Annotated in this window: 99 protein-coding genes and 4 tRNA genes (2 of these 103 running past the window's edge); 37 read left to right on the top strand and 66 right to left on the bottom strand. The window is 56.2% G+C overall.

The annotated features are described in order from the left end of the window. Positions 1-1,601, top strand: the 3' portion of a protein-coding gene (gene argS, locus ABEH87_RS02480; RefSeq protein WP_346573611.1) for an arginine--tRNA ligase. 130 nt of this gene lie to the left of the window's left edge; the window shows 1,601 of its 1,731 coding nt (coding positions 131-1,731); the start codon falls outside the window, past its left edge; the stop codon is at positions 1,599-1,601. Between the two features lie 62 nt (positions 1,602-1,663). Here argS and ABEH87_RS02475 read toward each other — a convergent pair whose 3' ends face one another. The 20 genes from ABEH87_RS02475 to ABEH87_RS02380 form a co-directional block, all read right to left on the bottom strand. Beyond that, positions 1,664-2,056, bottom strand: coding sequence for a flagellar protein FlhE (locus ABEH87_RS02475; RefSeq protein ID WP_346573609.1), 393 nt, complete (start codon positions 2,054-2,056; stop codon positions 1,664-1,666). Further along, the gene (flhA, locus tag ABEH87_RS02470; RefSeq protein WP_346573607.1) at positions 2,056-4,143 is read right to left on the bottom strand and encodes a flagellar biosynthesis protein FlhA; all 2,088 of its coding nucleotides are present in this window, start codon (positions 4,141-4,143) and stop codon (positions 2,056-2,058) included. The genes ABEH87_RS02475 and flhA overlap by 1 nt, the downstream gene beginning before the upstream one ends. Further along, positions 4,136-5,287, bottom strand: a complete 1,152-nt coding sequence (gene flhB / locus ABEH87_RS02465) for a flagellar biosynthesis protein FlhB (RefSeq protein ID WP_346573605.1) — start codon at positions 5,285-5,287, stop codon at positions 4,136-4,138. Before flhB ends, flhA begins: the two co-directional genes overlap by 8 nt. A 256-nt stretch (positions 5,288-5,543) precedes the next feature. Continuing rightward, complete coding sequence (gene cheZ / locus ABEH87_RS02460; protein ID WP_346573603.1) at positions 5,544-6,188, bottom strand: protein phosphatase CheZ; 645 nt, start codon at positions 6,186-6,188, stop codon at positions 5,544-5,546. 9 nt (positions 6,189-6,197) lie between these two features. Then, on the bottom strand, positions 6,198-6,587 hold the full coding sequence (gene cheY / locus ABEH87_RS02455) for a chemotaxis response regulator CheY (protein ID WP_133841764.1): 390 nt from the start codon (positions 6,585-6,587) through the stop codon (positions 6,198-6,200). A 36-nt stretch (positions 6,588-6,623) separates the two neighbouring features. Further along, on the bottom strand, positions 6,624-7,673 hold the full coding sequence (locus tag ABEH87_RS02450) for a chemotaxis response regulator protein-glutamate methylesterase (RefSeq protein ID WP_346573601.1): 1,050 nt from the start codon (positions 7,671-7,673) through the stop codon (positions 6,624-6,626). Beyond that, a complete protein-coding gene (gene cheR / locus ABEH87_RS02445) occupies positions 7,673-8,545 on the bottom strand; it encodes a protein-glutamate O-methyltransferase CheR (protein ID WP_346573599.1) in 873 nt (290 codons plus the stop codon). Before cheR ends, ABEH87_RS02450 begins: the two co-directional genes overlap by 1 nt. Before the next feature lie 78 nt (positions 8,546-8,623). Continuing rightward, on the bottom strand, positions 8,624-10,180 hold the full coding sequence (locus tag ABEH87_RS02440) for a methyl-accepting chemotaxis protein (protein WP_346573597.1): 1,557 nt from the start codon (positions 10,178-10,180) through the stop codon (positions 8,624-8,626). A 102-nt stretch (positions 10,181-10,282) separates the two neighbouring features. Continuing rightward, positions 10,283-11,962: a methyl-accepting chemotaxis protein gene (locus ABEH87_RS02435; RefSeq protein ID WP_346573595.1), complete on the bottom strand. Its 1,680-nt coding sequence runs from the start codon at positions 11,960-11,962 to the stop codon at positions 10,283-10,285. Between the two features lie 115 nt (positions 11,963-12,077). Continuing rightward, positions 12,078-13,748 carry a methyl-accepting chemotaxis protein gene (locus tag ABEH87_RS02430; protein WP_346573593.1) on the bottom strand — a complete coding sequence of 557 codons (1,671 nt, stop codon included), beginning with the start codon at positions 13,746-13,748 and terminating at the stop codon, positions 12,078-12,080. Between the two features lie 183 nt (positions 13,749-13,931). Next, a complete protein-coding gene (locus tag ABEH87_RS02425; protein WP_346573591.1) occupies positions 13,932-15,602 on the bottom strand; it encodes a methyl-accepting chemotaxis protein in 1,671 nt (556 codons plus the stop codon). Positions 15,603-15,744: 142 nt separating this feature from the next. Then, positions 15,745-16,242: a chemotaxis protein CheW gene (gene cheW / locus ABEH87_RS02420; protein ID WP_062746338.1), complete on the bottom strand. Its 498-nt coding sequence runs from the start codon at positions 16,240-16,242 to the stop codon at positions 15,745-15,747. Between the two features lie 24 nt (positions 16,243-16,266). After that, complete coding sequence (cheA, locus tag ABEH87_RS02415; RefSeq protein ID WP_346574555.1) at positions 16,267-18,267, bottom strand: chemotaxis protein CheA; 2,001 nt, start codon at positions 18,265-18,267, stop codon at positions 16,267-16,269. Between the two features lie 10 nt (positions 18,268-18,277). Then, complete coding sequence (motB, locus tag ABEH87_RS02410) at positions 18,278-19,309, bottom strand: flagellar motor protein MotB (RefSeq protein WP_346573589.1); 1,032 nt, start codon at positions 19,307-19,309, stop codon at positions 18,278-18,280. Continuing rightward, positions 19,306-20,190, bottom strand: coding sequence for a flagellar motor stator protein MotA (motA, locus tag ABEH87_RS02405; protein WP_346573587.1), 885 nt, complete (start codon positions 20,188-20,190; stop codon positions 19,306-19,308). Before motA ends, motB begins: the two co-directional genes overlap by 4 nt. 131 nt (positions 20,191-20,321) lie before the next feature. Next, positions 20,322-20,900, bottom strand: a complete 579-nt coding sequence (flhC, locus tag ABEH87_RS02400; protein ID WP_346573585.1) for a flagellar transcriptional regulator FlhC — start codon at positions 20,898-20,900, stop codon at positions 20,322-20,324. Then, entirely contained in the window at positions 20,900-21,253 is a 354-nt protein-coding gene (gene flhD / locus ABEH87_RS02395; protein WP_346573583.1) for a flagellar transcriptional regulator FlhD, read from the bottom strand. The genes flhC and flhD overlap by 1 nt, the downstream gene beginning before the upstream one ends. A gap of 965 nt (positions 21,254-22,218) precedes the next feature. Then, positions 22,219-23,649 carry an alpha,alpha-trehalose-phosphate synthase gene (gene otsA / locus ABEH87_RS02390; RefSeq protein ID WP_346573581.1) on the bottom strand — a complete coding sequence of 477 codons (1,431 nt, stop codon included), beginning with the start codon at positions 23,647-23,649 and terminating at the stop codon, positions 22,219-22,221. Further along, positions 23,624-24,433 (bottom strand): trehalose-phosphatase, encoded by an 810-nt coding sequence (gene otsB, locus ABEH87_RS02385; RefSeq protein WP_346573579.1) that lies wholly within the window; start codon positions 24,431-24,433, stop codon positions 23,624-23,626. Before otsB ends, otsA begins: the two co-directional genes overlap by 26 nt. 184 nt (positions 24,434-24,617) lie before the next feature. After that, positions 24,618-25,838 (bottom strand): HD-GYP domain-containing protein, encoded by a 1,221-nt coding sequence (locus tag ABEH87_RS02380; RefSeq protein WP_346573577.1) that lies wholly within the window; start codon positions 25,836-25,838, stop codon positions 24,618-24,620. A 361-nt stretch (positions 25,839-26,199) separates the two neighbouring features. Here ABEH87_RS02380 and ABEH87_RS02375 point away from each other — a divergent pair, with 361 nt between their 5' ends. The 3 genes from ABEH87_RS02375 (at position 26,200) to malI (ending at position 29,727) form a co-directional block, all read left to right on the top strand. Continuing rightward, positions 26,200-26,931: a YoaK family protein gene (locus ABEH87_RS02375; protein ID WP_346573575.1), complete on the top strand. Its 732-nt coding sequence runs from the start codon at positions 26,200-26,202 to the stop codon at positions 26,929-26,931. Positions 26,932-27,151: 220 nt separating this feature from the next. Further along, positions 27,152-28,651 carry a PTS transporter subunit EIIC gene (locus ABEH87_RS02370; RefSeq protein ID WP_346573573.1) on the top strand — a complete coding sequence of 500 codons (1,500 nt, stop codon included), beginning with the start codon at positions 27,152-27,154 and terminating at the stop codon, positions 28,649-28,651. A gap of 59 nt (positions 28,652-28,710) precedes the next feature. Beyond that, positions 28,711-29,727, top strand: coding sequence for a Mal regulon transcriptional regulator MalI (gene malI, locus ABEH87_RS02365; protein WP_346573571.1), 1,017 nt, complete (start codon positions 28,711-28,713; stop codon positions 29,725-29,727). 8 nt (positions 29,728-29,735) lie between these two features. On the opposite strand, the gene ABEH87_RS02360 is transcribed toward malI, so the two are convergent. Then, positions 29,736-30,629: an ABC transporter six-transmembrane domain-containing protein gene (locus ABEH87_RS02360; RefSeq protein WP_346573569.1), complete on the bottom strand. Its 894-nt coding sequence runs from the start codon at positions 30,627-30,629 to the stop codon at positions 29,736-29,738. A gap of 95 nt (positions 30,630-30,724) precedes the next feature. On the opposite strand from ABEH87_RS02360, the gene ABEH87_RS02355 reads away from it, so the two are divergent. Together ABEH87_RS02355 and ABEH87_RS02350 are read left to right on the top strand one after the other, a co-directional pair. Then, on the top strand, positions 30,725-31,306 hold the full coding sequence (locus ABEH87_RS02355) for a TetR/AcrR family transcriptional regulator (RefSeq protein ID WP_346573567.1): 582 nt from the start codon (positions 30,725-30,727) through the stop codon (positions 31,304-31,306). A gap of 94 nt (positions 31,307-31,400) precedes the next feature. Further along, positions 31,401-31,703, top strand: a complete 303-nt coding sequence (locus tag ABEH87_RS02350; protein ID WP_346573565.1) for an EthD family reductase — start codon at positions 31,401-31,403, stop codon at positions 31,701-31,703. Between the two features lie 101 nt (positions 31,704-31,804). Here the strand turns inward: ABEH87_RS02350 and hemB are convergent, their stop codons facing one another. Further along, a complete protein-coding gene (hemB, locus tag ABEH87_RS02345) occupies positions 31,805-32,785 on the bottom strand; it encodes a porphobilinogen synthase (protein ID WP_346573563.1) in 981 nt (326 codons plus the stop codon). Positions 32,786-33,020: 235 nt separating this feature from the next. Here hemB and ABEH87_RS02340 point away from each other — a divergent pair, with 235 nt between their 5' ends. Together ABEH87_RS02340 and ABEH87_RS02335 are read left to right on the top strand one after the other, a co-directional pair. Beyond that, positions 33,021-33,581 (top strand): NADPH-dependent FMN reductase, encoded by a 561-nt coding sequence (locus ABEH87_RS02340; RefSeq protein WP_346573561.1) that lies wholly within the window; start codon positions 33,021-33,023, stop codon positions 33,579-33,581. A 92-nt stretch (positions 33,582-33,673) separates the two neighbouring features. Continuing rightward, positions 33,674-35,008 carry a sodium:proton antiporter gene (locus ABEH87_RS02335; protein ID WP_346573559.1) on the top strand — a complete coding sequence of 445 codons (1,335 nt, stop codon included), beginning with the start codon at positions 33,674-33,676 and terminating at the stop codon, positions 35,006-35,008. Positions 35,009-35,017: 9 nt separating this feature from the next. On the opposite strand, the gene ABEH87_RS02330 is transcribed toward ABEH87_RS02335, so the two are convergent. The 5 genes from ABEH87_RS02330 to ABEH87_RS02310 all read right to left on the bottom strand — a co-directional run bounded on the left by ABEH87_RS02330 (position 35,018) and on the right by ABEH87_RS02310 (position 42,163). Further along, a complete protein-coding gene (locus ABEH87_RS02330) occupies positions 35,018-36,316 on the bottom strand; it encodes a flippase (RefSeq protein ID WP_346573557.1) in 1,299 nt (432 codons plus the stop codon). A gap of 27 nt (positions 36,317-36,343) precedes the next feature. Next, positions 36,344-37,315: a glycosyltransferase gene (locus tag ABEH87_RS02325; RefSeq protein WP_346573555.1), complete on the bottom strand. Its 972-nt coding sequence runs from the start codon at positions 37,313-37,315 to the stop codon at positions 36,344-36,346. A 781-nt stretch (positions 37,316-38,096) separates the two neighbouring features. Beyond that, positions 38,097-39,509 (bottom strand): cytosine permease, encoded by a 1,413-nt coding sequence (locus ABEH87_RS02320; RefSeq protein WP_346573553.1) that lies wholly within the window; start codon positions 39,507-39,509, stop codon positions 38,097-38,099. 224 nt (positions 39,510-39,733) lie between these two features. Beyond that, positions 39,734-41,254 (bottom strand): aldehyde dehydrogenase family protein, encoded by a 1,521-nt coding sequence (locus ABEH87_RS02315; protein ID WP_346574553.1) that lies wholly within the window; start codon positions 41,252-41,254, stop codon positions 39,734-39,736. Positions 41,255-41,437: 183 nt separating this feature from the next. Further along, a complete protein-coding gene (locus ABEH87_RS02310) occupies positions 41,438-42,163 on the bottom strand; it encodes a glutamine amidotransferase (protein ID WP_346573551.1) in 726 nt (241 codons plus the stop codon). Positions 42,164-42,400: 237 nt separating this feature from the next. Between ABEH87_RS02310 and ABEH87_RS02305 the strand changes: the two genes are divergently transcribed. Continuing rightward, on the top strand, positions 42,401-43,315 hold the full coding sequence (locus ABEH87_RS02305) for an EamA family transporter (protein WP_346573549.1): 915 nt from the start codon (positions 42,401-42,403) through the stop codon (positions 43,313-43,315). A gap of 10 nt (positions 43,316-43,325) precedes the next feature. Further along, entirely contained in the window at positions 43,326-44,705 is a 1,380-nt protein-coding gene (locus tag ABEH87_RS02300) for a CoA transferase (RefSeq protein WP_346573547.1), read from the top strand. Between the two features lie 41 nt (positions 44,706-44,746). Here ABEH87_RS02300 and ABEH87_RS02295 read toward each other — a convergent pair whose 3' ends face one another. The 4 genes from ABEH87_RS02295 to ABEH87_RS02280 all read right to left on the bottom strand — a co-directional run bounded on the left by ABEH87_RS02295 (position 44,747) and on the right by ABEH87_RS02280 (position 48,579). Beyond that, positions 44,747-45,298: a molecular chaperone gene (locus ABEH87_RS02295; protein ID WP_346573545.1), complete on the bottom strand. Its 552-nt coding sequence runs from the start codon at positions 45,296-45,298 to the stop codon at positions 44,747-44,749. Positions 45,299-45,334: 36 nt separating this feature from the next. Next, the gene (locus tag ABEH87_RS02290; protein ID WP_346573543.1) at positions 45,335-46,072 is read right to left on the bottom strand and encodes a phosphatase; all 738 of its coding nucleotides are present in this window, start codon (positions 46,070-46,072) and stop codon (positions 45,335-45,337) included. A 15-nt stretch (positions 46,073-46,087) separates the two neighbouring features. Continuing rightward, positions 46,088-47,026, bottom strand: coding sequence for a glyoxylate/hydroxypyruvate reductase GhrA (gene ghrA, locus ABEH87_RS02285; protein ID WP_346573541.1), 939 nt, complete (start codon positions 47,024-47,026; stop codon positions 46,088-46,090). Positions 47,027-47,112: 86 nt separating this feature from the next. After that, complete coding sequence (locus tag ABEH87_RS02280) at positions 47,113-48,579, bottom strand: oligopeptide:H+ symporter (protein ID WP_346573539.1); 1,467 nt, start codon at positions 48,577-48,579, stop codon at positions 47,113-47,115. Positions 48,580-48,811: 232 nt separating this feature from the next. Here ABEH87_RS02280 and ABEH87_RS02275 point away from each other — a divergent pair. Next, positions 48,812-48,899, top strand: a tRNA-Ser gene (locus ABEH87_RS02275). A gap of 359 nt (positions 48,900-49,258) precedes the next feature. On the opposite strand, the gene phoA is transcribed toward ABEH87_RS02275, so the two are convergent. Further along, positions 49,259-50,662: an alkaline phosphatase gene (gene phoA / locus ABEH87_RS02270; protein WP_346573537.1), complete on the bottom strand. Its 1,404-nt coding sequence runs from the start codon at positions 50,660-50,662 to the stop codon at positions 49,259-49,261. Between the two features lie 250 nt (positions 50,663-50,912). Here phoA and ABEH87_RS02265 point away from each other — a divergent pair. After that, positions 50,913-51,000, top strand: a tRNA-Ser gene (locus ABEH87_RS02265). An 878-nt stretch (positions 51,001-51,878) separates the two neighbouring features. After that, positions 51,879-52,619 (top strand): NADPH-dependent oxidoreductase, encoded by a 741-nt coding sequence (locus ABEH87_RS02260; protein WP_346573535.1) that lies wholly within the window; start codon positions 51,879-51,881, stop codon positions 52,617-52,619. A 65-nt stretch (positions 52,620-52,684) separates the two neighbouring features. On the opposite strand, the gene phoH is transcribed toward ABEH87_RS02260, so the two are convergent. From phoH to putP, 5 genes are all read right to left on the bottom strand, one after another. Continuing rightward, complete coding sequence (gene phoH, locus ABEH87_RS02255; RefSeq protein ID WP_346573533.1) at positions 52,685-53,473, bottom strand: phosphate starvation-inducible protein PhoH; 789 nt, start codon at positions 53,471-53,473, stop codon at positions 52,685-52,687. Positions 53,474-54,019: 546 nt separating this feature from the next. Continuing rightward, positions 54,020-55,303 (bottom strand): iron uptake transporter deferrochelatase/peroxidase subunit, encoded by a 1,284-nt coding sequence (gene efeB, locus ABEH87_RS02250; RefSeq protein ID WP_346573531.1) that lies wholly within the window; start codon positions 55,301-55,303, stop codon positions 54,020-54,022. A 6-nt stretch (positions 55,304-55,309) separates the two neighbouring features. Then, on the bottom strand, positions 55,310-56,437 hold the full coding sequence (efeO, locus tag ABEH87_RS02245) for an iron uptake system protein EfeO (RefSeq protein WP_346573529.1): 1,128 nt from the start codon (positions 56,435-56,437) through the stop codon (positions 55,310-55,312). 57 nt (positions 56,438-56,494) lie between these two features. Further along, positions 56,495-57,328 carry an iron uptake transporter permease EfeU gene (gene efeU / locus ABEH87_RS02240; RefSeq protein WP_346573527.1) on the bottom strand — a complete coding sequence of 278 codons (834 nt, stop codon included), beginning with the start codon at positions 57,326-57,328 and terminating at the stop codon, positions 56,495-56,497. A 205-nt stretch (positions 57,329-57,533) separates the two neighbouring features. After that, the gene (gene putP / locus ABEH87_RS02235) at positions 57,534-59,018 is read right to left on the bottom strand and encodes a sodium/proline symporter PutP (RefSeq protein WP_346573525.1); all 1,485 of its coding nucleotides are present in this window, start codon (positions 59,016-59,018) and stop codon (positions 57,534-57,536) included. A gap of 443 nt (positions 59,019-59,461) precedes the next feature. On the opposite strand from putP, the gene putA reads away from it, so the two are divergent. Together putA and pcaD are read left to right on the top strand one after the other, a co-directional pair. After that, positions 59,462-63,409, top strand: coding sequence for a trifunctional transcriptional regulator/proline dehydrogenase/L-glutamate gamma-semialdehyde dehydrogenase (gene putA / locus ABEH87_RS02230; RefSeq protein WP_346573523.1), 3,948 nt, complete (start codon positions 59,462-59,464; stop codon positions 63,407-63,409). A gap of 295 nt (positions 63,410-63,704) precedes the next feature. Further along, the gene (gene pcaD, locus ABEH87_RS02225; protein WP_346573521.1) at positions 63,705-64,460 is read left to right on the top strand and encodes a 3-oxoadipate enol-lactonase; all 756 of its coding nucleotides are present in this window, start codon (positions 63,705-63,707) and stop codon (positions 64,458-64,460) included. Positions 64,461-64,503: 43 nt separating this feature from the next. Here pcaD and ABEH87_RS02220 read toward each other — a convergent pair whose 3' ends face one another. The 8 genes from ABEH87_RS02220 to ABEH87_RS02185 form a co-directional block, all read right to left on the bottom strand. Then, the gene (locus tag ABEH87_RS02220) at positions 64,504-65,577 is read right to left on the bottom strand and encodes an acyltransferase family protein (protein ID WP_346573519.1); all 1,074 of its coding nucleotides are present in this window, start codon (positions 65,575-65,577) and stop codon (positions 64,504-64,506) included. A gap of 193 nt (positions 65,578-65,770) precedes the next feature. Next, entirely contained in the window at positions 65,771-66,865 is a 1,095-nt protein-coding gene (locus ABEH87_RS02215) for an acyltransferase family protein (RefSeq protein ID WP_346573517.1), read from the bottom strand. Between the two features lie 198 nt (positions 66,866-67,063). Then, positions 67,064-68,041, bottom strand: a complete 978-nt coding sequence (locus tag ABEH87_RS02210) for a D-cysteine desulfhydrase (protein WP_346573515.1) — start codon at positions 68,039-68,041, stop codon at positions 67,064-67,066. Positions 68,042-68,125: 84 nt separating this feature from the next. Further along, positions 68,126-68,629, bottom strand: a complete 504-nt coding sequence (gene fliZ, locus ABEH87_RS02205; protein ID WP_062742545.1) for a flagella biosynthesis regulatory protein FliZ — start codon at positions 68,627-68,629, stop codon at positions 68,126-68,128. Positions 68,630-68,672: 43 nt separating this feature from the next. After that, a complete protein-coding gene (locus tag ABEH87_RS02200) occupies positions 68,673-69,395 on the bottom strand; it encodes an RNA polymerase sigma factor FliA (protein ID WP_346573513.1) in 723 nt (240 codons plus the stop codon). Between the two features lie 167 nt (positions 69,396-69,562). Further along, positions 69,563-70,531, bottom strand: a complete 969-nt coding sequence (locus ABEH87_RS02195) for an HNH endonuclease signature motif containing protein (protein ID WP_346573511.1) — start codon at positions 70,529-70,531, stop codon at positions 69,563-69,565. A gap of 74 nt (positions 70,532-70,605) precedes the next feature. Then, entirely contained in the window at positions 70,606-71,811 is a 1,206-nt protein-coding gene (gene fliB / locus ABEH87_RS02190; RefSeq protein WP_346573509.1) for a flagellin lysine-N-methylase, read from the bottom strand. Positions 71,812-71,894: 83 nt separating this feature from the next. After that, positions 71,895-73,205 carry a FliC/FljB family flagellin gene (locus ABEH87_RS02185; RefSeq protein ID WP_346573507.1) on the bottom strand — a complete coding sequence of 437 codons (1,311 nt, stop codon included), beginning with the start codon at positions 73,203-73,205 and terminating at the stop codon, positions 71,895-71,897. 279 nt (positions 73,206-73,484) lie between these two features. On the opposite strand from ABEH87_RS02185, the gene fliD reads away from it, so the two are divergent. The 4 genes from fliD to amyA all read left to right on the top strand — a co-directional run bounded on the left by fliD (position 73,485) and on the right by amyA (position 77,289). Beyond that, positions 73,485-74,885 carry a flagellar filament capping protein FliD gene (gene fliD, locus ABEH87_RS02180; RefSeq protein WP_346573505.1) on the top strand — a complete coding sequence of 467 codons (1,401 nt, stop codon included), beginning with the start codon at positions 73,485-73,487 and terminating at the stop codon, positions 74,883-74,885. A 9-nt stretch (positions 74,886-74,894) separates the two neighbouring features. Continuing rightward, the gene (fliS, locus tag ABEH87_RS02175; RefSeq protein ID WP_346573503.1) at positions 74,895-75,293 is read left to right on the top strand and encodes a flagellar export chaperone FliS; all 399 of its coding nucleotides are present in this window, start codon (positions 74,895-74,897) and stop codon (positions 75,291-75,293) included. 12 nt (positions 75,294-75,305) lie between these two features. Beyond that, on the top strand, positions 75,306-75,671 hold the full coding sequence (fliT, locus tag ABEH87_RS02170; protein WP_346573501.1) for a flagella biosynthesis regulatory protein FliT: 366 nt from the start codon (positions 75,306-75,308) through the stop codon (positions 75,669-75,671). A 139-nt stretch (positions 75,672-75,810) separates the two neighbouring features. Beyond that, positions 75,811-77,289: an alpha-amylase gene (amyA, locus tag ABEH87_RS02165; RefSeq protein WP_346573499.1), complete on the top strand. Its 1,479-nt coding sequence runs from the start codon at positions 75,811-75,813 to the stop codon at positions 77,287-77,289. A 37-nt stretch (positions 77,290-77,326) separates the two neighbouring features. On the opposite strand, the gene yedD is transcribed toward amyA, so the two are convergent. Beyond that, positions 77,327-77,809 carry a lipoprotein YedD gene (gene yedD / locus ABEH87_RS02160; RefSeq protein ID WP_346573497.1) on the bottom strand — a complete coding sequence of 161 codons (483 nt, stop codon included), beginning with the start codon at positions 77,807-77,809 and terminating at the stop codon, positions 77,327-77,329. Between the two features lie 155 nt (positions 77,810-77,964). Between yedD and ABEH87_RS02155 the strand changes: the two genes are divergently transcribed. After that, positions 77,965-78,288, top strand: a complete 324-nt coding sequence (locus tag ABEH87_RS02155; protein WP_346573495.1) for a DUF6388 family protein — start codon at positions 77,965-77,967, stop codon at positions 78,286-78,288. Positions 78,289-78,355: 67 nt separating this feature from the next. On the opposite strand, the gene ABEH87_RS02150 is transcribed toward ABEH87_RS02155, so the two are convergent. From ABEH87_RS02150 to ABEH87_RS02135, 4 genes are all read right to left on the bottom strand, one after another. Next, on the bottom strand, positions 78,356-78,535 hold the full coding sequence (locus ABEH87_RS02150; RefSeq protein WP_346573493.1) for a DUF2158 domain-containing protein: 180 nt from the start codon (positions 78,533-78,535) through the stop codon (positions 78,356-78,358). Between the two features lie 182 nt (positions 78,536-78,717). After that, the gene (locus ABEH87_RS02145) at positions 78,718-78,849 is read right to left on the bottom strand and encodes a hypothetical protein (protein ID WP_255210125.1); all 132 of its coding nucleotides are present in this window, start codon (positions 78,847-78,849) and stop codon (positions 78,718-78,720) included. A 36-nt stretch (positions 78,850-78,885) separates the two neighbouring features. Beyond that, positions 78,886-79,797 (bottom strand): DUF808 domain-containing protein, encoded by a 912-nt coding sequence (locus ABEH87_RS02140; RefSeq protein WP_346573491.1) that lies wholly within the window; start codon positions 79,795-79,797, stop codon positions 78,886-78,888. Positions 79,798-79,808: 11 nt separating this feature from the next. Continuing rightward, positions 79,809-80,084 carry a hypothetical protein gene (locus tag ABEH87_RS02135; RefSeq protein WP_346573489.1) on the bottom strand — a complete coding sequence of 92 codons (276 nt, stop codon included), beginning with the start codon at positions 80,082-80,084 and terminating at the stop codon, positions 79,809-79,811. A gap of 189 nt (positions 80,085-80,273) precedes the next feature. Here ABEH87_RS02135 and yedA point away from each other — a divergent pair, with 189 nt between their 5' ends. Next, positions 80,274-81,197, top strand: a complete 924-nt coding sequence (gene yedA, locus ABEH87_RS02130) for a drug/metabolite exporter YedA (RefSeq protein WP_346573487.1) — start codon at positions 80,274-80,276, stop codon at positions 81,195-81,197. Positions 81,198-81,230: 33 nt separating this feature from the next. Here yedA and vsr read toward each other — a convergent pair whose 3' ends face one another. Continuing rightward, the gene (vsr, locus tag ABEH87_RS02125; protein ID WP_346573485.1) at positions 81,231-81,701 is read right to left on the bottom strand and encodes a DNA mismatch endonuclease Vsr; all 471 of its coding nucleotides are present in this window, start codon (positions 81,699-81,701) and stop codon (positions 81,231-81,233) included. Between the two features lie 70 nt (positions 81,702-81,771). After that, positions 81,772-83,181 (bottom strand): DNA cytosine methyltransferase, encoded by a 1,410-nt coding sequence (locus ABEH87_RS02120; RefSeq protein WP_346573483.1) that lies wholly within the window; start codon positions 83,179-83,181, stop codon positions 81,772-81,774. A 290-nt stretch (positions 83,182-83,471) separates the two neighbouring features. On the opposite strand from ABEH87_RS02120, the gene ABEH87_RS02115 reads away from it, so the two are divergent. After that, on the top strand, positions 83,472-85,073 hold the full coding sequence (locus tag ABEH87_RS02115; RefSeq protein WP_346573481.1) for a methyl-accepting chemotaxis protein: 1,602 nt from the start codon (positions 83,472-83,474) through the stop codon (positions 85,071-85,073). A 55-nt stretch (positions 85,074-85,128) separates the two neighbouring features. Here the strand turns inward: ABEH87_RS02115 and ABEH87_RS02110 are convergent, their stop codons facing one another. Continuing rightward, positions 85,129-85,377: a hypothetical protein gene (locus ABEH87_RS02110; RefSeq protein ID WP_346573479.1), complete on the bottom strand. Its 249-nt coding sequence runs from the start codon at positions 85,375-85,377 to the stop codon at positions 85,129-85,131. A 73-nt stretch (positions 85,378-85,450) separates the two neighbouring features. Beyond that, positions 85,451-86,155, bottom strand: a complete 705-nt coding sequence (locus ABEH87_RS02105) for a phosphohydrolase (RefSeq protein ID WP_346573477.1) — start codon at positions 86,153-86,155, stop codon at positions 85,451-85,453. A 599-nt stretch (positions 86,156-86,754) separates the two neighbouring features. On the opposite strand from ABEH87_RS02105, the gene ABEH87_RS02100 reads away from it, so the two are divergent. The 3 genes from ABEH87_RS02100 (at position 86,755) to ABEH87_RS02090 (ending at position 88,507) form a co-directional block, all read left to right on the top strand. Beyond that, positions 86,755-87,411, top strand: a complete 657-nt coding sequence (locus ABEH87_RS02100) for a hypothetical protein (protein ID WP_346573475.1) — start codon at positions 86,755-86,757, stop codon at positions 87,409-87,411. Positions 87,412-87,536: 125 nt separating this feature from the next. Next, positions 87,537-88,331, top strand: coding sequence for a DgsA anti-repressor MtfA (mtfA, locus tag ABEH87_RS02095; protein WP_346573473.1), 795 nt, complete (start codon positions 87,537-87,539; stop codon positions 88,329-88,331). Positions 88,332-88,431: 100 nt separating this feature from the next. After that, positions 88,432-88,507, top strand: a tRNA-Asn gene (locus tag ABEH87_RS02090). A 45-nt stretch (positions 88,508-88,552) separates the two neighbouring features. Here the strand turns inward: ABEH87_RS02090 and ABEH87_RS02085 are convergent. Then, a complete protein-coding gene (locus ABEH87_RS02085; RefSeq protein WP_346573471.1) occupies positions 88,553-89,695 on the bottom strand; it encodes an NADH-dependent flavin oxidoreductase in 1,143 nt (380 codons plus the stop codon). Positions 89,696-89,899: 204 nt separating this feature from the next. Here ABEH87_RS02085 and ABEH87_RS02080 point away from each other — a divergent pair, with 204 nt between their 5' ends. Next, positions 89,900-90,535, top strand: coding sequence for a TetR/AcrR family transcriptional regulator (locus ABEH87_RS02080; protein ID WP_346573469.1), 636 nt, complete (start codon positions 89,900-89,902; stop codon positions 90,533-90,535). A gap of 66 nt (positions 90,536-90,601) precedes the next feature. Here the strand turns inward: ABEH87_RS02080 and ABEH87_RS02075 are convergent, their stop codons facing one another. After that, a complete protein-coding gene (locus tag ABEH87_RS02075) occupies positions 90,602-90,985 on the bottom strand; it encodes a nuclear transport factor 2 family protein (protein ID WP_346573467.1) in 384 nt (127 codons plus the stop codon). 407 nt (positions 90,986-91,392) lie between these two features. Here ABEH87_RS02075 and hipB point away from each other — a divergent pair, with 407 nt between their 5' ends. From hipB to ABEH87_RS02045, 6 genes are all read left to right on the top strand, one after another. Further along, a complete protein-coding gene (hipB, locus tag ABEH87_RS02070) occupies positions 91,393-91,662 on the top strand; it encodes a type II toxin-antitoxin system antitoxin HipB (protein WP_346573465.1) in 270 nt (89 codons plus the stop codon). Continuing rightward, positions 91,662-92,963: a type II toxin-antitoxin system HipA family toxin gene (locus ABEH87_RS02065; protein ID WP_346573464.1), complete on the top strand. Its 1,302-nt coding sequence runs from the start codon at positions 91,662-91,664 to the stop codon at positions 92,961-92,963. The genes hipB and ABEH87_RS02065 overlap by 1 nt, the downstream gene beginning before the upstream one ends. A 185-nt stretch (positions 92,964-93,148) precedes the next feature. Beyond that, positions 93,149-94,060, top strand: coding sequence for a metal ABC transporter substrate-binding protein (locus ABEH87_RS02060; protein ID WP_346573463.1), 912 nt, complete (start codon positions 93,149-93,151; stop codon positions 94,058-94,060). Next, the gene (locus ABEH87_RS02055; RefSeq protein WP_346573461.1) at positions 94,057-94,860 is read left to right on the top strand and encodes a manganese/iron ABC transporter ATP-binding protein; all 804 of its coding nucleotides are present in this window, start codon (positions 94,057-94,059) and stop codon (positions 94,858-94,860) included. The genes ABEH87_RS02060 and ABEH87_RS02055 overlap by 4 nt, the downstream gene beginning before the upstream one ends. Further along, positions 94,860-95,717: an iron/manganese ABC transporter permease subunit SitC gene (sitC, locus tag ABEH87_RS02050; RefSeq protein WP_346573459.1), complete on the top strand. Its 858-nt coding sequence runs from the start codon at positions 94,860-94,862 to the stop codon at positions 95,715-95,717. The genes ABEH87_RS02055 and sitC overlap by 1 nt, the downstream gene beginning before the upstream one ends. Then, a complete protein-coding gene (locus tag ABEH87_RS02045) occupies positions 95,714-96,550 on the top strand; it encodes a metal ABC transporter permease (RefSeq protein ID WP_346573457.1) in 837 nt (278 codons plus the stop codon). The genes sitC and ABEH87_RS02045 overlap by 4 nt, the downstream gene beginning before the upstream one ends. 44 nt (positions 96,551-96,594) lie before the next feature. On the opposite strand, the gene ABEH87_RS02040 is transcribed toward ABEH87_RS02045, so the two are convergent. After that, on the bottom strand, positions 96,595-98,031 hold the full coding sequence (locus ABEH87_RS02040) for a glycoside hydrolase family 1 protein (protein ID WP_346573455.1): 1,437 nt from the start codon (positions 98,029-98,031) through the stop codon (positions 96,595-96,597). 361 nt (positions 98,032-98,392) lie between these two features. On the opposite strand from ABEH87_RS02040, the gene ABEH87_RS02035 reads away from it, so the two are divergent. Continuing rightward, a tRNA-Asn gene (locus tag ABEH87_RS02035) sits at positions 98,393-98,468 on the top strand. 229 nt (positions 98,469-98,697) lie between these two features. Here the strand turns inward: ABEH87_RS02035 and ABEH87_RS02030 are convergent. The 3 genes from ABEH87_RS02030 to ABEH87_RS02020 all read right to left on the bottom strand — a co-directional run bounded on the left by ABEH87_RS02030 (position 98,698) and on the right by ABEH87_RS02020 (position 101,431). Further along, positions 98,698-99,105, bottom strand: coding sequence for a cyclophilin-like fold protein (locus tag ABEH87_RS02030; RefSeq protein WP_346573453.1), 408 nt, complete (start codon positions 99,103-99,105; stop codon positions 98,698-98,700). Positions 99,106-99,198: 93 nt separating this feature from the next. Beyond that, a complete protein-coding gene (locus ABEH87_RS02025) occupies positions 99,199-100,227 on the bottom strand; it encodes an alpha/beta hydrolase (protein ID WP_346573451.1) in 1,029 nt (342 codons plus the stop codon). A gap of 22 nt (positions 100,228-100,249) precedes the next feature. Beyond that, positions 100,250-101,431, bottom strand: a complete 1,182-nt coding sequence (locus ABEH87_RS02020) for an MFS transporter (RefSeq protein ID WP_346573449.1) — start codon at positions 101,429-101,431, stop codon at positions 100,250-100,252. A 227-nt stretch (positions 101,432-101,658) separates the two neighbouring features. Between ABEH87_RS02020 and ABEH87_RS02015 the strand changes: the two genes are divergently transcribed. Continuing rightward, positions 101,659-102,591: a LysR family transcriptional regulator gene (locus ABEH87_RS02015; RefSeq protein ID WP_346573447.1), complete on the top strand. Its 933-nt coding sequence runs from the start codon at positions 101,659-101,661 to the stop codon at positions 102,589-102,591. A 206-nt stretch (positions 102,592-102,797) separates the two neighbouring features. Here ABEH87_RS02015 and ABEH87_RS02010 read toward each other — a convergent pair whose 3' ends face one another. Both ABEH87_RS02010 and ABEH87_RS02005 read right to left on the bottom strand, forming a co-directional pair. Then, entirely contained in the window at positions 102,798-104,408 is a 1,611-nt protein-coding gene (locus tag ABEH87_RS02010; RefSeq protein ID WP_346573445.1) for an FAD-NAD(P)-binding protein, read from the bottom strand. A gap of 116 nt (positions 104,409-104,524) precedes the next feature. Beyond that, positions 104,525-105,439, bottom strand: a complete 915-nt coding sequence (locus ABEH87_RS02005; protein ID WP_346573443.1) for a GGDEF domain-containing protein — start codon at positions 105,437-105,439, stop codon at positions 104,525-104,527. 327 nt (positions 105,440-105,766) lie between these two features. Between ABEH87_RS02005 and ABEH87_RS02000 the strand changes: the two genes are divergently transcribed. Further along, positions 105,767-107,371 carry a methyl-accepting chemotaxis protein gene (locus ABEH87_RS02000; RefSeq protein WP_346573441.1) on the top strand — a complete coding sequence of 535 codons (1,605 nt, stop codon included), beginning with the start codon at positions 105,767-105,769 and terminating at the stop codon, positions 107,369-107,371. Positions 107,372-107,380: 9 nt separating this feature from the next. Further along, complete coding sequence (locus ABEH87_RS01995; protein ID WP_346573439.1) at positions 107,381-108,388, top strand: substrate-binding domain-containing protein; 1,008 nt, start codon at positions 107,381-107,383, stop codon at positions 108,386-108,388. Between the two features lie 923 nt (positions 108,389-109,311). On the opposite strand, the gene ABEH87_RS01990 is transcribed toward ABEH87_RS01995, so the two are convergent. Beyond that, entirely contained in the window at positions 109,312-110,382 is a 1,071-nt protein-coding gene (locus ABEH87_RS01990) for a LacI family DNA-binding transcriptional regulator (protein ID WP_346573437.1), read from the bottom strand. Positions 110,383-110,647: 265 nt separating this feature from the next. On the opposite strand from ABEH87_RS01990, the gene ABEH87_RS01985 reads away from it, so the two are divergent. Then, positions 110,648-111,907, top strand: coding sequence for a maltoporin (locus tag ABEH87_RS01985; RefSeq protein ID WP_346573435.1), 1,260 nt, complete (start codon positions 110,648-110,650; stop codon positions 111,905-111,907). Between the two features lie 84 nt (positions 111,908-111,991). Here ABEH87_RS01985 and ABEH87_RS01980 read toward each other — a convergent pair whose 3' ends face one another. The 3 genes from ABEH87_RS01980 to ABEH87_RS01970 all read right to left on the bottom strand — a co-directional run. Next, positions 111,992-112,306 carry a glucose PTS transporter subunit EIIB gene (locus tag ABEH87_RS01980; RefSeq protein ID WP_346573433.1) on the bottom strand — a complete coding sequence of 105 codons (315 nt, stop codon included), beginning with the start codon at positions 112,304-112,306 and terminating at the stop codon, positions 111,992-111,994. A gap of 63 nt (positions 112,307-112,369) precedes the next feature. Beyond that, a complete protein-coding gene (locus tag ABEH87_RS01975; RefSeq protein ID WP_346573431.1) occupies positions 112,370-114,427 on the bottom strand; it encodes a beta-galactosidase in 2,058 nt (685 codons plus the stop codon). 47 nt (positions 114,428-114,474) lie between these two features. Next, a protein-coding gene (locus ABEH87_RS01970; protein ID WP_346574551.1) for a glycosyl hydrolase 53 family protein crosses the window boundary here: on the bottom strand, positions 114,475-115,343 show its 3' portion. It continues 292 nt past the right edge of the window; 869 of the gene's 1,161 nt are visible here — the last part of the coding sequence; its start codon lies beyond the right edge, outside the window — the gene reads right to left on this strand; it ends in the stop codon at positions 114,475-114,477.

The following is a 115,343-nucleotide window of genomic DNA, read 5'->3' as shown; positions in this document are numbered from 1 at the left end:
TGATGGCCGTGGCGAAAAGCCTGGCAATGCCACCGCGACAACTGGCCGAAAAAGTGCTGGAGCAGCTGGACCTCACCGGTATTGCGCAAAAAGTTGAAATTGCCGGCCCCGGCTTTATCAATATCTTCCTCGCCCCTGAGTGGCTCTCCACCCAGATAGACAGCGTGCTGGCAGCCCCTAAACTGGGCGTGGCACCCGTTGAACCGCAGACGGTGGTCATCGACTACTCTGCCCCGAACGTGGCGAAAGAGATGCACGTCGGTCACGTGCGTTCCACCATCATTGGTGATGCGGCGGTCCGTACCCAGGAGTTCCTCGGCCATCACGTCATCCGCGCTAACCACGTCGGGGACTGGGGCACCCAGTTCGGCATGCTGATTGCCTTCCTGGAAAAACAGCAGAACGAACAGCACGGAGACATCGCGCTTGCGGACCTGGAAGCCTTCTACCGTGAAGCCAAACGCACCTATGACGAAGACCCGGCGTTTGCCGAGCGCGCGCGCGGTTACGTGGTGAAACTGCAGGGCGGCGACGAGTACTGCCGCAAGATGTGGAAAAAGCTGGTCGACATTACCATGTCGCAGAACCAGATCATTTATGACCGCATGAACGTGACCCTGACGCGCAACGACGTGATGGGTGAAAGCCTGTACAACGACATGCTGCCGGGCATTGTCGCCGACCTGAAGGCCAAAGGCCTGGCGGTAGAGAGCGAAGGTGCCACCGTTGTCTTCCTGGATGAGTACAAAAACAAGGACGGCGACCCGATGGGCGTCATCATCCAGAAAAAGGATGGCGGCTACCTCTACACCACCACCGATATCGCCTGCGCTAAATATCGCTACGAAACCCTGAAAGCCGACCGCGTGCTTTACTACATTGACTCACGCCAGCATCAGCACCTGATGCAGGCCTGGACCATCGTGCGTAAAGCGGGCTATGTGCCGGACAGCATTCCGCTGGAACACCACATGTTCGGCATGATGTTGGGTAAAGACGGCAAGCCGTTTAAAACCCGTGCCGGTGGGACGATTAAACTCTCTGACCTGCTGGATGAGGCCATTGAACGCGCCACGGCCCTGGTTGCGGGCAAAAACCCTGACATGCCTGCCGACGAGCTGAAAAAGCTCGCCAGTATTGTCGGTATCGGCGCGGTAAAATACGCCGACCTGTCGAAAAGCCGCACCACGGACTACATCTTTGACTGGGACAATATGCTGGCGTTTGAAGGCAACACCGCGCCGTATATGCAGTACGCCTATACCCGCGTGCTGTCGGTGTTCCGTAAAGCCGGGATTGATGAACATGGCATCAGCGGCGTGACCGCTATCCGCGAAGAGCGTGAAGCCGCACTGGCCGTTCGCCTGTTGCAGTTTGAAGAGACCATTACTCAGGTGGCGCGCGACGGTACGCCGCACGTGATGTGTGCTTATCTGTACGATCTGGCGGGGTTATTCTCCGGCTTCTACGAGCACTGCCCGATCCTCAGTGCCGAAGACGATGCGACCAAACAGAGCCGCCTGCGTCTGGCGCTGCTAACGGCCAAAACCCTGAAGCAGGGTCTGGATACGCTGGGAATTGAAACCGTAGAACGTATGTAATATCTGCAGGGGCCGACCGGAACAAAAGGTCGGCCACTACACATACACAGATTGATGGGTATCTACTGGTAATTCACCATCACTTCATTGCTCACCACGTGTACCACCGGAAACACCCGCCCTTTCCCTTCAACCTGATAGATAAAGCGTAACGTTTCTCCGGCAGCGACGTGGGTCAATCCGCGCGTGGAACCGCTGGCACCTTCGATCGGTACGCAGCGATTCCCGGAGCACAGCCGCACCTGTAACCCTGCCGGCGCTGGCGCGCTCAGCGTGTAGCGCCAGATCACTTCAGTCATCTCTCCGGCAACAGGCTGCGGCGGCGTCAGCGGCCGCGATGATGCCTGTACGCCCCGGTTTGGCAGTGACGGGCCGCTGGCGCTGGCGTGCCAGCCACCGTCGGCGGCCTGGCAAAACCCCGGCAGAGCCAGCATCAGCCACGCTAGCGCTTTCATCAATGGCCTCCGATCGTTGAAGTCATACGAATATTGCGGTTGTCGGTCAGTTCCATATTTGAGATCACCATCAGCTGCGGCAGCGAACGACGCAGGAAGCGCGCCAGCAGCGCACGCAGCGGATGGTTCACCAGCAGCACCGGTGGGGCACCCAGCCCTTCCTGATGTTGCAGCGCCGTCTGCGCCTGGGCCAGCAGACGGTCAGCCAGCCCCGGCTCCAGGCCACCACCGCCCTGCAGAGCCTGCAACAGCAGGCGCTCAAGCGTGGCGTCCAGTCCAATAACCTGTACTTCGCCTTGACCAGGGAACCACTGCTGCGTAATGGCACGACCCAGCGCCACACGAACTACCGAGGTCAGTTCCTGAGGGTCGGTTTGCACTGAGGCATGTTCTGCCAGTGTCTCAATAATCGTGCGCATATCGCGAATAGAGACGCGTTCGGCCAGCAGATTCTGCAGGACTTTGTGCAGCGTGGTCAGGGTGATCACGCCGGGGATCAGGTCTTCCGTCAGCTTCGGCATTTCCTGCGTCACGCGGTCCAGCAGCTGCTGTGCTTCCTGGCGGCCAAACAGCTCGCTGGCGTACTGACCAATCAGATGGTTCAGGTGGGTCGCGACCACGGTGCTCGCTTCCACAACCGTGAAGCCCTGGATCTGCGCCTGCTCTTTCAACGCACTGTCGATCCAGATAGCTTCCAGGCCAAAGGCCGGGTCTACCGTCGCTTCACCCGGCAGCGTACCGGCCGCCGTACCTGGGTTGATTGCCATCCAGCGCCCCGGATAGGCATCACCGCTGCCAATCTCCACGCCTTTCATCAGAATACGGTAGCGCGCCGGGGTGAGATCCATATTGTCGCGGATGTGAACCACCGGGGGCAGGAAGCCCATCTCCTGGGCAAATTTCTTACGAATACTGCGGATACGCCCGAGCAGTTCCCCGTCCTGGGCGCTGTCGACCATCGGGATCAGGCGATAGCCCACCTCCATGCCCAGCGAATCTTCCAGCTGCACATCGCCCCAGGTCGCTTCAACGCTGGCGGCGGTTTCCGGCTGCTTCATCAGCGTCTGCGGTACAGCCGCCTCTTTCGGCTTCATCTCTTTGCCACGGACCCACCAGGCCAGCCCCAGCAGGGCCGCGGTAAACAGCAGGAACACCAGATTTGGCATACCCGGCACCAGACCGAGCAGACCGAGCACCCCGGCGCTGAGCATCATAACGCGCGGGTTGTTAAACAGCTGGCCCACCATCTGCTCACCGACGTCCTGGTCAGTGCCGACGCGGGTGACGATCACACCCGCCGCCGTCGAGATGACCAGCGCAGGGATCTGGGCCACCAGGCCGTCACCGATGGTCAGCAGCGTGTAGGTTTCGGCCGCATGGCCCGCATCCATCCCGTGCTGCACCACGCCCACCAGCAGGCCGCCGATCACGTTAATGATCATAATCATGATGCCGGCGACGGCGTCGCCGCGCACGAACTTACTGGCACCGTCCATCGAACCGTAGAAATCAGCTTCCTGGGTGACGTCAGAACGGCGCTTCTTCGCTTCCTCTTCGCCAATCAGCCCGGCGTTAAGGTCGGCGTCAATCGCCATCTGTTTACCCGGCATCCCGTCGAGTACAAAGCGCGCGCCAACTTCCGCAATACGCCCGGCACCCTTGGTGATAACCATAAAGTTGATGATAACGAGGATCACGAACACCACGATACCGATGGCGAAATTACCGCCGACAAGGAAGTGGCCAAACGCTTCTACCACCTGACCGGCCGCAGCGGCACCGGTATGGCCCTCCATCAGAATAATACGCGTGGAGGCGACGTTCAGCGCCAGACGTAATAAGGTGGAAAACAGCAGGATGGTCGGAAACGCGGCGAACTCCAGCGTACGCTGGGTGAACATCGCCACCAGCAGCACCATGATCGACAGCGCAATGTTAAAGGTAAACAGCAGGTCGAGAATAAACGGCGGTAACGGCAGCACCATCATCGACAGGATCAGCAGGATCAGGATCGGCCCTGCAAGGACTTTCCACTGCGTGTCTTTAAAGTTGCCGGGTAGGCGAAGTAAAGCGGCCAGATTAGCCATCAGATTTTTGTTCTCCAGCGAAGTCCAGCGCTTCCGGCACCGGCAATTTAACAGGTCGTTTCGGGATCAGACCGCCTTCCACCTTCCAGCGGCGCAGTTGCCATACCCAGGCCAGCACTTCGGCAACGGCTGCGTACAGCGTGCCGGGAATATGCTGACCAATTTCACTGTGGCGGTAGAGCGCACGCGCCAGCGGCGGCGCTTCGAGAATGGGAATGCGGTGCTCTTTCCCCAGCTCACGAATACGCAGCGCAATGTCTCCTGCGCCTTTCGCCAGCACTTTTGGTGCGCTCATTTTTTTCTCGTCGTACTGCAAAGCGACCGCATAGTGGGTCGGGTTGGTGACAATGACATCCGCTTTCGGCACATCCTGCATCATGCGGCGTCGGGCCGCAGCGCGCATCTGCTGACGTATGCGCCCCTTAACATGCGGGTCGCCTTCCTGCTGTTTATGCTCGTCCATAATATCCTGACGAGACATACGTAAATTCTTGAAGTAACTGTAGAGCTGGAAGAAGACGTCGAAGCCCACCATCGGGGAGAGCCCCAGCACCACCAGCACGCTGCACATGGCAATCATATTCAGCGATCCAGCCAGGGCGGTGATCGGTGACTCGCTGACCAGACGCAGCATCTCAGCCCAGTGGTGCCAGATATAAAGCCCGGTCACAATGCCGACCAGCGTGGCTTTCAGTACCGCTTTCAGCAGCTCGGCCGCCGACTGCGCCGACACCAGTTTGGCCAGGCCTTTAATCGGGTTCATCTTGCCTGGGTCGAATTTAATCGACTTACCGCTAATCACCAGGCCACCCAGCAACATCGGTGCGGCAATCGCCATCACCACCAGGCCGAACATCATCGGCAGCACGGCCAGCACCGCCTGCAACAGCAGATTGGCCAGCTGACGCAGCATCTGAGTGGTATCACTGACCATCGAGTGATTAAACACCAGACCATCGGCCAGCAGCGCACCCAGTTTACGTCCCATCCATTCACCACCGACCCACAGAATCGACAGTCCGGTCACCAGCATCAGAATCGATGTCAGCTCGCGCGATCGCGGAATTTGCCCTTCTTCTCGTGCTTTTTCAAGTCGATGGGCCGTGGGGGACTCTGTTTTTTCCTCATCACTATCCTGAGACACGCGGGCAAACCTTCAGTACGGAATGACTGAGGGTAGAATGCCAAATTCGCGCAGGGGTAATGCCACGAGTAAACGTGTAAATAGGGGGCTATTTGCGGAATGGGAAAAGCAGTCACTATACCCAAAATAATTCGGGTTGCAGCAAGGTGGCAAAAACTCTGGTCGGTGATTCGGGTGAACGAATGTCGCCAACGCACCTGCAGCTGGAAGTATCAAGGATATAAAGGGGGCGAAAAGGTTCCGCCCCCCCTTGATATCAGAATCCGAGGCTGTCCAGCAGGTCGTCGACCTGATCCTGGCTGGCCACCACATTCGGAGCCGCAGCGTTAATCTGCGGACCGTTCAGCAGGCTGTCGGTATCTTTTTTCACGCGCATACTCTGGTCTGGAATGTTCTCCATGAGGACCGTCAACAGCTGACGCTCGATCTCCTGAATCACATCCATCATACGTTTAATCACCTGCCCGGTCAGGTCCTGGAAATCCTGAGCCATCATGATTTCCATCAGCTGGGCGTTGGTGAAACCTGTATGTTCCGGTACTTCGCTGAGATAGCCACGAGTATCCGAAACCAGCGAGCGGGCATCCGACAGTTCGATAGGGTTTTCAAACCACTCATCCCAGCGAACTTTCAGCGCTTTCGCCCCACTCTCCATCACTGTCTGACGGGGCTGAGCTGCCTCGACGCAGTTTAACGCACGTTCTGCCGCCTGGCCGGTCATTTGAATCACGTAATCAAGGCGATCGCGGGCATCTGGGATCGCCTCTGCCGCTTCTGCGATAGCCTGATCAAGGCCTAACTCACGCAGACTGTCGCGCAACATCCGCGTCAGTGAACCAATTTTAGAGATAATGTCCTGCGCTGAAGCTGCATCAACATTTGGTTTCGGAATAGTGTTCATCTCAGCTCCTTACATACCCAGTTTTTCGAAGATCTTACCTAACTTCTCTTCCAGGGTAGCCGCTGTGAATGGTTTAACGACATAGCCGCTGGCACCCGCCTGTGCAGCCGCAATAATGTTCTCTTTCTTCGCTTCTGCCGTCACCATCAGCACCGGCAGCTTGCTCAGCGCACCGTCGGCGCGGATGGTTTGCAGCAGTTGCAGACCATCCATATTGGGCATGTTCCAGTCAGAAACCACGAAGTCGAAACCGCCGGCACGCAGCTTGTTCAGCGCGTCCACACCGTCTTCTGCCTCTTCAACGTTGTTGAAACCCAGCTCTTTCAGAAGGTTACGGACGATACGACGCATCGTGTTGAAGTCGTCTACCACCAGAAACCGCATATTTTTGTCAACCATACCTACTCCCGTAATATGTAGCCCGCGAGGACCGCGTTAGATACGCAACGCCTGTCCGGCGCTAATTTTTGCCAGCATATGCTGGCTGATTTGGTGAAGATCCACCACCTCACTGGCTCCCCCGAGGGCGATTGCCTCTCGTGGCATGCCAAATACGACACAGCTCGCTTCGTTCTGGGCAATAGTCCAGGCACCGGCTTTATTCATCGCCAGCAACCCGGCAGCACCATCATTGCCCATGCCGGTCAGGATCACGCCGACGGCGTTACGACCGGCAAACTGCGCCACTGAGTTAAACAACACATCAACCGACGGTTTATGACGATTAACCGGCGGCCCGTCATTCAGTTTGACCTGATAGTTCGCCCCGCTGCGCGTCAGCTCCATATGCATGGCGCCCGGTGCGATATACGCATGACCCGGCAGAATACGTTCGCCGTCTTCGGCTTCCTTCACCGTGATCTGACACAGTTTGTTCAGACGCTCGGCAAACGATTTGGTGAAACCCGGTGGCATATGCTGAGTGATTAACAGCGCCGGGCTGGTCGCCGGTAACGGCTGCAGCACATGGCGGATCGCTTCGGTTCCGCCCGTAGACGCGCCAATGGCGATCAGCTTTTCACTACTCAGCAGCGGCCCGGCTTTTAACATCACCGGAGCCGGTTGCGGCCCGCGCGTGTTCAGACGGGCGCGGGATGCAGCACGCACTTTATCGGCAATCATCTGGCTGTAGGCCAGCATCCCTTCGCGGATCCCCAGCGAAGGTTTAGTGACGAAATCTACCGCCCCCAGCTCCAGCGCCCGCAGCGTAATCTCGGAGCCTTTACCGGTCAGCGAGGAGACCATCACCACCGGCATCGGGCGCAGACGCATCAATTTTTCCAGAAAATCGAGGCCATCCATCCGCGGCATTTCAACATCCAGCGTCAACACGTCCGGGTTAAACTGCTTGATTAAATCCCGTGCTACCAATGGGTCCGGTGCTGATGCCACCATTTCCATATCGGCATGACTGTTGATAATTTCGGTCATTAACTGACGCATCAACGCCGAATCATCAACGCACAACACTCTGATTTTACTCATTATCTTTCCTTAGTCAGTCCATAGACCGTCTGGCCACGCAGATAAAATTCTTTGCTAATCTGGCTGAAATTTTCTGAGTGACCGGCAAAGAGCAGCCCGCCTGGTTTCAGTAACGGAACAAAACGCCGTAAAATCTTTTCCTGAGTTTCTTTATCGAAATAGATCATTACGTTGCGGCAGAAAATCACATCAAACTGTCCCGGAAGTGCCCAGTCATTGGCCAGCAGATTCAGCTGGGCAAAGGTCACCATATTGGCCAGTTCCGGCCGGGCACGGACCATGCCCTCGTGGGGGCCTGTTCCGCGCAGGAAATAGCGTTGCAGCTGCTGTGGAGAGAGCGTGCGCAGCTCCTCCTGGCGATAAACACCCGCCAGCGCTTTTTCCAGTACCTGAGTATCAATGTCGCTGGCATGGATCTGGAATTTACCCGGTCCGGTACCCAGCGTTTCTGCCAGCGTCATGGCGATTGAATAAGGTTCTTCACCGGTTGACGCCGCCGCACACCAGACGCTGTAATTGCCTGTGCGGCGCTTCGCATGCTCGGCCAGAATCGGGAAGTGATGCGCTTCGCGGAAAAAAGCCGTCAGGTTGGTGGTCAGGGCGTTAACAAACGCCTGCCACTCGGCGCTGTTAGGGTCATTTTCCAGCAGTGCCATATAGCGACCGAAATCATCGATATTCAGCATCCGCAGCCTGCGCACCAGGCGGTTATAAACCATTTCTCGCTTGTGATCGGCGAGAACGATGCCAGCTCGCTGATAAATCAACTGACTGATACGCTTAAAATGCGTATCGGATAACGGCAGGCGCTGCACCATCTGTGACAGCAGCGTTGCGTTTTCCGGTGGAGCTAACAACGTCGATTTCTTCATGTAGCCATCCTGCAAAGCGCGGATAAAATATTATTAGGTTTCTCGTTCCCGTCAGCCCGGAGGTCGGGGGACCGCTATTTACTCGGCACGCTCATCCAGCGCGAAACGGCGAACTGCAGTAGTCAGATAGTCTGCCTGGGCTTCCAGTGCACCAGTGGCTGCCGCGCCCTCTTCAACAAGCGCAGCGTTCTGCTGGGTCACCTGGTCCATCTGGCTGACGGCCAGTGCAACCTGCTCAATACCGCGTCGCTGCTCATCGCTGGCGGCGGCAATTTCGCCCATAATGCCGTTCACCCGGTTAACCGACTGAACAATTTCTTCCATCGTTTCCCCGGCCGACGCTACCTGCTGCGCCCCCTGGTCCACGCGGCTGACTGACTCTTCAATCAGCTGTTTGATCTCTCTGGCGGCCTGCGCGCTGCGCTGGGCCAGATTGCGCACTTCACCGGCGACCACGGCAAAGCCACGGCCCTGTTCTCCGGCGCGCGCCGCTTCCACTGCGGCATTCAGCGCCAGAATATTGGTCTGGAAGGCAATGCCGTCAATGACGCTGGTGATATCTGCAATCTTTTTCGAGCTGCCGGCAATCGCATTCATGGTGGTGACCACATTGCCGGTCAGCGTTCCGCCTTTATGTGCGGTGGCGGAGGCTTCGCGTGCCAGATCGGAGGCCTGACGGGCGTTGTCCGCATTGGCGGAAACGGTCGCCGTCAGCTGTTCCATGCTGGCTGCCGTCTGTGCCAGTGACGCCGCCTGTTGTTCCGTCCGCGCTGAGAGGTCGTTATTGCCGGCGGCGATCTCCTGAATACCGGTCTGCATTGCGCGGCTGCCGTCGCGCACATCGCGCACCGTGGAAGCCAGCGCGTGCTGCATATGTTGCAGGCTGCTGAACAGCTGACCCAGTTCATTACTGCTGCCCGCTTCCACTTCACCGTTCAGATCGCCGGAGGCGATGCGTTCAAAGTGGTTGCGCATCCGCGCCAGCGGGGCAATCAGCGCCTGCCTTGCCCACCACAGTCCGGCCAGCGTCACTATAAGTGACAACGTCACTGACAGGGCAAAAATCACCTTCGACTGGAAATAGAAACCTTTACTGGCCGCACCAGCATGGTCGCGCAGTTCATCGATGTGTTTCATCCAGCGGCTGTACTGCACTTCGAATTTGTCCTGCTTACCCTGGGTGGGTGAGTCAAGGAATGCCTGCAGCTGATTGTTCTGCAGGAAAGCGATCAGCTGTGCCAGTTCGCCGTAATAGACGTCATAGGCGGCGACGATCTCTTTCTCTAATGCCTGCCCTTCGGGCGTTACCATCGGAATGGCTTTGAATACGTTGAACGCTTTGTCGGCCTGACTCAGGTCGGCTTGCGCTTTGGTCATCAGGCTGATCACCTTGTCGCGTGGCACATTGAGCGCGGCGCGGGTTCCCGCCCGGCTCAGCGTCACACGGGCGCTCAGCAGTGCAGCCCAGCTTTCACCCAGCGCATCGCGCTGGTCACCGCTAATCTCTACCTGATGAATATTATCGGCATCGAGGCGAAACGAGTTGAACGACAACCCGCTGGCGACGATCTGCATCAGACAGAACACGCCGAGCAGCGCAATAATGGTGCCAGATATACGTAAACGACCTAACATTGCACTCTCCCCGGAACGGCTGCCTGAAGCAGGCAACAAATAATGGTTTTTATTATCGGGCCGCCCGTTAAGCGGGCTGACCCTTTATCACAATCAACAGACTCAGAAGGTTTCCCAGTTATCATCTGACTTGCTGGCCGGAAGTGCTTTACGCGGTGCAGACGGTGCGGTCAGCAAGGGAGAAATCTGGCCCCTGTTGTTATTAACGGCCGCAATCACGTTTTCTTTACGAATTCGGAACACGGCAACGGCCTGAGTCAGACGACTTGCCTGATCTTCGAGCGATGCTGCCGCCGAAGCCGACTGTTCCACCAGCGCCGCGTTCTGCTGGGTGACACGGTCCATTTCGTTAACAGCGGTGCCCACCTGGTCAATACCGCGGCTCTGCTCATCGCTGGCAGAGGCAATTTCGCCCATGATGTCGGTAACGCGGGTGACCGCACTGACGATATCTGTCATGGTTTCCCCGGCGCTTTGCACCAGCACGGAGCCGGTATCAACGCGCGACACCGAGTCTTCGATCAACCCTTTAATTTCTTTAGCCGCCTGCGCGCTGCGCTGGGCAAGGTTACGCACCTCTCCCGCCACCACGGCAAAGCCACGACCCTGCTCTCCGGCCCGCGCTGCCTCTACCGCTGCGTTCAGCGCCAGAATGTTGGTCTGGAAGGCAATCCCGTCGATGACGCTGATAATGTCGGCAATCTTTTTCGAACTGCCGGCAATGTCATTCATGGTTTTCACCACGCCATCCACCACTTTTCCACCCTTCTGCGCGGTTTCTGACGCGCTGAGCGCCAGCTGTGACGCCTGACGGGCGTTTTCGGCGTTCTGCTTCACGGTCGAGGTAAGCTGCTCCATGCTGGCCGCCGTCTCCTGCAGGGCAGACGCCTGCTCTTCGGTGCGCGAGGAGAGATCGTTATTTCCGGCGGCGATTTCGCTGGCCCCGGTATAGATGGCGTCTGAACCATCGCGGACATCGCTCACGGTTTTAATCAGCTCCTGCTGCATATGCTGCAGGCTGGCCGCCAGCTGGGCCATTTCATTGCGCCCTTCCACCTCAATTTTCTGCGTCAGATCGCCGCTGGCGATATGACGAATATGGTCGATACTGGATTTCAACGGACGCAGCAGGATCTGGTGGATCCCGGTCCAGACCGTGGCAATGATGATCACCGAGACCAGCAGAATGGTCAGCAATACCCAGATGGCACGCTGATAGGCGCTCTCATTCTGTGCCGAACCGGCCGCCAGCATGGCATCGGTATTTTTCAGCCAGACGTTGTAGGCCTGCTCGAAGCCGTTCTGGAAACCCGTAGTGGGCTGATCGACGAAGCCTTTAAAGTCACCGCTGGTCAGCATCTGAATCAGCTCGGTTAAGGCCGCGTGCAGAATCTTGTAGTTGTCATTCACGCCCTGCACGTGGGGCAGATTAACCACCTCCGGCGGCAGCTCTTTATTGTATTCGTTGAACTGCTCTTCCGCGGTCGCCAGCTGGGTTTTCGCCAGTGCGACCAGGTCAGCAACGGTGGATCCCGTTCCCTGACCTTTCTCATCCAGCAAATAACGTGTTGCGGCGCGATTAAGGGTGTTGCGGGTTTGTACCAGCGCTATCCATGCAGAGGTCAGATTGGCCTGCTCCCGGCGAATCTGCTGTGTCAGGCTGAAGTTTTCTTTATCCCCTTTCAGAGACTGAAAAAACAGGCCGCCAGAAATTAACTGCAATGAACCAAATATTACCAGGACCAGCACCAGGCTGGTCACCACTTTCATACTCTTGAACATACCTTTCCCCAGTTGGATAGCTACTGCTCTGTTTTATCGGCAATCACGGGGGGATCTTTACCTGCTAATGCAGATAAACGGGAAAGGAAGGGGCCGGGCATGCCCGGCCCGGCGATCAGAACGTTTCCCAGTGGCTGTCCGACGCGGAGGTCGCAGCCGCCTGCGGTGGACTTAATGCGGCCACTTTCAGCTGTGGACGCTTCAGCGGGGCCGGGGCCACACTGCCCTGACGGGCAATACGGAACACCGCCACCGCCTGCGTCAGACGACTGGCCTGATCTTCAAGCGATGCCGCCGCCGAAGCCGACTGTTCCACCAGCGCCGCGTTCTGCTGGGTGACGCGGTCCATTTCGTTAACGGCGCTGCCTACCTGGTCAATACCGCGGCTCTGCTCATCGCTGGCAGAGGCAATTTCGCCCATGATGTCGGTGACGCGGGTGACCGCGCTGACGATATCATTCATGGTTTCCCCGGCACTTTCTACCAGCACCGAGCCGGTATCAACGCGCGACACCGAGTCTTCGATCAGCCCTTTAATTTCTTTAGCCGCCTGCGCGCTGCGCTGGGCAAGGTTACGCACCTCTCCCGCCACCACGGCAAAGCCACGCCCCTGCTCTCCGGCCCGCGCTGCCTCTACCGCCGCGTTCAACGCCAGAATGTTGGTCTGGAAGGCAATGCCGTCGATGACGCTGATAATGTCGGCAATCTTCTTCGAACTGCCGGCAATCTCATTCATGGTTTTCACCACGCCATCCACTACTTTTCCGCCCTTCTGCGCGGTTTCTGACGCGCTGAGCGCCAGCTGTGACGCCTGACGGGCGTTTTCAGCGTTCTGCTTCACGGTCGAGGTGAGCTGCTCCATGCTGGCCGCCGTTTCCTGCAGGGCAGACGCCTGCTGCTCGGTGCGCGAGGAGAGATCGTTATTTCCGGCGGCAATTTCGCTGGCACCGGTATAGATGGCGTCAGAACCGTCACGCACCACGCTGACCGTGCGGATCAGCTCATCCTGCATATGCTGCAGGCTGGCCGCCAGCTGGGCCATCTCATTGCGCCCTTCCACGTCGATTTTCTGCGTCAGATTGCCACCAGCTATGCGGCGGATATGCTCAATACTGGACTGAAGGGGGCGCAGCAGAATATGGCGGATACCGCTCCAGACGGCACAAATCACCAGCAGCGAGATAACCAGCACAATGCCGAGTATCCACACCGCCTGGCCGAAAGCACGCAGGTTTTCTTCTGCTCCGGCTGCGGCCTGGGCGTCATTTTTTGCCAGCCACGCGTCATAGGCATGCGCAAAACCGTCCTGATATCCCTGCGTCGGCTGGTCGAAGAATTCGTTAATTTTCCCGGCATTCATCAACTGAATAAGTTCACTCAGTGCCGTATGCAGAATCTGATAGTTTTGCTGAATAGCCTGCACGTTATCGGCGGTTTTCCCCTCTTCTGACAGACGGGAATTCCACAGGGCGTAGTTTTTTTCCGCCAGGGTCAACTGCCCCTGAGCCTGACCCAGCAGCTGTTTCACCGCATCGCTGATGCCATCGCGGTTCGCATCCAGCGTAAAGCGGATGCCGGAACGGTTGAGGGTGTTACGCGCCTGAATCAGCGCAATCCAGGACTGGTTAAGAGCGGACTGTTGCAGACGAAGCTGTTGCGAGACGGCGAAGTTATCTTTATCGCCTTTCAGGGCCTGGAAGAACAGACCCCCTGTGATGAGCTGTAATGAACCGAAAAACACCAGTACCAGAATCAGGCTGGTGACGACCTTCATACGCTTAAACATAATGTTCCTTATTAGTCAGTTGGCGCTGCTGTTATCGGCAGGCCAACCCGGATCTTTATGTCGTTTTTACCGCAGTAAGGCAGTCAGTTATCTGGCTGGTGTGTGATTATCCACGATGAAATGGTTGCACTGCGTGACCGTGCGGCGGGTTGACCTTTGCGTCAACCCGCCGTATGGCCCGGATTAGAACGTTTCCCAGTGGCTGTCCGACGCGGATGTGGCCGCAGCCTGCGGTTTACTCAATGCCGCCGCTTTCAGCACCGGGCGCTTCAACGGAGCCGCGGCCACACTGCCCTGACGGGCAATGCGGAACACCGCGACGGCCTGCGTCAGACGACTGGCCTGATCTTCCAGAGACGCCGCTGCCGACGCAGACTCTTCCACCAGCGAGGCGTTCTGCTGCGTCACACGATCCATCTCGGTGACGGCGGTGCCAACCTGATCAATCCCGCGACTCTGCTCATCGCTGGCGGAGGCAATTTCACCCATGATGTCGGTCACGCGGCTGACCGCATTGACGATATCCGTCATGGTATCCCCTGCCGTAGCGACCAGCGCTGAACCGCTGTCAACGCGCGCCACTGAATCTTCAATCAGTCCTTTAATTTCCTTTGCTGCCTGCGCGCTGCGCTGCGCAAGGTTACGCACTTCACCCGCCACCACGGCAAAACCACGGCCCTGTTCACCGGCGCGCGCGGCTTCTACTGCGGCATTCAGCGCCAGAATATTGGTCTGGAAGGCAATACCGTCGATCACGCTGGTAATATCAGCAATTTTCTTCGAACTGCCGGCAATGTCGTTCATGGTATTCACCACGCCATCGACCACCTGGCCACCCTTACGGGCAGTGACGGAGGCGTTCAGCGCCAGCTGTGAGGCCTGACGGGCATTTTCAGCATTCTGTTTTACCGTCGCGGTCAGCTGCTCCATGCTGGCAGCGGTCTGTTCCAGTGAGGCAGCCTGCTCTTCGGTTCGTGCCGAGAGGTCATTATTGCCGGCAGCAATTTCGCTGGCACCGGTATAAATCGCGTCAGAGCCGTCACGCACAACGCTGACGGTTTTCACCAGCGACTGCTGCATATCCAGCAGGCTGGAGGCCAGCTGGGACATTTCATTACGACCGGTGACTTCGATATTTTTCGTCAGGTCACCCCCTGCAATATCGCGAATGTGAGCAATGGTCGCCTGCAGCGGACGGATCAGAATATTACGCAGACCAAACCAGCACAGAATAATCAGCGCCACCACCAGCAGCATCACGCCTGCGATGGTCCACAGCATATTGACGTAGGCTTTCTGGTTCTGCTCGGCACCCTTCGCGCTCAGCTGGTTCTGCAGGTTGCGCCATTCGGTGTAAACGCCCTGCATGGCGATCTGTTTCTTCTCAATATTCTGTTTGAACATCGCGTCCAGCTGTTTGTTTTCCATCTGCTGGGTCATGGCCTCGAGCGCGCGCACGTAATCGTCATAGCGCTGCTGAAGACGTTCGGTCAGCTGCGGGTCGATACCCGGCGTCGCTGGCGTCGCCTGGAACGCATCATACGATTTCTGTGCGGCCACCAGCTGCTGTTTAGCCTGAGCGCTTAGTGTGCTCAGTGAAGCGCTGCTTCCGCTGTTGGCGGCTTCGCTCTGGATGCGCAGCATGCCGCGGTTGAGTGTGATGCGCGTCTGGTTAAGCGTAACCCAGGCGTCGGTGAAGAGAGAGACGTTATCATTGGCCGTTTTGGAAACGGCAAAGCTGTTTTTATCGTGCGTCAGCGCGTTGATAAACAGGCCGCCGGCCGCCAGTTGTAAAATGCCGAAAATTAACAGCACCAGAATCAGGCTGGTGACGACTTTGATACGCGTGAACATAAGTAACCCTTGATGTAAGAAATGGAATAACACTGGGGGGTATCGGTTAGCTGTCGGGGATCTTTATGTTGCGGGGAGTTAAATAACTAAAAGAGGCAGAATCATGATAAAGGGCGGATCGTTGATCCGCCCTTTTCCGTTTTTATGCGCTACGCAGCGTATCCATCAGCGCCATCTCTTCGCTGCTCAGCAGCTTTTCGATGTCAACCAGGATCAGCATTCGCTCGCCGAGCGCGCCAAGACCAGTCAGATACTCGGTAGACATGGTCACCGCGAACTCCGGGGAAGGACGGATCTGATCCTGCGTCAGTGACAGCACATCAGACACGCCATCCACCACGATACCCACCACGCGCTGTTCCAGATTCAGCACAATCACCACGGTGTTGTCGTTATAGACCACGCCCGGCTGTGCGAATTTGATGCGCAGGTCGATAATCGGCACGATCACGCCGCGCAGGTTAGTCACACCCTTAATAAACGCCGGGGTGTTAGCAATACGCGTTACCTGGTCGTATCCGCGGATTTCCTGAACTTTCAGGATATCAATCCCGTACTCTTCGTCACCCAGCGTAAACACCAGGAACTCCTGACCCACGGTTTCGCCGGCGAGTTTAGTGACAGTGGCCATTCCAGTCATAATTCTACCCTTAATCAGTTATTGTCAGGCTGCGGCTCCCGCCACACGCTTTTCACGGTTCAGAGACTGCAGTGCAGAGACATCGACAATCAGCGCGACGCTGCCATCACCCAGGATGGTAGCGGCAGAGATGCCCGGCACTTTGCGATAGTTGCTTTCCAGGTTTTTCACCACCACCTGGTGCTGACCAATCAGCTGATCCACCAGCAGCGCATAGCGTTTCCCGGCGCTTTGCAGGATAACAACAATCCCCTGCGTGGCTTCGGTTTTGGCCCCCTGGACCTCAAAGACGTTCCACAGCTCAACCAGCGGCAGGTATTCCCCGCGCACTTCCAGCACGCGTTCACCGCCGGCCAGTGCTTTCAGGTCATCCGCCAGCGGCTGCAGTGATTCCATCACCGCATTCAGCGGCAGGATAAACACTTCATTCGCCACGCGCACTGACATGCCATCAAGGATGGCCAGCGTCAGCGGCAGCAGGATGCGGATGGTCGTGCCCTTGCCCTGTTTAGAAGAGATTTCAACGTGGCCACCCATCTCCTGGATGTTACGTTTCACCACGTCCATTCCGACGCCACGGCCGGACACATCCGTCACCTGCTCGGCCGTCGAGAAGCCCGGCGCGAAGATCAACATGCCGACTTCTTCGTCGCTCATTGATTCGCTGACCGGCAGTCCGGAGGAGAGCGCTTTCGCCAGAATACGCTCGCGGTTCAGGCCAGCACCGTCATCAGTCACTTCGATGCAGATATTGCCACCCTGATGTTCCGCTGACAGCGTCAGGTTGCCGATCGCATGTTTACCCGCTGCCTGACGTTTTTCCGGGGTTTCAATACCGTGGTCAAGGCTGTTACGCACCAGGTGCGTTAACGGGTCAATAATGCGTTCAATCAGGCTCTTATCCAGTTCAGTCGAGCTGCCCATCAGGGTCAGTTCCACTTCTTTGCCCAGCTTGCTGGCAAGGTCACGTACCAGACGTGGGAAACGGCTGAAAACGTATTCCATCGGCATCATACGAATCGACATCACCGATTCCTGCAGATCGCGGGCGTTACGTTCCAGCTGACCCATGCTGTTCAGCAGGTCACCGTGATTCACCGGATCGAGCTCACCAGAACGCTGAGCCAGCATCGACTGGGTAATGACCAGCTCGCCGACCAGGTTGATCAGCTGATCGACCTTCTCTACCGCTACGCGGATACTGGTGGATTCACTGACTTTTGGGTTAGCCGCTTTCTTCGCCGGTTCGCGCTTCAGCTGTACCACTTCACTGACGGCAGCCAGCTCAGGTTCAGCGGCTGGCGCCGTCGCGGTTACAGCATCAGCGATCGGGGCTTCCACCATAGCGGAGGCAATATCCACCACGTCGGCCTGCGGGAAGTGAATCTGTGACTCATCAATCACGAAACACAGTACAGCGACGATATCGTCTTTGCCCACGGAGGAGTCAAGCGTGGCTTCCAGTGAGTTTTCACCTTTCACCGCGTTAGACACCGTACCCAGATTACCCAGCTCTTCCAGCATCAGATCGGCTTCGTTCGGCTTCAGCTCGGTCAGCTTAATACGCAGACCGCTGGCGGATACGGAGCCGGCTGTGCCTGCCGGAGTGGCGATCACTTCGGCTACCGGTGCTTCACCCTTGGCTTCCAGTGCGAGCTGGCGCAGGGCCTGACAAATGTATGCAAACGTCGCGGCATCGGGTTCCGAGGCGGTTTTATACGCATCCAGCTGTTCCTGCATAATATCTTTAGTTTCCAAAAACAGATTGATGATATCGGTACTGAGCTGCATTTCGCCGCGGCGCGCACCGTCGAGAATATTCTCCAGAATATGCGTGGTTTCCTGTAATACAGTAAAACCAAAAGTCCCCGCTCCACCTTTGATAGAGTGGGCCGCCCGGAAGATAGCATTAAGCTGTTCCGAATCGGGTTCCTGCGGGTCAAGACCCAGCAGGTGTTGTTCCATGTCCGCCAATAATTCATCGGCTTCATCAAAGAACGTCTGGTAAAAATCGCTGATATCCATGCTCACGGTATCACCTCGGCTGTGAGTCGCGATCGGTCTGGGTCGTCGGTACCGTTGCCGCTGGTAACGAAGTTACCGGTGCGCTGGTACTGACAGGCTCAGCCTGTGAGTGTTGAGGGTCTTGGTTTATTGTGGCTGTGGAAGGAACTTCCGGCGCCGCTACCTGTTTAAGGCTACTTGCATCGTTAATTTGTACCGCATCACTTTCGGCATTTTCTCGCTCGATCTGCGCTTCGGTGTCATGGTTCAACACCAGCAGACTGATGCGTCGGTTCACCGAATCGTTTCCGCCGCGATTCTTCAGTTTCATGGTGTCAGACATGCCCACCACGCGCAGCATCTTGCCACCATCCAGTCCTCCCAGTACCAGCTCGCGCCGTGATGCATTGGCGCGGTCAGCAGAGAGTTCCCAGTTACTGTAGCCACGGTCGCCCCCGGCATACTGGAAATCATCGGTATGGCCCGCCAGGCTGATCCGGTTCGGAATATCATTCAGAATCGGGGCAATGGCGCGCAAAATATCGCGCATGTAAGGTTCAACCTCGGCGCTACCGGTTTTAAACATCGGGCGGTTCTGGCTGTCGATAATCTGAATTCGCAGCCCCTCTTCCACCATATTAATAATCAGATGGGGACGCAGCGCGCGCAGTCGCGGATCGGCTTCAATCAGCTGGTCCAGCTTCTCCCGCAGGCGGTTAAGACGAATCTCTTCCAGCTTGCGTTTCTGCGCGTCCATATCGACCACTTTATGCACTTCACCACTCTTTTCCATCGGATCCTGACCACCGCCGGGAATCGGGCTTGAACTGTCGCTGCTGCGCTGCCCGCCGGTTAACGCCACTTTCAGCGGCGTTTTAAAGTAATCGGCAATCTGAATCAATTGTTGAGGACTTGAGATCGAAATCAGCCACATCACCATAAAAAAGGCCATCATTGCCGTCATAAAGTCGGCGTAGGCGATTTTCCATGAACCGTGCGAGCCGGCATGTTTATTCGACTTTTTCCGCTTTACCAGCACAATGGGGTGATTGTTATGCTTCATGCGTCCTGATCCGAAGTCTGTTTAGTGGATTTCGCATTACGCACGTGCTCTTCAAGCTCGGTAAATGAAGGTCGGTCGGTTGAATACAACGTCTTGCGACCAAACTCCACCGCAATCTGCGGGGCATAACCGTTAAGGCTGGAGAGCAGCGTGACCTTAATGCACTGCATCATCTTGGTGTTCTCTGCACACTTCTGGCGTAAAACCCCTGCCAGCGGTGAGATAAAACCGTACGCCAGCAAAATACCGAGGAAGGTTCCTACCATCGCGTTAGCGATCAGTGCACCCAGCTCCGCCGCCGGTCGGTCCGCAGAGGCCAGGGTATGTATCACCCCCATCACCGCAGCCACGATACCGAAGGCAGGAAGTGAGTCACCCATGGTGGCCAGCGCCGTTGCCGGAACATCACACTCATGCTCGTAGGTCTCAATCTCTTCATCCATCAACGCTTCTATCTCAAAGGCATTCATATTGCCGCTGACCATCAGGCGTAAATAGTCGGTAATGAAGTCCACTAATCTTTTATCGGCAAGAATGCGCGGGTAATTAGCAAAAATCTCACTTTCCTGTGGATTTTCGATATCACGCTCCAGCGACAGCATCCCCTGCTGGCGCGATTTGGCCATCAGACGATACAGCAGCGCCATTAAGTCCATATAAACGGCTTTGTTATATTTCGACCCCCGCATCAGCAGCGGTAGTGATTTCACCGTCGCTTTAATCGCCTTACCGTTGTTACCCACGATAAAAGCACCAATGCCAGAACCGACAATAATCAGCACTTCAGAAGGCTGATATAACGCGCCGAGGTGGCCGCCGACCATTGCGAAGCCGCCTAACACCGACCCGAGGACAAGGATGTAACCCAATATAATCAGCACGAATAATCCTTACGCTATCAACGTGTGGGTGGGTGAAAGCCAGAATAAGCAGGTTGGGACACCAGACGTGGGGCAAAAAAAAAGCAGCGGTCAAAGACCGCTGCTGGATTCACTCCACGTGGCGAACACTATTAAACGGCTTGTTTAACCTGTTCATCCAGCAGTTGTGAATTGTTATCGGCAACTTCTGCGATAAGTTTACGTCTTTTTACCGCACGAGATGGCGGCTGGCAAAGGCTGCAGGTAAAGCTACCCACAGGCTGGTGTGCGTGGTTAATAAAGCTCCCACCGCAGGACTTACAGCCCGTCAGCTCCAGCATTCCACTTTCAACAAACCGGACCAGGGTCCAGGCGCGTGTCAGCGCCAACAGCGGGCCCTCGTCCTGTTGCGGGCACTGTTCCAGATAAAGACGGTAAGCTTTAATCACCGCCTCAACACCGGTACACAACCCGCTTTTCATCAGGAACTGCCAGGCGTTACAGAACATAGAAGCGTGAATATTTTGCTCCCATGTCATAAACCAGTCGGTAGAAAACGGCAGCATACCTTTAGGCGGCGGACTGCCGCGCAACTCTTTATACAGTTTAATCAGGCGACCGCGGCTCAGCTGCGTTTCGCTTTCTAACATTTGTAAACGTGCACCCAGGGTGATGAGTTCCATCGCCAGCTGAATATCGCGCGCTTCCTGAACAATACTTTTCTCACCCATCAGCTCGCCGCCCTTTTTCTCGGAGTCTCATCGTCTTTCGAGACATCACGTAATAAACGACTGGATAACAGAATACCCGTATGGATTTGCTGTAAATCGTCTACGCGTGATTCCTGAGTAAGGCGGGTAATTGATTTGTGATCATTGAAACGGAACTGACACACCAGTTGATTGGTTTCTGCCAGCTTAACCATTTCAGGCAATGTCAGACCTGCCAGAGCATCGGCCATTGGCTCATCGATACCCAGACGGAACATTGCGGAAGCTTTTTCCTGGTTAATTAAACGTTGTGCGAGCAATAAATATGACAAATTGATGTCGTAAATATGTTTGAGTAATTCTGATGTACCCATTTTTTTTCCATCCTGACTGACACTACTTTTAACGTGTGCGGCTGAAGCCGCTACCATGGTTGCTGGTTGGTAAATCTAAAGATGGCAAAAAATTTAGTGGCAGAAGCCAAACGTATACTAAAGCTGTCTTGTTTTTTAGGAAACCAAGCCAGGAAATAATCATGAACTCATTTTGCCAGTGGCCATTCCTGAGCCCTCTCTTCCCTGACTCCATCCGTGACTTCTTGTTACATTCTTTTAAGACTATTCCGAAAACAAGGCAACTCTATCCCCTCTAATCGCGACATACAACGAGAGACAAGCTGAATTTTAGATAAAGTGTGATCTACGTCACACTTTTAAGGCAAATAGTTCCTGAAAACCCATCAGCAATGCTGTTGATTAGCCCACTAACTAACCATTTTGGTCATTTTTTGTAAATTTCGCCCTGTGAGCAATCATAAGCCGGGTAAAAGCAGAGTAAGTGGAATATTAAAGCGAAGCGGAGACAACGAAGCGGCGAATTGCAGAATATAATAAATAATTAATCTAATTTAATAGTTTATTATTCTAAATAATAGCATTGATGCGGTGCGTGAAGTTAGTTACTCACGGTGAATATTTGACCACTACATGATGGCAAAAATGTGACATGGCGCAGGGTTTCATCAAGAAGTGATAACGCTTTGTAAGCAGTCAGCACCTAATGTTTAGGGTGTGGTTGGAGTTGTAAACAGGCATTACATAAGTGATATGAATGTTTTGGCAGGATGATTAGGAATTACCCTATGATTATCGACCAAAAGAGGGAATTCTTTAGAGAAAAGTGGATTTATTTTTCTTTCTGTGGGCCGCATGGGCATTTTTTCGGCAATTAACCGCATAAATAGCGCAGCGGAAACACGGGAAAGCTAATGAACCAGAAAAAAAGAGAGGGGGCATTGCCCCCTGTTATACATTGTTCTTACTTAGACTGGACCGGCTTATCAGGCAAGTTTAGGAAAAGCGGCCACGTTATTCTCCTTTTCCTGCGCCCGCCCCTGCTGCGGTATCGCCTGTAAATCCGCCAGATAGCTCTCACGCCAGTGCGTAATGTCATTGTTACGCAGCACGGTCATCATATCGTTGTAGCGCGATATTCTCTCGGTGCGGGACATGGTCAGCGCCTGATTCAGCGCGGCGGCCACGTCATCACGGTCGTAAGGGTTAACGATCAGCGCGGAGGTCAGCTCATTGGCCGCTCCGGCAAAGCGCGACAGCACCAGCACACCGGGGTCGTCCGGATCCTGAGCGGCGACATACTCTTTTGCCACCAGGTTCATGCCGTCACGCAGCGGCGTCACCAGACCGATATCGGTCAGGCGGAATATTTTCATCAGCAGACGACGGTCGAAATGCTGATTCAGATAGTAAAGTGGTGTCCAGCCCAGGGTGCCGTACTTACCATTGATGCGCCCGGCTTCGGTTTCCAGCTGGTGACGAATATCCTGATAGGCCTGCACGTCCCCGCGAGAGGTCGGAGCAATCTGCGAGTAGCGGATCTTGCCGTGATGCTGCGGGTAGTTTTCCAGCAGGGCTTCATAGGCCAGAAAACGCTCCGGTAACCCTTTCGAGTAATCCAGGCGCTCGCAGGCAATAATATTCTGCGCATCACCGAGATCTTTTTTCATCGCCACCATTTTCGGCGGCAGCGGTCCTTCAGCCATTTCTTTAATGCTGTCCGGCTCAATACCGATTGGATAGACCTCTGTGGCAAAGCGATTGCCGAAAGCCCGGTGCTGCTTACCGTCGCTTTGCAGCGTGGTCTGTAACGCCACACACTCGAGGAAGGCCGTACGGTCACTCTCTGTCTGGAAGCCCAGCAGATCGTAATCGCACATCTTTTCCAGCAGGTCAGCGTGCGGCGGCAGCGCGTTGAAAATTTCCGGGGTCGGGAAAGGAATGTGCAGGAAGAATCCAATACGGTTATTCACCCCCAGCCTGCGCAGTTCGGCGGCGAACGGCAGCAGATGATAGTCGTGGATCCATAACACATCATCGTCCTTCAGCAGGGGCTGCAGACGCTCTGCCAGCATCGTGTTCACCCGCTGATATCCCTCCCACGCTTCACGCTGGAAATTCACCAGGTCAAGGCGGTAGTGAAACGCTGGCCACAGCACCGCATTGGAGAACTGCAGGTAATAAAGGTCATAATCATTCTGGTTCAGACCGAAGGAAGCATAAGTAATGCCATCCTGCTCAAGCATACTGAGCTCATCATCATCTTCACCAATTTCATTGATCTCACCATTCCAGCCGTACCAGACTCCCCCGGTGGCCTTCAGCGCGTCAACAATACCGACGGTGAGACCCCCTGCACTGGCCTTACTGCCATCCGGGATGGCAATACGGTTAGATACGACGACTAAGCGACTCATAACCCTGACTCCTTACTGACGTTGTTACGTCTTCATCTAGTTTTATTCGTGTCTGTTCAAGCCAGCGATAAACGGCGGCGACATCGCTCAGATGTCCCTGCGCCTCACTGGTGCCCGTCCCGACTTTAATTGAAATGCCGTCCAGGGCATTGACCGCAGTGAAACCGGCCTCATCGGTCAAATCATCTCCGAGAAACACCGGGACTCGCCCGGCAAACGGAGGCTGTTGCATAAATTCGTTAATGGCGGCGCCTTTATTCACGCCCTGCGGTTTCAGCTCCACCACGCATTTTCCCGGCTGCTGTACCAGCTCCGGGAAGCGGTCGGCCAGCGATGCGGCCAGCTGTTCAACCGCCTGCTGATGCTGCGGAGCCTGGCGGTAGTGCAGTGCAAACGCCATGCCTTTGCTTTCCAGCGTGGTGCCCGGCAGTTCCGCCATGGCGGAGGTCAGTTCGTGGTTCAACGCGCTGGCCGTGGCGGATGTCAGCGCGATGCGCGTCACCTGCCCGTCATGATTGCGGCGTTCCGCGCCGTGTACCCCGGCCATCGGCAGTACCAGCGGCGCGGCCAGCTCATCCAGTTGATCAATCGGGCGACCGGAGATCAGTGCCACGGCCCCCTCGCAGCGCTGAGCCAGCCTTCTGAGATCCTCCAGCACTGGTGCCGGAATCGAGACCTCATCAGGGCGCGGCTTAATCGCGGCCAGGGTGCCGTCCACATCAAAGAAAAAGGCATAGCGGGTTGCCGCCTGAAGCGGGGGAACGAAATCTGTTTTTGTCGTCACACATTCCTCCTGATAAATGGATTCAGAAGATGCTGCTGACAATGAGGGGGACAACGTGGTCTGACGGACGGCGTGGCAATCGCAGCTGTCGTCAGACGTGGTCGAGGGCAAAACTCTGGTATCAGCCCTCAGTGCAGACAACATCAGCCTAAAGTATAGTGGAGTTTCCAGATCCTGCCAGAAATCATGCGCTAACAGTTTGTTGCCAAAGCAGGTTCACATTGATTTCAGGCCAGCGATTGATCTCTTCCGGGCCCACAATGTTGTCTTCGCAGTGCAGGCTGGCCAGATCGATGATATGCGGCGTCAGCCGTTTGCCGCTGTTCAGCGATAAGAAAACGCAGACTTTTGGCTGCAGAAGCGACTGCTCACCCGGTTCTGTCACCACGCCCAGCCGCCCGGAAGAGAGGCGCACCAGCGAGCCAACAGGGTATATTCCCACGGCTTTCACAAAGGCATACAGCAGCTTGCGGTCAAAGTGTCCGGGCCAGCTCGCCATCTGGTGCATGGCACTCGCCGGGTTCCACCCTGCTTTATAGGGGCGGTCGGAGGTGACGGCATCATAAACATCACAGATGGCCGCCATGCGCGACAGCAGGGAGATGGCGTTGGCGCGCAGCCCGTGCGGATAACCTCCACCGTTGACCTTTTCATGATGATGCAGCGCAACATCCTGCAGATCCTCACCGGCACCGCTCAGCCGCAGAATTTCGGCCCCGGCGACAGGATGGTGCTTCATGACTTCAAACTCTTCATCCGTCAGTTTGCCGGGCTTATTGAGGATCGCCAGCGGGATGGCAGCCTTGCCCACGTCATGCAGCAGCCCCGCCATTCCCGCGCGCTTGGTCTGCTGCGCATCCAGCTCTAACTGCGCCGCCAGCGAGATCATCAGCGCACACACTGCCACCGAATGCAGGTAGGTGTAATCGTCGTGAGATTTCAGCCGCGCCACGCTGAGTAACGCCGCAGGATGGCGGTTAAGTGAACCGGCAATGTCGTTGACCAGCGGGAAGGTATTCTCTGCGTCAATGGTTTTACCCAGCCGGGCATCGCTGAACAGACGCATCACCGGGCCTTTCGCCGCCAGACAGATCTTGCGGGCCTGAGCCATTTCACTCGACATGGTGACCACCGCATCACCGGCTATAGCCGGTGAAACGTACAGCGCAGGGTCACCCATGTCTGTTTCTTCAGGCGATGAGACGCCCGCTTTGACCTCAGGAGCCCGCCCGCGGGAAAGATCGATCCACACTTCACGCACGCCGCTCTCCTGAATGGCCCTGATGTGCACCACATCAGACAGCAGCATCTCATTGTGAACCAGCGGGTGTTTTAACCAGTACACATCCAGCTTGTGCAGATACATTCCCTGCAGCAGCTCTTTCACTGCAATACTTATGATCATCCCCTTTCCTCCTGACGTCATAAATTCCTTTCCTTATCAGTATCGGCAGCCCGGCAAAAAACCTGCGGCCCTGAGTGACCAGACGGAGGGAAACTGGCCGCCAGAATCCAGAGGTGTGCAGCGCATCACAGCGAACGGCTTAGTGACTTTTTAAAGAATAGGAATGAACGCCGGATTTGGCGGAATTTATTGACAGATATTTAATCAACTATAGCTAAATCTTCACTGAGACCAGGAGCCGTCTGTAAAATCGTTTTCAGGTGCATTTCCGGCCCCGTACCCCGCCGCAATACGCTACATTGCGTTAAAACAAAGGCCATCAGTCTGACTGAAGCGCCGGCAGATAACCTAAGGGGCGATAATGTTAAACATGATGATTAAAAGAAAGGCTGAACGCCGCCATACGGAAGACCGTTACCTGGCGCTGTTCCTCGCCACCAGCGCGGGCCTGCTGAATGCCATGGCGCTGGGTGCTTTCGGCATCTTCCCGTCCCATATGTCCGGCAATGCCTCACAGCTCTCCACGGAAGTGTATCGCGTTGATATCCGCGACCTGATATTCCTGCTGTCGATACTGGCTGCCTTTGTGATTGGCTGCGTCAGCGCCCGTCTGCTGGTGATTGTCGGGATCAGAAACGCGATTCGCACCATTTTCAGTCTCATTCTGCTGATTGAGGGCGTGCTGTTAATCGGCCTGTCGGCCTATGAAATCCTGTTTTTCTCCACGCAAAATAATCGCGAGGCGATTGTCTTTCTCGGTTTTCTGATGGGGATCCACAATGCCACCTCGACGCAGCTCTCCAACGGACGCGTTCGCTCCACGCACATTACCGGCACACTGACCGATGCAGGGATTGCGCTCGGCTCCCTGCTGGCAACCCTGTTCCGCCACGATCCGTCGAAGCAGGTAAAGGTGCAGCGTAAACAGTTCATCACGCACCTGATCACTATCTTTTCGTTTCTGCTGGGCGGCGTGGCGGGACTGATGCTGTTTAATCAGTTTGGCTTCGGTTCCATGGCTGCCGTAGGCGGCTTCATGATGCTGATTGCCAGCGGTTCTATCATTCTCGCCGTGCAGCGCGCAAAACGCTGACCTCTTCCTCCAGTGCGTTAACAGCAGGGATCAAGGGCGGCGCTGAGCCGCCCTTTTCAGATCTGCGTCATAAAATAACTATTTGATCTGACCCAATGTGACATTTTCGTTGCGTAAAAAAACAGAGTCCTTAACTATAGGTAGAACGTTCTACTAAAACGTTCTACTCAGCGTTCCGATGCCCACTTACTGTTAAAACACTGTCCCAGCGGGAGACTTTATGCGTTTTTTTACCGGGTTCTTTAAATCGCTTTCCAAACTATCGATGATTGGCCGGGCGCTAATGCTGCCGATCTCCCTGCTTCCGGCGGCCGGTCTGCTGCTGGCATTCGGCGATAAATTCCACCTGCCGCTGATGATGAACGCCGGAGGCGTGATCTTCGATAACCTGCCGCTGCTGTTCGCTGTCGGTTCCGCCGTCGGTCTGGCGTCAGAGTCCGGCATTGCCGCGCTGGCCGCAACGGTTTCCGTGCTGATCACCAATATGACCATTGGCACCGTGATGCACATTACCCCTGAAATGGCCGCCAGCGGCGGCAAGTACGCGATGGTGATTGGCATCCCGACGCTGCAAATGGGGGTGTTTGGCGGGCTGATTTGCGGCGTGCTGGCGGCCTGGTGTTTTAACCGCTTCCATACCTTACAGCTGCCGGAATTTCTCGGTTTCTTTTCCGGTAAGCGTTTTGTCGCCATTGCCACCGCGTTCCTGTCATTCCTGCTCGGGCTGGCGCTGCCTTACGTCTGGCAGCATATTCAGGCCGGTATTGATGCGCTGTCTATCGTGGTGAACGGTGACAATCAGGCGCTCTCGACCTTTATCTTTGGGCTGGTGGAACGTGCGCTGATCCCGCTCGGTCTGCACCATATCTGGTATCCGTCTTTCTGGTACTCGTTCGGTGATTACACCACTCAGGCCGGGCAGGTGATCCACGGCGACCAGACCATCTGGTTTAAAATGCTGGAAGAAGGCACCAAATCCTTCAGCAGCGACAGCTACCAGAATGCCGGTAAGTTCATGCAGGGTGAGTTCCCGCTGATGCTGTTTGCCCTGCCCGCCGCCTGTCTGGCGATGTATCACGAGGCCAACACCAAAAACAAAAAAATCGCCTCCGGTATCCTGTTTTCTGCCGCGCTCACCTGTTTCCTGACCGGCATCACGGAACCGGTTGAATTCACCTTTATCTTCGTCGCCCCGATCCTTTACGTTTTCAATGCGGTGATGGCGGGTCTTTCTTATATGTGTATGTACCTGCTACATGCGCATATTGCCAAATCCTTCTCCGCCGGGCTGATTGACTATATCTCGTTTGGCATCCTGCCTTCCTTTAACGGCTTCCAGACCAACTACATCAACGCCGTGATTGTTGGCGTACCGATGGCGATCATCTACTACTTTGTGTTCCGCTTTGTTATCCGCCGCTTTGATGTTAAAACGCCAGGCCGCACCGACATTACCGCCAACGCCGGTGATAAGAGCGACGCAGAGCTGGCCAGCGAAATCGTCGGCCTGCTGGGCGGCAGCAAAAATATTGGCAGCGTCGGGGCCTGTATTACCCGTCTGCGTCTGGAAGTGGAAAACAGTGAACTGGTCGATAAGGACGGGCTGTATCATCTGGGGGCGCGCGGCGTAGTGTTCGTCGGGGATAACGGCATTCAGGTGATCTTCGGTGCCAGGGCACAGTTTATTGCTCAGCAAATGAGCCAGCTCACCGGGCGGTAACTGGCACAACTCGTCGTCTCCTGTATGCTACGGGAGACGCATTTTTTACAGGGAATGGGATGAAGAAGGTCAGCATTATTGATGTGGCAAAACTGGCAGGTGTTTCGGTTTCGACCGTCTCGCTGGTGCTGCGTCAGAAAGGGAAGATCTCAACACAAACCATTGAAAAAGTCCGGCAGGCGATTAGCGAGCTGGGTTACGTGCACAACGTCGCGGCCGCCAATCTGCGCGCCAGCACGTCTAATCTCATCGGCCTGATTGTGCGCGACTTCAGCGATACCTTTAACCTGAAAGTGATCACCAGCATTGTGCAGGCGCTGGAACAACAGGGTTATATGGTGTTTCTCGCGCATCCACAGGATGACGAAGAGCGACTGGTTCAGTGCCTGCTCTCCTTCAGCCGTCAGGGTGTGGCCGGGGTCATTTACCTCAATACCAACGCCACCCGGCATACCCTGCCGGCCCCCATTCGCGACTGTACCCTGCCGCTGGTCACCGTCTCCCAGGCGATGATCGAGGGCCCGTTTGATCTGGTGATGCGCGACAACCGCCAGGCCGCAGCACAGGCCACGCGCTATCTGATCGAGCGCGGGCATCGCAATATCGCCTATATCGGCGGAGAAGCAGACTGCCTGATGCGCGAACAGCGGCTGGCCGGATACCGCATGGCATTGCAACATTATGGTCTGCTTTATAAAGAAGAGTTCGCCCCCGCCTGCCGGGAGGAGACCAACGCCGCGCGCCTTGCCACCCGCCGCCTGCTGGAGAGCAACAACAAGATCACCGCCCTGCTGTGCCACTCCTCTCATGCGATTGTCGGCTGCCTGAGCGGCATTCATCAGGTCGGGCGCACCGTCGGTAAAGACGTGTTTCTGACTCAGCAGGTGTCACTGCTGGGCTTTGAAGATATGCTGCAAATCAACCTCAGTTCGCCGTCATTTACCTATGTCTCTTCCGCCAGCGATGAGACAGGCCGCCAGGCGGCAGCCCTGATTTTACGCAAAATCCAGCAGAGCGACCTGACGCCGCAGCGCATTGTGGTGTCCGGCGAACTGGTGCTGCGAGAGTCCGCCTGAGGCCAGTATCACACCAGCCCGGTATTCACCCGCTTGCCAATGTCCTTGAGCTGCGAGTATTTCTCCAGCAGCTGCGGACCATCGTCCAGGCTCATGGCGAACATCCACATATAGGTCATCACCGAGTAGATATGCCCGGCATTGTTGCCGCCGCTGTTGGCCATATGGACAATGGTGAACCCGAACAGCAACGCCATCACCGCACCAATCGACAGATAGCCCAGCGCCTCACGGTCAGACAGCCGGATGCGCAACCCTGCCAGAACCCGGTAGTGCCGGGTCAGCGACGGCGTCGTCGCATGGCTGATGAAGTTCACCTCACGCTCCAGGCGGTTATTCAGGCGGCCGAACAGCAGCTCGTTTTTATGCGTGTAGTTACGCAAAAACAGGCTGAAAAACGCCAGAATCACCAGACAGGCAATCCCGGTCCAGAACTCGATCACCAGCAGCATCACCGCCGCACCGCAGATTGACGCCACGCTGGTGATCAGCACCGGCAGATGCTTTTCAAAGAAATCCACAAACTCTCTGGAAAGCGCCACGCGCGCCGCAATGGTGGAGTGGGAGTGTTTGTCCTCGCGCTGTTGCAGGATCACCGGGACCGCCAGTTCGGCGTAAATGCGCGCAAAGGTGCGCGTATCGACGCTGCGCCGGGCGGCACCGATCGACCACATCACCAACACCATCAGGGCATACAGCAGCGCGTGCAGCGGCTGCGCATTCAGCGTGGCATTGATGGCAAAACCCGCCAGCAGCGGATAAAGCAGATAGGTGACGTTCTCTGCCACCACCAGCAGTAAAGTGAAAAACAGTTTACGCCGATGGCGGCGGCCCAGCCGTTTCAGGGTGACAACGGCGCTGCCGGAAACCACGGCGGTTTCCGGTAATTTACAGGTTTGCATGGTGCTCTTTTCTGATAGGATTGGAATTGAGCGGTTGCTCAAAACTGGAACAAAGTCTATTTGAGCACCTGCTCAAAGTCAACACGGGGCCTGCAATGAAAGAAACCAGGGAAGCGCTGAAAGCCAGAATTCTGCAGGGTGCTATCGCCCTGTTTATGGAAAAAGGGATTGAAAAAGTGACCACGCGCGAGCTGACTGAACACGTTGGTATCTCGCGCAGCCACATCTATCACTATTTCCGCGACTGGGAAACCCTGTGCAAAGAAGCCATGACGCTTTATCTGCAGGAGGACCGCAACGCCTTTTCCGCCGGGATAACCGGGCTGACTTCAGAGCAGCGCCTGGGGGCATTTGTCTCCAGCTATCTGCCCGCTACGCCCGATGCCGCCTGGCAGCTTTACAGCTCGCTGTGGCAAATCGCCATCCATGACGCCGAGTGGGCGGATATCGCGCAGTCGATGATGGCGCAGTGGCACAGCCTGCTGGCCGCGATTATTCGCGAAGGCATTGGTAGCGGAGAGTTTTTCAGCGCCGACCCCGACCGGGTGACCCGCCAGCTGAGCGCCATGCTCAACGGCTACGCCGATCAGCTGATTGTCGCTCCCGGCGCCCTCGCCCATCAGGCGGCGATCGCGGATATTGACGTGTTTATCAGCCTGACGCTCAGGCAAAAGTAAGGCAGCGCCCAATGCGCTAACCTGTTTTGCCCATCAGTGGTGATAATCTTATGCTTCGCCGCCGCTCAGGGCGGCACAACCAGAGGATAATACCGTGATCAAATTCAGCGTACTTTACCCCCGTCAGCCAGACGCCCACTTCGACCATGACTATTATCGCGACGTGCATCTGCCGTTGATTAAAGCGCGCATGGGTGAGGTCTGTGTCAGCTATGAAATTGATACGCCGCTGGACAGCGCCATGCCGTTTATCGCGGCCTGCCATATCTATTGCAACAGCTTTGCCGAATTCCAGCAGGTGATTGCCGCCCACGGCGAGGAGTTTGGCGCGGATGTAGTGAACTTTACTAACGTGGAGTCACAGAAAATGGTGTCTGAGGTGTTACGCGTCGGCTGACACTGGGTGTCCTGTACGGGTCAGGCATGCCTGGCCCGTCAGGTTTTGCACAATATTGATATCGTAAGGGCAGACCTTCTCTTCCGGTCTGCCCTTACGGGTCAGGAAAGGATTTTCTTTTCCGCCAGATCCAGCGCGAAGTAGCTGAAGATAATATCAGCACCGGCGCGTTTAATCGCACCGAGGCTTTCCAGCGTCACGTCGATCTCACTGATCGCCCCCGCCTGCGCACCAAATTTAATCATCGCGTACTCACCGCTGACCTGATAGGCCGCCAGCGGCAGCTGGGTGCGTTCCCGCACGTCGCGCAGAATATCCAGATAGGCACCCGCCGGTTTCACCATCAGCGCATCTGCGCCTTGTGCTTCATCAAGCAGCGACTCGCGAATCGCTTCGCGGCGGTTCATCGGGTTCATCTGGTAGGTCTTGCGGTCGCCCTTCAGCGAGGTTCCCGCCGCTTCGCGGAACGGGCCGTAGAAGGAAGAGGCAAACTTAGTGGAGTAAGACATGATGGCGGTATCGGTAAAACCTGCGGCATCCAGCGCGTGGCGGATTGCCGCGACCTGGCCATCCATCGCCGCTGACGGCGCAATAAAGTCAGCCCCGGCTGCGGCGGCAACCACCGCCTGACGACCAAGGTTGGCAAGCGTGGCGTCGTTATCAACACCGTGGTCATGCAGCACGCCGCAGTGACCGTGGGTGGTATATTCACAGAAGCAGGTGTCAGACATCACGATCATTTCCGGGACGGTCTCTTTGCAGATGCGCGACATCCGCGCCACCAGCCCGTTCTCATTCCAGGTATCGCTGCCGTCGGCATCCGTATGGTGCGAAATGCCGAACGTCATCACCGATCGCACACCGGCTTTGGCAATACGCTCAATCTCATACGCCAGGCGTTTTTCAGGAATACGCATCACGCCAGGCATCGCGGCGATAGGTTTATAGTCATCAAGACCTTCCTCGACGAAGATCGGCAGGGCCAGATCGTTCAGGCTGAGGGTAGTTTCCTGGAACAGGGAGCGAAGAGAAGCAGACTGACGCAAGCGTCGTGGACGCTGGACTGGAGAATAGCTGGACAAGACAACCTCGGTTTAGCGGGTCATGCACCGGTGATTAACGCCGGTGATGATAAAAATGAATAGTGCGCTAACAGTATACCTCCGGGCGACAGTTGACAATCTTTGCGGCCCGCGATCGCCGCAATGGCGGCACAGAATGCGCATATTTTTTTGCCCACGCCGATGATAGTGCTTGTAAAAATAACGGGTTAACGCTTTTATTGAATCACTTACTGTCAACATACGGAAACCCGCCATGAGTCAGATTGCTCCCCTCAAGTTTGTTACCCTGCTCGGCAGCCTGCGTAAAGCCTCGCTCAATGCCATTATCGCCAACAGTCTGTCCGAGCTGGCACCGGCCGGAGTGGAGATCAGCCCGCTGGGGTCGGTGGCTGAATTCCCGCACTATGACGCTGATATTCAGGCCGAAGGTTTTCCAGCAGCGGTATTAGCCATGGGTGAGGCGATTGCCGCTGCCGATGGCGTGATTATCGTGACGCCGGAATATAACTACTCCGTGCCCGGCGCACTGAAAAACGCCATCGACTGGCTGTCGCGCCTGCCGGAAAACCCGCTGGCGAACAAGCCGGTGGCAATCCAGACCGCGTCACCGGGCGCCATCGGCGGCGCGCGCGCGCAGTATCACCTGCGTCAGAGCATGGTGTTCCTCAACGCTCAGGTGCTGAATAAACCGGAAATCATGATCGGCCAGGCCACCACGCGCATTGATGCGGAAAACGGCACGGTGACCGATGAAAGTACCCGTCACCACCTCACCGCTCAGCTGGAAGCTCTGGCGCTGCTGGCACGCCGCTAAAACTGACTGCGCAGAAAACCGGCAGGCGTAAGTGCCGCCTGCCGTTATCCCGTCCATACTGGAAAGATTGAACAATCAATTCAGGATAAAAAATGGGATTTCTCGGCTGGACCGCCGCCACGGGTGGTTTACTGTTACTGATGTCGCTGGCTTCTGGCTGGATAAGCCGTGGACCGGTAACCGCTTTCGCACTTTATCTGATTGCCGGCATTCTCTGCGGCCCCTGGGTCCTTGATCTGCTGCGCATTGATATTGCCGCTCACGCTCAACTGGCAAAAAACCTCACCGAAATCGCCATGGCCGCCTCGCTGTTTATCACCGGGCTGAAACTACGTCTGCCGCTGAACAGTCCTGGCTGGCGTATGGGCCTGCGGCTGGCGTTTCCCGGCATGCTGCTGACGGTGGCAGGCGTCACGCTGGCGGCCCACTGGCTGGCCGGATTTTCCTGGCCGCTGGCGCTGGCATTTGGTGCGATTGTGGCACCAACGGATCCGGTGCTTGCCAGCCTGATTTCAGTGAATGATGCGCGCGACGACGACAACCTGCGCGTTTCGCTCTCCAGCGAGGCCGGAATGAATGACGGTACCGCCCTGCCGCTGCTGATGCTGGCGGTGGCCCTGTATAGCGGAAGTGGGTCAATGTCCTGGGACTTTCTCAGCCACTGGGCGCTGGTGGACGTACTGTGGGCGGTAGTGGGGGGATCGTTAATCGGCTTTATTATGGGCCGCCTGATTGGACAGTACGCCTCGCACCTGCGCCACACTCATCAGGATGTGGCGCCCAATGATTTTCTGGCACTGGCGCTGATTGCCCTCAGCTATGCCGTTGCGCAGTCGCTGGATGCGTCAGGATTTTTGTCAGCCTTTGCGGCAGGCGTGGGGCTGCGGCGTGCGGAGATGCGTGTGGTACGCCATTTTCCAACCGAAGAGTTTCAGGAGAGTGAGTATCACCCCCCTGCCGAGGAACTGGTCAATCCCAATGCCCGTCACCGGGTGGAGCAGACCAATCCGGCCGGTTCAGCCGGGTTAGTGGTGAGTGATGCCCTCTCCTTTGGCGACACCATTGAACGCCTGTTTGCGGCGGCGATTATTATCGTGCTGGGCGTGACGCTGGCGCAGCACTGGAATGTAACGGGCCTGTGGCTGGCCGCCCTGCTGTTTATTGCCATTCGTCCGCTGTCAGTGTGGATGGCTACGGTCGGGGTAAACACCCCGCGGCTACAGCGTGCCACCATCGGCTGGCTGGGGATCCGCGGCATCGGCAGTATTAACTATATTGCCTGGGCCTATACCCACGGTCTGGCTGGCCCGGAAGCCGCACGCATGGCCGATATGGCGTTCACCCTGATCGTCGCCAGCGTGGTGGTCCACGGGATTTCGGTCACGCCGCTGCTGAACTGGCGCCAGTCCCGCCTGCGGCAGGATTAGCGCCCGATCTTATGCCTGTTCATTGCCAGGCTGCTTAAAAACCGCCGGTCTGGCAAGGTAGTTTTTCAGAATGCCGTGTTTAATCAGCAGGTACATAATGCCGATAAAGATCAGAATTTCTGAGAACACCAGCGCACAGGCCGCCCCAATGGCACCAAACTTCCAGGCCAGCAGGCAGCAGGCCGGAATGTTGATCCCCCCGACAATGAACATCAGATACATGCGCTGTTTGGTCAGACCGTGTGGGATCAGGATTTGCAGCCCTGCGGGATAGCTGACATTGCCGAAAATAAAGCCACATACGGCGATGCGCAGCACGTCGGCCGACTCGTGGAATGCCGGGCCAAGCAGGATACGCACCACAATATCCGCAAAGAACCAGGTGAATATCACAATAAACAGGCTGAGCAGAAACGACAGCGTTATGCTTTTACGCGTGGCGGCAATCGCCGCTGCCCGGTCTTTATTAAACAGATGGCTGACGCGCGGGAAGAAGGCGTTGCCAATCTGCTCCGGCACCGAGTTCGCCGCCTTTTTCAGGCGGTCGGCCCCGTTATACAGGCCGACCATATAGGTACTGGTCATGCTGGCTAAGATCAGCACGTTGATATTGTTGAACATATTGGCACCGAAGATCGACAGAAAAACGTGCAGGCTGTCTTTCATTCGCTGCAAAATCTCTTTCGGCTGGAAGCGATAGAAACCAATGATGTCCATCTTCACCACAATCGACAGGGTGATCACCGCCGTCACAAAGGCCACCACGCCGGGAACCAGCGCCGCCAGCCAGGTATCTTCCGGAGATTTGACCAGCAGGAACGTCAGCGGTATTGACGTCATCTGGCCGATGGTCGAGATAATCGCCGTCTTGCCCAGCTTTTCAAAACCCTGCATCAGCCAGCCGAATGACAGCAGCTGACCGTACAGCACCGTGGAATTGGCCAGCACGATGAAAAACAGAGCATGCCAGGCGGGATTAAACCAGGTCACCGTCAGCAGTACCGCCAGTGAAGCAGTACCGAGCAGCAGTTTGGCGTTGAAAGTTGACCAGAACAGCTCGGTCACTTTCAGTTTATTATCGCGATGCTCTGCGATGTCCTTGGTGGTATAGACGTTAAATCCCCAGTCGGAGATGGTGCTGCAATACATCACGCAGGCCAGGCCGAGTGCCAGCAGGCCCATATGTTCAACGCCGAGAATACGCGCCAGATAGGGCAACGTCGCCAGCGGAATGATGAAAGAAGCGCCGCGATATGCCAGCAGCGAGAGTACATTTATTAACAGCGTTTTATCGATTACTTTAGCCATCAGCCCCTGACCTTAAAAAAAATCCCTTCATGCTTTGCGTAAACTCCGCTTTATCCTGATCAGATTAGAGTACAATTCTGGCCGTCTTAACAGCAGCCAGTTGGCTGCACCACCTGGTTTCAGACTTTTCCCGAAATAATTTATCGCCTGGTTGACGTATTCCGGCACGCGTTGTCCGCTGGCCAGCGACAGGTGAATCATTAACTTGAATGAATGTATCAGATATAACCGCCGCAGTTCGCTGCGGTCTTTAGATCCAGCAGTAAGCTGAATCAGCTTTTCGTAAGAGTGAATGAAAGCCTCATAGCGCTGACGGAAAAAGCTCTCGTCTTTGTGGCTGTTGGTCAAAGAACCCTGACGCACACGCTGGCGGTAATAGACATTCTGGCTGACAAATGCCGTGTGCGTGCGCAGGAAAGCCTCCAGCGTGTAACCATGATCTTCATGCACGCGCATAATATATTTCAAATTGAATCTGTCGATGATTTCTTTTTTCAATACGTAATTCCAGCTGGCGGAGGTATAGGCGCCTTTGCGCAGCAGATTGCGGAATACCTGCGCCGCCGGCATCAGCCCGAACGCCGTGTGTTGCACTTTAGGCCAGCTGTTGCCCGGATGGCCATCGGTAAACATCACAGAGTTGAAGCAGAACAGCTCCAGCTGAGGGTGGCTGGCTATGGTGGCGGAAAACTCAGAAAAAAAACCTTCACAAACAATATCATCCGGGTCACAGCAGAAGAGGTAATCGCCCTGTGCCAGACTGATGCCGTAATCACGCGCCTTGCCTGCTCCGCCGTTCTGCACGGTGACAATTCTGACGCGCGCATCGTTAGCGCAGCAGGCCTCTGCCTTCGCCAGCGTATCGTCGGTCGATCCATCATTAACAATAATAATCTCATTAGGTGCCGGAATTTGCACCAGTAATGAATTGATACATTCCACAATATAATTCCCTACGTTATACGCAGGGATAATCACTGACAGCAATTTTTGTGTCATTTCACGACTCTCATCAGTTCGGATTCTATTTTTAATTAACACCATAAAAATATAAAAAACAATGCCTGAAAGAGGGCGTACCAACCGTTTAGGAAAATACTTATCAGTTAATTAAAATTACATAAACAAAAGCCAAACCAAAGGAAAAAATGACAAAGAAAATGATTAGATAAACTGTTTATAAATACATTTTAAACAGCTAATGAATAAATACCCATTGCGGCAATTAACTTAATTTAAAATTAATGTTTCTCTGGTTTCAGTTTTAACAAAAATAAATGCACTCCCTGAAATTCAACATTTCATCAACGCGATTCGTAACCAGGATTAATCTCAGCACTGAACAATGTCATGCTGTAACACCATAATAAGGATTATCTTAGGATAGAGCCGTACTATCTTCCTGAAAATAAAAATTCACCTTTGAAACCGCAGGGTTAGCCCCTCTTTTTGCGTCATACCCTTTTCCGGGCGGCGACGAGACAGAAAGGAATTTTTACTTCTTTTACTGACGACGGCCTGAGCAGGCTGCCATTTCTGTCGCTGCGCAGCCGGGTAATTACAGATAAATCTCATTGAGAGTCCGGTTTTCCGCGAAAAAAACCCATAAGTTCGGCAACAGAAAGCGCGCTATGACACAAAATCTGAGGTTATCAGGCGTGATGAGAGCGCGACAGCCGTCGCGCAGAGGTGGAAAAATCATGCAGGCAGGCCCGATTCCGCCCCCTGCTTTTCAGCGTCAGGGGCCAATCGCCCCCTACTGATAATTTTTTTTTATCACTTAACGCGAACTTAACTGATGTGTTGGCTGACGGCGCAGCTGACTGACTCCCAGCCAGCACAGCGCGGTGAACACCCAGCCAATCAGCCAGGAGATATCGTTGCCGTCAAACCAGCCCACCAGCGCCCCCTGATAGAAACCGTTGGCGACAAACGGCAGCTGCACCAGCACGCCCAGCGCATAGGTCAAGATGCCCGGCCAGTTCCAGCGGCCGTAGCGACCATCGGGATCGCTCAGCGCCGGAATATCAACCTGCCCGCGCGTAATAAAGTAATAATCGGTCAGGTTCATGGCGCTCCACGGCACGAAAAAAGCCAGCAGAAACAGCAGGAACTGCGTAAACGATTTCAGGAATGAAGGTTCGCTGAGTATGGCAATGGTGCAGGACACCACCATCATAACGACGATAAACAGCAGGCGCGCACGCTCGCTGATGGCCGCACTTTTGCGAAAGCCGCTGACGATGGTCGCCATTGACATAAAGCTGCCGTAGGCATTGAGCGTGGTAAAGGTGATCTTGCCGAAACAGATGGCAAAATAGAGCGCCAGCGCCGTCATACCGCTGGACCCCAGCCCGACGATGTAGCCCACTTCATTGCCGGAGAAGGCATCGCCCGCCAGCGCGGCGGCCATCACCCCAAGCGTCATGGATGCCTGGGTTCCCAGCACGGTGCCGCTGAACACCGCCAGAAAGGTGCTGCGCCCCGATACGTTACGCGGCAGATAGCGCGAGTAGTCGGAAACATACGGACAGAAAGCAATCTGCCAAGATGAGGAGAGCGATATCGCCAGCAGAAACATCGGCAGCGAGAAGTGACGGTTTGCCAGCAGCTGGCCGACGTCATTTTCCAGCAGCAGACGCACAAACAGGTAGCAGAAAGCCACTACCCCGACCACGCTGGCCACTTTACCCAAGCCGTGGATCAGCCGGTAGCCGAGCGTAGCCACCACGATAATGACAGCCGCGAACAGCACCATCCCGGTACGATCGCTCACCCCGGTGAGATGCGCCAGCGCCTGCCCGGCCAGCACGGTGCCGCTGGCGGAGAAACCGACATACATCACGCACACCAGCAGCAGCGGGATCACCGCGCCATAGATGCCGAACTGGATGCGACAGGTGATCATCTGCGGCAGCCCGAGGCGCGGCCCCTGCACCGCGTGCAGGGCCATCACTGCCGCACCGATAATCTGGCCTGCCAGCAACCCGATCAGTGACCAGACAACATCACCGCCCAGCACGACGCTCAGCGCGCCGGTAATGATCGCGGTAATCTGTAAATTCCCTCCGAACCATAACGTAAACTGGCTGAAAACCCGACCGTGACGCTCGCTGTCGGGAATGTAATCAATACTGCGGCTTTCTATTAACCGGCGTGGCTTAGCCTGCGCGCCTGATGAACTGACTGACATTGTTTTCCTCCCCCTGCCTGAAGCGATTGGCCGCCACGGGAACGGCGCAGCGGCCAGCGGAATGTTGCCCTGCCAGGTTGTGTATTCTTGTCTATACAACCCAAATAACACCGTGCCACATCCTGACTGAGTCAGCAATCAGCCGGGTCATATTAAAAAGTGATGGTTATCACAGAGATAGCACGGATAAAGGCCGGGAAATCCCGGCCTGCATGGCAATGAACTCAGAAGAAGCCGAGCGGTTCGATGCTGTAGCTGATCAGCAGGTTCTTCGTCTGCTGGTAGTGATCGAGCATCATTTTATGGGTTTCACGTCCAATACCGGATTTCTTGTAACCACCGAACGCGGCGTGGGCCGGATAGAGGTGGTAACAGTTGGTCCAGACGCGCCCGGCCTTGATCGCCCGCCCCACGCGATAGGCGCGGTTAATATCGCGCGTCCAGACACCGGCACCCAGCCCGTAAATGGAGTCATTGGCAATGGCAATCGCTTCCGCTTCGTCTTTAAAGGTGGTGATGCCGACAACGGGTCCGAAGATCTCTTCCTGGAACACGCGCATGCTGTTGTCACCCCTGAGCAGCGTTGGCTGAATGTAGTATCCGCTGGCGAGACCGCCCTCCAGTTTCTCCACGCCGCCGCCGGTGAGGATTTCAGCCCCCTCTTTCTGCGCAATCTCCAGATAAGAGAGGATCTTATCAAACTGCTGCTGCGAGGCCTGCGCTCCGACCATGGTCTCAGTGTCCATCGGGTCACCGCGCTTAATGCTTTTCACCCGCTTCATCACCGCCGCCATAAAGGGTTCGTAGATTGACTCCTGCACCAGCGCACGCGACGGACAGGTACAGACCTCGCCCTGATTGAGGAAGCCCAGCACTACCCCTTCGGCCGCTTTCTCAATAAAGGACGGCTCGGCCTGCATAATGTCTTCGAAGAAAATATTAGGCGACTTGCCGCCCAGCTCGACGGTAGAAGGGATAAGGTTTTTCGCCGCCAGCTCCAGAATATGCCCGCCGGTGGCGGTAGAACCGGTAAAGGCGACCTTGGCGATACGCGGGTTAGACGCCAGCGCCTCCCCGGCTTCGCGCCCGAAACCGTGGATCACATTCAGCACCCCTTTGGGCAGCAGATCGCCAATCAGTTCGGCAAACAGCGTAATCGACAACGGCGTCTGCTCGGCCGGTTTCAGCACCACGCAGTTGCCCGCCGCCAGCGCCGGGGCCAGCTTCCACGCGGCCATCAGCAGCGGGAAGTTCCATGGGATAATTTGTGCCACCACGCCCAGCGGTTCATGGAAATGATAGGCGGCGGTGAATTCATCAATCTCGGCGGCTGACCCCTCCTGCGCGCGCAGGCAGCCGGCAAAGTAGCGGAAGTGATCGACCGCCAGCGGCAGATCGGCAGCCAGGGTTTCGCGCACCGGCTTACCGTTATCCCAGGTTTCATTCACCGCCAGCATTTCCAGATTTTGCTCCAGCCGATCGGCAATTTTCAGCAGCGCCAGAGAGCGCGCCTGCACGGAGGTTTTCCCCCAGGCCTCCGCCGCCGCGTGAGCCGCGTCGAGCGCCTTCTCAACGTCATCTTTATCTGAACGCGGGAACTCACCAATCACCGAGCCGTTCACCGGTGAGGTGTTAGTGAAGTATGCGCCGTTAACCGGCGGAGAAAACGCGCCGTTGATGTAGTTGCCATACTGCTGCTTCAGGGTGATCAGTGATTCTTTAGTGCCCGGATATGCATAGCGCATCATCGCTCTCCTGTTGAAAGGGTTCGCCGTGGCGACCCTTCGGTTAACAATTAAATAACTCATTATTAACATTATCTAAAAGGACGAGGATGTCAGATTGCAGGGTGAGAAACTGTGACGGCATCGAAAGGAAAACAGGATTTTAGCGAAGCGCTGTGAGAAAGCGCACAGGCGGCCTCATCGCTATAACGGGAGCGATGCCACCGGCTGCCCCTGCAGCCAGAACTCGCGCAGCAGCTGAAGCGGCCATTCCGGCTCCGGCTGCGCGGTTATCAGGCGGCTAACCTCTGCCTCATTCAGACTGTTTTGCAGGCAGGCGGTCATTATTTCCCTGGTGAATTCAGGATGGAACTGCACCGACAGCGCCTGAGATGAATAGCGAATAATCTGGCAGCCGTCCTGCGCCGATTTCGCCAGCACGCGCGCGCCGGGCGGCGGCGTCAGCACCGACTGGCGGTGCGACAGCCAGGCGCAGAACGTCGGCGGCAGCGATGCCAGCAGCGGGTCATAGCGGGCCTCCTCACGCACTTCCAGCCCCGTCAGCCCCCGCTCCCAGCCATGAGGGTTATCCCCCACTTCGCCGCCCAGCGCATAAGACATCAGCTGGTGCCCGTAGCAGACCCCCAGCAGCGGCAGCTGTTCGGCCACGGCATAACGCACCCAGGCGGCGGTACGCTCACTCCAGTCGGCGTGGTCGGTGACCATCGCCCAGGAGCCGCTGAGAATGGCGGCAGAGATGCTGCCCGGCTCCGGCAGGGGGTCACCGAGATCGGGACGCACCACAATATACTCCCCGTCTGACAGCTTCAGCGCCCCGACAAACCACTGGCGCTGCTCGCCAACGCGCAAGCTGACCGCTTCGGGCGGTGCCTCAAGCTGGATAATCGCTAACGGAAGTCTCACTGTCATCTTGCTTAGTCCTCGATTCTCGCAGGGTCGCTCACCCCGGCGATTATCATGGCACTTTGCCCTGTCTGTGTCTCATAACATTTCCGGGTATTCTTCAGACAAAGCATCAGGTTAAGCAGGCCTGTTTTCAGCGCGTTTATGCGACAGACGGTTAAAAAACCGCGCAGTTCAGCGCCTCATCTTGTGCATTTCATGCCATGATTATCAGGATCACTTCGTTTTGCTAAGGACTGTGCAGTGGCTTTGCGTCATTTTTTACTGATTTTGCTGGTGGTGTCCATCTGGGCATTTAATAACATCGCCATAAAATGGGGGCTGCTCGACCTGCCGCCCCTGCTGATGATTGCCATGCGCTTTGTGGTGGTGGCGTGCATTCTGGTGCCCTTTACGCGCGTGACGCGCCAGCAGCTCTGTTATCTGGTGCCGCTCGGTTTTACCTTCGGCTTTCTGCACTTTTCTCTGCTGTTTGTCAGCCTGAAGTACACCGATGCCGGAACGGCGGCCGTGATCGTCCAGCTGGGGACGCCGATCGCCATGCTGCTGGCGATGGTGATCCTCAAAGAGAAGCTGCGTCTGGTGCAGCTGCTGGGGATCACTATTTCTCTGAGCGGCGTGGTGGTACTGGCGGGCAGCCCGACCATTCCTAACTGGTGGGTGCTGGTGATGCTGCTGCTCAGCGCCTTTGGCTGGGCCATCAGTAATATGATTGTAAAAAAATCACCGCCAATCAGCCCGCTGACCCTGACGGGCTGGCTGTCCTTTTTTGCCATTCCGCTGGTCGGTCTGGCCTCGTGGATGACCGAATCTGACCAGCTTCATCTGCTGCTACACTCGTCATGGCGCGGCTGGTTTGGCATTCTGTTCAGCGCGATAGGCTCCTCTATCGTGGCCTATTCCCTGTGGTATAGCCTGCTGAAACATTACAACGTCAACCTGATTATGCCGTACTCACTGCTCACCCCGGTGCTGGCGGTCATTATGGGCGTGGTGGTGCTGGGTGACAGCATGAACAGCTACAAAGCAATTGGTGGACTGCTGGTGATTGTGGGTACGGCAATCGCCGTGATTAATCTGCGCAACCTGAAAATGCATGCGCGCCTGGCGCGTTTTGGCTATAGCCGCCGGAAAAAAACCTCTGCCCCTGAAAAATAAGGAGAGCTGCATGGATAACCGCCTGAGCACCGCGCTGTGGCAACAGTTGTGGCATGGATTACACCACTCCGGCACGCCCCTGCCGGCGCTGCGGATACGGGGTAACCAGACGCTGGTCTCGGCTTATCCGGTCAGCGAGCTGGCCGCCACCAGCATCGGACTGGCCGCCCAGGCTGCGGCCGATCTCAGCGCGAACCCTCATCCGCCCGAAGTGGACGTGCTGCTGGCTTCCCGCTGGTTCCAGCAGGCGCTGCGCCCGGTTAACCGCCCGACACCGGCGCTGTGGGACCCGTTTGCCGGCGATTACGCTACGGCAGACGGCTGGCTGCGCCTGCACACCAATGCCCCGCACCACCGGGCAGCAATGGAGCGGGTGCTAGGTCAGCATGCGACCCGCCAGCAGCTGGCCGCGACCGTCGCCGGATGGGAAAAAGGCAGGCTGGAACAAGCGGTGGTGGATGCCGGTGGCTGCGCCGCCGCGCTGCGCAGCCACAGCGAATGGCAGCAGCATGAGCAGGGGCAGAGCGTCAGCCGCGAAGCGCTGATTGAACAGACTTTACAGGCCTGTGGCCCGGCCCCGACCTGGCGTCTGTTGCCGATACGTCCGCTGCTCGGCGTGCGCGTTCTTGACCTGACGCGGATTATCGCCGGGCCGGTCGCCACGCGTTTTCTTGCCGGACTTGGCGCAGAAGTACTGCGTATCGATCCCCCCGGCTGGCAAGAGCCTGCGCTGGAAGAGGAAGTGACCCCCGGTAAACGCTGCGCCCGGCTCGATCTGAAGTCTGCCGACGGCCGCCGTCAGTTTGAACGGCTGCTCAGCCAGTGCGATGTGCTGGTCCACGGCTATCGCGCGGATGCGCTGAGCCTGCTGGGCTATGACAGCGAAGCGTTACAGCGGCTGAAGCCGGGGCTGGTGGATGTCAGTCTTAACGCCTGGGGCTGGACGGGACCGTGGCGTAACCGCCGGGGATTTGACAGTCTGGTACAGATGGCCTGCGGCATCGCGGAGCGCGGTCGCCTGTGGCAGGGCAGCGACGCTCCGGTACCTTTGCCGGTGCAGGCGCTGGATCATGCCACGGGTTATATGATGGCCGCCGCCGTGCTGGAGGGAATGCGCCAGCGTCTGCTGCATCACACCGGCTTTACTGCCCGCCTGTCGCTGGCGCGCACCGCCTGCCTGCTGACAGAGACACCCTGCCCTCAGGACGCCCGGCAGACGGGGCTGGGACCGCGCCAGCCTCAGGACGAAGATCCCGAAGCGCAGATTTCACCATGGGGTATCAGCTATCGCCTGCGTTCGCCGTTCTGGCTGCCGGGTATGCCGTTAAACTGGTCGCGCAGCGCTTCGCCGTTCGGTTCCGCACCAGCAGAATGGATCAGGTCCAGCTGACCCGCAGCACAGGGATTGCGGGCCATGCCATGCCGCGATCCCTACGCTTTTTCGTCTTCCAGCTCATCGCGCATCGCCTGAATGGCCTCGCGGCTGATGGCGGCCAGCGTGCGGTAAAAGGCCGTTCCGGCATGTGCCTCAACCTTACCGAGAAACGCCCCCACCCACGGCATCAGAAAATCATCAAACAGTTGGATCTGTGCCTGGCTCTCATCGTCTTCGGACTGATCTTCCAGCCAGGACGAAGCCAGCAGCAGTGCGCCAATATGGTCGGCAGGCGCATCGGTCAGCGGCATTCCGCGCTGGCCGAGAAAGGCGCGCACGTCAGCTTCCTGAGGGCCATTTTCCCACTGCGAAGCGTAGGGTGACACCTTGCATTCCGGGCCGACGAACAGCGCATTGTAATCCGCAGCCAGCAGGGCGGGATCGCTGTTCTGCTGTAAGCGGGTTAACAGCTCATCCTGCTCCAGCGGCCAGTGCTGCTGTAGCTTGCCTTCACGCAGCAGCGTGAACAGCGGCACCAGCAGCGGGTCCTGCGGCTGGCGATTGTACAGCGAGCCGAGAATGCGGCAGATGATGGAAAACTCATTCATGTCTTTCAGTTCCGTTAGAAGTTATGCGTGACAGTGTCACATGTCGGCGAATTCGGCAATTTCCCTGCCGGTACGCTGTTGTAAAAAGTCCAGCAGGCGGCGCGGCGAGACATTTAACACGCGATCTTCGGGAAAATCCACCTCGCGCATAATGCGCAGGCAGTGATCGAAATTGCCAAGAGTAAATGCAGTGTGTGAGTCCGACCCCAGCGCCAGACGTCCGCCAGCGTCGCGCACGGCAGCCGCCACCGCGCGGCAGTTCGGTTCACTCCCCAGGCGGGAGGTGGTAAAGGAGGAGTTATTCAGCTCCAGCGCCACGTCATATCTGGCGGCCGCTTCGGCCACCGCCTGGATATCAATCGGATATTTTGGGTTGCCCGGATGGCTGATGATATGCACCAGTCCGTTAGCCATGGTCGCGATCATCGCGGCGGTATTGGTCGCCTTATCCTGCGGCGCCAGCACCGGCTCATGGAATCCGGCGACAATGATATCAATGGAGTCCAGCATCGGGCCACTACAGTCAATCTCGCCCTCAACATTTTTAATGTTCGCTTCAATGCCGCGCAGCACGCCAACCCCGTCAATCACCCGTGGCCAGACTTTCATATTGACGAAGTGCCAGTAGTGCGGCGCATCGGCCATATCCGGACCATGATCGGTGATCGCCAATAGCTTAACGCCGCAGGTCTGTGCCTGAAGCACGTAGTCGCGCAACGTACTGTAAGCATGGGTACTGGCAACGGTGTGCATGTGCAGGTCAACTGGATACATTTTTCCTCCTTCAGATTAATAGCCGCGGCTGATATCCACGCGCCCTTCCGGCATTTCGCCGCTCTCATGTCGCAGCATAGCCTGCGCAATGTAGTCCATAGCTTCGTCGGGTAAGGTTACAGCTGCATTATGGGGCGTGATGGCAATATCAGGATGCGACCAGAAAGCATGTTCAGCAGGCAGCGGCTCATGGTTGAACACATCCAGGGCGGCAGCGCTGACTTCACCGGCCTCGATCGCCGCCAGCAGATCGGCCTCGACCAGATGCGCGCCGCGCGCCAGGTTCAGCAGAAAGGCACCGGGTTTGAGCTGGCTGAGCAGCGCGCGATTGAGGATCCCTTCCGTCTGCGGCGTATTAGGTAACAGGTTGATCAGTACCTGAGTAGACGCGAGAAAAGCGCCCAGTTGCTGCTGGCCGTGGAAGCTGGTCACACCGTCGATCTGCTTCGGTGAGCGGCTCCAGCAGCTGACCGGGAAGTCCCAGGCCAGCAGGCTCTGTGCCACGCTGCGGCCCAGCACGCCCGCGCCGAGGATGCCGACAGAAAAATCCTGGCGCGAACGGTTACGCAGATGATGCCAGAGCGTTTCGCTTTTCTGCCTCTGATATTCCGGAAAACGGCGGAACCAGCCGAGCACGTGATACACCGCGTACTCCTGCATCTGACGCCCCATGCCGGTATCTTCCAGACGGAACAGCGGCACGCCCGGTGCCAGCATATCGGGGTGTTCACGCAGCTGGCCGAGGATATCATCCACACCCGCGCCGAGTGCGAAGACGCCCTTCAGCTCACGCCCCCTGAGCATCTCAATCGGGGGTTGACGCACCAGCGCGTAATCTGCCGGCCCGCTGTCACCGGACTGCCACTGGCGAATGCGCGCCTGCGGTAAGCGCTGCTGCAGGCCGTTGATCCAGGTCTCGGCTTTAAAGAACGGATGATAAAAAATGATATCCACGTTTTTCTCCTGTTTTTTATTCAGGCTGGTGGAAAACAGCGCACCTGGCAAGTGAAATTTAGGGCAGTCTCCTGCCCCGGCGGCGATCAGCGGTTTTCAACCTGCTGGATCAAACGGCGTAACAGCGGTATCAGACAGACCAGCAGCAGGCCAATTCCGGCGCTTCCCCAGCCCAGTACGCTGAAGATATGGCTGTAGCCCGGATTAGTGACCAGCGGCGTACTGCCGCTGTTTTCCGGCATCAGCGCAGAAACGTGACCAGACAGCACCGACGCCACTCCCGTGACCATCATCCAGCAGCCCATCATCACCCCCTGATAGCGCGCCGGAGCCAGCTTGCCTATCATCGCGTAACCGATAGGTGAAATCAGTAGCTCACCGATGCTTTGTAACACGTAGCTGATGACAATCCATTTAAACGCCACGATGCCGTCTTCCCCAGCCAGGGCGATGCCCAGCGGCAGCACCAGCATCCCCAGGCCGATAAAGAACAGGGACGATGAAAACTGCAGCGGGATATCAATGCGCCAGGCGCGTTCGCGCAGATTACGAAAAACCAGCGCCAGCAGCGGGCCGCCGACCACAATCACCAGCGTATTGATGTTCTGCACCCACTGTGGTGCCACGCGGATGCCGTAGACGTTGAGGTTGATATTGTGTTCGGTGAACAGCATCAGCCCCATTGGAGCCAGCTGATACAGCGTCCAGAACACCAGCGAACCGAGTGCAAGTATCAGGTAGGCCACCATGCGGCGCTGCTCGTCACGCGGGCGATGGCGCAGAGTGGTCAGGCACAGCAGCAGGAAAATTGCCGCGCCCAGCACCAGCACAAAGGTGCCGGTAAACCCGGCGTGATTGAGCATCAGACGAATGGTTGGCACCAGCAGTACCAGTACCGCCAGTCCCCCCAGCATCCGCCAGCGAAACTGGCGCGGGCTGGCCTGAAGTAACGGCGTATTAATATCCGCGAGGATTTTCCAGCGCAGCAGGGAAATCACAATGGCGATGGCATTACCGACGGTGGCAAACAGGAACAGCGCTTCATAATGTTCGCTGAGCTGAAAATAGCCCGCGCCGGTAAAACCGAGGAAGAAGCCCAGATTCATCCCGGCGTAATTCCACAGGAAGGCACTCTCACGGCGGTTATCTTCCGGTGCAAAGCGCTGAGTGAGCATCATATTGATGCAGGTTACATTCAGTCCGCTGCCGGTAAGGAACATTGCCAGCCCCCAGTACAGCCCTTCGGCGCTCTGCCCGGACAGCGTCCAGCAGCCTGCCACCTGAAGCACCATTCCCAGAACAAACAGATTACGGTTGCTGAGGAAGCGCCCGCCAAGGTAGCCACCAAACAGATGTAGCCCGTAGTTAAAAGCCCCAAATACGCCCATCATGGTGTTGGCCTGCCCTTCACTGAAGCCAAGACGTTTGGTGGCATACAGCACCAGGCTGGAGTAGAGCACCGCGAAGCCCATGGTGGCAAAAATTTGAATAAAGAACAGCGCACCGGTACCGCCTGGCACCTGCTGTTGGGGGATAGGGTTGGTGCGTTCCACAACTAACCTCAGTTTTTCCTGGCAAATGAAGCCGATTATTATGCACCTTTTCGGCGCGAGGGTTGGCGTGGATCTGCGGCTAAGTGGATTTCAGCGGCGCTACTGCCGTTTAAAACAGCAAAGTGATGTAAAACTGACTAAACGCACTCACTTTTCTGGAATGAGAGTTGACCGCAACGGGCGTTTTCCCCTACATTAGCGCCCGTCAGCAACCAGGTTGCGGCAACAATATGGTGAGGTGTCCGAGTGGCTGAAGGAGCACGCCTGGAAAGTGTGTATACGGCAACGTATCGAGGGTTCGAACCCCTCTCTCACCACCATATTCCCAGAAAAAGTCTGAACTCACGTTCAGACTTTTTTTTTGCATTTTGCCCAATGAGAGAGGGAGTGAGAACCCTCGCCAGGGTTCGACAAAACGGCAGGACGGCCGTTTTGCACAGCCGCAGGCTGCCCGAAGGGCGAGCGCCAGGGATGGCGCGAGTGATCCCCCTCTCTCACCACCATATTCCCAGAAAAAGTCTGAACTCACGTTCAGACTTTTTTTTGCATTTTGCACAATGAGAGAGGGAGTGAGAACCCTCGCCAGGGTTCGACAACAGGTACTGCCGCAGGGGCAACACCGTGAATGAAAGATTGCGGAGGCCGCCGTACGGGCGCAGCCTCCGTCAGCAGGTGACCTTTATTTGATATCGAGCGCGGCCCTGATGGTATAGAACAGGTCGGTCTGATCGGTCAGGCCCACCACGTTGGCCGCATGCGGGCCATAAGCCGCAATGCGCAGCTGCGTGCCGGTATGGCCCTGGGAATCTTCTTCCGAGTTGCCGTAGCTGATGGTCATCGGGCTGCCGTCTTTGGTGATCAACGTCTGCGTCAGGCCCGGTGCCTTGCTGTCATTGGCAATAATCTGGCTGGAGTGCGCGTGGTCGGCGGTGACAATCACCAGCGTATTGCCATCTTTGCGCGCAAACTCCAGCGCTTTCTGCACGGCCTCATCCAGATCCACCGTTTCTCCGATCTGACCGCACGGATTGGCGGCATGATCCTGCTTATCGATGGAAGCCCCTTCCACCTGCAGGAAAAAGCCCTGCTCTTTGCGGCTTAACAGGGTGATAGCTTTATCGGTCATCTGCGCCAGCGTCGGCACTGAGGCCGGACGTTCCGCGTTCACTTCACAGGTAACCGGTTTGCCCTCAAGGTTGCCGTGATAAGTCGCTTTTGGCCCTTTCCAGCGCACCGGCATGTTGCCGTCAGCAAACAGGCCAAGCACCGGTTTGTCATCGCTGGCTTCCGTCAGGGCATTCATGCCATCAAGATCGTTGACCAGCTGATAGCCGCGCAGCTTCGCCTGCTCTGCCAGCGTCTTACCCTGCCACTCGCCCGCTTTCGCCGTTTCGCTAAAGGTTTTACCGCCGCCGCCAAACGTCACATCCGCACGCGCATTCAGCAGCTGTTCCGCGATGGATCCTTTCCCCCCTTTTTCCAGAGCGTTACTGGCGCAAAGCTCACTGGTTTTCACCGGACCGTAGCATTTACGCGAGGTAACGTGGGCGATCTGCGCTGCCGGGGTGGCATCTTCCAGTTCGGCGGTAGAGACGTTACCCGTTGCTTTACCGGCAGCTCTGGCCAGCTCCAGCAGCGTGGAATGATCCTTGCCGTTAACATCGACGCCGATTGCGCCGTTATAAGACTTTACGCCGGTTGCCCAGGCAGTGGCCGAGGCCGCAGAATCGGTGACATAATCCGGTTTATGGGTTTTCTTATCCAGCGAGTAGTGGGTGTACTGCCCGGTCAACGGCAGGGCATCAATCCCTTTAAAGAAACCGCCCGCCCCTTCGACATAGTTACGTGCAGCCGTAATTTCAGAATCCCCCATACCATCGCCAATCAGCAGAATGACATTTTTCGCCGTCGTATTGCTCAACGACGCTTTAAGCGCTGCGGTCTGATCTTCGCTGAGACGTCGCGCCCCGCCTGGCTGGGTGATATCCCCGTGGGCGGCGCGGTTCCATGTCGCCACATCCGCCACGGCGGAAGAACAGATCAGGGACGTCAGCAGGGAAAGAGCAAAGGCTTGAGGTTTCATTATTGGCGATCTCCATGAATAAATTTAACTTAATGTTTCCAGGTGCCAGTGTGCGATACAACTATTTCATTTTTGCGTCAGACAGATGACATTAAGATTTCACCTTTCAGGCAGGGTGATGGCGGGATTTTTGCCATTGCTCATGAGTTAAGCGAATAGAACCACAGGGAAAAATACTGCTTGACCCATTCCCCGCGACTGCCTATAGTAGCGCCCCGTTGCCCCCTGCGGGTAACGGCAGTAAAATTATGGTGAGGTGTCCGAGTGGCTGAAGGAGCACGCCTGGAAAGTGTGTATACGGCAACGTATCGAGGGTTCGAACCCCTCTCTCACCACCATATTTCGGGAAAAAGTCTGAACTCACGTTCAGACTTTTTTTTTGCATTTTGCACAATGAGAGAGGGAGTGAGAACCCTCGCCAGGGTTCGACAAAACGGCAGGATAGCCGTTTTGCACAGCCGCAGGCTGCCCGAAGGGCGAGCGCCAGGGATGGCGCGAGTGATCCCCCTCTCTCACCACCATATTCCGAGAAAAAAGTCTGAACTCACGTTCAGACTTTTTTTTTGCATTTTGCACAATGAGAGAGGGAGTGAGAACCCTCGCCAAGGTTCGACAAAACGGCAGGATAGCCGTTTTGCACAGCCGCAGGCTGCCCGAAGGGCGAGCGCCAGGGATGGCGCGAGTGCTCCCCCTCTCTCACCACCATATTCCCAGAAAAAAGTCTGAACTCACGTTCAGACTTTTTTTTTGCCTGCAATCCGCAACACCTGGATATCACACCACGGCGACCGGAAAAAATGGACGACCGGAAAAATGGACGACCGGAAAACTGAACGACCGGAAAACTGGACGACCGGAAAAATGGACGACCGGAAAAAAAGGTCGTCCACTACAGGGGACCGGGTTCCGCAAGGCCACACCTGGCATCACTTCGTAGGGGCGGACCTTCTGTTCCGGTCCGCCCGCAATGCGCAGCGCCGCGACGACCGGGGTTCCGTGAGGCCACACCTGGCATCACATTTCGTAGGGGCTGACCTTCTTTTCCGGTCAGCCCGCAATACGCAATACCACGACGACCGGGGTTCCATGAGGCCACACCTGCCATGCTGTGCGCTACAAAATGTGACCTGCCGCACAAACTGGCTATATGATTGTCCATACCTTCACTATCTTATCTTCCCTGACCCCTTTTCCTTTATTGCAACCAGGTTTCCCCATGAATGAAGTCACTCAACTGCTGAAAAGCCATCGCAGCGATCGCAGCTACCTTGATAAACCCATTGACGATGCCGTGCTGGATGACATTATCGAAACGGCCTGGCGTGCTCCAACCTCCGTCAACTCGCAGCAGGTTTCGCTGGTCGTGGTGCGTGACGCCGCTACCCGCGCACGCATTGCGGAAATCGCTGGTGGCCAGGCGTGGATTGCGCAGGCGCCGGTGTTTATCACCTTTGTGCTGGATATGCATAAAAGCCAGATGGCCATTGAAGCCGAAGGCAAACAGCAGATTGCGCATCAGAGCCTTGAAAGCCTGATTTCCGGTTCGACCGATATCGGCATTGCGCTGGCGACAGTGATGACCGCCGCACGCTCCCACGGTCTTGGCGTGGTGCCTATCGGCGGGATCCGTCGTGAACCGCAGGCGATGATCGAACTGCTCAATCTGCCCGAGCTGACCTTCCCGGTGGCGGGCGTGGTGCTGGGCTATGTCGATCAGCCTGCCGAGCAAAAACCGCGTATGTCACTGGCGGGCTTCCGTCATGAAACGCGTTACGACAGCACTATGCTGCCTGAAGTCATCCGCGCCTATAACGAAGTGCTGGTCACGCACTGGAAGAATACCGGCCGCACTGATGGCGATAACTGGGGCAACAATACCGCCAGCTATTATCAGCACATCTATTTCCCACAGGTGCTGCCAGCGATTGTTAAACAGGGCTTCGGCATCGATAAATAAGCGTAAAAAAGCCCGGACAGTTTATGTATCCGGGCTTTTATTATTCACCGCTTGCAGATAACGGTTTAGCTGTACGCCTGCAGTGCACGCTGACACAGTTCTGAGCGCACACAGTCCTCTTTATCGAAACGAACCACCCCGATCATATCGTCTTCCTCAAAGCGCGCCATCGCGTCGCTGAGGCCGGACTTCACATGAGCAGGCAAATCACACTGTGTGATATCGCCGTTAACAATCACGGTGACATTTTCCCCAAGGCGGGTTAAGAACATTTTCATCTGGGCAGCGGTAACGTTCTGCGCCTCATCCAGAATGACCACCGCATTCTCGAAAGTACGGCCGCGCATATAGGCAAAGGGAGCGATTTCCACTTTACCAATTTCAGGACGCAGGCAGTACTGCATAAAAGAAGATCCCAAACGTTTAACCAGAACGTCATATACCGGCCGGAAATACGGGGCAAACTTTTCTGAGATATCCCCAGGCAGGAATCCCAGATCCTCATCCGCCTGCAATACCGGGCGTGTGACTATGATCCTGTCGACATCCTTATGTATCAGGGCCTCGGCGGCTTTCGCCGCGCTGATCCAGGTTTTACCGCAGCCGGCTTCACCCGTCGCAAAGATCAGCTTCTTATGTTCTATGGCGTGGAGATAGTGCGCCTGAGCTTCATTTCTGGCTTCAATGGCGGAGTGGTCGCGGGTATCGCGAGCCATGCCAATCGAGTCCAGCCCACCCATCTGCACCAGCGAGGTGACCGATTCTTCTTCACGCTGACGATGACTGCGTGAATCGCTACGAAGCACACGTTTTGCTTCACGACGCGCTTTGATCACTGCTTTCTGTCTTCCCATAGTGGCACCTTACAGTTGGTTTCATTTCCCGCATCTGTCTTATCGATGCGATTACGTGAACGCTTTAGAGGTCGTGGCTTCCTTTTAAGCCTGGTCTAACCGTTGGAACTATGCACAGCAAAGCAAACGCCCGCAGTACACCGGAAGGGTTTAAAGGAATTGAACAGCCGTTGAATTGTGAAAGAAGAGAAAGCTGAAGAGGAAAGAAATTCCCCGCAAATTCTGGCGATGTAAAACTGAGTGACTAATGGCCCGGTAAAGGACTTCTGCATTCGCTATCTCCAGAGTGGAAAATTGTATGCGAAAATCAACAGCAATTTCATATTCTTCATATTAGCGAAGAAATGCAACACTTTTTTTAACGTTATTATTACATTCATGTGAAGGTGATTTAAATCATGGAGTTAGGATTAATGCTTAATTAACGATTCCACTATCAAAAGAGAGGTTGAGTGTTTTTTGCTCAGTTAAGACTGGCTAAAGTTTGTTCTGATTTCACTGCGCGTAAAGAATTAAGCGGATTAATAATAATCCGCTAAAAATAACTCAGGCTTGCAGCAAACCCTGTGCCAGGAAGTGTTGTGAATCGGGCACTCCCGGTAGCACAAAGAAATAGCCTCCGCCAACCGGCTTTATATATTCTTCCAGCGCTTCTCCGTTAAGACGTTTCTGCACGGTAAGAAAACCTTTTTCTAAATCGTGCTGATAACAGATAAACAGCAGCCCCATTTCCAGCTGTCCGGAATTCGAAACCCCCAGAGAATAACTGTAGCCACGGCGCAGCATCAGGCTGCTTTGCGTTTCCGGCGTGCGCGGGTTCGCCAGACGGATATGTGCATCCATCGGGATCACCTCACCATCAGGGTCGCTGGCGTAATCCGGCACATCATGCTCTTTATTCATACCCAGTGGCGCACCGCTGTGTTTTTCACGGCCAAAGATGGTCTGCTGCTCGCGCAGCGGCGTGCGGTCCCAGAATTCGACGTGGAACTGAATAATGCGCGCCGCCTGATAGCTGCCCCCCAGCGTCCACGCCGGTTCGCCCTGCCCCTTGCTGACCCAAAGGATATTGTCCATCAGGCTGGCGTCAGTGCTGTCCGGGTTAGCCGTTCCGTCCTTAAAGCCCAGCAGATTGATCGGCGTCTCTTTACCTCTGCTGCGCGCAGCATGGTCAGAGATAAACCCTTCACGCCGCCAGCGCACGCTGAGCAGATCCGGCGAATGCTTGATGATATCGCGCAGCGCATGGATCACGGTGTCATTGGTGTTAGCGCAGATCTGCAACAGCAGATCGCCGTGGCACAGGCTGGCATCCAGCGAATCGTTAGGGAAGCGCGTCATGCGCTGCAGCCTGAGCGGTTTTAAGGCTGCCAGACCAAAACGCTCGTCAAACAGCGAGGAGCCGACAGAGACGGTAATGGTCAGATTATCCGGGTAGATATCCTCCCCCAGGATCCCGGAGTCCATCGGCGGCAGCTGCGGATTGGTCACCAGCGGCGCTTTACCCCCGGTGGTGAGAAACGCAATACGGTCCGTCAACAGTTTAAACAGCCGCACCAGCCCGGCTTTGTCACTGGCCAGCACGTCAAAGGCCACCAGCATCATCGCCGCCTGCTGCGGGGTGGTGATCCCCGCCTGATGCGCACCGTAAAACGGCTGTCGCTCCTGGCGTGCGCCCGGTGACAGCGTGCCCGGTGACGAGGTTTTCTCGTCAACCGCCGCATGCGCCGGGCAACCGCCCGCTACCGCCAGGGCACCGCTGAGGATGCCCATACCCTTCAGTAAACGACGGCGTGACGTCAGCGTCACGTCATCAACAGGTTTTGCCATATCGGATTAATCCAGTCCCAGCGTACCGCGCAGCAGAGAAAGGTCTTCGGCCAGCGCCGTAATCGGACCTTTCAACGCGGTGCGGTCTGCATCGGTGAGTTTATCGTAAGACTCGAAGCCATCTTTAGTACGGTACTTCGCCAGAATGGTATCTACCTTTTTGAAGTTACCGTCCACTTTCGCCAGCAGCTGCGGATTGGCTTTCTGCACCAGCGGACGCAGCAGATTAACAATCTTCTGTGCGCCATCCACGTTAGCCTGGAAATCCCACAGGTCAGTGCGGCTGTAGCGGTCTTCTTCACCGGAAATCTTACTGGACGCGACTTCCTCAATCAGACCGGCAGCGCCGCCGACAACTTTGCCCGGAGGGAAAGCCAGCTCGCTGACGCGGGTCTGCAGATCCTGCACATTGCTGTACAGCTGGTCGGCAAATTTATCCAGCCCTTTGGTGGTGTGGTCGGCAAACAGCACTTTTTCCAGACGGTGGAAACCGGTGAAGTTCGGGTCTTCCGCTTTCTTCTCAAAATCATCTTCACGGGCATCGATGGCTCCGTCGAGGTCAGAGAACAGCTCGGCAATCGGTTCAATACGCTCGTAGTGCTGGCGGGTCGGCGCAAACAGCGCTTTTGCCTTCTCCAGGTCGCCCGCTTTCACCGCGTCGGTAAACGCCTTGGTACCGGTCACCAGCTGTTCCACTTCTTTCGTGACATACAGTTTATAATCGGCAATCGGGCCTACCAGCTGCAGCACGTCCGGCTTGCCGTCGCTCACCTTGCTACCGCTGGCTTTGACGATCAGCTTGCCTTTCGGGTTGCTCAGCAGGCCACAGGTAATATCGTATTCCCCGGCTTCGAGGTTAGCGGTCAGTTTCTGGGTAAAGGACGGCGCGATGTTTTCACGCTCTTCCACCACCATGACCCCTTTCAGGATCTCCCACTCCAGCGCTTTCTGGCTGTTATTCTTGATAACAAACTGGGTCTTGCCGGCATCGACCGTCAGGGTCATCGGTTCACACTGTTTGTCGGTGACGCTGACCTTAACCTGCGGGATATCGGCAGCCAGGGCAGCGCCGGAAGAAGCCAGAGCCGCCAGCAGGGCAGCATTCAGTGCCTGACGGCGAAAATGAGTGGTCATAGAGTGATCCCAGTCTAAGTGTTGTAAGCGGCAGGTCGGCGACCTGCCCGGTCAGATTCAGCGCGTGGTGCGCGCAGTCGGTGTAACGGTGCGTGCAGGCATAACAAACAGCAGCAGCGCGGGTAGCAGATAGATAAACCAGACGGCCACTTCGCTGACGCTCGGCGCTTCCTGGTAGCCCAGCAGGCCTTCCAGCAGGGTGCCAAAGACGCTGTGCGTGGTCAGGGTGTTGCTGAAGTCAAACGCCACATCCTGGAAATGATTCCACAGACCGGCTTCATGGAAGGCGCGGATCGCGCCCGCCGCCAGCCCGGCCGCGACAAAAATAATAAACAGGCTGGTCCACTTGAAGAAGCTGGCCAGATTGAGGCGCACGCCGCCCCAGTAAATCAGCATACCGATGACCACCGCCGTGCCCAGGCCGAGCATCGCCCCCAGCGGCGGCGCATAGCCGACATCCTGCTGAAACGCAGCCAGCAGGAAGAACACCGACTCAAGGCCTTCGCGTGCCACGGCGAGAAAGACCATCAGCACCAGCGCCCAACCGCTGTTACTGCCCTTCTGTAACGCGCTGTCGACCGCGTCTTCCAGCTGCGCCTTCACGTTACGTGACACTTTGCGCATCCAGAATACCATCCAGGTGAGAACCACCACGGCGACCACGGCCACCAGGCCTTCAAACAGCTCCTGCTGTTTTTGCGGGAATTCACCGGTGGTTTCATTGATAAACCAGCCCAGCCCCAGACACAGGGCAGCGGCAATAAACACGCCAGCCCACATGGCACCAAACCACTGGCTGCGCTGGGTTCGTTTTAAGTAACTGGCGATCAGGCTGACAATCAGCGCCGCTTCGAGCCCTTCGCGCAGCATAATCAGAAACGGGACAAACATGCCTGGCACCTCAAGTGTGAAATCCGGTCAGTATCGGTAAAGATAAGTAAAATAAGAACGATATCGATTATCATTATCGGCCAGGGAAATACAAGACGGGGCCGCAATATATTCGTGTTTTGCGCGCGGGGAAAATTTAAGCAAATGTAACGGCAGGGGCGGGCTGAAAGGAAAATATGGGCCAGACAGCGCTGGCCCATCGGGTTTAGTCTGCCTGGTACTCCGCTTCAGCGGCATCGAAACGCTGCTGTGCAGCGGCAGATGGCGCTTTACCAACGTGGCTGAACACCACAATGGCGATGCTGGCAAAGATAAAGCCAGGGATAATCTCGTAAAGATCCAGCCAGCCCCACTGTTTCCAGACCAGCACGGTGACGGCACCGACGATCATACCGGCCAGCGCGCCGTTACGCGTCATACGTTTCCACACCAGGGAGAGCAGCACGACCGGACCAAACGCCGCACCGAAACCAGCCCAGGCATAGCTCACCAGGCCCAGCACGCGGTTGTCCGGATCAGCGGCCAGCGCAATGGCAATCACCGCCACCAGCAGCACCATCAGGCGCCCTACCCATACCAGTTCACGCTGGCTGGCACCTTTACGCAGGAAGTTCTTGTAGAGATCTTCGGTCAGCGCGCTGGAGCACACCAGCAGCTGACAGCTCAGCGTTGACATAACGGCCGCCAGAATGGCAGACAGCAGCACACCGGCAATCCACGGGTTAAACAGAATCCGTGCCAGCTCAATAAAGATGCGCTCGCCGTTCTGCGAGACTTCGCCCGCCTGTTCAGGATGGTTCTGGAAGTAGGCAATCCCAAAGAAGCCGACGGCAACGGCACCCGCCAGGCACAGGATCATCCAGATCATACCGATGCGACGCGCGGTACGAATGGAGCGGTGAGAGTCCGCCGCCATAAAGCGTGCGAGGATGTGTGGCTGACCGAAGTAACCCAGACCCCAGCCCAGCAGAGAGACAATGGCCACGAAGTTGAGGTTCTTCAGCATATCGACGTTCTCAATGCTTTTCGCCTGGATGACCGCCATCGCATCGTCAAGGCCACCGACGGCGAGGATCACCATCACCGGCGTCAGGATCAGCGCGAAAATCATCAGCGTCGCCTGCACCGTATCAGTCCAGCTTACCGCAAGGAAGCCGCCGACAAAGGTGTAAACGATGGTCGCTGCCGCACCGGCCCACAGGGCGGTTTCGTAGCTCATACCGAAGGTGCTTTCGAACAGGCGGGCGCCGGCCACCACGCCGGAAGCGCAGTAGATGGTAAAGAACACCAGGATCACCAGTGCGGAGATCACCCGCAGCAGTTTACTACTGTCTTCGAAGCGGCTGGAGAAGTAGTCCGGCAGCGTCAGCGCATTATCGTGATGCTCGGTCTGCACGCGCAGACGGCCTGCCACTATTTTCCAGTTAAGGTAAGCGCCCAGCGTCAGACCGATGGCGATCCAGCTTTTGGAAATACCGGACAGGAAGATGGCACCGGGCAGGCCCATCAGCAGCCAGCCGCTCATATCCGACGCCCCCGCAGAGAGTGCCGTAACAAAGCTGCCCAGACTACGGCCACCGAGAATATAGTCGTCAAAGTTTTTCGTTGAACGGTAAGCGATGAAACCAATCAACACCATGCCGAGTATATAAATACAAAATGTCACCATCATTGGCGTACTTACAGTCATTCAGGTTCTCCACTTATTATTAGTTTTCCACAGCGAGAAGCTGTATATGCGTGGCTTGCCGGAACGAAGCAAACTCTCGCACGGGTGTGGCATCCAGCCGGGGGGCGGTATCCTGCCGTAAACGGCTGTGTGGCACAAACGATTTAACACAGCTTGCACATTCATTTCACCAGGTTGTTACCACTAAATTCCAGCAGGTTGCACTGCATCACATTTAACCGGGTTGCACCCGGACAGCAACCGCAAGAAAACCAGGGTTTATCAGGTTTCTTTAAACCTGGAGAGGTTCTTGCAGCAATATCCATGCCGCTTTTCGGGTGTTAACCAAAAGCCAGTTTTAAAGATTGAGGTCAGGCTCACATTTAACGAGGTTGCACAAAGTTGCAACATCAGTGATATTGCATCGTAAGATTTATTCCCCACTGATTCAGGAGCTGTAAGGCATGGGCACAACTACCATGGGCGTGAAACTGGACGACGCAACGCGCGACCGGATTAAACAGGCCGCGCTACAGATTGACCGCACGCCGCACTGGCTGATTAAGCAGGCGATCTTCAATTATCTGCAACAGATTGAGCAAGGCGCGCCCCTGGCGGAAATCCCGACCAGCACCGCGACGGTGGAGAGCGTTGAACGCCCGCAGGAAGAGGCTCACCAGCCGTTCCTCGACTTTGCCGAGCAGATCCTGCCGCAGTCGGTGGCCCGTGCGGCCATCACCTCGGCGTGGCGTCGGCCAGAGACCGAAGCCGTACCGATGCTGCTGGAGCAGGCCCGCCTGCCGCAGCCGCTGGCCGAATCCACCCACCGCCTGGCATACCAGCTGGCTGACAAGCTGCGGCACCAGAAAGGAGCAGGAGGACGCGCCGGTATGGTGCAAAGCCTGCTGCAGGAGTTCTCCCTGTCGTCTCAGGAAGGCGTGGCGCTGATGTGCCTGGCTGAAGCCCTGCTGCGTATTCCCGACAAGCCCACCCGTGATGCGCTGATCCGCGATAAGATCAGCAACGGCAACTGGCACTCGCACCTGGGCCGCAGCCCGTCGATGTTCGTTAACGCGGCCACCTGGGGCCTGCTGTTTACCGGGCGTCTGGTCGCCACCCACAACGAAGCTAATCTGTCGCGCTCGCTTAACCGCATTATCGGTAAGAGCGGCGAACCGCTGATCCGTAAAGGCGTCGATATGGCGATGCGTCTGATGGGGGAGCAGTTTGTCACCGGGGAAACCATCGCCGAAGCGCTGGCCAATGCCCGCAAGCTGGAAGAGAACGGGTTCCGCTACTCCTACGATATGCTGGGCGAAGCGGCGCTGACGGCGCAGGATGCCAAAGCCTACCTGCTTTCCTACCAGCAGGCGATCCACGCCATCGGTAAAGCCTCCAACGGACGCGGCATTTATGAAGGACCGGGCATCTCCATCAAGCTCTCCGCCCTGCACCCGCGCTACAGCCGGGCGCAGTACGAGCGCGTGATGGAAGAGCTCTACCCAATCCTCAAATCTCTGACGCTGCTGGCGCGCAGCTACGACATCGGGATTAACATCGATGCCGAAGAGGCCGACCGTCTGGAGCTGTCGCTCGACCTGCTGGAAAAACTCTGCTTTGAACCGGAGCTGGAAGGCTGGAACGGCATCGGCTTTGTCATCCAGGCCTACATGAAGCGCTGCCCGATGGTGATCGACTATCTGACCGATCTGGCCCAGCGCAGCCGTCGCCGCCTGATGATCCGCCTGGTGAAAGGCGCGTACTGGGACAGCGAAATCAAACGCGCCCAGACCGAAGGGCTGGAAGGCTACCCGGTCTACACGCGCAAGGTGTACACCGATATCTCTTACCTCGCCTGCGCCCGCAAACTGCTGGCGGTGCCGAATCTGATTTACCCGCAGTTCGCCACGCATAACGCCCATACGCTGGCCGCCATCTACCAGCTGGCAGGCAACAACTATTATCCGGGTCAGTATGAGTTCCAGTGCCTGCACGGCATGGGGGAACCGCTGTACGAACAGGTGGTGGGTAAAGTGGCCGACGGTAAACTGAACCGTCCGTGCCGCATTTATGCCCCGGTCGGCACGCATGAAACCCTGCTGGCCTATCTGGTGCGCCGCCTGCTGGAAAACGGCGCGAACACCTCGTTCGTTAACCGCATTGCCGACGCCACCCTGCCGCTGGATGAACTGGTGGCCGATCCGGTTTCCGCCGTGGAAGCGCTGGCGCGCAGCGAGGGTGCGGTCGGTCTGCCGCATCCGAAAATTCCGCTGCCGCGTGCGCTGTATGGCGAACACCGTCAGAACTCCGCCGGGCTGGACCTGGCCAACGAACATCGCCTGGCGTCGCTGTCCAGCGCCCTGCTTAACAGCGCCAGCCAGACCTGGCAGGCCCAGCCGCTGATCGACGCGCCGCTGGCCTCCGGCGAAAGCATGGCGGTGATCAACCCGGCGGAACCGACTGATGTGGTCGGCTACGTGCGCCACACCACCGCTGAGGAAGTGTCGGCCGCGCTGGATGCCGCCGCCAGCGAAGGCCCCATCTGGTTTGCCACCCCACCGCAGGAGCGCGCCGCCATTCTGGAGCGTGCCGCCGTGATGATGGAAGGCCAGATGCAGAGCCTGATTGGTATCCTGGTGCGCGAAGCCGGGAAAACCTTCAGCAACGCCATTGCCGAAGTGCGCGAAGCGGTGGATTTCCTGCACTACTACGCCGGTCAGGTGCGCGACGACTTCGACAATGAAACCCACCGCCCGCTAGGCCCGGTGGTGTGCATCAGCCCGTGGAACTTCCCGCTGGCGATCTTCAGCGGTCAGATTGCCGCCGCGCTGGCCGCCGGTAACAGCGTACTGGCGAAACCCGCCGAGCAGACGCCGCTGATTGCCGCGCAGGCCGTGGCTATTCTGCATGAAGCGGGCGTCCCGGCGGGCGCACTGCAGCTGCTGCCGGGCAGCGGCGAAACCGTCGGCGCACAGCTGGTGCAGGACGACCGCGTGCGCGGGGTGATGTTTACCGGTTCGACCGCCGTTGCCACGCTGTTGCAACGCAATCTGGCCGGACGTCTCGATCCTCAGGGCCGCCCGACGCCGCTGGTGGCGGAAACCGGCGGCATGAATGCGATGATCGTGGACTCATCGGCGCTGACCGAACAGGTGGTGACAGATATCGTCGCCTCCGCCTTTGACAGTGCCGGTCAGCGCTGCTCTGCCCTGCGCCTGCTGTGCGTGCAGGACGACGTGGCGGAACACACATTACAGATGCTGCGCGGCGCGATGGCCGAATGCCGCATGGGCAACCCGGAACGCTTCTCTACCGATATCGGCCCGGTGATCGATGCCGATGCCAAAGCCGGTATTGAGCAGCACATTGAGTCGATGCGCAGCAAAGGCTTTACCGTGTTCCAGGCCGCTCAGCCGCAGGCACCGGGCCGCCGCGAATGGCAGACCGGCACCTTTGTGATGCCAACGCTGATTGAACTGAAAAAAGTGGAAGACCTGACGAAAGAGATCTTCGGTCCGGTCCTGCACGTGGTGCGCTTTGCCCGCAATACGCTGCCGCAGGTGATTGATCAGATCAATGCCTCTGGCTACGGCCTGACGCTCGGCGTACATACCCGCATCGATGAAACCATCCATCAGGTGGTGCAGAAAGCGCACGTCGGTAACCTGTACGTTAACCGCAATATGGTCGGTGCCGTGGTCGGCGTACAGCCGTTTGGCGGCGAGGGGTTGTCCGGCACCGGGCCGAAAGCCGGTGGCCCGCTGTATCTCTACCGCCTGCTGTCACATCGCCCGGATAACGCCCTGAGCGTAACCCTGAACCGCCACGACAAAGAGCGCCCGGTGGATGCCGCGCTGCGCCCTGCGCTGCTGACGGCCCATCAGGCGCTGAGCGACTGGGCAGCCGACCGTGCGGATCTGGCGGCCTGCTGTGCGCGCTTTGCCGAGCTGGGCCAGGGCGGCACCGTGCGCCTGCTGCCAGGCCCGACGGGCGAGCGCAACACCTTTGCCCTGCTGCCGCGTGAACAGGTGCTGTGCCTGGCGGATAACGAGCAGGATGCGCTGGTGCAGCTGGCGGCGGTCACCGCCGTCGGCAGCAAAGCCCTGTGGTCCGACGACGAGCTGCACCGTAACCTGTGGCAGCAGCTGCCGCCGCTGGTTCAGCAGCGCATTGCTTTTGCCGCACAACCGCTGGAGAGCACCACGATTGATGCGGTGATCCACCACGGCGATGCCGATCAGCTGCGCGACCTCTGCCAGGCGGTGGCGGCGCGCGAGGGGGCGATTATCTCCGTGCAGGGCTTTGCCCGCGGCGAGACGAATCTGCTGCTGGAACGTCTGCTGCTGGAACGTTCGCTGAGTGTCAATACCGCGGCCGCAGGCGGCAATGCCAGCCTGATGACCATTGGCTAAACGGGATCGGCGTTGAAACCGGGCCGATCGAAAAAAACGATCGGCCCCTACGTACTGGCAACAAAACGCTCGCAACAGACCTGATGTTCGGCCACCGGCCGACGTCCAGACCTTCGGTGATCCTCCCCGGTTGTTCGCATCAGCCCTATTCCTGCCGGTTAACAAAATTTGCGCTTAAACGCGTCAGAGTGTGCCAACCACATTTTTTGATGCTTCTTTCACCCATGAAGTCAGCACTCTGTGGTCTGTGACCCGCAGGGCCAGGGCATTGCACTGATTATTGAAAGGAGCTGAGATGAACATTGAATATCGCCTGGAAGGCCAGCAGGATGCCCCGTTGCTGGTGCTTTCCAATTCGCTGGGTACGACACTGGAGATGTGGCAGCCGCAGATGGCGGCATTCAGCGGCCATTTTCAGGTTTTGCGCTACAACGCGCGCGGTCACGGCAATACCCCGCTGCCCGACGACGTGCTGAGCCTGGAGACTTTAGGGCACGATGTTATCACTCTGCTCGACGCGTTAAATATCGACAGCGCCCACTTCTGCGGCATCTCAATGGGTGGGCTGACGGGACTGTGGCTGGCGCGTTATCATCCTGAACGGGTCAAAAAATTGGTGGTGGCCAATACTGCCGCACGTATTGGCCACTCGGAAACCTGGCATCAAAGGGCGCAGGATGTCCGGGTCACCGGGCTGTCGTCGGTGGCAGCCAGCGCCTCTGCGCGCTGGTTTACCGAAGAGTATATCGGGCATCAGCAACCTCAGGTCAGCCGCCTGGTGATGCAGCTGGCCCACGGCAACCCGGCAGGCTACGCCGCCTGCTGTGACGCCCTGGCAGTGTCAGATCTGCAGGGCGAAGTCCCGCGAATCACGCGACCTGCACTGGTGATCGGCGGTAAGTTCGATACGGTGACCAGCGTGGCGGAAGCGCAGTGGCTGCAACGCCATATACCACAGGCACAGCTGGCCGTGCTCCCCGCCGCCCACCTGTCGAATATCGCCTGCCCACAGGCCTTCAACGACAGCGTCATTCCGTTTTTACAGTCCTGACATGCAGTGGCGGGCCTTCTGTTCCTGCCCGCCCTCTACGATTTCAGCTATCAAACTTCATGCGCAGCAGCTTAGGATAAATAAACAGCGACTGACCCCAGCCGCGGTTCAGCAGCGTCCAGACAGCCACCGAGCAGCCAACGCACAGTGCCATCATCACCGGCGGGAACCCGAGCGCCCACAGCAGTGAAAATGCCTTACTGGCGAACAGCTGGTGGCCGACGGCAAACAGAATCGCTGACATGCCAAAGAACTCAATGAAAATACGATGCAGCACATAGATTTGCAGCGTGTTTTTTCCTACCCAGTTAATCCAGCGCATTGAAAACGTCTGGTTCAGCCAGCGACAGCCTGCAATAGAAACCAGAATCGCCAGCACGCAGAGGAACAGACTCTGTTCCAGCCCCAGCAGGCTGTGCGCGAGGGTCAACACCAGCAGCAGTGCCCACGGCAGCAGGTTTGCACGCCGCCACTCGCTCCAGCGGATCAGAATGTCGCTGTAGAAGGAACCGAACAGGAAGAAAATAAAGTACTGCGACAGGCTTTCTGGCCCCCAGCCGGGGATTACCCCCGTTACCGCCGCATAGTTCAGCCCCAGCGCCACCAGCAGGATCAGCGGTTTTTGATGGCGAAACAGCCTGGCAAAGACAAAAAACAGCGCCAGCGCGTACAGATACCAGGAAGAGCTCATCGCCAGCAGCATCAGCGTGACAAACTGGCGTGGGCTGTCAGCCCAGGCCGCGTTGATATTGTCAGAGAGATGTTCGCCCATCATCCCCTGCGAGACGCCGTAGATCATCAGCCACTGAATCACACCCCAGAGAAAATAGAGATAGAACAGATTGGTGACGCGGCTGGTGAACACCTGTTTCCACGGCCGGTTGAAGATGGCATTGGCTGCCAGCATCCCGGAGACAAAGAAAAAAGCGGGCATCCGCAGCGGAGACAGAGTGTTATTTATTATCAGCCATAGCCTGGCAGGCAGCTCCCCGGCGGTGAGATGGGGAACCATATTGGCATAACCGGGTAACACCACATGGTAAAGGACCACGAGTAAAATACATCCGCCTTTCAGGGTATTAACCCAGGCGATATCTTTCTTCTGAGTCGTTGGCATAACGATACTCCTGCTGTGATTGTCTGGTGTATAAAAAGGGAACCTGTCCTCCGTCACGATCGTTTTTTATATTTTTTATTGGTCTTTTTTCAAAACAAACCCGCCCTGATTCGCGTTACCGCCCGTAAAGCGGCAATACAAAGTCAGGCGGGCATATAAAAATGGCCGATATTATCGGCCAGAATTAACGCGGTCAGCCATTGCTGGCGACTTTCTCCGCAGGCGGCGATTTACGCAGCAGTCGGGGATAGATAAACAGCGCTTTGCCAGGGCCACGGTTAAGCATATTCCAGGCAATCAGCGACACACAGGTGGTCACCGTTACCGCCACCACCGGCAGCAGCAGCGCCCAGGTCAGCGAGAAGGCGGTGCTGTCGAACAGGCTGTATTTCACCGCCAGGGTCAGCATGGTCAGGCCGAGTACCTCAATAAAGATGCGGTGCAGCACGTAGATTTGCAGCGTGTTGCGGCCAATCCAGTTCAGCCAGCCCATATTGAACCGGTTGTTCAGGGCACGGCACAGCACAATGCCCGCCACGATCGCCACAATGCAGTAGAACGGGTTTTTCATCATCCCGGCGGCGTGATGTGCCACCCCGATCGCCACCATCCCGGCCAGCAGCGCCAGATGGCGGCGCGACAGCTGGCTGATTTCCACCAGCGTATGGCTGAAAAAGGCACCCAGCACAAAGTAGACAAAGTTCTGTACCACCCCGTTCGGGCCCCAGCCCGGCACCAGATGAAACTGCGTGGCGTAGTTAAGAATAATCGCCCCCACCAGCAGCAGCACCGGCTGGCGATGGAACAGTTTCGCCGCGATAAAGTAGCCCGCAAGGGCGTAGAGATACCACAGGCTGGTCATCGACAGCGTCAGCAGCTTAATGAATTCCAGCGGAGAGCTGGCGTAGGCGGCATTGACCGCCGTCGAGAGTTTCTGACCAATAAGATTGGCAGAAATATTATAAATACTCGCCCACTGGATAACGCCCCAGAGGATATACAGGTAGAGAATATTGGTGAATTTTTTAGTAAATACCTCACTCCAGCTCTTTTTACTGATGGCGCTGGCCGCCAGTAAACCTGAGACGAAGAAAAAAGCCGGCATCCGCAGCGGCGAAAGGTATTTATTAAAGATGACCCACATATCAGCCGGGACCATTCCGGCGGTCAGATACTGCAAAGAGGGGATAAACGTTGTAATGATGGTGTGATGCAGTACCACCAGTAATATACACCCGCCTTTGAGCGTATTAATCCACAGAACTTCCTGCTTGCCAGCAACAGACATAACAATAAAAACCCGATTTCATCATATTATTCCGAAAGTATCTCTTGAAGCCTTGCGGATCACTATGAGGATCGTCTGATTTCGTCCTGATTGCTTTAGCTGTCTTAACGTTTATCCTGCCATCGCCAGCAATATCCACTGATTTCAGGCAGGTGATTTTTTTAATTTAAGATTACCCTTATTAAAAAAGGCCGTCTGCTACTGAAAGGCGAATAGCGCCGGTGCGCCGCCGGTATGAATAAACACAATCGGCCCCTCACGGCGGAAACGATGCTGGGCGATACCATCAATCAGCCCCGCCATCGCCTTCCCGGTGTAAACCGGATCGAGGAATATTCCCTCCAGCCGCGCCAGCAGTTTGACCGCCTCCATACCTTCTTCACTCGGATGGCCGTAGCCAGGGGCGAAGTAGTCATCCCAGAGGGTGACGGGGGCCGCACAGGCGACGTCCAGCGACCGGGCCAGTTCATCGCGGATCGTTGCAACCTTCGGTAACTGAGCAGCCACGCTGCGCGACACGGTCACGCCGACCAGCTCCGTTTCCGGCAGCAGCAGCTCCAGCCCGACCGCCAGCCCGGCATGCGTTCCGGCGCTGCCCGATGCCACCACCACGGCGGCAAAATCGACCACGCCTTCACTCTGGTGGGCAATTTCCTGCGCGCAGTCAACGTAGCCCAGCGCACCCAGCGCGTTAGAACCGCCAACCGGCACCACGTAAGGCCGGAATCCCTGCGCTTCGAGCCGCGTCGCCTGCTCCTCCAGTTGGGCAGCGGGAGCGTGGAGCGCATCGACCATCACAACCTCGGTGTCCATCAGCTCCAGCAGCAGCCGGTTACCGTTGCTGAGGTAGTTTTCCGCCACGCTGCCGGTCGGATTTTCCAGCAGAGCCACGCATTTCAGGCCCAGCTTCGCCGCTACGGCCGCCGTCTGACGCACGTGATTAGACTGGATGGCTCCCGCCGTCAGCAGCACATCGGCCCCGGCGCGCAGCGCATCGGCCGCGATAAACTCCAGCTTTCTGAGCTTATTGCCGCCCAGCGCCACAGGCGTGACATCGTCACGTTTGATAAAAATGTCGCGGCCAAGGTAGTCGGATAAACGGGGAAGATATTCTAACGGCGTGGGTGAGCCCAGCAGTTCAAGACGGGGAAAGTGATTAATATTAAGTAAGGACAACGCGGCCTCCAGTGCAGGCGTTCAGGTTATCCTTACAGTGTTGCAGAAGATGACCGCAGGGTCATCTTCTTATCTCGCAGAGGCTTAATTGCGCTGCCAGCCGAGAAACTGATCGTATTTGCGCAGTGCTATGCGGTAGTTATTATTTCCCGCATCCGGCAGATCGTTTTCCAGGCACTCATGCCAGCTGGGGCCGCTCAGGCGCTCCGCCGGGAAACCTCTTGCCGACAGCATATCGTCCAGACGACGCAGGCGAACAACATATTCGCGAATGGTGCTGTGGCTCATTTCGGTCTGCTCAAACAGATACTGCTTGAACGCCATGATGTCAAAGTAAGTAGGATGTGTGTTGCAGTAAATATCGCTGCAAAAACGGCACAGCGCCGTAAGCTCATTCTGTAATTTTAACCAGACCTGATCGTCGATCAGCTGGTCCATCCGGGCGATAGCCTCTTTGTTAATGATCTGACCACGAAAAACCAGTGCCATACGATCTAATACTTTCCCGCAGTGGGAGCAGTTGCTCTGGCTGTGTTTGTAGTCTTTCAAATAACGGCTCAACGGCCTCATTTTAGTTTTGGATCCCATTCGAGATTCCCCGGTTGGTGTTGAGAGTGCAAAACTGACGATGTCAGCGCGCCCCCGTTAACCGGGCGCGCAGGCGTTTTATCGCCTGACTGTGCAGTTGGCTGACACGGGACTCGCCCACCTCAAGCACTGCGCCAATCTCTTTCAAGTTCAGTTCTTCCTGGTAATAGAGCGTCAGCACCATCTTTTCGCGATCGGGCAACGCCTCAATCGCTTCAATGACTCGCTCGCGCAGGCTTCCTTCCATCAGCTGGTGCAGTGGATTGGCTTCTTCATGGCCGTCCGTCACCAGCTCAGCGCTGTCACCGTGTTCTTCACGATATTCGTCGTAGGAGAACAGCTGGCTGTTATTGGTATCCAGCAAAATCTGCCGGTACTCCTCCAGCGAGACATCCAGCTGAGAGGCCACTTCCTGTTCGGTGGCAGAGCGGCCCAGCGCCTGCTCCACCTGATGCATGGCTCCTGCCACTTCACGCGCATTGCGACGCACGCTGCGCGGCGCCCAGTCACGGCTGCGAAGCTCATCGAGCATGGCACCACGAATTCGCTGAACCGCATAGGTGGTAAATGCGGTGCCCTGCAGCGCGTCATAGCGCTCCACGGCGTTCAGCAACCCGATGCCACCTGCCTGCAGCAGATCGTCCAGTTCCACGCTGGCGGGCAGGCGAACCTGCAAGCGCAGTGCTTCATGGCGAACCAGCGGTACGTAGCGCTGCCACAACGAATGTTTGTCCATCACGCCATCGGCGGTATATAGATCGTTCACTCTGACCTACCCTGCGTTAATTAAGTTATCGGCACGATTATCTGTTTCTGTAGGGCAGATTGATTGGGGGAATAGCGGTAAAAAAGGCGGGTTATTTCATTTTTGTGGCCCTGAACGATCCCTGCGTCACAATTTTTCGACGCGGGGATCCCTCAGACGGTAACGGGTCAGTTTTTCAGCAAAAGACGCTGGCGGGTATTCTCCGGTACCTGTTGCCACAGGGCACAGACTTTGCCTTCCAGCTCCTGATAAAACGGTAACAGCGTGTGATCTTCCGGCAAGGTGCGGCGAAAATGCACCGTACCCTGCAGAGGATCAATGGTAATACGTCGGCTGGTAAACAGCCGCTGCAGGTCGCTGCGCAGGAACAGGCCATTGTCGGCGCTGTTATCCAGCAGGAACCCCTGCTCGTTCTCACGCGTGTCAATATGACAGGCTTCCACCCACGGCCAGGCGTGCTCGTCGGTGAGCAGCGTACCGGTAATCACGCAGGCACCGTAGCGCTGGCGCACCGCGTTGCTGAACTCGTGATGGCTGGCCCGGTGCCAGAGCCGCGCTTTAACCCGCCGCCCGACCTGAGTTCCGGGGATCACGCCCGCCGGGGGCGGCAACAGCGGTGACGTCAGGACCACAATAAACTGTAGCTGTCGTGAGTATTCAAAGCACGGCTGAGACTGGCGGTCATAGAGCTGCCAGTAATCATCTTCGTCGTCGCTGCGCAGCAGCGTCAGGGTATAGCCCCGCTGTTGCAGCAGACTCTGCGCCATGATGGAGGCCGGGTCGAGCATCGCCAGCACTTTGCTTTCCCCCATCACCTTCCAGGTATTCCACGGCGCGGGCTCCAGCGGACGACGAAAATAGAGAAAACTTTCCTGGCGCTGCAAATAGTGCTCGAAGCGCTGCAGGTAATTTTTACGTTCATTATCGTTGGTAATAAACAGCAGATCTTCCAGCGGAATATGGCTGTCTTTGCTGGCAAAGATGGCGCGGATAGTCCAGTTTTTGCTGGAGGTCGAGGGGCTCAGTAATCCCCTGGTCGTCAGCGATTTATCATCGGGGTACTTTCTGCTGTAGCGGTCGTTGATCTCCTCAAACGGCAGCAGTTCCCCAGGTAACAAGTCATAATTGAAGCGCATAGCACACTCCAGTGAAAAAACCCCGCAGGGGCGGGATTTAATAAAGGTAAAAAGGATTTACGTTTAAAGAGCAATTACTTCAAAAGATAAATCAAAGACAGATCGTCGTTGACCTTGACCTGATCAATTTCCTCAAAGAACGCAGCCATTGAAGAATTATTATGTTTCGTCACGGCATGGAAGCTATAAATAATATTTACAATATCAAACTCGTCAATGACGCCCACCAGCTCTACGCAGGCAGCAATCAGCGATCGAATCATAAACCACTCGGCGGTCAACAGATAAAGACTGGCTAACGGTGAGCGCCCCTCGTAACCCGGGAACGTATCACTGTAAATGCGATATTGCAGATAATTGCTGATCAAATGCGGGCGCTCTGCCATCCACGGCATCACTTTTTCATTCCATACCGCATCAAGCCGCGCCATAGATGAGCCAATGTCATTCTCTTTCGCATCATGAACCTGAATATGCACCAGCTTGAGCAGGTAATGCTGCAACATACCGGAAGAGCGCGTTGCCGTTTTAGCGGAAAAATAGGTTTGCATCCTTAACAACAATGACCACTGTAATGGGTGATTGTTGTTGAGTTCAGCAATGCTTTTCGCCACAGAACCGTTTTGAATCGCGTCAATGATATTGAAATAATCATTTTCTAAGGCTTCGGCATTGAATCCCTGATCCTTTTTCATCTGATCAAGATGGAGCAATAACATGGTGATGCCATATAACCCTTCATTGGCATTGCAACCCGCCGTTTTGATCATGTTGGCACACATCAGGTTGACTAACTTGTGCTCGTTATCAACGTCCACATTTTTGTTTGCCGTAGCCTGAATCTGTACTGACTGATTTAACAGCATCGCATCCGGGCGGCTTAACAATTGTTTTGTCGCTTCCGGGCAGGAAAGTGTGAGGGATTTATTGACCTCAAATTTATACGCTTGCTGAATACGGGGATAGGTGGCACAGGTTGGGCTGAGTGCGGCGGGTCCCATCTGTTTATGCACTTTGCACAGCTTATCCTCATCCATAAACGCACAGCTTTTTTGGGCGCTGAGCTTCATCACGCCCCATTTCTGGAAGCTTTTCTTCACCGTCACAATACTTTCTGAAGCAATATTTCTGATGTCAATCTGGGTGCTTTTCAGATAGCGATTGACCGTTGTTTTATCCAGTGTGACATCCCACCCCTTGCAACAGTGGTCACGACATTCACTGCCAACACACTTGAAGTCAGTGACAAAAACCGGTTCAACAACTTTAATCTCTTTCATAATCGGTTCCGCTTAACATCGAATTATTGCCTTAATAAAAAGGCGACCTGAGGTCGCCTTTCGTGTGCTTATCGATAAATCGATTAGCCCTGCAGCAGAGACAGAACCTGCTGTGGAACCTGGTTAGCTTTAGCCAACACTGAGTTACCCGCCTGCTGTACGATCTGTGCTTTAGACAGGTTAGACACTTCAACCGCGTAGTCGGCATCCTGAATACGAGACTGTGCTGAAGACAGGTTGGTAGTGGTGTTGTTCAGGTTAGTTACCGCTGAGTTCAGACGGTTCTGTACCGCACCCAGGCTTGAACGGAAGGTATCAACCTGAGCAATCGCTTTGTCCAGCATGGCCAGTGGGTTAGAAGAAGCTGCGCCAGTGAACTGAGCAGTTGGGGTTGCACCTGACAGCTCGACAACAACTTTGTTGTCAGTACCGGCTTTAGTGTTGTCATCTGCCAGTGCAGTAGTAACGGTAGTTGCGTAGTTTTTGCCCTGGAAGGTCACATAACCCTTAGCAGCGCCAGTTGAGTCAGTACCGACTTTGATCAGCTGGTTAGCCTGCGTTGCAGCAGTAGTCAGACCGTTGGTGCTATCTTTATACTCAACGTCAGCTTTATTCAGCGTTACTGCACCAGAAGTATGGTTGATAGACGCTGAGTAGAAATCGCTACCGCTCTGTACCACGAACTGAGCAGTTGGAGCGCCAGTTGAAGACAGCGTGTTGTGCAGGGTCAGGCTAGATGCATCAACAGTTTTACCGGTTGAAGTAGTCAGTGCAGTGGCAGCGGCTGACAGGTCAACAGCAACTGGTGCAGTTGCAGCAGCGCCAGTGATCTGAGTGATGGAATCGCCAACTTTCAGAGCGTTACCAGACACAGAGAAACCGCCCAGCCCCAGTGTAGAGGAGTCAATTTGCTGCAGGTCGATGTCAATTTTCTGACCGTCGTTGGCGCCAACCTGGATGGACATTTTGCCATCTTTAGCCAGTACGTTCACGCCGTTGAACTGAGTCTGACCCGATACGCGGTCGATTTCAGACAGACGGGATTTGATTTCGTCCTGGATGGAAGACAGGTCAGAGGTAGAGTTAGTACCAGTAGTTGCCTGTACGGTCAGTTCACGAACGCGCTGTAAGTTGTTGTTGATTTCTGACAGTGCGCCTTCAGTGGTCTGCGCTGCAGAGATACCGTCGTTGGCGTTACGAGCGGCCTGAGTCAGACCTTTAATGTTAGAGGTGAAGCGGTTAGCAATCGCCTGACCAGCAGCATCGTCTTTCGCGCTGTTGATACGCAGGCCAGAAGACAGGCGCTCAATAGAAGTAGACAGAGCAGACTGGTTTTTGTTGATGTTGTTCTGAGTGATCAGCGAGAGGCTGTTGGTATTGATTACTTGTGCCATGATAAAGTTTCCTGTTAAATCATTTCGGGTTAAGTGGTTGGGCTTGTTTGCCCCCCGGCTTCATCGCCGTCAAAGTTGTTATCGTCTGTCCCCCGCTAACCTTTAGATTTTTTTTAGCCTCACCGCGTTTTTTTTTCGTTTTGCCCTACCCGCTGAAATACCCCTCCTTATTGCCGCTATTCGCTTTATTGCCGTTGCACAAATAATCGTAAACTTTGTTCATCAATGGCCGATAACTTCGGTATTCATACTCCGTCCTGATTATATAAAGGAAACATCATGGCAAGTGTATCTACCTTAGGTATCGGCTCCGGCCTCCAGTTAGCTGACATCCTTGACAGTATGCAGAAATCAGAAAAGGCTGCGCTGACCCCAATCTCCGCGCAGCAGACTGCTTATACTGCCAAGCTGAGCGCCTACAGCTCTATGAAGAGTGCACTGACCACCTTTCAGGTGGCCAATGACAAACTGAACAAAGCCGATCTGTTCAGCTCCACCAAAACCGTCAGCAGCTCGACGGCATTCAGCGCCACCACCAGCGCAGGTGCGGTAGCGGGTAAATACACCATCGCCGTTTCTCAGCTGGCGACCGCACAAACGCTGACCACCGCGTCGCAGACCAGCAACACGACCGCGCTGGCGACGGCTGACAGCAAGATCTCCATTAAACTGGCCGGCAGCGACAAAGCGGTTGAAGTGAGCGTCAGTGCCGCTGACTCCTCGCTGACCGGTATTCGCGATGCGATCAATAAAGCGGATACCGGCATGACCGCCAGCATTATCAAAACCGGTGATGGCAGCTACCGTCTGTCGCTGACCTCGGATAAAACGGGTGAAGATAACGCGGCTACCATCAGCGTGACTGGCGACAGTGCTATTCAGGGGTTGCTGGCCTATGACGGCACTCCTGGCGGTAATGTCACACAGAGCGTTGCCGCTCAGAATGCCCTGCTGAAAGTAAACAACGTTGATATCGAAAACAGCAGCAACACCATCAGCGATGCGCTGGAAGGGATCACGCTGAATCTGTCGGCAGAAACCACCGGCACCCAGACGCTGACCATCACTAAAGATACCAGCAGCGCCTCGAAGACCATTGCCGACTGGGCCACCGCGTATAACGCCCTGCAGGACAGTCTGAATACCCTGACAAAATACACGGCTGTTGATACTGGTGCTACACAAGACAGCAGCAATGGCGCTCTGCTCGGTGACAGTACACTGCGTTCTATTCAGTCGCAGATGAAAAACCTGCTGACCAATACCGCCAGCACCTCGACGTTTAAAAGTCTGTCGCAGATTGGCATCACTACCGACCCCACCAGCGGCAAACTGATTACCGATCAGAGCAAGCTGGATACTGCGCTGGCAAAAGATCCGGATGGCATCAAGGCGATGATTATCGGTGACGGCAAAACCACCGGCATCTCCACCAAAATCGCCACAAATCTGACCAGCTGGTTATCCAGCACCGGGATCATCCAGGCAGCAACGAATGGCGTCAGTAAAACGCTGAACAACCTGACCGTGCAGTACAATAAGGTCAGCGACACTATCGATGCCACCGTCACACGACTGAAAGCCCAGTTCACCGCGCTGGATGTGATGATCAGCAAACTGAACAATACCAGCAGCTATCTGACACAGCAGTTTGCGACAACTAACAGTTCCACTAAGTAAGGAGCCACAATGTATAGCGCCAGCGGTACTAAAGCCTATGCAAAGATCGGCGTCGAAAGTGCAGTGATGAGTGCCAGCAATGACCAGCTGATCACTCTGCTGTTTGACGGGGCACTCAGTGCCCTGGTTCGCGCCCGTCTCTTTTTGCAGGAGGGGAATATCGTCAAAAAAGGGGAGTCACTCTCTAAGGCGATTAACATTATTGATAACGGTCTGAAACTGGGCCTGGATGAAAGCAGTGAAGACGAGTTAACGCAAAATCTGTTAGGCCTGTACCGCTACATGGTGCATCGTCTGCTGCGCGCTAACATCGACAACGATCCTCAGGGGATTGAAGAAGTTGAAGCGCTGTTGCGCAATATCGCCGACGCCTGGAAAGAGGTTTCAGGCACAACCGCTCTGGTTTAGGACTCTGTAGACATGAACATTGCCCCACATCTGCTCGCGATTTATCAGGAAATTTTGACTCACAGTCAGTCGATGCTGCGTCTGGCTGGAGAAGGACAGTGGGACGAACTGATTGATACGGAAGTCAACTACCTCAGCGCCGTGGAAAAACTGGCGAAAACCACGCAGAACAATCCGGTTCCTAACCATACTCAGGAACAGCTGCGCCCGATTCTCCGCCATATCCTTGATAACGAATCAGAACTGAAAGTATTGCTGAAGCGTCGTCAGGATGAGATTTCCGGCATGATCCAGCAGGCCGGGCGTCAGAAGTCGGTGCACAATGCCTATACCAAAGCGTCCGGCGTGGTGCTTTTTCCCACCGGAGCTAACGGATAAACCTGACAGTTAACTCGCATGTCCCCTTTTACGTTGTCCTGTGGGCCAGAGTGAAATAAATATTTCTACCCTGGCCCGCGCTTTTCTCCCCGCTTCGCTCATACTTCATTTTCCCGTCTGGCGAAAATGGATCCACGACATGCACAATCCCACTCTGTTGCAGTTTTTTCACTGGTACTACCCTACAGGCGGCAAACTCTGGCCGGAAGCGGCAGAACGTGCGGCATGGCTGGCAGAAATCGGTATTACCGATGTCTGGCTGCCCCCGGCTTATAAAGGGGAATCCGGCGGTTATTCGGTCGGCTATGACAGCTATGACCTGTTTGACCTGGGTGAATTTGAGCAGAAAGGCTCACGCGCCACCAAGTATGGCGACAAAGAGCAGCTGCTGGCTGCGGTCGATACACTGAAATCTCACGGCATTGGGGTGATTCTTGACGTCGTGCTCAATCATAAAATGGGCGCCGACGAGAAAGAGCAGGTGCAGGTTAACCGCGTCAACCCGGATAATCGCGAAGAGATAGACCCCGACGTGCTGACCGCCGAGGCCTGGACGCGCTTTACCTTCCCGGTTCGCGGCGGACAGTATTCGCAGTTTGTCTGGGACTACAAGTGCTTCAGCGGCGTTGACCACATCGAAAATCCTGATGAAAACGGCGTTTTCAAGATTGTTAATGACTATACCGGCGAAGGCTGGAACGACCAGGTTGATGATGAGCTGGGCAATTTTGACTATCTGATGGGGGCGAATATCGATTTCCGCAATCACGCGGTGACCGAAGAGCTGAAATACTGGGCGCGCTGGGTGATGAAAGAGGTTCACTGCCGCGGGTTCCGCCTTGATGCGGTGAAACACATTCCCGCCTGGTTCTATAAAGAGTGGATCGAGCACGTACAGGAAGTCGCCGATCAACCGCTGTTGATCGTGGCGGAATACTGGTCACACGAAGTGGATAAGCTGCAACAGTATATTCACCAGGTCGAAGGGAAGACCATGCTGTTTGACGCTCCGCTGCAGATGAACTTCCATACGGCGTCCAGACAGGGAGCGGACTACGATCTCAGCCAGATCTTCACCAATACCCTGGTGGCAACCGATCCGTGGCATGCGGTGACCATTGTCGCCAATCATGATACGCAGCCGCTACAGGCGCTGGAAGCCCCGGTAGAGTCATGGTTTAAGCCGCTGGCGTACGCGCTGATTCTGCTGCGGGAAAACGGCATTCCAGCACTGTTCTACCCTGACCTGTTTGGTGCCAGCTATGAAGATGAAGGCGGCGATGGCGAACAGCACCAGATTGATATGCCGGTAATTGACGGGCTGGAAACGCTGATCCGCGCACGTCAGCAGTATGCCCACGGTGAACAGCGCGAATGGTTTGACCACCCTAACTGCATCGCTTTTGCCCGCAGCGGCACGCAGGAGATGCCGGGCTGCGTGGTGATCATGTCAAACGGTGACGCGGGCGAAAAAACGCTGGATCTGGGGGAAAACTATGCCGGAAAAAGCTGGCACGACCTCCTGGGGTATCGTGCAGAGACCATCGTCAGTGACGAACAGGGCAGCGCGGTATTTCGCTGTCAGCCGGGAAGCGTCAGCGTGTGGGTGATAAGCTGACGTCCTGCCGTGGCCAGACCGGCCACGGCAGCGCGGATTATTTTTGCGTATAGGTCATTTTATTATGGGCTTTCGGCGCTGCAGCCTGCTCAACCGGCTGTGGCGCTGCTGCCGCTTTCGGTTTCGCCAGATCGCCGAGCGCTTTCTGGCACTCCGGCGTAGGCTGAGACACCTTTTGCAGAGTCAGCTTATCGTAGTGCAGCTCTGACCCTTCCAGCTCCAGCGGCATCACGCGCGCCTGCTGATTCACATTCACCCAGTCACCGTCAAAGAATGTCACCTTGCCCGGTTTAGCAATCACGCGCTGCCACTGGCGGCAGTCCAGCGTATCGCCCCCGGCGGTGATAATCAGGCTGGCTTGCGCCTTATCGCTGACCAGACCGCGCTGCGGCCCGAAGGTCTGCCAGTTTCCTACCAGCGCTGCCGGTGGCGGTGTTTTCACGGCGGCCGCGTAATCAGGTATCTGCGCACAGCCACTGAGGGTAACAACCGCCGCTGCGGCAACAATCCACTTTTTCATTTTTTCATCCTGATTTATCAATTAGGCGATACGTTATAATTTTTACCCGCCCCGCCGCAAGCCCGATGCGTCCTGTCGGGCTGACTTTCGCCACTCAGCCGCGCCGTGTACACTAGCGCCTGCAAATTTCAGTGCCACTATCCGGACCCATCGTTATGAAAACCGTTGAAGAATATTACGCCATCGCCAGAGATCTGTTTCTCGAGGCCCACCCGACGCTGAAATCCGGCATTGAGAACCTGACGGCCGAACAGGCCGCCACGCTCGGCATGAGTGTGCCTCAGCTTCAGTCAATGCAGAAAGATCGCGCCTATGCAGCGTACGTGCGCGAAAAGAAACTCGACGGTATGCTGTTTGCGATCCAGCTGGCAGAGCCGGATAAAGAGGTGATGGTCGCGGCGATTGAAGCGTATCTGCACACCCATGCCGAGGCACTGGGCATGAGCTGGGAAGAATTCTGTATTAAAAACGAATTGTAACCGAGCAGCAGAAAAAATGCGGGTCGGGCAAGCCGACCCCTGATAGTCCGATTGCGGTACGAGGTTGCTAGCCCGCTAACCGGCTAGTGGACGATAAACACGACAGCTCTTCTTCACGAAACGCCTCGCGGCGCACGCTGAAACCGTCATACCAGCGACACTCGACCATCCCACTGGCGACGCCGGTGACAATCATCGCCTGACCACCTTCCTTATGTTGCACTTCATCACTGACTATAAAGCTCATATAAAGCACCTCCCTATCTGGTTATCAATCGTCAGGTAGTTATAGCATCTGAATATTAAGCGCGCTGTTAACGCGAGGTAAAACAATTGTTAAATTCAAATAAGCAGTTAAAAAGGCTGAATATAAAAAAAGCGTGTAGTTTTACTACACGCTTTTTATGTGAAATCCGTCGCATTTTGCGATTAGATTTTGCAGCCTTCGCAGTCGGCTTCGTCGCCCAAATCAGCAGGCACTTCGGCCGCTTTCTTCTGAGCATTGGCTTCCGCCTGCTCCAGCTGAGCATCAATATCAAATTCAAACATATCGTCGTTCATCATAACTCCTGGACATTTACTGATTTCAACTCGTCTTTATACTGATTTCTGGCGCATTCTGGCAATCAAATTTACCCCGCACAGCACAATCGACCCCACGATAAAGCCGATGATCAGATTCGCCAGGTTGCTTACCAGCATCACCAGCAGCCCGTGCAGGCCTGCACTGAAGTGCTCAATGGTGTGATGCAGGAACGGCACACCGTGTACGATAATGCCACCGCCCACCAGGAACATCGCCAGCGTACCGACTACCGTTAAAATCTTCATCAGCCACGGTGCGGCAACCAGCAGCACGCCGCCGATAGCCTTTGCCGCCGCGGATGACTTCTGCTGCAACCACAGACCGAGATCGTCAATTTTTACGATGCCAGCCACAATGCCGTATACGCCGATCGTCACCAGGATGGCCACGCCGGACAGCACAATGACCTGATTCAGCAGCGGCGCTTCCGACACGATGCCGAGAGTAATCGCCACGATTTCCGCCGAGAGGATAAAATCGGTGCGAACGGCGCCCTTGACCTTTTTCTTCTCGAATTCCGCCGGGTCCTGCTGCGCTGCTTTCAGCAAACGTGCTTCACGCGCCTGTGGCGTCTCCTGGCTTTTATCTTTATGCAGGCTGTGCAGCACCTTTTCCACGCCCTCGAAGCAGAGGTAGGCCCCGCCCACCATCAGCAGCGGCGTGATTGCCCACGGGGCAAAAGCACTGATCAGCAGCGCCAGCGGCACCAGGATCAGCTTGTTAAGGAAGGACCCTTTCGCCACGCTCCATACCACAGGCAGTTCACGGTTGGCTTTCACCCCGCTGACCTGCTGGGCATTCAGCGATAAATCGTCACCCAGCACACCGGCGGTTTTCTTTGCCGCCACTTTGCCCATCACCGCTACGTCATCCAGCAGTGTGGCAATATCGTCCAGTAAGGTCAGTAAACTGCTTCCGGCCAAAATCAGATTCCTTATTCATATTCATCATGTTGACAACAGGGGCACTGCTCCATTTCAGTCACCGTCATATCGGCGATGCCATCACAGTCCCACTCAACGCGCACTGCCTGCCCCTGCGTTTCCGCATGGTGCAGATATTTACTCACCGGGCTTTCCGTCATCCCGCTAATCTCTTCGGTGGCAATCAGACGATCGCCCACATAAACACGCGCCGTCGCTTGGGTATTCACCATGCGCTCGCCGCTGAGTTTGTACAAACGTCTTACCGTCAGTTTGACACTGGCCATAGCCCACCCCTGGCTGGCTGTAGTAAAGAGGGAAACGATCTAAGCAATTATGGGCAAAGAGTGCAAATTTTGTAAAAAAATTCCTCACGCCTGGGATAATTAGTGGCAAAATCTTTCCCCTGTTCGTTTTTACCCGCTGATTTACCCGCCTGCTGTTGACGGGTCTTCTTTCAAGGATATGAACCTGAAATGACGTTACGCCGCGCCCCTGCTCTGCTGCCGCTTCTTGCCGCACTGTTCTCACTGTATTTCATCTGGGGATCCACCTATCTGGTGATCCGTATCGGGGTCGAAAGCTGGCCGCCAATGATGCTGGCCGGGATACGCTTCCTGCTCGCCGGTGCGGTACTGCTGGCTTTTCTGTTACTCCGCGGGGAAAAACTGCCCTCGCTGCGCGCGGCGGGTAACGCCGCGATTGTCGGCGTCCTGCTGCTGGCGATGGGAAATGGTGCCGTCACGGTGGCTGAACATCAGCATGTGCCATCCGGGCTGGCTGCGGTGATGGTCGCCACCGTGCCGCTGTTTGCCATGTGCTTCAGCCGGCTGTTTGGCATTCCTACCCGCTGGATTGAGTGGCTGGGCATTGCGGTCGGCCTGGTGGGAATTATTCTGCTGAACAGCAGCGGCCACCTGGCCGGCAATCCCTGGGGCGCACTGATGATCCTCGGCGGCTCGCTGACCTGGGCATTTGGTTCGGTGTGGGGTTCGCGCATCGAACTGCCAAACGGCATGATGGCCGGGGCGGTCGAGATGCTGGCTGCGGGGGTGGTGTTGCTGACAGCCAGTCAGTTGAGCGGCGAGCATCTGGTGCAGAAGCCCTCACTGGCCGGTTTCTTCTCGCTCGGCTACCTCAGCCTGTTTGGCTCTGTGATTGCCATCAACGCCTATATGTTCCTGATCCGTAACGTTACCCCGGCGATAGCCACCAGCTATGCCTATGTGAATCCGGTGGTGGCGGTACTGCTCGGCATCGCTTTTGCCGGTGAGAGTCTGTCTGGCCGTGAGTGGCTGGCGCTGGTGATTATCGTGCTGGCGGTGATCCTGGTGACGTTGGGAAAATATCTGTTCCCGGCAAAACCGATAGTGAAACCGTGCACGGAGAAATCCTCCTGAGCAAGCGGGCGGACCGGAACAGACGGTCCGCCCCTACGGCAGGGTACGGATACCCTGCTCGTCGATCTCGCCGTTGCCGCTGGCGGCGCAGATCCACTCCTCCAGACGGGCACTCAGCGCCGCCTCCTCCAGCCGGGTTTTACCCCGCAGCGCGCATTCCCACACCAGCAGAACCCGCCAGCCGCTGGCGCTCAGTTCCTCTATATAGCGTTTATCACGCGCCACATTGCTGTCTATTTTTCCCTGCCAGAAGGCCGTGCGGGTAGCGGGCAGTTTAAACAGATGGCAGTGATGCCGGTGCCAGAAACAGCCGTGTACAAAAATGATCGCCTGATAGTCAGGCAGCACAAAATCAGGGCGTCCGGGCAGCGATTTGTCCTGTACCCGGTAGTTCAGCCCAAGCCCGACCAGCAGCTCGGCCAGCCGCTTTTCGATTGCCGTATCGCGGGTACGAATAGCGCGCATGTTCTTACTACGGACTTCTGATGAGTGAACGTCGGCCATCTTGATATTCCTTTCATGAAGACCTTAAGTGTAGCTAAAAGCGGCCCTGGCGTGATGACCGGGGTGAATTTCACCGGCGCTGCTGCACGGCCTGTTCAATCCACGGCAGCAGCAGCTTTGCCACGGCGGCAAACGCCGGCACCACCACCGAGTTGCCAAACTGGCGATAGGCCTGCGTGTCGGAGACCGGGATATGGAAGTTCTGCTCTCCCGGCTGCTCAAAGCCCATCAGCCTGGCGCACTCGCGCGGCGTCAGGCGGCGCGGCCGCCGCTGCTGGTTGTCGGCATGGTCAAAATCCGCTTCCCCCAGCGCTTTATCCCAGCCGCGATCGATGAGGATTTCCGAGCCGTCCTTGTAATAACGGGCCGACAGCGTGCGCACCACACCCTGCTCGCGCGCGGGATCAACCAGACCATAACCAAAACCGTTGCCGCGCGCCTGGTGCTTTTTCGCATACTGGTAGAGGTATTTCCACAGGGTCGGCGTCAGGATGTATTTGGCGTCCACATCCGTGTCGAGCAGCGCTTTCAACGGCGTGCGCTGCTGCGGATAGAGCGTGGACAGCGCGCTGAGGCTGAAGGCAGGCAGCGCCAGGTCGCGGCGAAAGCCCACCAGCACAATGCGCTCGCGGTGCTGAGGCAGGAAGTGCTTACCGTCGATAATCTTCGGGTCTGGCGTACCGGAAACCGCGGCATCCGCCACGTCGTAACCCAGTTCATCAAGCGTGGACATAATAATGCGGAAGGTATTGCCCTTGTCGTGGCTTTTCAGGTTTTTGACGTTTTCCAGCACGAATATCGCCGGTTTCTTCGCGGTGATAATACGTGCCACATCGAAAAACAGCGTGCCCTGCGCTTCATCTTCAAAGCCATGTTTACGCCCCAGCGCATTTTTCTTCGACACGCCGGCCAGCGAGAACGGCTGGCACGGGAAGCCGGCCAGCAGCACATCATGATCGGGCACCTGCTGGCGAATATGCTGATAGGCCTGCTCTTCACCGACCCCGGCATCCCCGCTTAACGTCACGTCACGGATATCCTGATTAAATCGATGCTGCTGCTCGTCACAGTACCAGTTGGCTTTGTAGGTCCGCACCGCGTGTTTATTCCATTCACTGGTAAACACGCACTGCCCGCCAATCGCTTCGAATCCGCTGCGAATGCCGCCAATTCCGGCAAACAGGTCGATAAAGCGAAACGCATAGTCGGGATGGTGCGCCGGTGGTGCCGGCAGCATGCTGTGCAGCAGGCTGACCTCCGCCTCATTTAGCGTTTTACGACTGCTGCCTTTCACCCAGCGGTTGACCGATTCGCGCGTCCACTCCTGCTGGCTGACCTTGCGCAACGTTGCTGCCACGGTTTTCTGGTCATAAATTTCCAGCACGCGCAGCAGCAGTTGACGGTCCTGCTCTTCTTTATGTTGTGCCTGCACTCGTGCCTGTTCTGCCAGCTCAGCGGCCACGCGGTCAAAATCGCTCATATTCACTCAGTTAAAGGGGATAAACAGGTGTCAGTCTATCACTTCATTGACCCAGCGCCAGGGGGAAATTGCCCCCTGGCGCTCCGCCCGCTGACGGGGGGAAGCCACAGTGACACCAGGGCCAGTGGACGATGGGGGCTGGCCGACACGGTTGCCGAAATTGTCAGCGGGAATCCTCAGGAAAATTTGCCTTAACGGCAGAAAATCTTCTTTTTAGCCCGCTGGCTGCCAGGCTGTAACACCAGTGACACACAAGCCGCGAATACTCCGTTTTATTTTAAGGGGTTACCATGTCAATGCTCACTCTGCTTCCCCTGCGCGGGACGCTGCTGCGCCCCCGCTTAGCGCGGTTAATCAATCACGGAAAATGGCTGCGCAGCCTGCGCGGCGGATTCATTCTGTTTCTGCTGATCTTCTCTCTGCTGCAGTGTGCCAGCGTGCTGTTACTCACCCGGCTGGTCAACACCACCGGGGCTAACGTATCCGATATCCATCGTCTGTCCGGTCGCCAGGCGCTGCTGGATAAAGCGCGTATGGAACTGCTGACCGCCAGTGACAACAGCCATCGCGCCGGGATCTACCTGATGCAGGATAATCAGACCGGCTCGGTCGACAGCTGGAAAAGCCTGGCGGAAACGGCGCAGACCTCTCTGGATAATGCCCACAAGCTGTTCGCACAGTATCCGGTGGCCAAAGACAGCCCGCTCAAACAGAACTTTGATCTGCTGGCCGACGGCCTGCAGGAACAGCTGAAAGGGCTGAATGCGCGGGATATTGACGCCTTTTTTATGGTGCCGATGCAGGCATTTCAGCAGCAGTTTAACGAAAGCTATTATCAGGAACTGACGCAGGCCAACCACCAGGCGGACGACCTCAACCAGTCAACGCTCTCTTCCCTGACGGAAAGCCGCGACCTGTCTCTCGGCATCTCGGCGCTGCTGGGGACACTGCTACTGCTGGGAGGCATGCTGCTGCTGCGCGGAGTGATCCAGCCGCTTGACCGCGTGTCCGGCTGGCTGGCCAGGATCGCCACCGGGGATATTTCGCAACAGCTTCAGCCGGGGCGGTTACAGTGCAGCGAAATCCGCCAGCTCAAGCAGAACGTCGCCGGGATGCAGCAGGGCCTGCAACACATCGTTGGCGAGATTAACGCCATTTCCAGCGCCGTCCGGGAGAGCGCGGAGTGCATGGCGCAGCAGAACACGTTATTCAGCAGCCATAATCAACAGCAAAGCAGCGCCTTTGAGCATATCAGCCAGCGGCTTAACCGCGTGGCAGAAGAAGTTGGCCACAGCGTCACGTTCACCCAGAACGCCACGCAGCAGGCGCAGGCCACTGACCATCTTACCCAGCGCTGTGGCACCGTCATGACGGCCGTGGAAGCCCAGATGCGGCAGATTGTCGAGGCCTCTACAGAGATCTCCGGCATCGTCTCCCTGCTGGACGGCATTTCACTCCAGACGCGGCTGGTCGCACTGAACGCCGCCATCGAGTCGGCCCACGCCGGGGTTTACGGCCGCAGCTTCTCGATCGTGGCGAAAGAAATCAGCCTGCTGTCGGAGAAAAGCAGTTCCTCCACGCGGCTGATTGACGGACTGATCGGCACGACACATCAGCATATTGACAGCGGTTTTGCTCAGGTGCAGGCGCTCGACGGGCTGTACCAGGAGATGACCTCGGCGGTGTCGGGTGTGGTTACCCTGCTGAATGAATTACAGCACAACGCGGATGCTCAGAGTCAGCGGGTCAGTAACATCGCTCTGGAGATTGGCCGCCTGACCGGGCAGGTAAAAGAGAGCGAGCAGTTGACCCGGCGCAGCGCCGGCACATCAGAGGCACTGGTTGAACATGCGCAGAGGCTGTCTCGCAGCGTCAGTCAGTTTGTTTTATAGGGGGCAGACAGAAAAGGAGAAGCGTCTCTCTGTGTGAGAGACGCTGCAAAGCGGGTTACTTCTTCTTCTTCGACTTCTTCAGCAGAGCACGAACCTGTTTCAGTTCGGACTGGCTTAACTGTTCACTGGTCTCTTCTTCCGTATGGGTATTGTCTACCGCATTCGGTGCCTGGGCAGAAAAACTCTGTACCAGATGCTGAGTGACTAAATCACTCAGAGAGAGCTGGCTGTCGAGCGCAAGGGTTTTAATCGTTTCTTTTAAGGCGGGATCGATCTTAATCGTTAAGCTTACTTTGTCGGTCATTGCCTGATTCTCCTGAGAATTGTCTCAACAACGTAACCTGTAACACACGCTTTAACCATACTGTCACAAAAATTTAATATTTGACGTCAGCAGGCGCGAACTCGGCCAGCACCTCTTTATCCAGTGCACAAAAATCCCCTCGCAGTTCAGCGCACAGCTTGGCCATGTAGGTCACCAGAAAACGGGCATTAACCTCAGCCAGACGCCGCCCTTCTGCCGTTTGCATCGTTTCAGGCAGTTTAAGCAGTTTTTTCTGGAAATGATCCAGCGCCCACTCGGTGTCATCCAGCGGACGTTCACGCGCCAGCGGGTCGTTACTGTCAAACAGCGAGCGCCCCAGCGCCCCTGAAACATAAAATACCCGTGCCAGGCCTATCGCCCCCAGTGACTCCAGACGGTCGGCATCCTGGACAATTTTCGCCTCCAGCGTTTCCGCCGTCACGGCGGCACTGAAACTGTGCGCATGTACCGCATGCGCCACCGCTTCTATCTTGTCCGGCGGGAAATCGGTGAAAACGTCTCGTAACACCCGGCGCGTCTCGTCTGCGGCCTGAGCGGAAGCCAGATGGCGCTGAGGATGATTTTTCGGCAGGTTAACAATATCGTGAAAATAGCAGCCAGTCAGGACGACCAGCGCATCGGCTTCTGTCCCTGTCATGATGCGCTGCGCCGACTGCCACACGCGTTTAAGGTGCGCCACATCATGGGCTTTATCATCGTGCTGCCAGGTTTCATGCAGCCAGTGTTCAAAGCGTGATTGCCAGTGTGTCAGAGTCATAGACTTCTCCTTAATTTTTTGAACTTGTTGAGATGTCAGTGGCCGGCCCCCACTGTAACGGGTGATCCCTTTCATCATAAAAATGCGATCCACTTCAAACTTATAGCCGCTGTTGCGCACTTGTTACAGCATTTTTTACAGTTTCAGTCTTTTCCGTTCATTTTTTAATGGATGAATTTTGATCAAACTGATAAACAAAGATTATGATACGAAGCAGGCATCACCGTAACAACAGACACATAACTTCGCGACAGCGATCCACAGTCCGGGTCATCAGGTCCGGTTATTTAAAGGGAAAATAATCAGTCTCTGAGAGGCAGCTATCACACTAACGCATTGTAATAGGGTAAAATGTCAATCTTGTTACGCCGCAGGTTATCTCTCAGAACACGCCGGGCACAACCTGATACCGGCCCTGGGTAACGGCACCCGCCCTGAGACGGGCAGAATGTCTTTATTTTTATAAGATATCCTGATGATTAGAGAAAAAAACATCCCAATCCCTTTTTTTGAGCTAATGTTAGGAGTTATCTGTATTGTTTTTTTACTTTGCTTATGAACCAGGAACTGGTTAAGAAAGTCATTTTAGAGGTCAAACCATGAAAGAACGCCCGATTCTATTTAGCGATCAACGGGTGCGCGCCCTGCTCTCAGGCCAGCAGAAACAGACACGGCGCATCATGAAGTCCCAGTTATTTGGGCCAGGCCAGGACAACCACGAAGGTTGTTACGGTATTGATGTATTGAGCAATAACCTGCAGGGCAACCGGGTGCTGGGGATGGAAAATCTCAGCTACCACTGCCCCTATGGACAACCGGGTGACCGCCTCTGGGTACGTGAAACCTGGCGCGGGCCGGTGGTGCCTGCGGATCAAATGTCGCAGTATCAGCACTCCCCTGCGCAGTTCAAAAACATTGATTACTGCCAGTATCGTGCCGATTCCAGCGTCTACAGCCCGGATGAAGTCGATGAAAATTTTGGCTGGCAGGCGGGCATTCATATGCCGCGCTGGGCAAGCCGTATCGATCTGGTGATTACTGCTATCCGCGCCGAACGGATCCAGGACATCAGTGACGACGACGTGATTGCCGAAGGCGTACAGGTTGACTCTCACTTCCTCAATAATTTCTTCACTATGCACAGTGAAGCCGTTTCTGCGAAAGATGCCTACCGCAAGCAGTGGGCCCTGCAGTACGGCGGCACCAGTTGGGAAGTCAATCCCTGGGTGTGGGTGATTGAATTCTCCCGTCTGTAAGACACAGGCAGCGCTGATTTTTTTCAGCGCTGCTTGCGTTTAGTCACAGACAGCAGTCAATATAACTGATTGAGTATTCCCCTTATTCACTGGCGTGTCAGCCTATCAGGTGGAGTGACAACAGCATGATCAAATGGCCGTGGAAAGGCGGTGATGACGCCGTGGAAAGCGGGCTTCCCTGGCAGCAGGCGCTGCAAATACCTCTGCTGGTCAGCCTGAGCGCGGCCGACCGCCAGGAACTGTGCCAGCTTGCTACCCGTTTTTTACGTCAGAAACGCCTGGTCCCCCTGCAGGGTTTTGAACTGGATGAGCTGAAAAGCTGTCGTCTGGCACTGCTGTTTTGCCTGCCGATACTCAGCCTGGGCTACGACTGGCTGGACGGGTTTCACGAAGTGCTGATCTACCCTTCCCCGTTTATGGTTGACGATGAGTGGCAGGATGAATTCGGACTGGTACACCGGGAGCGCATGGTGCATGCCGGGCAGAGCTGGCAGCAGGGTCCGATTGTGCTCAACTGGCTTGACGTGCAGGATTCGTTTGACTGCTCCGGTTATAACCTGGTGATCCACGAAGTCGCCCACAAGCTGGATTCTCGCGGCAGCGGAGAAGCCAACGGCGTCCCGGCGATTGCGCTGCGAGATGTGGTCGGCTGGGAGCGCGACCTGCGCGCGGCAATGAATGAGATTCAGGATGAGATTGACCAGGTCGGGGAAAATGCCGCCAGTATTGACGCCTATGCCGCCAGCGAGCCTGCCGAGTGTTTTGCCGTGCTGTCGGAGTACTTTTTCAGCGCGCCGGAGCTGCTGATCGCCCGGTTCCCTGCGCTTTACTCGCGCTTTCGTCAGTTTTACCGCCAGGATCCGCACCAGCGCCTGGAGCAGCAGCAGTTGCACTTTAATGCCGGTGGAACTGTTCACTAATCCGCCGGGTTGATTTAAACGCAGCCAGTTGAAAGCTAAACTGTTTTTTGCAGTTGACAGTCAGGAGGCGTATCGTTACTATTCGCCTCGTTCACACGATTCCTCTGTAGTTCAGTCGGTAGAACGGCGGACTGTTAATCCGTATGTCACTGGTTCGAGTCCAGTCAGAGGAGCCAAATTTAGAAAACCCCGCTCAGGGAAACCTGAGCGGGGTTTTTGCATTATATATCCGGTGACTGCCAGCTGTCGTCATCCTTAACGGGCGGAAGGTATGACAACCGCTGCATATTCTGCCGCCACAGATTATCCGGGATGCGGTAACGGTCTTCTTTTGCCGGATCGACGGCTGTCACAATTCGGGCTTCCTGACCGGATGAGATCAGTCTGATTAAATCCGGGTTCATCATGACGGTTTTACCCAGCGCAATAAACTCTGCCCAGCCGGTGAGGTACGCCTCCAGAATCTGATCCGCCGTAAACAGGTTACCCACCCCTATCAGGGGAAGCTTACCGTTTATACGCTCATGCATCAGCTGCATACGCGCCATTGACGTCTCTGCCCCCCGGCGTGCTTTCTTGTAGAAGTCCCAGAGTGAGACGTGGAGATACTGCAAAGGTTTCTGCACCAGCGCGTCGATCAGGGCGAAGGTGTCCTGCATGGTCAGCCCCTTTTCACCCGGCTCTTCCGGAGAAAAACGGTAGCCGACAATAAATTTATCGTCACCGTAGCTCTTTTTTACCTCATTAACGGCGTCAACGACGGCGAGAGAAAAGCGCAGACGTTTCTCCATGCTGCCGCCCCAGTCATCTTCACGGCGGTTACTCTGGGCCGAGACAAACTGCTGGATCAGGTAATTATTCGCACCGTGGATCTCAACGCCATCAAAACCCGCCTGAATAGCAAGATGGGTGGCACGGGCAAAAGCAGCAATCAGCCCGTGGATTTCAGCTTCACTCAGGGCACGCGCGCCTGATTTTTCATCCGCTGAAGGTGCTACCATCTCGCGGCCATTTAACAACGACGGGATACTCTGGTGACCACCGTGATGAATCTGCAGAATGGCCGTCGCCCCCTGACTTTTGGCGATACGCGCGACCTCGCTCAGACTGGGCAGGTCTTTTTCACCGATGGCTTCCGGCTGGCCGACGAAGGCCTTCCCCTCCGCTGAGACCAGTGTTGCCGCAGCAATAAACAGCCCAAAGCCCTCGAACCGGTCGGTCAGAAAGCGCCGTTCTTCTTCACTGATGCTGCCATCCTCATGGGAGGCAAAATGCGTCATCGGGGCAACCGTAAAGCGGTTTTTAATCGAAACACCGTTATTCAGGACATAGGGTTCAAATAAGGGTGCGTACTTGAGGCTCATCACATTTCCTTCACTGAATTTAATTTATGTATTGACCGTTAAAGATATCAATATACTTAGCGATCGTTACATAAAACGCAAGCAAATTTTTTCCTCCTGACCCGAACCGGCTCTGCGCTGAAAGTCCCCTTCTCGCCCTTACCACAAGTCAGCCAAATTCTTGTATAGTAGCGCCAGCAGATTGACTTTTATTAAGCCGGGAATATGTCAGATTCAACGCAAAGTACGCCTTCACGGCGGGGAAGACCCCGTAATTTCGATCGAGATACCGCCCTGATCCGTGCGCTGGGGGTGTTCTGGCGATATGGCTATGAACCGTCCTCCGTGGGTGAACTCTGCCGGGTGATGGCGATTAATCCCCCCAGTCTGTATGCCGCATTTGGCAGCAAAGCCGAACTGTTCCTCGAAGCGGTCAATTTTTACGAAAGCACTTACTGGGATGCCCCCTGGGCGAAAATGTTGCAGGAAGCCAATGTCCACGTCGCCATCCGGGAATTCTTCGAAGATGCGGCCGCGATCCTCACTTCACAGGATGTGCCCTGCGGCTGCCTGGTGGTGCTGGCAGCGATCAACGTCTCGCCTGAGTCGAAAGAGGTTTATGACACGGTTAAAGCGCTGCGCGAGGAAGGACGCGTCTATTTCAGGAAGCGTTTGCAGGCAGGAAAAGAGTCCGGCCAGCTGCCGCCAGAGACCAATATTGATGGCATCGCGCTGGCGCTCAACACCCTGCTGGAAGGCATGTCCATTCCGGCACAGGACGGCATTTCACATGAGGAGTTGCGCCATATCGCCACCTGTGCGGTCATGCTGTTACCTGCCCCTTGCGCCGCCCGGCCGTGATAGTTCCCGGCAGGATGCTCGTCCAGCTGCGTATTAAAGGGCGCTGACGCACCCTTTTCAGCGTGATTATGGTGCGGTGTGGGTGTGATAAATCTTACTGATGACTGTCCATTTACCCTCTACTTTCAGCAGGTTGAAAAAGTCTGTGAAGCAGAAACCGGAAATATCATTGGTATCGATGCGTGCGCTGGCGGCTGTGCCCACAATATCAATGTTGACAATCACCCCCTGCGCCTCCGGCGAGGGACGAAAAGCGCTGTCGATGGTATCAAACAACCCCTGAATTGCCCCGCCCGTCAGTTTCCCTGCGGCATCAATGCCAAAAATAGTCGCCTGCTCACTAAATGCGGGTTTCATTATGCGGCTATCCGCCTGCTTACCGCCTTCGTTGTACTGACTCAGTACCTTAACGATCGCGTTATATTCCTCAACGTATACGGGTTTACTCATGGTGAAATCCTCAATGGAATGGTTTGGGTGGAGTCAGTTGTGCTGATATCTGGCACAAATACATAGTGGTCACTAAATAATTATCTATTTTATAGTGATCGCTATGTAATATGTCAAGATGATTTCAGGCTGACAGCAGACAGCAGACCCACGACTATCCCCTGTAAGGGATATCACGCCCAATATCCTCCACAAGGGATATTGCAGCCATTATCCCCAGCAGGGGATATTATTCATTTTATCCTCAGAAAGGGATAAGTTCGACGAGCGGTAAGCGGCATCCCCGGATTGACTTTATCCCCACAAAGGTATAAAACCAATGATATCCTCAGCAGGGGATAATCAGGACCGGTCCGTCCGGTCCGAAGCTTATCCCCCGCATCCATCGCCGATTTTCAGGAAGTGATATGTTCAATCCTCCGAAGCTTTACAGTCCAGGGCAGCTGGCAAACTATATGAAGCTGGTCAGGCAAAAAAACCAATGGACACAAAATGAACTGGCCAGGAGAATTGGTATTAAGCAGTCCACTATCTCTAACTTCGAAAATAACCCCGATAAAACAACAGTATCCACCCTATTTAAGCTGCTTCAGGCGCTTGAAATGGAAATGATGTTATTCGAAAAAAACCGGGCTATGGCCTGTGAAGAAAATCAGCAACAGGATACGGACTGGTAATGGCGAAACTTATTACGTGGATGAACAATGAACGGGTCGGTGAACTCACCAAACTGACCAACGGTGCGCATACGTTCAAATATGGCCTTAGCTGGATGCTGAATAAGCGCGCAAGGCCGCTCTCACTATCACTGCCCTTACAGTTGACAACCATCGTCTCGGATGCGGTATTTAACTACTTTGACAACCAGCTACCTGACAACCCGCAGGTGCGGGACCGCATCGTGAAGCGATATGGCGCAGGTTCGAAACAACCCTTTGACCTGCTGGCTGAAATAGGCAGAGACAGCGTTGGTGCGGTGACGTTGCTCCCTGCGGATGAAGATATCCAGGATCAACCATTAAAGTGGGATCCGCTGGATAACACCCGGCTGGAAAATATCCTGATGGCGTATCACTCAGACATTCCGCTGGGCATGGTCAGCGAGGAGGAGGATTTCAGGATCTCGGTTGCCGGTGCTCAGGAAAAAACCGCGCTGTTAAAGATGGAACAGACCTGGTGCATCCCCAAAGGCATGACACCTACCACGCATATTATTAAGCTGCCAACAGGTGAAATAAAACAGCCGTCTGCCACGCTGGACCTGAGCGAGAGCGTTGATAATGAGTATTTATGCCTTGCGCTGGCGCGCGAGCTGGGTTTCGAAGCCCCGCAAGCAGAGATCATCCGAACGGAAAAGATCAGAGCGCTGGCCGTGGAACGCTTTGACCGCCGCTGGGTCAGGGAAAAGCAGGGATTACTGCGCCTGCCCCAGGAAGATCTCTGCCAGGCGTTTGGTCTGCCCTCTTCGGTTAAATACGAATCCGATGGCGGGCCGGGAATATCCCAAATAATGCATTTTTTGCTGGGTTCCAGCGAGGCGTTGAAAGACCGCTACAACTTTATGAAATTTCAGGTTTTCCAGTGGCTGATGGGCGCAACCGACGGACATGCGAAAAATTTCTCCATCTTCATCGAGGCGGGCGGCAGTTATCGCTTAACCCCCTTCTACGATATTCTTTCAGCCTTTACTGTACTGGGCGGAACGGGACTGCATATCAGTGAATTAAAGCTGGCAATGAGCCTCAAAGCGACCAGAGGCAGGAAGAATGAGATCAACACCATCTATCCGCGCCACTTTATGACCACCGCAAAAGAGGTGAGGTTTGCAGAAGAGCACATGAAGGAAATACTGGATTATTTTGCAGAGAACATTCCAAAAGCCATTGATGCGGTAACAGGCGCGTTACCCGCCGATTTTTCACCCCATGTTCGCGACTCCATCGTGTCAAACCTGCGAAAACTGCACGCCAGATTATGAGTTCGCGTAAGCCGGGACAGTGGGTTGATGCCGGTCCCGGCGATAGTATCCTTCGCAAGCACACCCCTGATTGTCAATCTAAGTAAGCCCACACAAAAAACATTCACAGCGTGATATAGCCTGTGCTATACCTTATAGCAACTGCTAATTATGTCGTATTTTTAAGCGCCTTTCGGGAGATTGCTATGCGTTTTTTGTTTCGGTTTAAAGGCTGGGTCTGTGCTGCTCTGCTGACTGCGTTACCGCTGGCACCGGCAGTGGCGCAGGAAAAATTCAGGGTCATTACCACCTTCACGGTGATCGCCGATATGGCGAAAAACGTGGCGGGCGATGCCGCAGACGTAGCGTCAATCACCAAAGCTGGAGCAGAAATCCATGAGTATCAACCGACGCCGGGTGATATCAAACGCGCTCAGGGTGCCCAGCTAGTACTCGCCAACGGCCTGAACCTTGAGCTGTGGTTCCAGCGCTTTTATAAGCACCTTTCCGGAGTGCCGGAAGTGGTGGTGTCTGACGGCATCGTGCCGATGGGCATCAGCGACGGCCCCTACAGCGGAAAACCCAACCCACATGCATGGATGTCACCGAAAAATGCGCTGATCTACGTGGATAATATTCGCGATGCGCTGGTGAAATATGACCCGGCCAACGCCGATACCTATCGCAAAAATGCCGCCGCTTACAAAGAGAAAATCAGCGCCACCGTTGCCCCGGTGCAGCAGGCGCTGGCGCAGATCCCACAAGACAAGCGCTGGCTGGTGACCAGTGAAGGCGCCTTCTCCTACCTGACGCGCGACTTCGGGCTAAAGGAACTTTATCTGTGGCCGATCAATGCCGACCAGCAGGGCACGCCGCAGCAGGTACGCAAAGTGATCGACAAAGTGAAGCAGGAGAAAATCCCGGCCGTATTCAGCGAGAGCACCGTCCCGGATAAAGCCGCCCGCCAGGTGGCGCGTGAAACCGGCAGCCACTTCGGCGGCGTGCTGTACGTGGACTCCCTGAGTGCCGCCGACGGCCCGGTGCCGACCTATCTGGATTTACTGCGCGTCACCAGCGATACCATCGTCAAAGGCATTCAAGCAGGGTTAGCAAAATGAACCACACCGCTTTTGCACCAGACGGCATCCGGGTCACTGACCTGACGGTAACCTATCGCAACGGACATACCGCCCTGCGCGACGCGACGCTACAGGTGCCCGGCGCCAGCATCGCCGCGCTGGTGGGCATTAACGGCTCCGGTAAATCGACGCTGTTTAAAGCGATTATGGGCTTTGTGCCGCTCTCAAAGGGGTCGATTACCCTGCTGGATCAGCCCGCCCACCGGGCGCTGAAGCAGAATATGGTCTCGTATGTGCCGCAGTCGGAAGACGTTGACTGGTCTTTCCCGGTGCTGGTGGAAGACGTGGTGATGATGGGCCGCTACGGCCATATGGGGATGCTGCGCATCGCACGGGCGGAAGATAGGCGCCTGGTGACCGAAGCGCTGGAGCGTGTTGGCATGGCGGAGTATCGCCTGCGCCAGATTGGTGAACTCTCCGGCGGCCAGAAAAAACGCGTCTTCCTGGCGCGCGCCATCGCCCAGCGCGGCCAGGTGATCCTGCTGGACGAGCCGTTTACCGGCGTGGACGTGAATACCGAACGCCAGATTATCAGCCTGCTGCATGAACTGCGCGACGAAGGCCGCACTCTGCTGGTCTCCACCCATAATCTGGCCTCGGTCAGCGAATACTGCGACCACACGGTGATTGTGAAAGGCACCGTACTGGCCTGCGGGCCGACGGCCACCACCTTCACCCGTGAAAACCTGGAGAATGCCTTCAGCGGCGCACTGCGTGACGTGGTGTTTGGCGACGGCAACGCGCAGCCCGCGCTCTCGGTGGTACGGGGGAACGGCTGATGGCGTGGCTGGCTGAACCTTTCCACTATCAGTACATGCTTAACGCCATGTGGGTGTCGGCGCTGGTCGGCGGCGTATGCGCGTTTCTCTCCTGCTACCTGATGCTCAAAGGCTGGTCGCTGATTGGCGATGCGCTCTCCCACTCCATCGTACCCGGCGTGGCCGGGGCCTATATGCTCGGCCTGCCCTTTGCGCTCGGCGCATTTCTCTCCGGCGGGCTGGCGGCGGGCAGTATGCTGTTCCTTAACCAGCGCACCCGGCTGAAAGAGGATGCCATTATCGGGCTGATCTTCTCCTCTTTCTTTGGCCTCGGCCTGTTTATGGTGTCGCTCAATCCGACCTCGGTAAATATTCAGACCATCGTGCTGGGCAATATTCTGGCAATTGCGCCGGAAGATATCATTCAGCTGGCGGTTATCGGCTTCGTCTCTCTGCTGATCCTGCTGGCGAAATGGAAGGACCTGATGGTGACCTTCTTTGACGAGAACCATGCGCGCTCCGTCGGGTTGAACCCGACGCGCCTCAAGCTGCTGTTCTTCACCCTGCTGGCCGCCTGCACCATTGCCGCACTGCAAACCGTCGGCGCATTTCTGGTGATCTGCCTGGTGGTGACGCCAGGAGCCACCGCCTATCTGCTGACCGACCGCTTCCAGCGGCTGCTGGTGATTGCGGTAGCGATTGGCAGCAGCACCAGCTTCTTCGGCGCGTGGATCAGCTACTACCTTGATGGTGCCACCGGCGGCATCATTGTCGTGGCCCAGACGCTGGTGTTCCTCACCGCCTTTGTCTTTGCTCCCAAACACGGACTGCTGGCCCGCCGCAGACGAGCGGCCAGCCCGCAGCAGGAGGGGATATGAACCTGATGGAACTGCTGTTAAGCCCGTTTGAGTTTGATTTTATGAACACCGCGCTGACCATCTCGGTGATTGTCGCCATTCCCTGCGCCCTGCTCTCCAGCTTTATGGTGATCAAGGGCTGGTCGCTGATGGGAGATGCGATGAGTCATGCGGTGTTCCCCGGCGTGGTGATCGCCTGGATTATCGGCATTCCTCTCGCCGTCGGGGCGTTCTGCGCCGGGCTGTTCTGCGCGCTGGCTACCGGCTACCTGAAGGAGAACAGCCGTATCAAGCAGGATACGGTGATGGGCATTGTCTTCTCCGGGATGTTTGCCGCCGGGCTGATCCTCTATATCTCGGTCAAGTCAGAGGTGCATCTCGACCATATTCTGTTCGGCGATATGCTGGGAATTTCCACCAGCGATATTCTGCAAAGCGGCGGCATTGCCTGCCTGATTGCAGTCATTATCGGGGTGAAGTGGCGCGACCTGGTGCTGCATGCGTTTGACCCGCATCAGGCGAAGGCCAGCGGTCTGAACACCACGCTGCTGCACTACGGCCTGCTGAGTATGATTGCCCTGACGATTGTCGCCACGCTGAAAGCGGTGGGAATTGTACTGTCGATTGCGCTGCTGATTGCGCCGGGAGCGATTGCCGTTCTGCTGATGCGCCGCTTCTCCAGCTTGATGATCTGCGCGGTGATCCTGTCGGTGGTGGTGTGCTTTAGCGGAACCTATCTCTCCTTCTTCCTCGACAGCGCGCCCGGCCCGACGATTGTGGTGCTGTTCGCCCTGCTGTTTATCGCCGCCTTTATCTACTCGGTGCGGCGCGACCGGCGGATGGTGCTTTCATAAGCGAAAAAAAACGGCGTCTGCAAAGGACGCCGTTTCTGTCGCTGTCAGCTGATGTCCTGACCGTTGCTGGCAATCACTTTCTGATACCAGTGGAAAGACTTCTTCTTATAGCGGTTACCGCTGCCGTTGATATTGTCATCCAGGTCTACGTAGATAAAACCATAGCGTTTGCTCATCTCCCCGGTAGACATACTCACCAGGTCGATACAGCCCCACGGGGTGTAACCCATCAGCTCCACGCCGTCGTCAATGGCTTGCGCCATAGCGTCAATATGCTTGCGCAGATAGTTAATGCGGTAATCGTCAGCAATATTGAACCCGGCATCCGGCTTATCCACCGCGCCCAGGCCGTTTTCGACAATAAACAGCGGCTTTTCATAGCGGTCATACAGCTGGTTGAGCGCAATACGCAGCCCTACCGGGTCGATCTCCCAGCCCCAGTCGCTGGCTTCCAGGAACGGGTTACGCGCCCCGCCCAGCAGATTGCCGCTGGCGGCAGTCGCTGCCGGGTCGGTGGCATAAGTGGTGGAGGACATGTAATAGCTGAAACCGATGTAATCAACGGTGTGCTGTTTAATCAGCTCCAGATCGCCCGGCTGAATATCCAGCGTCACCCCCAGCGACTGCCACAGTTTTTTGGCATAGTACGGATATTTCCCGCCCGCCTGCACGTCGGCGCAGTAGTAGTTGAACGACTGGTTTTCCTGCATGGCTGCCAGCTGGTTCAGCGGGTTGCAGTCATAAGCGTAATTGGTCGCGAACAGGATCATACAGCCCATCTGGATCTGGGCGTTGGTTTCGTGGGCGATTTTCACCGCCAGGCTGCTGGCCACGAACTGGTTGTGCCAGCCCTGGAACTTCGCCTGTGCTTCCAGCGCGCCGGTTTTTACCGTCAGCCCCTGGCTCATCATCGGGAAATGCGCCGCGCTGTTGATCTCGTTAAAGGTCATCCAGTATTTGACTTTTTGGCCAAAGCGCTCCAGCACCGTGCGGGCAAAGCGCTCAAAGTGACCAATCAGCTCACGGTTTTTCCAGCCGCCAAACTCAGTCGCCAGGTGCAGCGGCATCTCGTAGTGGGAGAGGGTGATCACTGGCTCAATGCCGTGGGCGATACAGGCATCAATCACCTGGTCGTAGTGGCTGAGGCCCGCCTCGTTAGGCTGCTGCTCAATGCCGTTCGGGTAGATGCGCGTCCAGGCGATAGAGAAGCGATAGCATTTGAATCCCATCTCGGCAAACAGCGCAATATCCTCGCGGAAACGGCGATAATGATCGATGCCTTTATGGTTGGGATAGGTGTAGCGGGCTTCATCCAGCGTGAAGTCGAACTCCGGTGCAGCGACAATACTCAGGCGCTGTTTGCCACCGGGGATGGCATCAACAATCGACAGGCCTTTGCCGTCCACGTCATACGCACCTTCAACCTGATTGGCAGCCGTTGCGCCGCCCCACATAAAGCCCTGCGGAAACCTTTCTTTCATGCCACTTATCCTTCAATGATACCGGTATTTAGCGGAGCCGCTGCCCGATCGCTATGCCATGATCCAGCGTCAGCGCCACGTGAACGGCAGAAATAGTAGAGCAAAACTGGCGGAGTGAACAGCACTATGAAACCGATTGCAGAAAGTGCCGGACAGCCGCCCTGAGGCGCTAAGGCACGGGAACAGGCGGTCAGAGGTCGGGTCACATCACTGCATTTAATGGCGTGCAGCGGCGATTAAATAGCATAAATGTTGATGAAATCATCAGGTTGCTGCAAACATCGGCAGTTGACTGGTATGCGTGATATTTCGCGTTGACACCCCCTGCCCTGATGATTAATATGCGCCTCGTTCACACGATTCCTCTGTAGTTCAGTCGGTAGAACGGCGGACTGTTAATCCGTATGTCACTGGTTCGAGTCCAGTCAGAGGAGCCAGATTTAGAGAAGCCCGCGCAGGGAAACCTGCGCGGGCTTTTTGTTTCTTTAATCCGCTTACGAAGAGTGGATGTCTGGTTCAGATAAGAAAACGGGGAACTGGATTTTTATCTAAATCGGGATGAAGCATATCGGCAGTCTTACCCGTTAAACCACCACGGAGTGCGCGAGCAAAGACGCGCTGAGTTATTTCCCCTGCTCTGCTGCCCTGTGGGAATTCCCCTCCTCCCTACTCCCGATAAAACTCAACCTCAGTCTCCTGATGGCCTACCGCCTGTTCCAGCGCCGCGGGCAGCACAACTTTCCCTAACGGCGTATAGCGATAGTTTGAAGAAAAGCGCTGGTAAAAGAGCACCAGAGTCTGCGAGCCGTACAGCATGATATCTCCGGCGTGGATCGTCCCGGCGCGGACTTCCTGTGTCGGCAGCGGGTGCGCCAGCCCGGCAAATTTCTCATTGCCGTTCAGCTCTGCCATTTTCAGCGTTAACGGCAGCCTTTCTGCAAAGGCTGCCGCCGCCGGGTTGTCGTTAAGTACCACCTTATACACCTGATTATTGACCTTCATTGCGACCTTCATTGCGACCTTCATCGACTCTCCTTTCGCGGCGTGAGGCGGGGTGCTGACGGGGGCGGCCATCGCACTTCCCGCCAGAAGACAACAGCATAAAACCCATAGATTTTTCATTCAGACCCGGATGAAATATGCCGCCCTGTCGGGGCGGCGGTGACGTTACTTCAGGTGTTGTTTAAAGAACGACGTCAGCTTAGCAAAAGGGATCAGGTCGGTACGGTCATACAAATCGACGTGACCCGCGCCCGGTACCATAAACAGCTCTTTCGGCTGACCGGCACGCTGATACGCATCTTCGCTGAACTCTTTCGAATGTGCCTGGTCGCCGGTAATAAACAGCATCGGGCGTGGTGAAATCGTTTCGATATCATTAAACGGATAGAAGTTCATAAACTTGCCGACGCTACTCAGCATCGGTTTGGTCGTCAGCGCTTCTTTCTGCCCTGCTGGCGTATAGCCGCCGCGTTCAGTGCGGTAGAAATCAAAGAATTCGCGCTGAATGGCCGGCGTGGAGTCGTCCAGCCTGTTCACGGTGCCCGGAATATAGGCCGTTTCACCGCCTTTAAATTCCGCCAGACGCTGTTCCGTCGCGGATTTAATCACGGCTTTACGCTGATCGACTGTTTGCGCATGCTTCAGCCCGTTACGGAAAACGGAGCCCATATCATACATACTGACCGTAGCAATCGCCTTCATACGCGGATCAATTTTTGCCGCGCTTATCACGAAACTGCCGCTGCCGCAGATGCCGAGAACACCAATTTTTTCCGGGTCAACGAACGACTGCGTGCTCAGGTAATCTACGGCGGCGCTGAAGTCATCAGAATAGATTTCCGGCGACACCAGGTGCCCCGGCTTGCCGTCACTTTCGCCCCAGAATGACAGGTCGATAGCCAGCGTGACAAATCCCTGTTCAGCCAGTTTTTGTGCATACAGATTCGAACTTTGCTCTTTCACCGCCCCCATAGGATGGCCGACCACAATCGCCGGGCTTTTGCTGTTCGGGCCTTTGTCTTTCGGCACAAACAGGTTCCCCACCACGTTCATCTGATACTGGTTTTTAAAGGTGACTTTTTGTCGGGTCACTTTATCACTGGTGTAGAAGTTATCCGCGCCACGAGACAGATCGGCAGCGGTGGCGGTAAATGCGCTGATGAACAATCCCAGCGCCAGAGCGATATTTTTCATAAAATGAATCCTCTAATGAACGTTATGTGTTTTTACGTGATGTGATCACTGTCAGTACCGCAGCGCTGGTCAGCAGCCCCGCGCTCAGGATAAAGGTGCTTTGCCAGCCAAAATGGTCAAAAGCCACGCCGCCCATCGTTGAACCCAGCGCGATAGAGAGCTGGACAACCGCCACCATTAAACCGCCCCCGGCCTCGGCATTGTCAGGCAGCGTGCGGGCAACCCAGGTCCACCATCCGGTTGGTGCGGCGGTCGCAATCAGCCCCCACAGCCCCAGTAACGGCGCAACAACCCCGATGCGATGACCAGAGATCGTCAGCGCCACGGCGATGACGGCCATCAGCAGCGGAATAGCGATTAAGGTCGGATAAAAACCGGCTTTCAGCGCGATCCCTACCGCCAGGGTGCCAGCCAGGCCCATGACGCCGATAGCCAGTAAAATCAGAGACAGAGCGTTAATATCCACCCGCGTGACCCGCTCCAGGAAAGGACGGACATAGGTGAACAGCGTAAATTGCCCCATAAAGAACAGCCCGCAGGCAGCCAGCCCCATCAGCACCACGGGACGGGAAAACAGCTGAAAAACGCTGCCGCCAGACGGCCGTTTTTTATCGGTATTCATTGACGGCAGGCTGAAGCACTGCCAGATAAAGGCAATAACGGCGACGGGCACCAGGCACCAGAAGGCGCCGCGCCAGCCCACCACGGCCCCCAGGTAGCTGCCGAGCGGCGCGGCCACCACGGTAGCCAGCGCGTTTCCTCCGTTGAAAATGGCCAGTGCCCGCGGCACCTGATGCGACGGGACCAGCCGCATTGCCGTCGCGGCTGACATCGACCAGAATCCACCGATGGCCACGCCAATCAGGGCACGTCCGCACAGGTACAACAGATAACCGGGCGCCATGGCGATGATGATGGCCGAAACCCCCATCAGCGCCGTCATGCCCAGTAGCAAAAACTTACGGTTAAGGTTCCCGGCCAGTCTGGTAATCGACAGGCTGGTGATCACCGCCAGAGCACCAGACAGCGCAATCCCCTGACCCGCCAGCCCTTCGCTCACCCCTAAATCTGTCGCCACCGGGGTCAGCAGGCTGACGGGCATAAATTCGGAAGCAATCAGAACAAACACACAGAGTGTCATGGCCAGTACGCCGCCCCAGTGCGCCTGTGGGTGTGGTGATATTTCGCGCGTCAGTGTGGTCATCTGTGACTGTCTCCAGGTAATGGCCTGACAAATTTCAGGCAAGCCGGGGCCGGACGCTCTTCAGGGAATAACGTCAGAAAAAAGTGCATGATTGATATTCAGCGTGGGTTAACGGGCGCTGGAGATTATCTCTGCTGGAAATTTTACACGACGGGTACAGGGTAACTAGCTAATGAATACTTAATGAGCTTATAATCTGTGCTTATTAATCCAGAGGAGGATGGCTGGTGAAACGTAATCTGAACGACCTGCTCTATTTCACGGCCGTCGCGCGCGAAGGCAGCTTTACCCGCGCCGCTGCGCGCCTTGGTGTGACGCAACCCGCCCTCAGCCAGGCTATTTCTGCCCTGGAAGAACGAATGCAAATCCGCCTGCTGACGCGCACCACGCGCAGCGTGTCGCCCACCGTGGCAGGAGAACGCCTGCTGCAGGCCGTCGGCCACCGCATTGATGAGATTGAAGCAGAGCTGGATATGCTCACCGAGCTGCGCGATAAACCGGCGGGGACGGTGCGCATCACCTGCGGGCCCAACGTTTTGCGCACTACCCTGCTGCCAAAGCTGACGCCGCTGCTGCGTGAATATCCGGATATCCATATTGAATTCGACGCCAATCATGGCTTTCGCGATATCGTGGCCGATCGCTTTGACGCCGGGGTACGCCTTGGCGATACCATCGATAAAGATATGATTGCGATGCCGATCGGGCCGCAATTGCGTATGGCGGCCGTCGCCTCGCCCGACTATTTTGCACTTCACCCGATACCGCAAACCCCCCATGAGCTGACGCTACACCAGTGCATCAATCAACGGATGGTACGGTCGGGCGGGATCTACGTGTGGGATTTCGATCAGGAAGGGGGCGATCTGAACGTTCGCGTCAGCGGGCAGCTCACGTTTAACACCTCTGAACATATTATCGATGCCGCGCTGGCCGGTCTGGGCATTGCCTTTTTACCAGAGGAAGAATTTGGTTCCCATATTCAGGAGGGCAGACTGGTGCGTATTCTGGAGCCATGGTGTCTGCCGTTTCCGGGCTATTACCTTTATTACCCAAGCCGCAAGCAGCCCTCCCCGGCGTTTTCGCTGGTGGTTGAAGCGCTGCGGGTGCGGCGTAAACGCCAGCCGGTTAAGTCAGTGGAGGAAAAATTTAAATCATGATGTTCGGACTGCCGTATGAGTTTGCTGTTTTCTATGAACTGCTCGAAAAGACGGATATCCCGGAAAACCAGCGGCAGGAATATCTCGTTTAAAGCCCCGATCGCGGAAAGACAGCCAAAATGAAAGCCGTAAAGCGCGGTACCGTGCTCAGCGTGATTGAGCAGTTACCCGATCGGGATGCCATATAACAAGCACCCCGGTAGCGGTCAGAGATCGATAGCAGGCAGACGTTTTCGCCTGCGCGATGCCGGTTGATGTATGGCCCCGGCTATCGCTGCCCCGATGTCTGCACACGCGGTAATGCCCTGCACAAAAGGCCGATCGTGCATCAGATAAGGCAGTGCGCCAAAGGCAATACGCCCGCGGGCGCTGTCGGGCGAGAGCAGCGTGTAATCGTCAGCGACCTCAGGGATCTCATCCCCGCAGGCCTGCAGCTGTCGACGTAGCGTCGGGAACGGCAGGTCACGGGTCTTTAACGCCTTTTGCCCGCGCGCATCAATAAAGACATCAAAATCATGGTGTTCCCCCTGCGCCGTAATCACGGTCTGACTGCCTTTTTCGTTTAGCTGATAATCGTCCCCCAGCGCCAGGATACTGACGATCCCCGCCTCGCGCAGAGCCAGCAGGCGCCGGATTGACTGTGACGGAACGGCGGCATAATTGTCGATAAATACGCGCGCAAGCCCGCCGCTGAAGCGCTTGCTGTCATTCTCATCCAGATGCGGGACGATCTCCTCAATCACTTCATGCAGGCGCAGAATGGCATAGCGCCAGGGCACCGTACGCCTGTCGCGTTTATTGCGTTCCACTTCATGCAGATTGGCCAGCGCCCAGCGGAAAGGGTCGTTTTGCTGGCGGTCGGCAAACCACGCCGCCGGGAAGCTGTCGGCATCCAGCGTATGCAGCTCAAGCTGCCGGCTCCAGTCCGGGTCCGCCTGGTCAATCTCCTCAACAATCAACCCGAAGATGCGATCGAGCAAACCGGCCCCCCCGGCGGCAACCGCCTTTTCGATGGCATCCGGCGTCACCACGTTTAACGGCTGATAGGGGATCGGGCAGTAAAAATCGGCTTCCGGCAGGATGCCGGTACGCGACATCAGCACAATGTTCAGCGCCTCGCTTTCCTTATTCAGCCTGAAGGTCAGCTGCTCATCCTCATCGCCGATGAAGTCGCCGTGCTGGATCACCACGGCCATCGCCGCATCAATTCCGCTGAGCGACGTGCCCATAATACCGATGTGGCAGGCGGGAATACGGGCTTCCATCAGCCCCGACCACGGACTGGGGAAGAAGGTGTGCGTCGCCTCACTTTCATCCGGCCAGACGTGCCCGGTGGCAATCACCGCCAGATCGTAGCGCGCTGCGCTGGCTTCCCCCTCAGCCCAGAGCAGTACGCCCTCTGGCGTCACCTCAAGGTCGGTCACCTGACAATTCTCGCGCACATCGACCTTAAAGCCCTGCCGCCGCGCGTGAGCCACCGCAGCCAGAAACTGCGCCCGAAAATAGTCCCCCAGCAGAATGCGCGGCAGAAACTGGCGCACATGCAGTGACTGAGGGTCCACACCATAGCGCGCCAGGCGCTGAGGATTCTGCGCCCGCAGCCATTCGATGTAGGTGATAAAAAGCGGAGGGATTTCGATGCTGGCGATATTCGCCAGCATCATGCGCGAGTTCTCTTCATCGCTGTAGGGCATACCGACGCCCGCTTCACTGGCCTGTTCGAAAACGGTGACGGAAAGCGGCGTACTGTCGTTTAACAGCGAATAGAACGTGTATATCCCCGTGGGGCCGGTGCCGATAATCGCGATCTTTTTCATCAATGTGGCTGCCTCGTCAGGGTTAGGTTCTCCATTTCATTCAGTCTAATCGAGTATCAGAGTTTCGCCTGTGCATCGCATGATGCGCACAGCACCTCAGGCTGGCGCCCTCTCAGCTAACCGGCAGCCCACTCGACGCGATTTCTGCCCAAACGTTTGGCCTGATACAGCGCGACATCCACGCGTTTAAGTAATTTTTCCAGCCGCTCATTTTCTTTTTTACCCGCCACTCCGACGCTGACGGTTAAATGAATCGCGTCATCAATCACTAATGCCTGTGTACGTTGAATAATCTGACGGGCCAGCTGTTCGGCGTCTTCAATGAACGACGTCTGCATAATCACGGCAAATTCCTCACCGCCGATTCGGGCGGCAAGCACTTTATCGTCGTACAGCGCTGCCAGCATCGCGCCGAACTGCCTGAGCACCTCGTCACCCCGGTCATGTCCGTAGCGATCGTTAATCTGTTTGAAATGGTCAATATCAATAAAAAACAGATAGTAATTTTCCGACCTCATATCCATCAGGGCATCGGTAAAATAACGGCGGTTGGGCAACTGCGTCAGCTCATCGCGGAAAGAATCAATACTGACATCGGCATACCGGTCGTTAATATAGTGAACAAGGTGAAAAACGCCGATCGAGACGCACATCATCCCCACCAGCTGAGTCATATCCTCAATGAAATAGCCCACCCACGGAGGCTGCGCGATAATTTCATCCATCAGATCAAAGGCGGCGGAAATAATCCAGACAATCAGCCCGACATTCAGCCAGCGGCGCAGGCGGGCTTTCACCGCGATACGGTTAAAACTGTAGAGAATAAAATTGAGAATAAAAAATTGCAGCGCGTCAAATACCCAGCCAGGATTGTACAGCAGCGTTTTGCCTGCCGATTTCAGGGGGAAAAAAGTCAGGTTAATAATCACCACCAGAACGCTCAGCGCCGCGGATAACAGCACCGGCAGCAGCAGGGCTTTGCGTGATTCGCTTTTGGTAAAGAGTCCGTCTTCATATTTCGCGAATGGCATATTGCTTCCTGAGAATATTGAATGAAAAAAACATCACACCCCGCGGGGGGCTCGCAGGTGGATGGCGGTAAGAAGTAGACGCCCATCACACTTTTGCAAAACAGCCGCCATCGCCACGTCAAGTTTCGTTCTGCCCTGCCGTTAATCCGATCACTCTCTTTTATGAGTTGATGCCACCAGCCCCAATGACGTCACAATACACTGTGTGACATTAATGTAATCATGTCCGCCGACTGAATCCATTCAGCTTTACGAATTTATGGTCATTCCCGCGCACATCAAGGCTGATCGCTTATTTTTTCGTCGCAATTTCAGGGGTGTAAATTTATGCAATTCAAAAATACCACCGTCCGGAGCCAGTTGACGCTCGGATTCGGCGTGTTAGTGGTGATTGTGCTGGCCGTCGTCATCCTTGCGATGAACTCCCTCAGCAAAGCTAACGACAGATTTAAAACTCACGTGCAGCAGGTCGCAGCGCGTGAATCCTCGGTCAACCTGATCCTGAGCGGCGTGAAAGACAGCTCATTGAGTATTTACGGCCTGGTGCTGGTCAGCGAAGCCGCAGACATTGAAGCCGGTAAAAAACAGGTTGCCACCGCAGAAGATAAAACGGCTACGGCGTTGAAACAGCTGCAGGCGGCCATCACCCGCCATACGGATGTGACCGAACAGGACCGGAAGTTCGTGTCGGCCATTGCCAGTGCCGAAGAGGGATACCGCCCGATTGCCCACCACATTGTTGAATTAGCGCTGGCGGAAAAAAAGGCCGAAGCCATTGACCGCATGAACCGCGAATTACGCCCTCAGCTCACCCTGTTGCTCACCTCAGCTAACCAGTATCTGCAATACAGCACCGACCGCGCCGCAGAAAGTCTGGCTACCGCAGAGAGTGCTTACCAGCAGACGCGAATTATCTTTATCGCGATCAGCCTGCTGGCGCTAAGCCTAGCGGTGATCCTCGGTGCCATGATTATTCGTTCACTGTTCCGTGCGCTTGGCGAAGAACCGGCGGTACTGGGCCAGGTGGTACAGCGTATTGCTCAGGGTGACCTCAGCCAGGTGAACGGGGCGAATACCGCGCCGTCCGGCAGCGTGTTGGGCGCCATTGGCGAAATGCAGGAGAAGCTGCATCAGTTGATCAGCCAGGTGGCGAACTCCGCCGAAAGTATTGTCTCCGCCTCAGGGGAAATTACGCTTGGCAATGAAGATTTAAGCCGCCGCACTGAAGCACAGGCCTCATCGCTGGAGCAGACGTCTGCCAGCATGGAACAGCTGACCGCCACCGTGAAACACAACGCCGATAACGCCCACCAGGGGAACCTGATGGCGACCAACGCTTCCCAGGTCGCACAGCGCGGCGGTAACGTGGTGGAACGCGTGGTCAGCACTATGCACGACATCGCCAGCAGCTCCGGCAAAGTCACACAGATCATTACGGTGATTGAGAGCATCGCATTCCAGACCAACATCCTGGCCCTGAACGCCGCCGTTGAAGCCGCGCGCGCCGGGGAACAGGGTCGTGGATTCGCCGTGGTGGCGGGTGAAGTGCGTATCCTTGCGCAGCGCAGCGCCACTGCCGCACGAGAAATTAAAAATCTGATCGACGAATCGGTGGACCGCATCAACACGGGCTCTAAGCTGGTTGATGAGGCGGGCAGCACCATGCAGGAAGTGGTGGATGCGGTGAAAGGCGTTAACAGCCTGATGGCGGAGATCACGCTGGCGTCCAGCGAGCAGCACACCGGCATCGACCAGGTGAATAAAGCGGTAGTGAATATGGACGAAGCCACGCAGCAGAACGCCGCGCTGGTAGAAGAGAGTGCCGCCGCTGCTGCCAGCCTGAAGCAGCAGGCCTATTTATTGCTGGAGGGGATCTCGGCGTTTGATATCTCTCGTGCCGGCCGTCTCAACGACACGACAGCGCTGCGCTAAGGAACTGAGATGAAACTATCCTGTGTATTAACGCTGGCAGCGCTGGTCAGTACCACCGCGGTGGCCAGCAGTGACAGCATCACGATTGGCCTGATTACCAAAACAGAGAACAACCCGTTCTTCCTGAAAATGAAAGAAGGGGCAATGCTGGGCGCGACGGTTCACGGGGTCAAACTGCTGACCGCCGCCGGTAAAGAAGACGGTGATTATCCGGCACAGATTATCGCTATCCAGGAGATGGTGGCAGCGGGTGCCACCACTCTGCTGATCACCCCCAGCGATGCGAAAGCGATTGTCCCGGCGCTGGATGAAGTCCGCGCTAAAGGTGTTCAGGTCATTGCGCTGGACTCCCCTACTGACCCGATGACGGCGGTGGATGCGCTGTTCGCCACCGACAACTACAAAGCGGGTGAGCTGATCGGCCAGTATGCCAAAGCCGCCATGCCGCTGCGCTTCGCCGGGCAGCCGCTGAAAATTGCCATGCTCGACCTCTCTCCCGGCCATTTAGTCGGGGCAAGGCGCCACAATGGTTTTATGACCGGACTGGGTTTACCGGCGGTCGGCGCGGACTCCAGCGAGCTGTCGGTTACCGCCGAGACGGTGTGTTCCGGGTTTTCCCAGGGGGCCGAACAGCAGGGCTACGAAGTGATGGCCAGCTGTCTGAAAAGCCATCCCGATATCAACCTGGTGTATACCATTAATGAACCTGCGGCGGCCGGGGCTTACAAGGCACTACAGGAAGCCGGGAAAGAGAAGAATGCGATGATCGTCTCCGTAGACGGTGGTTGTGCGGGGGTTAACAACGTGCGTGCAGGTAAAATTGCCGCTACGGCGCAGCAGTACCCCCTGACTATGGCGGCAATGGGCGTTGACGCTGCGGTGGCCTGGGCGCGTCACGGTAAGAAAGCGTCCGGCTATGTCGATACCGGCGTCACGCTGATCGCCGACAAACCGATGCCGGGTCTGGCCAGCAAAGATACCCAGGCCGGGCTGAACGCCTGCTTTGGGGCGAAATAACCCCTCTTTACCACCGACCGCTACGCTAACAGGGCCCGACCTTCCGTTCCGGTCGGCCCTGATGGTCACAGCGGACTCCCTGATACCAGATGCCCCTGAAATGTCTCGCTGAATGCGCGCAGCGCTGGCTGAGGTCAGTCTGAGAACGCCGGACCGGCAAAAGACGCTTCCCTGCGGGCCTCGGCACGCGCCATCCCTGGCGCGTGACGCCCGGCTTACCTCAGGCTGGCCTCATCCCCTCAAACATCCGCGCCCGCTGTGGGGTTAAAACCACTGCGGCTTACCCTGCGGTTTCCGGCACCCGTCTTATTGTAAGGGCCGACCTTCCGTTCCGGTCGGCCCGATGGTCGCGGCGGACTCACTGATACCAGACGCCCCTGACGCCGCCCCTGAAATGTCTCGCTGAATGCGCGCAGCACTGGCTGAGGTCAGTCTGAGAACGCCGGACCGGCAAAAGACGCTTCCCTGCGGGCATCGGCTTACCTCAGACTGGCCTCATCCCCTCAAACATCCGCGCCCGCTGTGGGGTTAAAACCACTGCGGCTTACCCTGCGGTTTCCGGCACCCGTCTTATTGTAGGGGCCGACCTTCCGTTCCGGTCGGCCCGATGGTCGCGGCGGACTCACTGATACCAGACGCCCCTGACGCCGCCCCTGAAATGTCTCCCTGAATGCGCGCAGCACTGGCTGAGCTCAGTCTGAGAACGCCGGACCGGCAAAAGACGCTTCCCTGCGGGCCTCGGCTTACCTCAGACTGGCCTCATCCCCTCAAACATCCGCGCCCGCTGTGGGGTTAAAACCACTGCGGCTTACCCTGCGGTTTCCGGCACCCGTCTTATTGTAGGGGCCGACCTTCTGTTCCGGTCGGCCCGATGGTCACAGCGGACTCCCTGATACCAGACGCCCCCTTTCCTCAAGCAGCGGCTACCCCAGGCGGCTGGCAATCAGGCGCAGCTGTTCGGCAATCTGCTTCAGATCCTGCTGATGCTGCCCCGCCGCTGACGTTGAACTTCTCACCACCAGCCGGGCAGGCAGAATCGAAGAAGAGCGGCTGTGGTCGTCATCGCTGGCCTGCAGGATACGCTGCACGGCTTCCTTTCCCTGCAAATCCAGGTCCAGCGACACGGTGGTCAGCGCCGGGTGGAAAAACGCACTCTCGTAGGTATCATCATACCCCACCACCGACACCTGCCCCGGCACCGCCACCCCCTGCTGATGCAGCGCGCTCAGTACGCCGAGCGCCATCTGATCGTTCCCTACCAGCAGCGCGCTGAAGTGCGGGTTTTCACGCAGCAGCTGTAAAATGCCGCTGTAACCGCTCTGCGCATCCCAGTTGCCGTGGATCACGCTGACAGGTTCCAGCCGGTAGCTCGCCAGCGTCTCCAGCCAGCTCTTCAGCCGCAGCCGGGCAGAGACCGAATGCTCCGGTCCCGCCAGCAGCGCGAACTCACGGTGCCCCTGCTCGTAGAGGTATTTTACGCTCGCGCGGGTGCCGTCTGCCGGGTTAAACGAAACGTTAAACACCGAGCAATAAGGGTCAACGTCAAGGAACAGACAGATAATATCCTCGTTCTCCGCAACGATGCGCTCTGCACTGGCGGTGTCCAGAGGTACGTTGATAATCACCTTATCCACCAGCTGAGACTTCAGCTCGTTAATTGATTCCTGCAAACTTTGATTGACGTTCTCATTAATCATGGCGATCAGCACCTGATAGTCAACCGCGTTGGCATAGCGCTTGATCGCCGCCGCCACCTGAGAAGGGGCGTGCAGAGCCAGGGAAGTGGTCACCAGACCCAGCGTGGTGCTCTGTTTTCCAACCAGCTGCTGCGCGAGGCGATTGGGCACGTAGCGCAGTTCCTCTATCGCCTTTGTTACCTTGCTGCGCGTACCTTGCGAGACGTTCGCAGACTTATTCAGCACCCTGGAAACGGTTTGATATGACACCCCTGCGTGACGGGCGACATCTTCCAGAGTGGCACTCTTTGATTTCATGTTTCGCTTCCCTGTTTACAGATGGCCAAATTGTATCACAGTGCACATGACGCTCAGGTTAACCCGGTCACACTGTCAGAAAATCACAAAAAAGTATGACGTTCACATTTGATATTTAGTGATCAACTTCACCAATCGTTACAATTTACGCCTAAATACTTGCAGTAAATCACACAATTTCGACACTCCAATTGCACACCCTTCACTGCCGGGCGTTTACTGTCGCCAACGTGTGAACGTATGACAAATATAAACAGAGGGTGACATGAACACAAGACTAACGGCGACCGCGGTGGCACTTGCTGCCGCACTGACTTCTCCGGCCTTCGCAGCCATCGATAACATCGACTTCCACGGCTATCTGCGCGGCGGCGTGGGCGTTTCGCGTGACGGAGGCATGGAGGAGTGGCAGAAAAATAAAATTGGTCGTCTGGGTAACGAAGCCGATACCTACGGTGAAATCGAGCTGGGCAGCGAAGTGTATAAAAAGGATGACGTCAGCTTTTATGTCGACTCCATGGTCAGCATGTTCTCGGACGGCTCTAACGACAACGAAACCACCTTCGGTGACGATGCCCAGTTCGGCCTGCGTCAGCTGAACTTACAGATTAAAGGGCTGATCCCCGGTGATAAAAACGCGGTGATCTGGGGCGGTAAACGTTATTACCAGCGCCATGACCTGCATATCATCGATACCAAATACTGGAATATCTCCGGCTCCGGTGCCGGTATTGAAAACTACACCTTAGGCCCTGGCGCCGTCTCCGTCGCCTGGATCCGTGGCGATGCCAACGACGTAGACTACCGTGAAGACGGCGATAACGACGTCAACATCAACTATCTCGACGTGCGCTACGCAGGCTGGAAGCCGTGGAGCGGTGCGTGGACGGAGTTCGGCGTCGATTACGCCATGCCGAACCCGACCAATAAGCAGAAAGAGTACGGCGAGCTGTACGACGCGGAAAACGGCGTGATGCTGACCGGGGAAATCAGTCAGGACATGTGGGGCGGCTATCAGAAGCTGGTGTTGCAGTACGCCAATAAAGGGCTGGCACAGAACATGATTTCCCAGGGCGGCGGCTGGTATGACATGTATAACGACACGCGTGATGCCACCGGCTACCGCGTCATCAACACCGGCCTGCTGCCGATCACCGACCGGCTGTCGCTGAATCAGGTCATCACCTGGGGTGCTGCCGATAACGTGACCGCCTTCACGGACAAGAGCACCCTGCTGTCGCTTGTCGGGCGCGCGCAGTACCAGTTTACCGACTATGTGCGCGGCATCGGTGAAGCCGGTACGTTTATGCAGAAAGATCAGAACAAAGACGGCAGCGACTATAAGCAGGCCGGGCAGAAATACACTCTGGCCCTGGGTCTGGCCGCTGGCCCGGAATTTATGTCACGCCCGGAACTGCGCATCTTTACCTCGTATCTGAACGACTCCGAACAGGGGAACAGCTTCCAGGATGGAACCGCCAGCAACACCTGGAACTTCGGTGTGCAGGTGGAAGCCTGGTGGTAATGCAGCAATAAACGCCTTCATCATCATTGGATAACCACTGGATCGCGATTTGGATAACCGTCACCGGTTATCCATTTTTTTTGCTCACGGCTGGCTGAAGAAGCGGGCCTCCATCAGCGCCCGCAGGCGGTCTGACTGCGTGCCAAAAATCGCATGCACCTCATGCCCCAGGATCACCACGCCGATCGCCCCCGCCTGCTGTAACCCGTGATTATCGACCGCCGCCAGGGATTTCACCGTCACCCGCAGGCGCGTCAGGCAGGCGTCCACCTGTACGATATTGTCCCGCCCGCCAAAGCAGCTCATCAGCCGATCCAGCAGCACGCCGTCTTCCGGGGTAGCCTCCGTCGGGTCCGGTTCCCGGCTGAAGTAGTGCTTAAATAATTTCAGACTGACCATACTCTCTCCTTACCTGCTTCAGGCAAAAAAAAGCGGGCCAGAGGCCCGCCAGTGAGACAACAATTACAGCGGGGCGCGCAGCACGCGACAGCCCCAGGGAGCCACACTCAGCGTACCGGCGAGCGGCGCACCGTCAATCAGATCGCTGATCCCCGCGGGCAGCACAACGGTATGCGTCTGCGCCGTGAAGTTCTGCAGGAAGACAAAGCTGTGTTCGCCATCGGTACGGCGGTGCGCGGTAACCCCCGGCGGGAAGTCCACGGCCAGCGCACGCGGCAGGGCCAGCCGGGTAATCAGTGCGCCGTAGAAATCACGGTGGAACGCGCGGTCGTTACGCGAGGCGATATACCACGCCTGCCCCTCGCCCACGCTGTTGACGGTCACCGCCGGTTTACCGGCATAGAAATCACTCTCATACACCGCCAGCGCCGTGGCCCCTTCCAGATGAATATGCTCGCACAGTTCACGTGCCTGATAAGCGCCCTGCAACCCCAGCACATTTCCTGCCAGCGCGCGGACGCCGTTGGTCTCGTCGTCGGTCAGGCTGTCGATCTCTTCGGCCCAGATACCCAGCAGCGGACGCAGCGGTCCGGGGAAACCGCCGAGATAACAGAGGTCGCTTTCATTGACCACCCCCGTCCAGTAGCTGGCAACAAACTGCCCGCCCCGGCGCAGATGCTGTTCCACCCGTGCGGCAAAGCCGTCGCGTACCATATACAGCATCGGTGCGATCACCAGCGCGTAGCCGCTCAGGTCCGCATCGGCGTTGATCACATCCACGGCTACGCCCTGCTCCCAGAAGGTACGGTAGTGTTCGGTCACCGTGCGCTCATAGTGCAGGCCGATATTGCGCGGCCCCTGGGCATTGTCCATCGCCCAGCGGCTTTCCCAGTCGAAAATAATCGCCACTTTCGCCTCAACGCGGGTGCCCTGTACCGGCGTCATCGCGGCCAGCATGCGGCCCAGCTCCGACACCTCGCGGCCGATGCGCGTGTCCAGATGACCGACGTGATCGACCACCGCGCCGTGAAACTTCTCCACCGATCCACGGCTTTTACGCCACTGGAAATACTGCACCGCATCCGCCCCGTGGGCCACGGCCTGTAGTGATGAGAGAATATGCATCCCCGGTTTTTTTAGCTTGCTGGTCGGCTGCCAGTTAGTGGCCCCCGGCGTTGACTCCATCAGCACAAACGGCCTGCCCTGCTTCAGGGTGCGCATCAGATCGTGGTACATCGCGGTATAGCAGGCCAGCGTGGTTTCATCCTTCTCGTTATGCCACGTCGGGTAACTGTCCCACGAGATAAAATCGAGCGGCTGCGACAGCTTCCAGTAGTCGTAGTCGTAGAAATATTCCATAAAGTTGGTGGTCGCCGGCAGGTCCGGGTTGGCCGCCTTCAGCGGTTTGATCTCTTCCGCACAGAAGTCGGTCACCTGGTCGGTCATAAAGCGCCGCCAGTCGAGGTTCAGACCGTGAATGGAGGACTCTCCCTGCGGCGATGGCGAAGCGATCTGCGACCAGTCGGTATAGGTATGGCTCCAGAAATCGCTCCACCAGGCGTGGTTAAGCTGTTCCAGGGTGCCATAGCGACGCTGCAGCCAGCCGCGAAAGGCCAGCTGACAGCGGTCGCAGTGGCATTCCCCGCCGTATTCGTTAGAAATATGCCAGCCGATCACCGCCGGGTGGTGCGCATAGCGCGCCGCCAGCTGGCCGTTCATCGCCTGCACTTTTTGCCGGTACAGCGGCGAGGTCATACAGTGATTGTGACGTCCACCGTGCAGGGCCGGGACGCGGTCGCGTCCGGTGCGCAGCACTTCCGGGTATTTTTGCGACATCCACGCCGGTCGTGCGCCGCTCGGCGTGGCCAGGAACACCCGGATAGACTGCTGATGCAGTTTTTCCAGCACATTATCCAGCCAGGCAAAGTCATAGCGACCGTCTTCCGGCTCCAGTTTCGCCCAGCTGAAGATACCCACCGACATCACATTGCAGTGTGCCTGCTTCATCATTGCCACATCATCATCAATGATGCCCGGCGAGTTTTCCCACTGTTCAGGGTTGTAATCCGCCCCGTGCAGCAGCGCGTTAACCCCGGCAGAAAGCGGTGGAAATTTAGTCATAACGATTCCTCAGAGGTGTCAGTGACACCGGCCCTCAGGCCTGTAAATTAATGAAAAGCCTGAATTGACGGCAGCACTTTGCCCTGACAGTCAAACAGCGCCTGATTTTCACGGGCGTTGCCCTGTTTCCATTCGTCGTGGATGTACTTCATTCCTTCCGGCGTCGCCCAGGTATTGCCCGGTGCGGCTATCCACATCGGTTCCCAGTACACCACGCCCTTGCCGCGATGATTGGGCACCGTCAACACCGCCTGCATCAGATCGTGCAGATAGGCCGCCTGCCCCGCGACGGTGGCCGGATAGCCTCCGTCTTTCTCTTCCTTCGCCTGGAAACTGTTCTCCGCGCTGTCACAGTTTTTCAGCGTGTAGCCGTAGGCAGCTTCCACCACCATCACGTCTTTCTGATAGCGCTGGCTGATATCGTCCATGTTGGCCTTCAGGGCGCTAATCGGGCCGTTCCAGTAGGTGTACATTGACAGGCCAATCACATCGAACGGCACCTGACGGCGGGTGATCTCGTCGAACCACCAGCGGAACATCTCATTTTTCGTCCCTTCCGCCAGGTGCAGCATGATTTTGACCTGCCCCGGATCGCTGAGGTTTTCACGCAGGCCGCTAATCGCCGCCTTCAGCAGCGCGGCCAGACGGTCAAACTCGCCGCCGTTCTGCCCCCAGCTTTTGCCTTCCGGCCACAGCATACCGCCGTTCAGTTCGTTGCCAATCTGCACCATATCCGGTAACACCCCCTGGGCTTTAAAGCGCGCAATGGTGTCGCGGGTGTAGTCATGAATGCGCGTTTCCAGCTCCGGGAACGTGAGCTTTTCCCAGGCCTTCGGCTTGAACTGCTTGCCCGGATCGGTCCAGAAATCGCTGTAGTGGATGTCCAGCAGGATCTGCATCCCCGCCGCCTTCGCGC

The organism is Erwinia sp. Eh17-17, assembly GCF_039675725.1.
Lineage (GTDB): Bacteria > Pseudomonadota > Gammaproteobacteria > Enterobacterales > Enterobacteriaceae > Erwinia.
Note: the sequence above shows the minus strand (reverse complement) of the source record. Positions and strands in the feature narration are given on the sequence as shown.

Coding starts and splice junctions, on each gene's coding strand:
- mtfA (WP_346573473.1), top strand. CDS start 87,537: ATGATCAAATGGCCGTGGAAAGGCGGTGATGACGCCGTGGAAAGCGGG.
- cheR (WP_346573599.1), bottom strand. CDS start 8,545: ATGAAGAAATCGACGTTGTTAGCTCCACCGGAAAACGCAACGCTGCTG.
- ABEH87_RS02105 (WP_346573477.1), bottom strand. CDS start 86,155: ATGACTCTGACACACTGGCAATCACGCTTTGAACACTGGCTGCATGAA.
- ABEH87_RS02300 (WP_346573547.1), top strand. CDS start 43,326: ATGGATAACCGCCTGAGCACCGCGCTGTGGCAACAGTTGTGGCATGGA.
- ABEH87_RS02295 (WP_346573545.1), bottom strand. CDS start 45,298: ATGAATGAGTTTTCCATCATCTGCCGCATTCTCGGCTCGCTGTACAAT.
- sitC (WP_346573459.1), top strand. CDS start 94,860: ATGGCGTGGCTGGCTGAACCTTTCCACTATCAGTACATGCTTAACGCC.
- ABEH87_RS02370 (WP_346573573.1), top strand. CDS start 27,152: ATGCGTTTTTTTACCGGGTTCTTTAAATCGCTTTCCAAACTATCGATG.
- ABEH87_RS02320 (WP_346573553.1), bottom strand. CDS start 39,509: ATGTCAGTCAGTTCATCAGGCGCGCAGGCTAAGCCACGCCGGTTAATA.
- putP (WP_346573525.1), bottom strand. CDS start 59,018: ATGACTGTAAGTACGCCAATGATGGTGACATTTTGTATTTATATACTC.
- cheZ (WP_346573603.1), bottom strand. CDS start 6,188: ATGAACACTATTCCGAAACCAAATGTTGATGCAGCTTCAGCGCAGGAC.
- vsr (WP_346573485.1), bottom strand. CDS start 81,701: ATGGCCGACGTTCACTCATCAGAAGTCCGTAGTAAGAACATGCGCGCT.
- ABEH87_RS01995 (WP_346573439.1), top strand. CDS start 107,381: ATGAAACTATCCTGTGTATTAACGCTGGCAGCGCTGGTCAGTACCACC.
- ABEH87_RS01975 (WP_346573431.1), bottom strand. CDS start 114,427: ATGACTAAATTTCCACCGCTTTCTGCCGGGGTTAACGCGCTGCTGCAC.
- ABEH87_RS02290 (WP_346573543.1), bottom strand. CDS start 46,072: ATGTATCCAGTTGACCTGCACATGCACACCGTTGCCAGTACCCATGCT.
- ABEH87_RS02340 (WP_346573561.1), top strand. CDS start 33,021: ATGAGTCAGATTGCTCCCCTCAAGTTTGTTACCCTGCTCGGCAGCCTG.
- ABEH87_RS02360 (WP_346573569.1), bottom strand. CDS start 30,629: ATGCAAACCTGTAAATTACCGGAAACCGCCGTGGTTTCCGGCAGCGCC.
- ABEH87_RS02010 (WP_346573445.1), bottom strand. CDS start 104,408: ATGAAAAAGATCGCGATTATCGGCACCGGCCCCACGGGGATATACACG.
- yedA (WP_346573487.1), top strand. CDS start 80,274: ATGACGTTACGCCGCGCCCCTGCTCTGCTGCCGCTTCTTGCCGCACTG.
- ABEH87_RS02215 (WP_346573517.1), bottom strand. CDS start 66,865: ATGTCTGTTGCTGGCAAGCAGGAAGTTCTGTGGATTAATACGCTCAAA.
- ABEH87_RS02145 (WP_255210125.1), bottom strand. CDS start 78,849: ATGAACGACGATATGTTTGAATTTGATATTGATGCTCAGCTGGAGCAG.
- ABEH87_RS01990 (WP_346573437.1), bottom strand. CDS start 110,382: ATGAAATCAAAGAGTGCCACTCTGGAAGATGTCGCCCGTCACGCAGGG.
- fliZ (WP_062742545.1), bottom strand. CDS start 68,629: ATGGGATCCAAAACTAAAATGAGGCCGTTGAGCCGTTATTTGAAAGAC.
- ABEH87_RS02355 (WP_346573567.1), top strand. CDS start 30,725: ATGAAAGAAACCAGGGAAGCGCTGAAAGCCAGAATTCTGCAGGGTGCT.
- yedD (WP_346573497.1), bottom strand. CDS start 77,809: ATGAAAAAGTGGATTGTTGCCGCAGCGGCGGTTGTTACCCTCAGTGGC.
- ABEH87_RS02375 (WP_346573575.1), top strand. CDS start 26,200: ATGTTAAACATGATGATTAAAAGAAAGGCTGAACGCCGCCATACGGAA.
- fliT (WP_346573501.1), top strand. CDS start 75,306: ATGAACATTGCCCCACATCTGCTCGCGATTTATCAGGAAATTTTGACT.
- otsA (WP_346573581.1), bottom strand. CDS start 23,649: ATGAGTCGCTTAGTCGTCGTATCTAACCGTATTGCCATCCCGGATGGC.
- ABEH87_RS02425 (WP_346573591.1), bottom strand. CDS start 15,602: ATGTTCACGCGTATCAAAGTCGTCACCAGCCTGATTCTGGTGCTGTTA.
- ABEH87_RS02435 (WP_346573595.1), bottom strand. CDS start 11,962: ATGTTCAAGAGTATGAAAGTGGTGACCAGCCTGGTGCTGGTCCTGGTA.
- efeU (WP_346573527.1), bottom strand. CDS start 57,328: ATGTTTGTCCCGTTTCTGATTATGCTGCGCGAAGGGCTCGAAGCGGCG.
- ABEH87_RS02075 (WP_346573467.1), bottom strand. CDS start 90,985: ATGAGTAAACCCGTATACGTTGAGGAATATAACGCGATCGTTAAGGTA.
- ABEH87_RS02475 (WP_346573609.1), bottom strand. CDS start 2,056: ATGAAAGCGCTAGCGTGGCTGATGCTGGCTCTGCCGGGGTTTTGCCAG.
- ABEH87_RS02310 (WP_346573551.1), bottom strand. CDS start 42,163: ATGACAGTGAGACTTCCGTTAGCGATTATCCAGCTTGAGGCACCGCCC.
- fliS (WP_346573503.1), top strand. CDS start 74,895: ATGTATAGCGCCAGCGGTACTAAAGCCTATGCAAAGATCGGCGTCGAA.
- ABEH87_RS02025 (WP_346573451.1), bottom strand. CDS start 100,227: ATGAAAAATATCGCTCTGGCGCTGGGATTGTTCATCAGCGCATTTACC.
- flhA (WP_346573607.1), bottom strand. CDS start 4,143: ATGGCTAATCTGGCCGCTTTACTTCGCCTACCCGGCAACTTTAAAGAC.
- ABEH87_RS02080 (WP_346573469.1), top strand. CDS start 89,900: ATGTCAGATTCAACGCAAAGTACGCCTTCACGGCGGGGAAGACCCCGT.
- phoH (WP_346573533.1), bottom strand. CDS start 53,473: ATGGGAAGACAGAAAGCAGTGATCAAAGCGCGTCGTGAAGCAAAACGT.
- hipB (WP_346573465.1), top strand. CDS start 91,393: ATGTTCAATCCTCCGAAGCTTTACAGTCCAGGGCAGCTGGCAAACTAT.
- ABEH87_RS02260 (WP_346573535.1), top strand. CDS start 51,879: ATGAATGAAGTCACTCAACTGCTGAAAAGCCATCGCAGCGATCGCAGC.
- efeB (WP_346573531.1), bottom strand. CDS start 55,303: ATGGCAAAACCTGTTGATGACGTGACGCTGACGTCACGCCGTCGTTTA.
- ABEH87_RS02315 (WP_346574553.1), bottom strand. CDS start 41,254: ATGCGCTATGCATATCCGGGCACTAAAGAATCACTGATCACCCTGAAG.
- motB (WP_346573589.1), bottom strand. CDS start 19,309: ATGAAGCATAACAATCACCCCATTGTGCTGGTAAAGCGGAAAAAGTCG.
- pcaD (WP_346573521.1), top strand. CDS start 63,705: ATGAACATTGAATATCGCCTGGAAGGCCAGCAGGATGCCCCGTTGCTG.
- ABEH87_RS02325 (WP_346573555.1), bottom strand. CDS start 37,315: ATGACACAAAAATTGCTGTCAGTGATTATCCCTGCGTATAACGTAGGG.
- ABEH87_RS02060 (WP_346573463.1), top strand. CDS start 93,149: ATGCGTTTTTTGTTTCGGTTTAAAGGCTGGGTCTGTGCTGCTCTGCTG.
- malI (WP_346573571.1), top strand. CDS start 28,711: ATGAAGAAGGTCAGCATTATTGATGTGGCAAAACTGGCAGGTGTTTCG.
- putA (WP_346573523.1), top strand. CDS start 59,462: ATGGGCACAACTACCATGGGCGTGAAACTGGACGACGCAACGCGCGAC.
- flhC (WP_346573585.1), bottom strand. CDS start 20,900: ATGGGTGAGAAAAGTATTGTTCAGGAAGCGCGCGATATTCAGCTGGCG.
- ABEH87_RS02135 (WP_346573489.1), bottom strand. CDS start 80,084: ATGGCCAGTGTCAAACTGACGGTAAGACGTTTGTACAAACTCAGCGGC.
- flhD (WP_346573583.1), bottom strand. CDS start 21,253: ATGGGTACATCAGAATTACTCAAACATATTTACGACATCAATTTGTCA.
- fliB (WP_346573509.1), bottom strand. CDS start 71,811: ATGAAAGAGATTAAAGTTGTTGAACCGGTTTTTGTCACTGACTTCAAG.
- ABEH87_RS02000 (WP_346573441.1), top strand. CDS start 105,767: ATGCAATTCAAAAATACCACCGTCCGGAGCCAGTTGACGCTCGGATTC.
- ABEH87_RS01980 (WP_346573433.1), bottom strand. CDS start 112,306: ATGGTCAGTCTGAAATTATTTAAGCACTACTTCAGCCGGGAACCGGAC.
- ABEH87_RS02045 (WP_346573457.1), top strand. CDS start 95,714: ATGAACCTGATGGAACTGCTGTTAAGCCCGTTTGAGTTTGATTTTATG.
- ABEH87_RS02380 (WP_346573577.1), bottom strand. CDS start 25,838: ATGATCATAAGTATTGCAGTGAAAGAGCTGCTGCAGGGAATGTATCTG.
- ABEH87_RS02005 (WP_346573443.1), bottom strand. CDS start 105,439: ATGCCATTCGCGAAATATGAAGACGGACTCTTTACCAAAAGCGAATCA.
- efeO (WP_346573529.1), bottom strand. CDS start 56,437: ATGACCACTCATTTTCGCCGTCAGGCACTGAATGCTGCCCTGCTGGCG.
- ABEH87_RS02120 (WP_346573483.1), bottom strand. CDS start 83,181: ATGAGCGATTTTGACCGCGTGGCCGCTGAGCTGGCAGAACAGGCACGA.
- phoA (WP_346573537.1), bottom strand. CDS start 50,662: ATGAAACCTCAAGCCTTTGCTCTTTCCCTGCTGACGTCCCTGATCTGT.
- fliD (WP_346573505.1), top strand. CDS start 73,485: ATGGCAAGTGTATCTACCTTAGGTATCGGCTCCGGCCTCCAGTTAGCT.
- cheA (WP_346574555.1), bottom strand. CDS start 18,267: ATGGATATCAGCGATTTTTACCAGACGTTCTTTGATGAAGCCGATGAA.
- ABEH87_RS02030 (WP_346573453.1), bottom strand. CDS start 99,105: ATGGCCGCCCCCGTCAGCACCCCGCCTCACGCCGCGAAAGGAGAGTCG.
- ABEH87_RS02150 (WP_346573493.1), bottom strand. CDS start 78,535: ATGAGCTTTATAGTCAGTGATGAAGTGCAACATAAGGAAGGTGGTCAG.
- ABEH87_RS02100 (WP_346573475.1), top strand. CDS start 86,755: ATGAAAGAACGCCCGATTCTATTTAGCGATCAACGGGTGCGCGCCCTG.
- cheY (WP_133841764.1), bottom strand. CDS start 6,587: ATGGTTGACAAAAATATGCGGTTTCTGGTGGTAGACGACTTCAACACG.
- ABEH87_RS02440 (WP_346573597.1), bottom strand. CDS start 10,180: ATGTTAGGTCGTTTACGTATATCTGGCACCATTATTGCGCTGCTCGGC.
- amyA (WP_346573499.1), top strand. CDS start 75,811: ATGCACAATCCCACTCTGTTGCAGTTTTTTCACTGGTACTACCCTACA.
- ABEH87_RS02330 (WP_346573557.1), bottom strand. CDS start 36,316: ATGGCTAAAGTAATCGATAAAACGCTGTTAATAAATGTACTCTCGCTG.
- ABEH87_RS02110 (WP_346573479.1), bottom strand. CDS start 85,377: ATGACCGACAAAGTAAGCTTAACGATTAAGATCGATCCCGCCTTAAAA.
- ABEH87_RS02040 (WP_346573455.1), bottom strand. CDS start 98,031: ATGAAAGAAAGGTTTCCGCAGGGCTTTATGTGGGGCGGCGCAACGGCT.
- ABEH87_RS01985 (WP_346573435.1), top strand. CDS start 110,648: ATGAACACAAGACTAACGGCGACCGCGGTGGCACTTGCTGCCGCACTG.
- ABEH87_RS02195 (WP_346573511.1), bottom strand. CDS start 70,531: ATGCGCTTCAATTATGACTTGTTACCTGGGGAACTGCTGCCGTTTGAG.
- ABEH87_RS02220 (WP_346573519.1), bottom strand. CDS start 65,577: ATGCCAACGACTCAGAAGAAAGATATCGCCTGGGTTAATACCCTGAAA.
- ABEH87_RS02430 (WP_346573593.1), bottom strand. CDS start 13,748: ATGTTTAAGCGTATGAAGGTCGTCACCAGCCTGATTCTGGTACTGGTG.
- ABEH87_RS02055 (WP_346573461.1), top strand. CDS start 94,057: ATGAACCACACCGCTTTTGCACCAGACGGCATCCGGGTCACTGACCTG.
- ABEH87_RS02020 (WP_346573449.1), bottom strand. CDS start 101,431: ATGACCACACTGACGCGCGAAATATCACCACACCCACAGGCGCACTGG.
- ABEH87_RS02450 (WP_346573601.1), bottom strand. CDS start 7,673: ATGAGTAAAATCAGAGTGTTGTGCGTTGATGATTCGGCGTTGATGCGT.
- ABEH87_RS02335 (WP_346573559.1), top strand. CDS start 33,674: ATGGGATTTCTCGGCTGGACCGCCGCCACGGGTGGTTTACTGTTACTG.
- ABEH87_RS02065 (WP_346573464.1), top strand. CDS start 91,662: ATGGCGAAACTTATTACGTGGATGAACAATGAACGGGTCGGTGAACTC.
- ABEH87_RS02115 (WP_346573481.1), top strand. CDS start 83,472: ATGTCAATGCTCACTCTGCTTCCCCTGCGCGGGACGCTGCTGCGCCCC.
- ABEH87_RS02085 (WP_346573471.1), bottom strand. CDS start 89,695: ATGAGCCTCAAGTACGCACCCTTATTTGAACCCTATGTCCTGAATAAC.
- ABEH87_RS02185 (WP_346573507.1), bottom strand. CDS start 73,205: ATGGCACAAGTAATCAATACCAACAGCCTCTCGCTGATCACTCAGAAC.
- cheW (WP_062746338.1), bottom strand. CDS start 16,242: ATGACTGGAATGGCCACTGTCACTAAACTCGCCGGCGAAACCGTGGGT.
- ABEH87_RS02155 (WP_346573495.1), top strand. CDS start 77,965: ATGAAAACCGTTGAAGAATATTACGCCATCGCCAGAGATCTGTTTCTC.